General features: G+C 69.8%; 112 protein-coding genes, 1 other RNA gene, 4 pseudogenes and 1 riboswitch (1 of these 118 running past the window's edge). Of the genes and pseudogenes, 66 read left to right on the forward strand and 51 right to left on the reverse strand.

The window, feature by feature from the left end:
• From trbL to RTL41_RS07465, 9 genes are all read right to left on the reverse strand, one after another.
• Window positions 1-952: P-type conjugative transfer protein TrbL (gene trbL / locus RTL41_RS07425; protein ID WP_312162918.1), on the reverse strand; the 952-nt coding region annotated here is incomplete at its 3' end.
• Window positions 953-956: 4 nt separating this feature from the next.
• Window positions 957-1226, reverse strand: a complete 270-nt coding sequence (trbK-alt, locus tag RTL41_RS07430) for a putative entry exclusion protein TrbK-alt (RefSeq protein ID WP_312162920.1) — start codon at window positions 1224-1226, stop codon at window positions 957-959.
• 14 nt (window positions 1227-1240) lie between these two features.
• Window positions 1241-1981 (reverse strand): P-type conjugative transfer protein TrbJ, encoded by a 741-nt coding sequence (trbJ, locus tag RTL41_RS07435; protein WP_312162922.1) that lies wholly within the window; start codon window positions 1979-1981, stop codon window positions 1241-1243.
• Window positions 1978-4422, reverse strand: a complete 2445-nt coding sequence (gene trbE / locus RTL41_RS07440) for a conjugal transfer protein TrbE (protein ID WP_312162924.1) — start codon at window positions 4420-4422, stop codon at window positions 1978-1980. Before trbE ends, trbJ begins: the two co-directional genes overlap by 4 nt.
• Before the next feature lie 8 nt (window positions 4423-4430).
• A complete protein-coding gene (locus RTL41_RS07445) occupies window positions 4431-4709 on the reverse strand; it encodes a VirB3 family type IV secretion system protein (RefSeq protein ID WP_312162925.1) in 279 nt (92 codons plus the stop codon).
• The gene (locus RTL41_RS07450) at window positions 4709-5050 is read right to left on the reverse strand and encodes a TrbC/VirB2 family protein (protein WP_312162926.1); all 342 of its coding nucleotides are present in this window, start codon (window positions 5048-5050) and stop codon (window positions 4709-4711) included. Before RTL41_RS07450 ends, RTL41_RS07445 begins: the two co-directional genes overlap by 1 nt.
• Window positions 5047-6015 carry a P-type conjugative transfer ATPase TrbB gene (trbB, locus tag RTL41_RS07455; protein WP_312162927.1) on the reverse strand — a complete coding sequence of 323 codons (969 nt, stop codon included), beginning with the start codon at window positions 6013-6015 and terminating at the stop codon, window positions 5047-5049. Before trbB ends, RTL41_RS07450 begins: the two co-directional genes overlap by 4 nt.
• Window positions 6016-6155: 140 nt before the next feature.
• Window positions 6156-6572 (reverse strand): CopG family transcriptional regulator, encoded by a 417-nt coding sequence (locus RTL41_RS07460; protein WP_312163499.1) that lies wholly within the window; start codon window positions 6570-6572, stop codon window positions 6156-6158.
• Window positions 6573-6577: 5 nt separating this feature from the next.
• Entirely contained in the window at window positions 6578-8557 is a 1980-nt protein-coding gene (locus tag RTL41_RS07465; RefSeq protein WP_312162928.1) for a conjugal transfer protein TraG, read from the reverse strand.
• Window positions 8558-8754: 197 nt separating this feature from the next.
• Here RTL41_RS07465 and RTL41_RS07470 point away from each other — a divergent pair, with 197 nt between their 5' ends.
• The gene (locus RTL41_RS07470) at window positions 8755-8994 is read left to right on the forward strand and encodes a hypothetical protein (RefSeq protein ID WP_068876989.1); all 240 of its coding nucleotides are present in this window, start codon (window positions 8755-8757) and stop codon (window positions 8992-8994) included.
• 34 nt (window positions 8995-9028) lie between these two features.
• On the opposite strand, the gene RTL41_RS07475 is transcribed toward RTL41_RS07470, so the two are convergent.
• The 19 genes and pseudogenes from RTL41_RS07475 to RTL41_RS07565 form a co-directional block, all read right to left on the reverse strand.
• Window positions 9029-10777 (reverse strand): DUF3363 domain-containing protein, encoded by a 1749-nt coding sequence (locus RTL41_RS07475; RefSeq protein WP_312162932.1) that lies wholly within the window; start codon window positions 10775-10777, stop codon window positions 9029-9031.
• 229 nt (window positions 10778-11006) lie between these two features.
• On the reverse strand, window positions 11007-11714 hold the full coding sequence (locus RTL41_RS07480) for a lytic transglycosylase domain-containing protein (protein WP_312162934.1): 708 nt from the start codon (window positions 11712-11714) through the stop codon (window positions 11007-11009).
• A complete protein-coding gene (locus RTL41_RS07485) occupies window positions 11711-12049 on the reverse strand; it encodes a DUF736 domain-containing protein (protein ID WP_312162936.1) in 339 nt (112 codons plus the stop codon). Before RTL41_RS07485 ends, RTL41_RS07480 begins: the two co-directional genes overlap by 4 nt.
• Window positions 12046-12630, reverse strand: coding sequence for a S26 family signal peptidase (locus RTL41_RS07490; protein WP_312162938.1), 585 nt, complete (start codon window positions 12628-12630; stop codon window positions 12046-12048). The genes RTL41_RS07485 and RTL41_RS07490 overlap by 4 nt, the downstream gene beginning before the upstream one ends.
• Entirely contained in the window at window positions 12627-13115 is a 489-nt protein-coding gene (locus RTL41_RS07495) for a DUF2840 domain-containing protein (protein WP_082765505.1), read from the reverse strand. Before RTL41_RS07495 ends, RTL41_RS07490 begins: the two co-directional genes overlap by 4 nt.
• On the reverse strand, window positions 13112-13372 hold the full coding sequence (locus RTL41_RS07500) for a helix-turn-helix domain-containing protein (protein WP_312163501.1): 261 nt from the start codon (window positions 13370-13372) through the stop codon (window positions 13112-13114). Before RTL41_RS07500 ends, RTL41_RS07495 begins: the two co-directional genes overlap by 4 nt.
• 148 nt (window positions 13373-13520) lie before the next feature.
• A complete protein-coding gene (locus tag RTL41_RS07505) occupies window positions 13521-14063 on the reverse strand; it encodes a DUF2285 domain-containing protein (RefSeq protein ID WP_312162942.1) in 543 nt (180 codons plus the stop codon).
• Window positions 14064-14109: 46 nt separating this feature from the next.
• Window positions 14110-14283, reverse strand: a pseudogene (locus RTL41_RS07510) (transcriptional regulator domain-containing protein); the annotation flags it as partial.
• 94 nt (window positions 14284-14377) lie between these two features.
• Window positions 14378-14662, reverse strand: a complete 285-nt coding sequence (locus RTL41_RS07515; RefSeq protein ID WP_409418315.1) for a DNA -binding domain-containing protein — start codon at window positions 14660-14662, stop codon at window positions 14378-14380.
• Between the two features lie 148 nt (window positions 14663-14810).
• A complete protein-coding gene (locus RTL41_RS07520) occupies window positions 14811-15134 on the reverse strand; it encodes a DUF736 domain-containing protein (RefSeq protein WP_312162943.1) in 324 nt (107 codons plus the stop codon).
• A 558-nt stretch (window positions 15135-15692) separates the two neighbouring features.
• Window positions 15693-16154: a hypothetical protein gene (locus RTL41_RS07525; protein ID WP_312162945.1), complete on the reverse strand. Its 462-nt coding sequence runs from the start codon at window positions 16152-16154 to the stop codon at window positions 15693-15695.
• Between the two features lie 106 nt (window positions 16155-16260).
• Window positions 16261-17190, reverse strand: a complete 930-nt coding sequence (locus RTL41_RS07530) for a DUF2493 domain-containing protein (protein WP_312162947.1) — start codon at window positions 17188-17190, stop codon at window positions 16261-16263.
• A 242-nt stretch (window positions 17191-17432) separates the two neighbouring features.
• On the reverse strand, window positions 17433-18473 hold the full coding sequence (locus RTL41_RS07535) for a toprim domain-containing protein (protein ID WP_312162949.1): 1041 nt from the start codon (window positions 18471-18473) through the stop codon (window positions 17433-17435).
• Window positions 18474-18543: 70 nt separating this feature from the next.
• Window positions 18544-20595: a ParB/Srx family N-terminal domain-containing protein gene (locus RTL41_RS07540; protein ID WP_312163503.1), complete on the reverse strand. Its 2052-nt coding sequence runs from the start codon at window positions 20593-20595 to the stop codon at window positions 18544-18546.
• 147 nt (window positions 20596-20742) lie between these two features.
• Window positions 20743-20853: pseudogene (locus RTL41_RS07545) on the reverse strand (antirestriction protein ArdC); the annotation flags it as partial.
• 70 nt (window positions 20854-20923) lie between these two features.
• Window positions 20924-22123, reverse strand: coding sequence for an MFS transporter (locus RTL41_RS07550; RefSeq protein WP_312162952.1), 1200 nt, complete (start codon window positions 22121-22123; stop codon window positions 20924-20926).
• Window positions 22124-22392: 269 nt separating this feature from the next.
• A complete protein-coding gene (locus tag RTL41_RS07555) occupies window positions 22393-22611 on the reverse strand; it encodes a zincin-like metallopeptidase domain-containing protein (RefSeq protein WP_312162954.1) in 219 nt (72 codons plus the stop codon).
• A 58-nt stretch (window positions 22612-22669) separates the two neighbouring features.
• Window positions 22670-23362, reverse strand: a complete 693-nt coding sequence (locus RTL41_RS07560) for a DUF4386 domain-containing protein (protein WP_312162956.1) — start codon at window positions 23360-23362, stop codon at window positions 22670-22672.
• A 482-nt stretch (window positions 23363-23844) separates the two neighbouring features.
• Window positions 23845-24510 carry a metalloregulator ArsR/SmtB family transcription factor gene (locus RTL41_RS07565; protein ID WP_312162959.1) on the reverse strand — a complete coding sequence of 222 codons (666 nt, stop codon included), beginning with the start codon at window positions 24508-24510 and terminating at the stop codon, window positions 23845-23847.
• An 87-nt stretch (window positions 24511-24597) separates the two neighbouring features.
• Between RTL41_RS07565 and RTL41_RS07570 the strand changes: the two genes are divergently transcribed.
• From RTL41_RS07570 to RTL41_RS07615, 10 genes and pseudogenes are all read left to right on the forward strand, one after another.
• Window positions 24598-25338, forward strand: coding sequence for an MBL fold metallo-hydrolase (locus tag RTL41_RS07570; protein ID WP_312162960.1), 741 nt, complete (start codon window positions 24598-24600; stop codon window positions 25336-25338).
• Window positions 25339-25343: 5 nt separating this feature from the next.
• On the forward strand, window positions 25344-26600 hold the full coding sequence (locus tag RTL41_RS07575) for an MFS transporter (protein ID WP_312162963.1): 1257 nt from the start codon (window positions 25344-25346) through the stop codon (window positions 26598-26600).
• Between the two features lie 60 nt (window positions 26601-26660).
• Window positions 26661-27014, forward strand: a complete 354-nt coding sequence (locus tag RTL41_RS07580) for a DsrE family protein (protein ID WP_312162965.1) — start codon at window positions 26661-26663, stop codon at window positions 27012-27014.
• 95 nt (window positions 27015-27109) lie between these two features.
• Complete coding sequence (locus RTL41_RS07585) at window positions 27110-27490, forward strand: GFA family protein (RefSeq protein ID WP_312162967.1); 381 nt, start codon at window positions 27110-27112, stop codon at window positions 27488-27490.
• A gap of 85 nt (window positions 27491-27575) precedes the next feature.
• Window positions 27576-28642, forward strand: a pseudogene (locus RTL41_RS07590) (cysteine desulfurase family protein).
• Between the two features lie 8 nt (window positions 28643-28650).
• Window positions 28651-29133 (forward strand): class I SAM-dependent methyltransferase, encoded by a 483-nt coding sequence (locus RTL41_RS07595; RefSeq protein WP_312162969.1) that lies wholly within the window; start codon window positions 28651-28653, stop codon window positions 29131-29133.
• Window positions 29134-29298: 165 nt separating this feature from the next.
• Window positions 29299-30432: an alginate export family protein gene (locus RTL41_RS07600; RefSeq protein WP_312162971.1), complete on the forward strand. Its 1134-nt coding sequence runs from the start codon at window positions 29299-29301 to the stop codon at window positions 30430-30432.
• The gene (locus RTL41_RS07605; RefSeq protein WP_312162974.1) at window positions 30423-30707 is read left to right on the forward strand and encodes a hypothetical protein; all 285 of its coding nucleotides are present in this window, start codon (window positions 30423-30425) and stop codon (window positions 30705-30707) included. The genes RTL41_RS07600 and RTL41_RS07605 overlap by 10 nt, the downstream gene beginning before the upstream one ends.
• Before the next feature lie 106 nt (window positions 30708-30813).
• Window positions 30814-31188, forward strand: coding sequence for a hypothetical protein (locus tag RTL41_RS07610; RefSeq protein ID WP_312162977.1), 375 nt, complete (start codon window positions 30814-30816; stop codon window positions 31186-31188).
• 224 nt (window positions 31189-31412) lie between these two features.
• Window positions 31413-31628 (forward strand): SHOCT domain-containing protein, encoded by a 216-nt coding sequence (locus RTL41_RS07615; protein ID WP_312162980.1) that lies wholly within the window; start codon window positions 31413-31415, stop codon window positions 31626-31628.
• A 124-nt stretch (window positions 31629-31752) separates the two neighbouring features.
• Here RTL41_RS07615 and RTL41_RS07620 read toward each other — a convergent pair whose 3' ends face one another.
• A complete protein-coding gene (locus RTL41_RS07620) occupies window positions 31753-32853 on the reverse strand; it encodes a tyrosine-type recombinase/integrase (RefSeq protein ID WP_312162982.1) in 1101 nt (366 codons plus the stop codon).
• 161 nt (window positions 32854-33014) lie between these two features.
• On the opposite strand from RTL41_RS07620, the gene dusA reads away from it, so the two are divergent.
• The gene (dusA, locus tag RTL41_RS07625; protein WP_312163505.1) at window positions 33015-34028 is read left to right on the forward strand and encodes a tRNA dihydrouridine(20/20a) synthase DusA; all 1014 of its coding nucleotides are present in this window, start codon (window positions 33015-33017) and stop codon (window positions 34026-34028) included.
• On the opposite strand, the gene RTL41_RS07630 is transcribed toward dusA, so the two are convergent.
• The 3 genes from RTL41_RS07630 to RTL41_RS07640 all read right to left on the reverse strand — a co-directional run bounded on the left by RTL41_RS07630 (window position 33972) and on the right by RTL41_RS07640 (window position 35266).
• Window positions 33972-34475 (reverse strand): TIGR02281 family clan AA aspartic protease, encoded by a 504-nt coding sequence (locus RTL41_RS07630; RefSeq protein ID WP_312162984.1) that lies wholly within the window; start codon window positions 34473-34475, stop codon window positions 33972-33974. The two genes, dusA and RTL41_RS07630, sit on opposite strands and share 57 nt — an antisense overlap.
• A gap of 132 nt (window positions 34476-34607) precedes the next feature.
• Complete coding sequence (locus RTL41_RS07635; protein ID WP_312162987.1) at window positions 34608-34826, reverse strand: DUF1289 domain-containing protein; 219 nt, start codon at window positions 34824-34826, stop codon at window positions 34608-34610.
• A 17-nt stretch (window positions 34827-34843) separates the two neighbouring features.
• Window positions 34844-35266, reverse strand: a complete 423-nt coding sequence (locus RTL41_RS07640) for a PaaI family thioesterase (protein WP_312162989.1) — start codon at window positions 35264-35266, stop codon at window positions 34844-34846.
• A 174-nt stretch (window positions 35267-35440) separates the two neighbouring features.
• Between RTL41_RS07640 and RTL41_RS07645 the strand changes: the two genes are divergently transcribed.
• Window positions 35441-35758 carry a hypothetical protein gene (locus RTL41_RS07645; protein WP_312162991.1) on the forward strand — a complete coding sequence of 106 codons (318 nt, stop codon included), beginning with the start codon at window positions 35441-35443 and terminating at the stop codon, window positions 35756-35758.
• Between the two features lie 162 nt (window positions 35759-35920).
• Complete coding sequence (locus RTL41_RS07650; RefSeq protein WP_312162993.1) at window positions 35921-37378, forward strand: phospholipase D-like domain-containing protein; 1458 nt, start codon at window positions 35921-35923, stop codon at window positions 37376-37378.
• Here the strand turns inward: RTL41_RS07650 and RTL41_RS07655 are convergent.
• Window positions 37365-38096 (reverse strand): endonuclease/exonuclease/phosphatase family protein, encoded by a 732-nt coding sequence (locus RTL41_RS07655; RefSeq protein WP_312162995.1) that lies wholly within the window; start codon window positions 38094-38096, stop codon window positions 37365-37367. The two genes, RTL41_RS07650 and RTL41_RS07655, sit on opposite strands and share 14 nt — an antisense overlap.
• 193 nt (window positions 38097-38289) lie before the next feature.
• Between RTL41_RS07655 and RTL41_RS07660 the strand changes: the two genes are divergently transcribed.
• The 3 genes from RTL41_RS07660 (at window position 38290) to RTL41_RS07670 (ending at window position 41308) form a co-directional block, all read left to right on the forward strand.
• A complete protein-coding gene (locus RTL41_RS07660; RefSeq protein ID WP_312162997.1) occupies window positions 38290-39492 on the forward strand; it encodes an acyl-CoA dehydrogenase family protein in 1203 nt (400 codons plus the stop codon).
• A gap of 85 nt (window positions 39493-39577) precedes the next feature.
• Window positions 39578-40723, forward strand: coding sequence for an acyl-CoA dehydrogenase family protein (locus tag RTL41_RS07665; RefSeq protein ID WP_312162998.1), 1146 nt, complete (start codon window positions 39578-39580; stop codon window positions 40721-40723).
• 153 nt (window positions 40724-40876) lie between these two features.
• Window positions 40877-41308, forward strand: a complete 432-nt coding sequence (locus RTL41_RS07670) for a VOC family protein (RefSeq protein WP_312163000.1) — start codon at window positions 40877-40879, stop codon at window positions 41306-41308.
• Here RTL41_RS07670 and RTL41_RS07675 read toward each other — a convergent pair.
• Complete coding sequence (locus tag RTL41_RS07675) at window positions 41284-41649, reverse strand: cupin domain-containing protein (protein WP_312163002.1); 366 nt, start codon at window positions 41647-41649, stop codon at window positions 41284-41286. The genes RTL41_RS07670 and RTL41_RS07675 overlap by 25 nt on opposite strands.
• Before the next feature lie 174 nt (window positions 41650-41823).
• Between RTL41_RS07675 and RTL41_RS07680 the strand changes: the two genes are divergently transcribed.
• Window positions 41824-42441, forward strand: a complete 618-nt coding sequence (locus RTL41_RS07680; protein ID WP_312163003.1) for a TetR/AcrR family transcriptional regulator C-terminal domain-containing protein — start codon at window positions 41824-41826, stop codon at window positions 42439-42441.
• Here RTL41_RS07680 and RTL41_RS07685 read toward each other — a convergent pair.
• Complete coding sequence (locus RTL41_RS07685) at window positions 42438-43019, reverse strand: gamma carbonic anhydrase family protein (RefSeq protein WP_312163004.1); 582 nt, start codon at window positions 43017-43019, stop codon at window positions 42438-42440. The genes RTL41_RS07680 and RTL41_RS07685 overlap by 4 nt on opposite strands.
• Window positions 43020-43123: 104 nt before the next feature.
• On the opposite strand from RTL41_RS07685, the gene RTL41_RS07690 reads away from it, so the two are divergent.
• From RTL41_RS07690 to RTL41_RS07700, 3 genes are all read left to right on the forward strand, one after another.
• The gene (locus tag RTL41_RS07690; protein ID WP_312163005.1) at window positions 43124-44017 is read left to right on the forward strand and encodes a DMT family transporter; all 894 of its coding nucleotides are present in this window, start codon (window positions 43124-43126) and stop codon (window positions 44015-44017) included.
• Window positions 44014-44739, forward strand: coding sequence for an N-acetylmuramoyl-L-alanine amidase (locus tag RTL41_RS07695; protein ID WP_312163006.1), 726 nt, complete (start codon window positions 44014-44016; stop codon window positions 44737-44739). The genes RTL41_RS07690 and RTL41_RS07695 overlap by 4 nt, the downstream gene beginning before the upstream one ends.
• Window positions 44740-44835: 96 nt before the next feature.
• Window positions 44836-45603 (forward strand): SDR family oxidoreductase, encoded by a 768-nt coding sequence (locus tag RTL41_RS07700; protein WP_312163007.1) that lies wholly within the window; start codon window positions 44836-44838, stop codon window positions 45601-45603.
• Window positions 45604-45640: 37 nt separating this feature from the next.
• Here RTL41_RS07700 and RTL41_RS07705 read toward each other — a convergent pair whose 3' ends face one another.
• The gene (locus RTL41_RS07705) at window positions 45641-45874 is read right to left on the reverse strand and encodes a hypothetical protein (protein ID WP_312163008.1); all 234 of its coding nucleotides are present in this window, start codon (window positions 45872-45874) and stop codon (window positions 45641-45643) included.
• A 260-nt stretch (window positions 45875-46134) separates the two neighbouring features.
• Between RTL41_RS07705 and rnpB the strand changes: the two genes are divergently transcribed.
• The 9 genes from rnpB (at window position 46135) to murD (ending at window position 55652) form a co-directional block, all read left to right on the forward strand.
• Window positions 46135-46515, forward strand: an RNA gene (rnpB, locus tag RTL41_RS07710) — RNase P RNA component class A.
• Window positions 46516-46799: 284 nt separating this feature from the next.
• On the forward strand, window positions 46800-47267 hold the full coding sequence (locus tag RTL41_RS07715; RefSeq protein ID WP_312163009.1) for a division/cell wall cluster transcriptional repressor MraZ: 468 nt from the start codon (window positions 46800-46802) through the stop codon (window positions 47265-47267).
• On the forward strand, window positions 47264-48193 hold the full coding sequence (rsmH, locus tag RTL41_RS07720; protein WP_312163011.1) for a 16S rRNA (cytosine(1402)-N(4))-methyltransferase RsmH: 930 nt from the start codon (window positions 47264-47266) through the stop codon (window positions 48191-48193). Before RTL41_RS07715 ends, rsmH begins: the two co-directional genes overlap by 4 nt.
• Entirely contained in the window at window positions 48190-48513 is a 324-nt protein-coding gene (locus tag RTL41_RS07725) for a cell division protein (protein ID WP_312163012.1), read from the forward strand. Before rsmH ends, RTL41_RS07725 begins: the two co-directional genes overlap by 4 nt.
• Complete coding sequence (locus RTL41_RS07730; protein ID WP_312163013.1) at window positions 48510-50264, forward strand: penicillin-binding protein 2; 1755 nt, start codon at window positions 48510-48512, stop codon at window positions 50262-50264. The genes RTL41_RS07725 and RTL41_RS07730 overlap by 4 nt, the downstream gene beginning before the upstream one ends.
• Window positions 50264-51718, forward strand: a complete 1455-nt coding sequence (locus RTL41_RS07735; protein WP_312163014.1) for a UDP-N-acetylmuramoyl-L-alanyl-D-glutamate--2,6-diaminopimelate ligase — start codon at window positions 50264-50266, stop codon at window positions 51716-51718. The genes RTL41_RS07730 and RTL41_RS07735 overlap by 1 nt, the downstream gene beginning before the upstream one ends.
• Window positions 51711-53108: a UDP-N-acetylmuramoyl-tripeptide--D-alanyl-D-alanine ligase gene (gene murF, locus RTL41_RS07740; protein ID WP_312163015.1), complete on the forward strand. Its 1398-nt coding sequence runs from the start codon at window positions 51711-51713 to the stop codon at window positions 53106-53108. Before RTL41_RS07735 ends, murF begins: the two co-directional genes overlap by 8 nt.
• On the forward strand, window positions 53108-54217 hold the full coding sequence (gene mraY, locus RTL41_RS07745) for a phospho-N-acetylmuramoyl-pentapeptide-transferase (RefSeq protein WP_312163017.1): 1110 nt from the start codon (window positions 53108-53110) through the stop codon (window positions 54215-54217). Before murF ends, mraY begins: the two co-directional genes overlap by 1 nt.
• 19 nt (window positions 54218-54236) lie before the next feature.
• The gene (gene murD / locus RTL41_RS07750) at window positions 54237-55652 is read left to right on the forward strand and encodes a UDP-N-acetylmuramoyl-L-alanine--D-glutamate ligase (protein ID WP_312163019.1); all 1416 of its coding nucleotides are present in this window, start codon (window positions 54237-54239) and stop codon (window positions 55650-55652) included.
• Here the strand turns inward: murD and RTL41_RS07755 are convergent.
• A complete protein-coding gene (locus RTL41_RS07755; protein ID WP_312163020.1) occupies window positions 55649-56488 on the reverse strand; it encodes a class I SAM-dependent methyltransferase in 840 nt (279 codons plus the stop codon). The genes murD and RTL41_RS07755 overlap by 4 nt on opposite strands.
• A 150-nt stretch (window positions 56489-56638) precedes the next feature.
• On the opposite strand from RTL41_RS07755, the gene ftsW reads away from it, so the two are divergent.
• The 4 genes from ftsW to murB are packed head-to-tail and all read left to right on the forward strand — an operon-like array spanning window position 56639 to window position 61244.
• Window positions 56639-57823 (forward strand): putative lipid II flippase FtsW, encoded by a 1185-nt coding sequence (gene ftsW, locus RTL41_RS07760; protein ID WP_312163021.1) that lies wholly within the window; start codon window positions 56639-56641, stop codon window positions 57821-57823.
• Between the two features lie 9 nt (window positions 57824-57832).
• The gene (murG, locus tag RTL41_RS07765) at window positions 57833-58930 is read left to right on the forward strand and encodes an undecaprenyldiphospho-muramoylpentapeptide beta-N-acetylglucosaminyltransferase (RefSeq protein ID WP_312163022.1); all 1098 of its coding nucleotides are present in this window, start codon (window positions 57833-57835) and stop codon (window positions 58928-58930) included.
• The gene (gene murC, locus RTL41_RS07770; protein ID WP_312163023.1) at window positions 58927-60339 is read left to right on the forward strand and encodes a UDP-N-acetylmuramate--L-alanine ligase; all 1413 of its coding nucleotides are present in this window, start codon (window positions 58927-58929) and stop codon (window positions 60337-60339) included. Before murG ends, murC begins: the two co-directional genes overlap by 4 nt.
• The gene (gene murB / locus RTL41_RS07775) at window positions 60336-61244 is read left to right on the forward strand and encodes a UDP-N-acetylmuramate dehydrogenase (RefSeq protein ID WP_312163024.1); all 909 of its coding nucleotides are present in this window, start codon (window positions 60336-60338) and stop codon (window positions 61242-61244) included. Before murC ends, murB begins: the two co-directional genes overlap by 4 nt.
• Before the next feature lie 13 nt (window positions 61245-61257).
• Here the strand turns inward: murB and RTL41_RS07780 are convergent, their stop codons facing one another.
• Together RTL41_RS07780 and RTL41_RS07785 are read right to left on the reverse strand one after the other, a co-directional pair.
• A complete protein-coding gene (locus RTL41_RS07780; RefSeq protein ID WP_312163025.1) occupies window positions 61258-61779 on the reverse strand; it encodes a PEPxxWA-CTERM sorting domain-containing protein in 522 nt (173 codons plus the stop codon).
• 207 nt (window positions 61780-61986) lie between these two features.
• Window positions 61987-62406, reverse strand: a complete 420-nt coding sequence (locus tag RTL41_RS07785) for a PaaI family thioesterase (protein ID WP_312163026.1) — start codon at window positions 62404-62406, stop codon at window positions 61987-61989.
• A 105-nt stretch (window positions 62407-62511) separates the two neighbouring features.
• On the opposite strand from RTL41_RS07785, the gene RTL41_RS07790 reads away from it, so the two are divergent.
• The 10 genes and pseudogenes from RTL41_RS07790 to RTL41_RS07835 all read left to right on the forward strand — a co-directional run bounded on the left by RTL41_RS07790 (window position 62512) and on the right by RTL41_RS07835 (window position 76183).
• Window positions 62512-63888, forward strand: coding sequence for a M20/M25/M40 family metallo-hydrolase (locus RTL41_RS07790; RefSeq protein WP_312163027.1), 1377 nt, complete (start codon window positions 62512-62514; stop codon window positions 63886-63888).
• Window positions 63885-64850 (forward strand): D-alanine--D-alanine ligase, encoded by a 966-nt coding sequence (locus tag RTL41_RS07795; protein ID WP_312163029.1) that lies wholly within the window; start codon window positions 63885-63887, stop codon window positions 64848-64850. Before RTL41_RS07790 ends, RTL41_RS07795 begins: the two co-directional genes overlap by 4 nt.
• A complete protein-coding gene (locus RTL41_RS07800; protein WP_409418316.1) occupies window positions 64798-65703 on the forward strand; it encodes a cell division protein FtsQ/DivIB in 906 nt (301 codons plus the stop codon). Before RTL41_RS07795 ends, RTL41_RS07800 begins: the two co-directional genes overlap by 53 nt.
• Before the next feature lie 139 nt (window positions 65704-65842).
• Window positions 65843-67054, forward strand: coding sequence for a cell division protein FtsA (ftsA, locus tag RTL41_RS07805; protein ID WP_409418319.1), 1212 nt, complete (start codon window positions 65843-65845; stop codon window positions 67052-67054).
• Between the two features lie 329 nt (window positions 67055-67383).
• On the forward strand, window positions 67384-68982 hold the full coding sequence (ftsZ, locus tag RTL41_RS07810) for a cell division protein FtsZ (protein ID WP_312163032.1): 1599 nt from the start codon (window positions 67384-67386) through the stop codon (window positions 68980-68982).
• Window positions 68983-69316: 334 nt separating this feature from the next.
• The gene (lpxC, locus tag RTL41_RS07815; RefSeq protein ID WP_312163033.1) at window positions 69317-70210 is read left to right on the forward strand and encodes a UDP-3-O-acyl-N-acetylglucosamine deacetylase; all 894 of its coding nucleotides are present in this window, start codon (window positions 69317-69319) and stop codon (window positions 70208-70210) included.
• Between the two features lie 274 nt (window positions 70211-70484).
• Window positions 70485-71378, forward strand: a pseudogene (locus tag RTL41_RS07820) (outer membrane protein assembly factor BamD); the annotation flags it as partial.
• A gap of 208 nt (window positions 71379-71586) precedes the next feature.
• On the forward strand, window positions 71587-73284 hold the full coding sequence (gene recN / locus RTL41_RS07825) for a DNA repair protein RecN (protein WP_312163034.1): 1698 nt from the start codon (window positions 71587-71589) through the stop codon (window positions 73282-73284).
• An 81-nt stretch (window positions 73285-73365) separates the two neighbouring features.
• A complete protein-coding gene (gene ligA / locus RTL41_RS07830; RefSeq protein ID WP_312163036.1) occupies window positions 73366-75708 on the forward strand; it encodes an NAD-dependent DNA ligase LigA in 2343 nt (780 codons plus the stop codon).
• A 64-nt stretch (window positions 75709-75772) separates the two neighbouring features.
• Window positions 75773-76183: an EVE domain-containing protein gene (locus tag RTL41_RS07835; RefSeq protein WP_312163039.1), complete on the forward strand. Its 411-nt coding sequence runs from the start codon at window positions 75773-75775 to the stop codon at window positions 76181-76183.
• Window positions 76184-76242: 59 nt separating this feature from the next.
• Here RTL41_RS07835 and RTL41_RS07840 read toward each other — a convergent pair whose 3' ends face one another.
• A complete protein-coding gene (locus tag RTL41_RS07840; RefSeq protein ID WP_312163041.1) occupies window positions 76243-78060 on the reverse strand; it encodes an aminopeptidase P family protein in 1818 nt (605 codons plus the stop codon).
• 146 nt (window positions 78061-78206) lie between these two features.
• Here RTL41_RS07840 and RTL41_RS07845 point away from each other — a divergent pair, with 146 nt between their 5' ends.
• Window positions 78207-78551: a GIY-YIG nuclease family protein gene (locus tag RTL41_RS07845; protein WP_312163042.1), complete on the forward strand. Its 345-nt coding sequence runs from the start codon at window positions 78207-78209 to the stop codon at window positions 78549-78551.
• 196 nt (window positions 78552-78747) lie between these two features.
• Window positions 78748-79314, forward strand: a complete 567-nt coding sequence (locus RTL41_RS07850) for a GNAT family protein (RefSeq protein ID WP_312163043.1) — start codon at window positions 78748-78750, stop codon at window positions 79312-79314.
• Here RTL41_RS07850 and RTL41_RS07855 read toward each other — a convergent pair.
• The gene (locus RTL41_RS07855; RefSeq protein ID WP_312163046.1) at window positions 79311-80177 is read right to left on the reverse strand and encodes a 50S ribosomal protein L11 methyltransferase; all 867 of its coding nucleotides are present in this window, start codon (window positions 80175-80177) and stop codon (window positions 79311-79313) included. The genes RTL41_RS07850 and RTL41_RS07855 overlap by 4 nt on opposite strands.
• Before the next feature lie 113 nt (window positions 80178-80290).
• Here RTL41_RS07855 and RTL41_RS07860 point away from each other — a divergent pair, with 113 nt between their 5' ends.
• A complete protein-coding gene (locus RTL41_RS07860; protein ID WP_312163048.1) occupies window positions 80291-80689 on the forward strand; it encodes a hypothetical protein in 399 nt (132 codons plus the stop codon).
• Window positions 80690-80725: 36 nt separating this feature from the next.
• Here RTL41_RS07860 and RTL41_RS07865 read toward each other — a convergent pair whose 3' ends face one another.
• Both RTL41_RS07865 and RTL41_RS07870 read right to left on the reverse strand, forming a co-directional pair.
• A complete protein-coding gene (locus RTL41_RS07865; RefSeq protein WP_312163049.1) occupies window positions 80726-81628 on the reverse strand; it encodes an alpha/beta hydrolase in 903 nt (300 codons plus the stop codon).
• Between the two features lie 63 nt (window positions 81629-81691).
• A complete protein-coding gene (locus RTL41_RS07870) occupies window positions 81692-84043 on the reverse strand; it encodes a DUF3553 domain-containing protein (protein ID WP_312163051.1) in 2352 nt (783 codons plus the stop codon).
• A gap of 89 nt (window positions 84044-84132) precedes the next feature.
• On the opposite strand from RTL41_RS07870, the gene RTL41_RS07875 reads away from it, so the two are divergent.
• Together RTL41_RS07875 and RTL41_RS07880 are read left to right on the forward strand one after the other, a co-directional pair.
• Window positions 84133-84351: a hypothetical protein gene (locus RTL41_RS07875; protein ID WP_312163053.1), complete on the forward strand. Its 219-nt coding sequence runs from the start codon at window positions 84133-84135 to the stop codon at window positions 84349-84351.
• Between the two features lie 2 nt (window positions 84352-84353).
• Window positions 84354-84485, forward strand: coding sequence for a hypothetical protein (locus RTL41_RS07880; RefSeq protein WP_312163054.1), 132 nt, complete (start codon window positions 84354-84356; stop codon window positions 84483-84485).
• On the opposite strand, the gene RTL41_RS07885 is transcribed toward RTL41_RS07880, so the two are convergent.
• Window positions 84482-84691, reverse strand: a complete 210-nt coding sequence (locus RTL41_RS07885; RefSeq protein WP_312163056.1) for a ribbon-helix-helix domain-containing protein — start codon at window positions 84689-84691, stop codon at window positions 84482-84484. The two genes, RTL41_RS07880 and RTL41_RS07885, sit on opposite strands and share 4 nt — an antisense overlap.
• 125 nt (window positions 84692-84816) lie before the next feature.
• Here RTL41_RS07885 and RTL41_RS07890 point away from each other — a divergent pair, with 125 nt between their 5' ends.
• Complete coding sequence (locus RTL41_RS07890; RefSeq protein ID WP_312163059.1) at window positions 84817-85593, forward strand: Coq4 family protein; 777 nt, start codon at window positions 84817-84819, stop codon at window positions 85591-85593.
• Between the two features lie 104 nt (window positions 85594-85697).
• On the opposite strand, the gene RTL41_RS07895 is transcribed toward RTL41_RS07890, so the two are convergent.
• Complete coding sequence (locus RTL41_RS07895; protein ID WP_312163061.1) at window positions 85698-85880, reverse strand: DUF4169 family protein; 183 nt, start codon at window positions 85878-85880, stop codon at window positions 85698-85700.
• A gap of 163 nt (window positions 85881-86043) precedes the next feature.
• Here RTL41_RS07895 and RTL41_RS07900 point away from each other — a divergent pair, with 163 nt between their 5' ends.
• The 3 genes from RTL41_RS07900 (at window position 86044) to RTL41_RS07910 (ending at window position 88869) form a co-directional block, all read left to right on the forward strand.
• Complete coding sequence (locus RTL41_RS07900; RefSeq protein ID WP_312163062.1) at window positions 86044-87744, forward strand: CHASE domain-containing protein; 1701 nt, start codon at window positions 86044-86046, stop codon at window positions 87742-87744.
• Between the two features lie 72 nt (window positions 87745-87816).
• Entirely contained in the window at window positions 87817-88548 is a 732-nt protein-coding gene (locus tag RTL41_RS07905) for an NYN domain-containing protein (RefSeq protein WP_312163064.1), read from the forward strand.
• A 90-nt stretch (window positions 88549-88638) separates the two neighbouring features.
• Window positions 88639-88869, forward strand: a complete 231-nt coding sequence (locus RTL41_RS07910; RefSeq protein WP_312163066.1) for a DUF2171 domain-containing protein — start codon at window positions 88639-88641, stop codon at window positions 88867-88869.
• 39 nt (window positions 88870-88908) lie between these two features.
• Here the strand turns inward: RTL41_RS07910 and pyrE are convergent, their stop codons facing one another.
• Together pyrE and RTL41_RS07920 are read right to left on the reverse strand one after the other, a co-directional pair.
• The gene (gene pyrE / locus RTL41_RS07915; protein ID WP_312163067.1) at window positions 88909-89433 is read right to left on the reverse strand and encodes an orotate phosphoribosyltransferase; all 525 of its coding nucleotides are present in this window, start codon (window positions 89431-89433) and stop codon (window positions 88909-88911) included.
• Entirely contained in the window at window positions 89430-90632 is a 1203-nt protein-coding gene (locus tag RTL41_RS07920; RefSeq protein WP_312163069.1) for a pyridoxal phosphate-dependent aminotransferase, read from the reverse strand. The genes pyrE and RTL41_RS07920 overlap by 4 nt, the downstream gene beginning before the upstream one ends.
• Between RTL41_RS07920 and RTL41_RS07925 the strand changes: the two genes are divergently transcribed.
• Both RTL41_RS07925 and RTL41_RS07930 read left to right on the forward strand, forming a co-directional pair.
• On the forward strand, window positions 90631-90873 hold the full coding sequence (locus tag RTL41_RS07925; protein WP_312163071.1) for a hypothetical protein: 243 nt from the start codon (window positions 90631-90633) through the stop codon (window positions 90871-90873). The two genes, RTL41_RS07920 and RTL41_RS07925, sit on opposite strands and share 2 nt — an antisense overlap.
• Before the next feature lie 65 nt (window positions 90874-90938).
• Window positions 90939-91400, forward strand: a complete 462-nt coding sequence (locus tag RTL41_RS07930; protein WP_312163072.1) for a GNAT family N-acetyltransferase — start codon at window positions 90939-90941, stop codon at window positions 91398-91400.
• 213 nt (window positions 91401-91613) lie between these two features.
• Here the strand turns inward: RTL41_RS07930 and metE are convergent, their stop codons facing one another.
• Together metE and RTL41_RS07940 are read right to left on the reverse strand one after the other, a co-directional pair.
• Window positions 91614-93935 (reverse strand): 5-methyltetrahydropteroyltriglutamate--homocysteine S-methyltransferase, encoded by a 2322-nt coding sequence (gene metE, locus RTL41_RS07935; RefSeq protein WP_312163074.1) that lies wholly within the window; start codon window positions 93933-93935, stop codon window positions 91614-91616.
• A 107-nt stretch (window positions 93936-94042) separates the two neighbouring features.
• A riboswitch (cobalamin riboswitch) is annotated at window positions 94043-94274 on the reverse strand.
• Window positions 94275-94439: 165 nt separating this feature from the next.
• A complete protein-coding gene (locus RTL41_RS07940; RefSeq protein ID WP_312163076.1) occupies window positions 94440-95222 on the reverse strand; it encodes a hypothetical protein in 783 nt (260 codons plus the stop codon).
• 115 nt (window positions 95223-95337) lie between these two features.
• On the opposite strand from RTL41_RS07940, the gene RTL41_RS07945 reads away from it, so the two are divergent.
• From RTL41_RS07945 to modA, 8 genes are all read left to right on the forward strand, one after another.
• On the forward strand, window positions 95338-96066 hold the full coding sequence (locus RTL41_RS07945; RefSeq protein ID WP_312163078.1) for a TVP38/TMEM64 family protein: 729 nt from the start codon (window positions 95338-95340) through the stop codon (window positions 96064-96066).
• Window positions 96066-96683, forward strand: coding sequence for a glutathione S-transferase N-terminal domain-containing protein (locus tag RTL41_RS07950; protein WP_312163080.1), 618 nt, complete (start codon window positions 96066-96068; stop codon window positions 96681-96683). Before RTL41_RS07945 ends, RTL41_RS07950 begins: the two co-directional genes overlap by 1 nt.
• Window positions 96684-96945: 262 nt before the next feature.
• Window positions 96946-98523, forward strand: coding sequence for a 2-isopropylmalate synthase (locus RTL41_RS07955; RefSeq protein ID WP_312163082.1), 1578 nt, complete (start codon window positions 96946-96948; stop codon window positions 98521-98523).
• Between the two features lie 141 nt (window positions 98524-98664).
• Window positions 98665-99543 (forward strand): DMT family transporter, encoded by an 879-nt coding sequence (locus RTL41_RS07960; protein ID WP_312163084.1) that lies wholly within the window; start codon window positions 98665-98667, stop codon window positions 99541-99543.
• A gap of 73 nt (window positions 99544-99616) precedes the next feature.
• Window positions 99617-101644 (forward strand): TonB-dependent receptor, encoded by a 2028-nt coding sequence (locus RTL41_RS07965; RefSeq protein ID WP_312163086.1) that lies wholly within the window; start codon window positions 99617-99619, stop codon window positions 101642-101644.
• Window positions 101645-101646: 2 nt separating this feature from the next.
• A complete protein-coding gene (locus RTL41_RS07970) occupies window positions 101647-102444 on the forward strand; it encodes a TOBE domain-containing protein (RefSeq protein WP_312163087.1) in 798 nt (265 codons plus the stop codon).
• An 8-nt stretch (window positions 102445-102452) separates the two neighbouring features.
• On the forward strand, window positions 102453-102965 hold the full coding sequence (locus RTL41_RS07975; RefSeq protein WP_312163088.1) for a molybdopterin-binding oxidoreductase: 513 nt from the start codon (window positions 102453-102455) through the stop codon (window positions 102963-102965).
• A 14-nt stretch (window positions 102966-102979) separates the two neighbouring features.
• Window positions 102980-103741, forward strand: coding sequence for a molybdate ABC transporter substrate-binding protein (modA, locus tag RTL41_RS07980; RefSeq protein WP_312163089.1), 762 nt, complete (start codon window positions 102980-102982; stop codon window positions 103739-103741).
• Here modA and RTL41_RS07985 read toward each other — a convergent pair.
• Window positions 103738-104091: a hypothetical protein gene (locus tag RTL41_RS07985; protein ID WP_312163091.1), complete on the reverse strand. Its 354-nt coding sequence runs from the start codon at window positions 104089-104091 to the stop codon at window positions 103738-103740. The two genes, modA and RTL41_RS07985, sit on opposite strands and share 4 nt — an antisense overlap.
• Before the next feature lie 33 nt (window positions 104092-104124).
• Window positions 104125-105651, reverse strand: a complete 1527-nt coding sequence (locus RTL41_RS07990; protein ID WP_312163093.1) for an ABC-F family ATP-binding cassette domain-containing protein — start codon at window positions 105649-105651, stop codon at window positions 104125-104127.
• Between the two features lie 198 nt (window positions 105652-105849).
• Between RTL41_RS07990 and RTL41_RS07995 the strand changes: the two genes are divergently transcribed.
• From RTL41_RS07995 to mreC, 3 genes are all read left to right on the forward strand, one after another.
• On the forward strand, window positions 105850-107277 hold the full coding sequence (locus RTL41_RS07995) for an HWE histidine kinase domain-containing protein (protein ID WP_312163095.1): 1428 nt from the start codon (window positions 105850-105852) through the stop codon (window positions 107275-107277).
• Window positions 107278-107509: 232 nt separating this feature from the next.
• Entirely contained in the window at window positions 107510-108553 is a 1044-nt protein-coding gene (locus RTL41_RS08000; protein ID WP_305299262.1) for a rod shape-determining protein, read from the forward strand.
• A gap of 63 nt (window positions 108554-108616) precedes the next feature.
• Window positions 108617-109202, forward strand: partial view of a rod shape-determining protein MreC gene (mreC, locus tag RTL41_RS08005; RefSeq protein ID WP_312163099.1) — the 5' portion only. The gene runs 545 nt beyond the window's last position; 586 of the gene's 1131 nt are visible here — the first part of the coding sequence; the start codon lies at window positions 108617-108619; its stop codon lies off the right edge, out of view.

The following is a 109202-nucleotide window of genomic DNA, read 5'->3' on the forward strand; positions in this document are numbered from 1 at the left end:
CGCCGGCCCCGGCCAGCCCTGCGGCGCTTCGGGCCAGGCCCGCCGCCGCGCCCGCCGCGCCGCCGACCGCAAGGCCCGTGGCCGCGGCGCCCGCCGCGAGCGCGCCGCCCGCCGCCAGACCGGTTCCGACCGCGGCCCCGGCGCCCAGCTGCGGGCCGCCGGAGATCAGGCCCCCGGCGATGCCGGGTCCGAAGATGCCCAGGCCCAGCAGCGAGATCGCCGCCAGCACGACGGCCAGCACCTCTTCGATGGTCGGCTGGGCCTCCCCGAAGCCCGTGGTGAACTGGGAGAAGAGGGTCGAACCGATGCCGACAATGACCGCCAGGACCATCACCTTGACGCCGGAGGCCACGACGTTGCCCAGCACCCGTTCGGCGAGGAAGGCGGTCTTGCCGAACAGGCCGAAGGGGACCAGCACGAACCCGCAGAGCGTGGTCAGCTTGAATTCGATGAGGGTGACGAAGAGCTGCACCGCCAGCACGAAGAAGCTCAGGAGAACGATCAGCCAGGCCAGCAGCAGCACGGCGATCTGGATGAAGTTCTCGAAGAAGGCGACGTAGCCCATCAGGCCGGAGATGGACTCCAGCAGCGGGCGGCCGGCGTCGATCCCGACCTGGGCGACGCGGCCGGGGCGCAGGAGATCGGCCGCCGACATGCCGCCGCCGGCCGCCTGAAGGCCCAGGCCCGCGAAGCTCTCGAAGATGATGCGCGCCAGGCCGTTCCAGTTGCCGATGATGTAGGCGAAGGCGCCGACGAAGAGCGTCTTGCGGACCAGGCGCGCCAGGATGTCCTCGCCCTCCGCCCAGGTCCAGAACAGGGCCGCGAGCGTGATGTCGATGACGATCAGGGTGGTGGCGATGAACGCCACCTCGCCCTGCAGGAGGCCGAAGCCGCTATCGATATAGGACGCAAAGACGCCCAGGAACCGGTCGATGACCCCTGTTCCACCCATGGCGCTAGTCCCTTGCCGGTGGGGCCGTCAGGCCCAGGAAACGCCGCCGGGTCTCGGCCCAGACGGCCAGGCAGCCGGCGTCCCGGGCGCCGGTTTCGCCCAGGGCTTGGCAACGCGCCAAGGCGGGCGAGCGCGGATCGGCCGGCCGCGCCGGGGCCGGCGCCCAGGGCGTCGGCTCGGGCGGCGCGGGGCGGCGAAGCTGCAGCGCCGTAAGCGCGATCACGAGGACCACGACGCCGGCCGCGCCCAACCGCAGGAGACGGGTGGCGTCCATATCGGCGGGGGCCTTCAATTGCGGAACATCTGGGCCGAGCCGGGCTGGTAGCCCTGGCCAGGCGTCAGGAAGCGGCGCAGCTGCTCGCGGGCCTGATCCTCCGCGGCGGCGCGGCGGGCGGCGTCCAGGCTCTGGGCGCGGCCCTGGGCGGCCAGCAGCGCGGCAAGGTCGGCGAGTTGCTGGGTTTGCAGCGCCAGGAGCTGGTTGCCGGCCTGGGCGGCCTGCAGGGCGCCGCTGGCGGACTGGCTGGCCTCGACGAGCTGGCTCATCTGGTCGCGGGCGCCGTCCAGGTTGCCGACGACACCCGCCTGGACCTTCAGCGCATCCTCGAAGCCCGCGACGCTGTCGCGCCAGCGGTCCTTGGCCCCGTCCACCAGGGCCTGGTCGGAGGCGGACAGGTCGATGGCGCGGTAGCGGGCGGTGAACGCCTGGTCGATGGTCTGGACATCGTAGGCCAGGCGCTGGGCCTGTTGCAGGAGCTGGCGGGTGCGCTGAACCTGATCCTGGAGCTGCTGCAGGGACGAGAACGGCAGGCTGGCCAGGTTCCGCGCCTGGTTGATCAGCGACTGGGCCTGGTTCTGCAGCGAGGTGATCTGGTTGTTGATCTGCTGCAGGGCGCGCGCCGCGGTCAAGACGTTCTGCGCATAGTTGCCGGGGTCGAAGACGACGATGGCGCCGGCCGGTCCGGCGGAGGCGGCGAGCAGCAGGGCGCAGGCGCCGGCGCAGAGCGCGCGGCGGGGCAGGCGAGGGGTCATGGCGAAGGCTCCGGGGTCAGGGTGGGGAGAAGATCGGCCGCCCAGCCCAGGCCCTTGTGGGCGAGCCAGGCCGCCGCGAAGCCGGCCCGGCCATGCCGGCTGAGCAGGGCGGAGATCTGGGCCTGATCGGCCTTGGACGAGGCGGCGGTGAAGGCCAGGGCGGCCTCGCCCAGGCCCAGCTCGAACAGCCGGTCGCCGCGCCGCGACTGGCAGTAGTAGTCGCGCTTGGGCGTGGCGCGGGCGAGGATCTCGATCTGGCGCGCATTGAGGCCGAAGCGCCGGTAGAGGGACGCGATCTGCGGCTCGAAGGCCCGGTCGTTGGGCAGGAAGATCCGGGTTGGACAGCTCTCGACGATCACCGGCGCGATCGGGCTGGTCTCGATGTCGGCCAGGGACTGGGTGGCGAAGATCACCGAGGCGTTCTTCTTGCGAAGGGTCTTCAGCCACTCGCGGAGCTGGGCGGAAAAGCCGGGGTCATCCAGGGCGAGCCAGCCCTCGTCGACCAGGACCAGGGTGGGGCGACCGTCCAGCCGCGCCTCGATGCGATGGAAGAGATAGGCCAGCACGGGCGCCGCCGCGTCGGTCCCGATCAGACCCTCGGTCTCGAAGGCCTGGACGACCTCCTCGCCGATATATTCCGCCTCGGCGTCGAGCAGGCGTCCGAAGGCGCCGCCCAGGCCGTAGGGCGCGAGCGCCTGCTTCAGGATCTGCGACTGCAGCAGGACGGCGAGCCCGGTCAGGGTGCGTTCGCCCGCCGGGGCGGAGGCCAGCGAGCCCAGGGCCGACCACAGGTGCGCCTTGAGGTCGGGCGTGATGGCCACGCCTTCGCGGGCGAGGATCGCCGCCAGCCAGTCGGCCGCCCAGGCGCGTTCGGCCAGGTCGTCGACCCGGCGCAGGGGTTGCAGCGACACGGCTGGGGCGGGGTCTGCGCCCGCCTCGCCGACCGCGCCGCCCAGGTCGTGCCAGTCCCCGCCCATGGCGAGCGCGGCGGCGCGGATCGAGCCGCCGAAGTCGAAGGCGAAGACCTGGGCGGCCGGGTAGCGGCGGAACGAGAACGCCATCAGCGCGAGCAGCACCGACTTGCCGGCGCCGGTCGGGCCGACCACCAGGGTATGGCCGACATCGCCCACATGCAGGCTGAAACGGAAGGGCGTCGCGCCGTCCGTGCGGGCGAAGAACAGCGGCGGGGCGTCCAGGTGCTCGTCCCGGGCCGGACCCGCCCAGACCGCCGAGAGCGGAATCATGTGGGCGAGGTTCAGGGTGGAGACCGGCGGGCGGCGGACATTGGCGTAGACCTGGCCCGGCAGCGAGCCCAGCCAGGCCTCCACGGCGTTCAGGCCCTCGGCGATCACGGTGAAATCCCGCGCCTGGATCACCTTTTCGGCCAGCCGCAGGTTCTCGGCGACCTGGCTGGGGTCGGGGTCCCAGACCACCAGGGTGGCGGTGACAAAGGCCTGGCCCACCTGGTCGGCGCCCAGGTCCTGCAGGGCCGCGTCGGCGTCCGCGGCCTTGTTGGCGGCGTCGGAATCGATCAGCGCCGAGGCTTCGTTGGTCATCACCTCCTTGAGGATGGCGGCCAGCGACTTGCGCTTGGCGAACCACTGGCGGCGGATCTTCCCGAGCAGGCGCGTGGCGTCGAGCTTGTCGAGCATGATGGCGCGGGTGGTCCATCGGTAGGGGAAGGCCAGGCGGTTCAGCTCGTCGAGCAGGCCGGGCGTAGTGGCGCCGGGAAAGCCGATGACGGTGAGGACCCGCAGGTGGTGGTCGCCCAGCCGGGGTTCGAGGCCGCCGGTGAGCGGCTCGTCGGCCAGCAGCGCGTCCAGGTGCATGGGCGTCTCGGGGACCCCCACCGCCTGGCGCTTGGTGGAGACGGTCGCGTGCAGGAAGGTGAGGGTCGCCGCGTCGTCCAGCCATTCGGCTTCCGGAACGAAGCCCTCCACCAGCCGCAGCAGCCGGTCGGTGCGGTCGATGAAGGCCTTGGTCAGCTCCCAGGGATCCACCCCTTGTTCGGCGCGGCCCTCATAGAGCCAGCCTTCGGCCCGAGCGGCGTCCTCCTCTGGCGGCAGCCAGACCAGGGTCAGGAAGTAGGCGGACTCATAGTGGGCGCCGGCCTCCTCGAACTGGGCGCGGCGTTCGGCCTCCACCAGGGCGCTGGCCGCGTCGGGCAGCCGATCGTCGGGATAGTCGGTCGCGGGCCGGCGTTGGGCCTCGACGAACACCGCCCAGCCCGAGCCCAGGCGGCGAAGCGCGTTGTTGAGCCGGCCCGCGACGGCGGCCAGCTCGGCGGGCGTGGCGCTGTCCAGGTCCGGCCCGCGGAACCGTGCGGTCCGCTGCAAGGCGCCGTCCTTGTTGAGGACCACGCCCTGGGCGACCAGGGCGGCCCAGGGCAGGACGTCGGAGAGCCGGGCGGTGCGGTCACGATAGGGGGCGAGCGACATCATGACCGGGCTCAGACGCGCAGGTAGGCGGGGTGGCGCAGGTGGCGGTGGACCACCTCGACGAACCAGGGATCGCGCCGCGCCGCCCAGGCCGCGGCCCCGTGACCGACGGCCCAGATCACCAGGCCGGCCAGCCACAGCCGCAGGCCCAGGCCGATGGCCGCCGCCAGGGTGGCGTTGGCGACAGCCACCGCCCGCGGCGCGCCGCCCAGCAGGATGGGCTCGGTGAGCGCCCGGTGGACCGGAGCGGTGAAGCCGGGGAGGTCGGCGAGCGAGCTGTCGGCCGGCATCAGACCAGCGCCCCGCCGCCGAAGGAGAAGAAGGACAGGAAGAAGCTGGAGGCGGCGAAGGCGATCGACAGGCCAAAGACGATCTGGATCAGACGGCGAAAGCCGCCGGAGTTGTCGCCGAAGGCCAGGGTGAGGCCGGTGACGATGATGACGATCACCGCGATGATCTTGGCGACCGGGCCTTCGATCGACTGCAGGATCGACTGCAGCGGCGCCTCCCAGGGCATGGAGGAGCCGGCGGCGTAGGCGGGGGCGGCGAAGAGCAGGCCCGCGGCGAGCGCGGCGGCGGCCAGCCGGTCGAGCCTCGTCTGGCCCAGGGGGCGGCGCGTGAAAGGGGTCATGAGGGATCTCCAAAGGGGTTGAGGCGGTAGTCGCCGGCGGGGGTGAGGCCCTCGATCCGAACGAGTTCAGTGAGGCGGCGATCGGCGCCGCGACCGCTGAGCACCGCGATCACGTCGACGGTCTCGGCGATCAGGGCGCGGGGCACGGTGATCACCGCTTCCTGGATGAGCTGCTCGAGGCGGTGCAGGGCGCCGCGGGCCGAACCCGCGTGCAGGGTGCCGATCCCGCCGGGATGGCCGGTGCCCCAGGCCTTGATCAGATCCAGGGCCTCGGGGCCGCGCACCTCGCCGATCGGGATACGGTCGGGCCGCAGGCGCAGGGCGGAGCGGACCAGGTCGGTCAGCGAGGCCGCGCCGTCCTTCGTGCGGAGCGCCACGAGATTGGGGGCGGCGCACTGGAGTTCGCGGGTGTCCTCGATGAGGACGACGCGGTCGCCTGAGCGGGCGACCTCCGCCAGCAGGGCGTTGACCAGGGTGGTCTTGCCTGTGGAGGTCCCGCCCGCCACCAAGATGTTGTGGCGGGCGGCCACGGCCTCGCGCAGCCGGGCGGCGGCGGCCGCGCTCATGACGCCCGCGGCGGCGTAGTCCGCCAGGCTGAAGATCGCCGCGGCCGGCTTGCGGATGGCGAAGGCCGGGGCGGCGACCACGGGCGGCAGCAGGCCCTCGAAGCGCTCGCCGCCTCCCGGCAGTTCCGCCGAGAGCCTCGGCGCGCCGGCGTGGACCTCGACGCCGACGTGATGGGCCACGAGGCGGATGATCCGCTCGCCGTCGGCGGCGCTCAGCCGCTCGCCGGTGTCGGCGAGGCCCTCGGCCAGGCGGTCGCTCCAGAGGCGGCCATCGGGGTTGAGCATCACCTCGACGACGGCCGGGTCTTCCAGCCAGCCGGCGATGGCGCGGCCCAGGGCCGAGCGCAGCATGCGGGCGCCCCGCTGGGTCGCTTCGGCTGTGCTGGCGAGGGACGCCATGGATTTCCCCATCGGGTGGGCGTCCGGAGATCGGCGCCGCGATGAGGTCGACGAGAAGAGGCAGGATCAGGCGCTCGGCAACAAGTCTCCGACCCCCATCGCGCCGTGGCGTAGAAAGACAGGCGCACGGCGGGCGCGCGTCACGGCGCGGCGCCCGGGTCCACGTCGCGGGAGAGTTCCTCGGCCAGGGTCTGGCCGCGCGCCAGCCGGCGGCCGAGGGATTCGACGAAGTTCTCGTAGCGCTCGCGGCCCTTGGCCTGGGCGGCGACGCCGGCCGCGTCGGGCAGGGGCGGCGTCGCGGTCAGCCAGAACCGGACGAACAGCGCCAGGGCCTCGTTGGAGATGGTCACGTGCCGTTCCAGCCGCTCGACCTGGCGGCTCATGCGGTCAAGCCGGCGACCGAGCGCGGCTTCGAGCCGGTCTGGTCCGTCTGGGGAGAAGAAGGAGGCCAGCGCCGCCTCGACGATCAGGGCCTGGCTCACCCCGCGGCGGCTGGCATGGTCGGCGAGCTGGCGGGCGAGGCCGGGCGGCAGGCGGAAGGTGTGCTTGGTCCGCAGGGCGCTCAAAGCTCCACCCCGTCGTCCGGGTCCAGCGCCGCCTGCCGCGCCAGCCCCGACATCCGCCGCTGCAGGGCCTGGGCGCGGACCGGCTCGTCGTCCGGTTCGTCCTCGGCGAACTCGAACTCCGCCGCCGGCCTGGGCGGGGAGACGATCTCCTCCTGCTCCGGCAGGTCCGGTTCACGCCGCACGCCGCCGTTCGGATCGTCGGGCGAGGCGCCGCCCTGGCGGCGCGCCGGTCCGACGAGCGGCGCCATGATGGGCGCAAGGCCCGACCAGTCGTCGGCCGCCGGCGGCCGGGCGGGTCCCGGCCCTGGCGGCGCGGCGACACGGCGCGCCAGGCGGCGATCCTCATAGTAGCGCGCCTTGCGGGCGCGGATCGGCGCCAAGCCGGAGACCATGACGATCTCGTCGCCGGGCGGCAACTGCATGACCTCGCCGGGCGTGAGCAGGGGCCGCGCCGTCTCCTGGCGCGAGACCATCAGGTGGCCGAGCCAGGGCGACAGCCGGTGCCCCGCATAGTTGCGCATGGCGCGAAGCTCGGTGGCGGTGCCGAGCGCGTCGGACACCCGTTTGGCGGTGCGCTCGTCGTTGGTGGCGAAGGCCACGCGCACATGGCAGTTGTCGAGGATGGCGTTGCTGACGCCATAGGCCTTCTCGATCTGGTTCAGCGACTGGGCGATCAGGAAGCTCTTGAGGCCGTAGCCGGCCATGAAGGCCAGTGCGCTCTCGAAGAAGTCGAGCCGGCCCAGGGCGGGGAACTCGTCCAGCATCAGCAGTAGTCGCCTGCGCTGCAACCGGCTCTCGAGGTCCTCGGTCAGGCGCCGGCCGATCTGGTTGAGGATCAGCCGCACCAGGGGCTTGGTGCGGCTGATGTCGGAGGGCGGCACCACCAGGTAGAGCGTGGTCGGCGTCGCGCCCTCCACCAGGTCGCCGATCCGCCAGTCGCATCGGCCGGTGGCCTGGGCCACCACCGGGTCCCGATAAAGTCCCAGGAACGACATGGCGGTGGACAGCACGCCCGAGCGTTCGTTCTCGCTCTTGTTGAGCAGCTCGCGGGCGGCCGAGGCGACCACCGGATGGACGCCGGCCGCGCCGAGGTGCGGCGTGGTCATCATGGCGCGCAGGGTGGTTTCGATGGGCCGGCGGGGATCGGAGAGGAAGGCCGCCACGCCGGCCAGGGTCTTGTCGGCCTCGGCGTAGAGCACGTGCAGGATCGCGCCCACAAGCAGGGCGTGACTGGTCTTCTCCCAATGATTGCGGCGCTCGAGCGAGCCCTCGGGGTCCACCAGCACGTCGGCGACGTTCTGGACGTCGCGGACTTCGCTGGGGCCGCGCCGCACCTCGAGCAGGGGATTGTAGGCGTCGGACGCAGGATTGGTGGGATCGAACAACAGGACCCGGCCGTGCCGCGCGCGGAAACCCGCCGTCAGACCCCAGTTCTCGCCCTTGATGTCATGGACGACGGCGCTTTCCGGCCAGGTCAGGAGCGTGGGGACGACGAGGCCTACGCCCTTGCCCGAGCGGGTGGGGGCGAAGCAGAGCACATGTTCGGGCCCGTCATGGCGCAGATAGGCCGCGCCGAGCTGTCCCAGGACCACGCCGTCCTCGCCGATCAGGCCCGCGGCCCGGGCGTCGTCGAGGCTCGCCCAGCGGGCCGAGCCGTAGGTGACCACATGCTTGGCTTCGCGGGCGCGCCACACCGAGAGCGCGATCGCCACCGGTATCGCGGCGAGTCCGCCGGAGGCGGCGATGGCCGCGCCCTGCAGGAAGATGCGCGGCGCATAGGCGTCGTAGACGAACCACCAGCCGAAGAAGGCCGGCGGCGGATAGACGGGCAGTCCGGCCAGGACGGCCCAGGGGCGGCCGAGGCCGGGCTGGAAGCCGAGCCGCCAGGCCGTCCATTCGGTCGCGCCCCAGACGCCGGCCAGGACGATCAGGCCGACGAGGAGGAGTTGGCCCCAGAGGATCTTGGTGGCGGACATGGGAGGGTCTCCGGTCTTGGAGATCCGGAGCTTGGCGCCCCCGCCGCCGCCGCAAGGGCCTGCCGAGGGACCGGCGGGCGATCGGCGAGGTTGGCGCGCGAATACTGACGGGCCGGATGGGGATCCTCCGCCTTCAGCGCGGGACCCGGCGGTCGGGCCTGCTAGCTTCGGGCCAGGAGCTGAGGATTCGGGCTGGCATGGCGCGACTGCATTTCAATGTCCTGTCCGGGCGCGGCGAAGGATTCCACGAGGTCGTGGCGCCAATACCGAAGGCCGTTCCGGCCGGCTACACTCCGATGATCGCTGCGGTCGAATGGCTCACGCTCAACTGCCGCGGCGACTGGGCCTGCCGCGCGCGAGGCAGGTCCGTCTGCCTGAGGTTCGCGCTGGCGAGCGACCATGCGCGCGCCCTGGCGCACTTCGCCGGCGCCTCCTAGGGGCGGCGGCGAGGTGGAATTCGGCGACCCGGCGCTACAGTCCGAGTCCCCGCCGCCGGCCGAAGGTCCAATCGACGCCACCGCCTGGGGACAGGGTTCCGCTGACCTGCTGGCCGAGACGCGCCTCCAGCGCCGGACGCCACGGCACGAGCTGGAAGCCCAGGCCGTCATCGATCATCGCGAAACGGCCGGACGCCAGGACCAACCGCTGGCGGTAGATCCCCGAAACAGTCTCGCCTTCGCCGCCGGGTCGATGCGGGAGTCCCGTTTCGTTGGCCAGCCGCGTCGCGACGGCGGCCAACTCGCGGCGGCGCAGCGTCGCGATGAGATCCGGCGCGAACCAGGTGCGGTCCTCGCGACGGTCCGCCAGACCCTCGGCCGCCAGCCGATCGGCGCGGCGCGCCATGGCGTCCCGGACCTCGGCGCCGAAGCCGATGGTCGCCATGGCGAGATTGCGGGAGACCAACTGCCGGTCAAGCCAGGTGGCGCCCTGCGCGCGCACCTGTCCGGAGAGGTCCAGATCCGAGCGTGTCGCGAGCGCCATGCGCCCGCGTCCCTGGTCGTCCGTCCAGGCGCGGACTTCGACGATGGCGCCTGGCCTGGCGTCGCCGGTCAAGTCGAGGTCGGCGAAGCTGAGGTGGTGGACATGGCCGTCGACGCCATCGACGACCGCATAGGCCTGGCCGGTGAGCTCGTCCTGCAGGCCGCGGGCGGCCAGGCGGCCGACCACAGGTGTCTGCGGCGTCTCGGCGTGGATGGCGAAGGCCGCGGCGTCGAGGGCGCGCTCGCCCCCTCCGATCGCACGATGGAGCGTGGCGATGATGTCGCCGCGGCGGGCCATCGCGCGCAGGGTTTCCTCCAGGGCGGGTTTGAGGGTCCAGCACGCCGCCCTCTCGCGATCGGCCAGGCCCAGTCGCTCCAGATGGGCGGCCCGGCCGATCAGCAGGCGCCGCAGGTCCGGGTCCTCGCCGCCCGCGCCGGGCCGCAGGTCGACCAGGCCGCCGCCATCGTCGGCCGCCTGTCGCAGGACCCGGTCCAGGCTGGTCCAGCGGTCCGCCGTGACCTCCCGTTCCAGGGCCGAGCGGATCTCATGCTCGGCGCGGGGACCCAGCTCGAGCGTGACGCGCTCGGCGGCGCGATCGCGCAAGCCGCGGCTTATATAGGCCCGGCTGATCACCAGATCGCGTCCATCATCGGCTTGGCCCCGCACGAGAATGTGGACGTGGGGATTGTCGGTGTTCCAGTGGTCGACCGCGACCCAGTCGAGCCGGGAGCCAAGATCGCGCTCCGCGTCGGCCATCAGGTCCCGCGTGAACGCCCGCAGGTCCTTGAGCTGAGCGGCGTCCTCCGGCGAGACGATGAAACGGAAATGGTGCCGGTCGTCGCGGGCCCGGGCGGCGAAGCCCGCCTCGTCGGCGTGGTCGCCCTGGGCGTCGAACAGATCGGCCGGCGCACCGTCCCGCCCGGCGCCGTCCCGCTTCAGGTAGAGGATGTGCTTGGGGAGCGGGGCGGCCCGGAAGCTGGACCCCTGGTGGCGCACGACCCGCGCCTTGGTCACCACGCGCCGGGCGGGGGACTTGAGCGCGAGCGCCAGGGCCGCCCGGCGACCGCGTCCGAAGCGCGAGCCGCCGGCCCCGCGTCCACCGCCGAAGCGGCTCCCGATGTGGCCGGCCGTCTTGGCCGCGCGCATCACCTGGCCGACGAAGCTGCTGTGCACGCGAACCCCGCCGCCGCGGACCCGCCCGGGCCGCAGGCGGAACGGCCTGTCGGCGCCCGCCTTCACCGCGTTCTGGCTCCGGGATGGCGCTCGGGCCCTTGAATTCCTTGGGGGATCGGCGAGTCCGGCTGGCGGCGAAGGCTGCCGCGCACCCGAAAAACCTCAATCCAACCAAACCCTTGCAGCGAACCGCAGGCGCTGCTTTTCCCTTGCCGTCCACCTGAGGGTCTAAACGGGGCCAAGATCACGCCCCCGCGCCCACCCCCGTCCGCGCTCGACCTGATTGCGACGCCGCTCATGGCGAGACGCCGGCGCGCGGGCCGGAGCGGCGCACGAAGAGCCCGCCGGACGCCGAGGGGGCGGCGCTTGGATGGCGGGTCGGCGGTGGCGCGACGGAGCCGGCGACGGCGATCGGCGGCGCATCCGTGGCCGGGGACCCGCCCGCCGGAAAGAGCGCCGCGCGGCGCCAGGCCAACGGATCGGGCGGCGCCGATCCATCGCCCGCCGCGCCCAGCTGCGGCCCGACGGTGGCGAGATAGGCCAACGTCTCCGCGGGCAGGGCGCGATCGCCGCGCAGGTGCGCCTCGTAGCGTCCGGGCCCGGCGTTGTAGGCGGCCAGGAAGCCGGTCGGACCGTAGCGGTCCAAGAGCTCGCGCAGATAGCCCGCGCCCGCCAGGATATTGTCGCGTGGGTCGAACGGGTCGGCGCCGAGGGCGAGGCGTTGGCGCAGGTCCGACCAGGTCTCTGGCATGAGCTGCATGAGGCCCATGGCGCCGGCGGGTGAGACGGCGCGAGCATCGCCGCCGCTTTCGGCGCGCAGCACGGCGGCGATCCAGGCGGCCGGGAGACTATGGCGCGCGGCGGCTTCGGCGATGAACGGCGCAAAGGCTTCGGCGGCTTCGGCGCGCCATGCTGGCCGGGGGTCTGCGAGAGCGACGTCGGCCGTGACCAGGGCGGCGAGCAGCGCCAGCGTGTACCGGGCGCAGGTTCGGCGCGGGGTCACGGCTGCGCGGCGCCGCGGACAGGTCGGCTCCAGACCAGCCGGAAGCGGGTCCCGTCCGCGTCCGCCGGGAAGAGGTTGGCGCGGATGGGGCGCGCCAGCGCCGGGTCGTCGAGCACCAGGCCCAGATAGGCGCCGACCTTTTCGCCGGTGCGCCGCCAGGCCGCGCCCACCTCCGGGCCGTCGGCGCCGGTTCCGAGATGAACGCGGTAGGCCGGTCCGCGGTGTGCATCGCGGCTTTCGACCGGAACGAGGGTGAGCTCGGCGTCGAGGGTGAGCGTGCGCAGACGCCCGTGGAACCCATCGTCCGTGCGGAGGAAGAAGCCGATCTGGGTCATGGTTTTGGATCTCCTGTTGCAGTTGAAGCGGGGAAGGCGCTGACGGCGTGGCGGCCGAGCCTGGGTGCGTCTGCCGCGGGCCTCAGCCAGATCGGTGCGGCGCGCCCGAGCAGGCTTTCGGCCGGCAGGGCGCCGAAATAGCGTCCATCCAGGCTGTCGGAGATCGCGTGGTTCATGAGGAAGACCTCGCCATGCGCGAGCGTGCGGCAGCCCTGCCAGTCCGGCAGGCGGCGGCCGCGCCGATCGCGGGGCAGGGCCTCTCCCGCCCGGGCGCCGTCGATGCGGACGGTGAGGCCGGCGCGGCAGATGTTCTGGCCGGGGAGCGCGGCCACATGTTTGAGGAGAAGGGCGTCGCGGGGCAGGTATCGACGCGCCGCCAGGAAGCTTGCGAGGGGCTCTGGCGGGGCGGCGGCGACCAGGTCGCCGACCTGCACGGTCGCGGCCGGCTGCAGGCGATAGAGCCCTTCCGGCACGCTGGCGCTCGCGTTCCAGATCCATCGGGGGGTGGGGCGAGCGAAGGACGATGCGCCAAGCGCGGCCAGGGCGCCGAGCGCCGCAAGGATCCAGGCGGGGCGCGTCATGGGCCGGTCCTGCGGCGAAGCAGCCAGGCCCGATGGCGCGCGGCCGTGTAGGGGCGCGGGTCCTGGCCGGCGGCAAGCCGGTTGTGGACATGGCGCCAATGGTCGGGCGCGACCGCGGCGGGCGTCAGTCCCAGCGCTTCGATGGCGTCGATCGCCGCCAGCACCCGCTGGACCTTCGGCCAACCGGTCTGGCGCAGCAGGATGTCGCCGCCGGGGCGCACGTGGGGCAAGGTGGAATAGGCTTCGCCGGGGACGGCCGCGCGGACAACGTCGAGGCGCGAGACCACGGTGCCGAAGTCGTTGGACGCCCATCGCACGAACGCGAAGATCGCGCCTGGCGCGAAGGCGACGATCCGGCGGCGGCGGTCGAGGAGGGTCTCCTGGGCGATGGCGCCGAAACGGATCCAGTGTTCGACGCGGCCTTCAAGCCAGGTCAGGTGGACGCGGGTGAGGTTGTCGCCGAGATCGGGGGCGCAGCCGCTCATCGCCGTGCGCCACCGACGGGCTTCGCAGGCCATACGACGCCGGCCTCGGGATCGGTCGTGGAGAGGCGCGACCCGCGATCCGCCCAGGCTTTCAGGTCCTCGAGCGCATAGACGACGCGACCGCCGAGCTTGCGATAGGCCGGGCCCGTTCCGTAGGTGCGGTGCTTTTCCAGGGTCCGGTGCGACAGGCTTAGGAAGCGCGCGGCTTCCGGCGTTCTCAAGAAGCGGTCCGGCGCGCCGGGGGGTGGGGCGGGCATCTGCAGCGTCTCCAGGGATGGCCCCGCGGCCGGTGAGCGGCCATGGCGGCGTTCGGTCACCCTGGCGCGCCATCGCCGAGCGGAGGGAGTGCGAAGGCGCCGCGGCGAGATCGCACCCCTGACGCGGGCATGGGCCGGGCCGCGCGGCTTAGCGGGAGATGCGGCTGGGCCGCAGCAGGCGCCGATAGCCGCCTGCGACCAGCGCCTCGCCGTCGCGGGCCAGGCGCAAGGTCGTGTCGCGCAGGGCGGAGGAGTTCCAGGGCAGGTCGGCGAGGCGGTGCGCGCCAAACAGCGCGGCGGCGATCTCGCGGTGGCTGGCGCCGCTGGCGCGCGCGTCGAGGGCGCGCAGGCAGAGGCTCAGCCGCCGCCGCCGCTGCGCCGTGAGCTGGTCGTCCAGGCGCTCCGGCGCGCCACGTAGAATGCGCCAGGCGCGCGCGGCCATGGCGAGGCGGGCGGGAGCGTCAGTGTCGAACGGCGTGACGGCTGCAAGCGGTTCGTCGGTCCTGGCGCCGCGGAGCAGCAGCAGATGCACGGCAAACCGGCCGGCGCCGCGCACGAGCCAACGCCCCTCGGGACTGGCGCGGCCAGGCGCGGCGCGGCGGGTGAGGGCGCGTTCGGCGTCTGACGCCCCGGTCCAGAGCGAGGGGGCGAGCACCACCGTCGCGAGATCGGCCTGCGTCGTCCAGAACACGGGCCCCGCGGATGCGGCCTGCGCCGGATCCGTCGGGAAATCGCAACCCCCAACGGGCGCTCAAGGCCGTGGCGGAGGCGCCCTGCGCTGCTGTCGCCTCGAAATCGGCCTGGTAGTCGGCGTTGCGGCGAAGGCATTCCCAGGCGAGGTCGGAAGCGATGAGATCGTCGAGATAGGCATAGGCCGCCGAGGATCGCCATTGCGACGGATCGAGCCTCATCCCATGCTCCGGATACGCGCGGACCTTGCGTCATGCGGACGATGACTGCGGGATGGGCAGCCGCGGAAGCTCGGGCGGGGGCGGGCGCCGATGCCTAAGGGGCATCACCTCCGGTCCCGCCAGGAGCGCCGCGCAGCAGGTCCAGGTAGCCGTGGGTGGACATCCAGCGGGCCCGCGCGAGGTGGCTTTCGTGCACGCGGCGCGCCTGTCTCGGCGCGTGCGCGACGTCGAGGCCGAGCACGATCGCGGCGGCCTCGCGCCAGTCGGCGCCGTCCGCCGCGGCGTCGAGCAGGCGCAGGTAGGTCTTTATGTGCTGGCGGTCGTAGTCGGTGAGGCTGGAGCCGGCCGGCGGTGTGGCCTGCAGGGGTGGATTGAACATGGCGACCCCGTGGTGACGGCGAGTTGACCGCCAGGATGGACGCCGGTCGTTGCGGTGGGATGGCGCGAAGACGAGAACGGGGGGTGCGCAAACGGCATCGCCCTTGGAGCCGTGCGGCCCCGCCCTGAGGCGGGGCCGGCGGCGAACCTCAGTCGGCGCTGGCCTTGCGCGGTCGCGACCAGATCAGGCTATGGCCGTCGCCGTCCTCGTCGGCGAAGAGGTTGGCGAAGATCGGGCCGGTGAAGCTCGGATCGTCCAGCTTGACCGAGAGGTAGTCGCGACCCTCGGCGGAGGTCTTGGCCCAGGCGGCGCCGATTTCGGCACGGCCGACATAGACCCGGTGGCTGGGGGCGTTGTCGTTGGGGCGGCTGGTCTCGGGGACGATACGGACGCCCTTGGCCTGGACGCTCAGGGTGACGATCTCGCCCTGGAATTCAGCGCCGGTCTTCTTGAAGCTGCCGATGTTGGCCATTGTCGTGTCTCCTTAGGTCTCTCATTCGAGCCCGCGCCCATCGCGGTCCCGATGGCGATCAAGAGGCCGAAGGCGGTCGCCGCCGCACTTGGCGCAGCCAAGCCAAAGCGTCAGCGGAGGAGGGTGTGCGGCGGCTTTCTTGGTGCGCGAGGAAGGGCGCCGCGGCTCCCGGGGAAGAAAGCCGCCGCGCGCGCTTGCGGCTCAGGCGAGCGAGGCGAATGCCGGCCTTCGGCCAGATCAGGCCATCGCAGGGACCGCGCGGGGCGCGGGGTCGAGACGAAGAGCGTGGGACACACAAGGGGTCGGCCGGACGCCTCAGGGCCGGCCGGCGATTGCGGGATCGCCGGACCGCCTGCGCCCGCCGGCCACGGACCCACCCTGTCTCGGCCTGGGCGAGCCTTCCCATATCGCGCGGCCGTCAGGGTGGGCTGTCGAGGCGTCCGACCGGCGACCGCGGCGCCTCGACCGTTCGAGCGAGAGTCGGCGGGTGGGGCGCAGACGCTCGAGCCCGACCACTTGCCGCCGACCCCGTCGCCATCGAGGCCCAAGGAGCCTCGCTCAGCCGGTCTGGGATGCGCTGTCGCGGGGGAAGGCCGGCGGGTCCGAGCCGGGACCTGGCTTCGAAGCGGCCATGCGTGTCCAAGCGGCGCCAGCAACCAGGAGCGCCGCCGCGAACGCCACAAGTGGGCGCAACGGTTCCGGCACGGCGGTGAGCGCGCTCAGCCCATGGGCCAGATGGTAGCCTGCGAACGCCGCCGGCGCCGCGAAGAGGGCGACGACGACCGTCCGCATGACGGACGGCTGCAGGACGTTCATCGCGAAATGACATGCCGCGAGAGCGACAATGCCCGCCAGGGCGGCCGACACCCCCGAGACGATGAGGCTGGCCCCGAGCGCATGCGCCGCGGAGCCGACCACGGCGCCGGTGAACAGCGGAAGGGCGTAGACGGCCAGGAGGAAGGCGAGGCGGCAGAGCAGGAACAGGCCGACGCCGGCCAAAAGGATGGCGAGGACGATCATGGTGGGGGCTCCGGGGCAAGGTGCGATCACTCGCGCCTCCACCACCACCGCGGCGCGACTTGACCCTAGCAGAAATGGCGACGGTCGTCGCGTCCAGCGGCGGGGCTCAGGCGCCGCCGAACCGCCAAACCGGGATGCCGAGGATCTTGGCCTTGTCGGCCAGGTTGGCGTTGATGCCGCTGCCCGGAAACGCCAGGACCCCGATCGGCAGGAGCTCGAGGATGTGGTCATTGCGCTTGAAGGGCGCAGCCTTGCCATGGCGGGTCCAGTCGGGCCGGAAGGCGATGTGCGGCGCTCTGCGGGCCTCGGCCCAGCAAGCGGCGATGCGCTCGGCGCCCGTGGGCGTACCGCCATGCAGCAGGACCATGTCGGGGTGCTTGGCGTAGACCTTGTCGAGGGCGTCCCAGATCCGGGTGTGGTCATTGTACGCCGGGCCTCCGGTGAAGGCGATCTTCGGGCCCGATGGCAGCAGCGGCGCGGTTTCCGCTCGCCGCTTGGCGGCCAGGTAGTCGCGGCTGTCGATCATGGTGGCGGTCAGGGCGCGGTGGTTGACGCGCGACCCCGCGCGCGGGGTCCATGGCGCGCCAAGGTGGCTCTGGTGGAGGTCGGCGGCAGAGTCGCGGAAGGCTTCGAGGCTGTCGCGGCGGTCGAGGAGATTCCGTCCCTCGGTCAGGAGCCGCTCCAGCGCCACGGAGCGGACCTCCGAGCCGTCCTGTTCCCTTTGGCAACGCTTCTGGGCGTCCTCATTGGCGTCAAGCCGGCCCTGGATGCGATCGGCGGCGCGATGGAAGATGTCGACGATCGACCAAAGCAGCTGCGGCAGGTCGGGCTCCAGGACGGTCTCGGTCATGGTGGCGATCAGGGCGTCGAAGATGTCAGCCGCCGCGGCGGCGACCGCTCCAGGCTCCGGCGCCGGCCTTGGATCGGGCTCGTCGTCGAGGGGCCGGTAGCCATAGAGCTTCAGGTCCTCGAGAAGCTGCTCCGTCGCGGAGCTCGCATGGTCGGGCTCGAAGTCGTCGTGCAGGTGCGTCGGCATGGTGGTGGGCCTTTTCCAGTTCGGCCGCGTCCGTCGCGGCCTTCGTGGCGATCTCTCCGAGGCGGGCGGGACGGCCCCGCACCCTTGGGCCGCAGCGGAGCGGAGGACGGCCCATGCCGTTGCGGGGCCGGCGCGGCGGCCGACCGATCGCCCTCTAGAAGGCCGCGATGGGCGTGGACGGGCCGGACCCTCGGCCCATGGCGAAGCGGTCAACCGACGAAGGTCCCCGGCAGCGGACGGGTCTAGGCCCTGAGGAAGCGCCTGGCGTCGTCCAGCGCGAACCGTTCGGCCAGGCGGGCTCCAAGCGCCTGGACACCAAGGCGGCGCAGGTCGTCATTGAAGTCGCCGAACATCGGGTCGAGGACGATGACCTCGATGCCGGCGCCTCCGGCGCGTTCCGAGAGCCGCATCACCGCCAGGTCCCCGGCGGGGTCGTTGTCGCGCGCCAAATAGAGCCGTCGCAGACCGGGCGGAAGTCGAAGGGCGGCCAGATGGGCTGACGACAGGGCGGCGACGAGGGGCAGGCGCGGGGCGGCTTGGCGCAGGGACAACAGGGTCTCCACCCCTTCGCCGGCGGCGACGACATCGTCCACGCGACCGAAGCGTACGCCGTCGCCGAGGAGTTCGCCCATCGCCCGGCGTGGGGAAGCGACCTGCGCCTTGTCGACGGTCCGGGGGTTGAGCCAGGTGCGCAGGACGCCGGTCTGGCGGCCGCCGAGGTCGGTCACGGCGCAGATCAGCGCGGGCGCCGCCGAGGGCGCGTCACAGCCGTCCGCGCGGATCGGGCGATAGTAGCAATGCGGGTGGAACCGCAGGGCGGCGCATTGTCCAAGGTCGATCAGGCCTCGACGGCGGAGGTAGGCCTCGGCGAGCGTGCCCGGGAGCGGTCGCGACATGGAGAACAGCCGGCGGGCGGCCAGGATCGTTCCAGGCGTCGCGCGCAACGGGTCTGCCCCGAGCTTCGCCTTGTCCTCGCGGGGCAGGGCCAGGAACCGGCGGGCCTCGTCGAGGGTGTCGCGCAGGCGTGCGAGGCCCTGGTTCATGGCGATGAGATCGAGCAGGTCGCCGTGCTCGCCGGTGGCCGCGTCGGTCCATTTGCCTACACCGCCCGCGACGCCGGTCCGCGTGGCGAGGCGGACATAGAGGCTGCGCCCTGGCTGGTTTTGGACGTCGCCCACCAGCCAATAGGCGCCTTCGCGGCGGCCGTTCGACAGATAGTGCCGGCAAACCCTCTCGGCGTCGCGCGCCAGGCGGCCGGCCAGTTCGGAGGCGTCTTCGCCCATGCCAAAGGCTCCATGGAAAGAAGGGCCCGCCATCGGCGGGCCCCTCCAGGCCGATTGGGGGGCGGTCGGCCTATTCGGCGGCGTGTGCGTGGGGGGCTGCCGAATGGTCGTCAGCATCAACCTCGGCGCCGTCAGGGTCGATGGCCGGTTCGTCCGCCACAGCCGCCGTCTCTTCGCTCGTCCAGACGCCCGGCGTGCGCAGCGGCTCAGGCAGCCAGCCGGACCCGGCGAGCACCTGTTCGGCCTGGGCGGCCATGTCGTCCTTCTTGAGCGGTTCCAGGCGGCTGGCCGCCGCGGCATCCTTGGCCTCGCGCACCGCCAACAGGATCCGGGCCTTGGTCACCCGTGCGAGGTAGTTCTCCGCTGTCGGCGCCCAGCCGGCGGCCACCATGTCGAGGCGAACGGCCTGGGCGAGCTGGTCGGCCTGGGCGATCGCCCTGGGACGGCGGTTGTACGGCTCGATCGTCGCATTGACCGACAGGGCGACGCAGTGAGCGAAGAGCGCCTGGCGGCTGTCTTCGTCCCAGGCGCGCAGGGCGTCCCACAGCTCGCCCGGCTCCTTGGGCAGGTGGGCGGCCCAGGCCTGGTGGCGGGCGTCGACGGACTTGGCCGAGGCGGTGTCGGCGAGACCCGGCGCCTGGGCGTTGAAGGCGGCGCTCTTGACGTCGAGTTCCAGGCAGGTGTCGCCGCAGAAGCGATAGAAGAGCTTCAGCGCGAGCGCGTGCAGCGCCGACGTGAACGCCACATGCGGATCCGCGCCAAGAGCGTCGCGCAGCGCGAGCGTGCGGTGCGCGGTCAACTCGGCCACCAGCCGATCGGGGATCGGCCGCAGACCTTCGTCGGCGTCCGACGCTTCGGCGACCGGCGCGTCGCTTGCCGAGGCGTCCGCAGCGCGCGCGTCACCTGCGGAGGGCGCGTCCGCGTCGGACTCCGGCGTGGCGGGAAGCGGAGCCTCGTCCTCGGGGCGGACGAAGCCGCGCTCGACGCGCAATTCGCCCGAGCCATCGATCGTGATGAAGGCGCCGGCGCGGGCGACATCTTCGGGCGCATAAGCGACCGGGCGGTCCTGGAGGGCCTCCAGGGCCGCTTCGATTTCGCCCAGCCGCGCGTCCACCGCCTCGGGTAGGTCTTCCACCTGAGCCCAGGTTTCCTCAAGGCCTTCGTGCTCGGCCTTCAGCGCGTCGCGGGCGGCGACTTCCTCTTCGCTCAGCTGCGCCGCCTCGCCGGTCAGGCGCCGGAGGCCGTAGGTGTGGCCGTAGGGGAGGGAGACCGCCGCCTCGACCCATTTCCAGCCTTCCGCCTGGATGGCGACGACTTCGCGCTCGAGTCGCTCGGCGACCAGCCGATCCAACAAGACGGGGTCTTGCAGCCAACCGCCATCGTCGCCCTGGAAGAGGTCGCGCATGACCAGGCCGCCGGCGTCCTCATAGGCTGGGCCGACGAACTGAGCGCGCCGGTCGCAGGCGCGCACCGCGCCCTCGGTCAGCAGCCGGCGGATCTGATAGGGCTCCCTGGAATGGGCCCGGGTGAGGGCCTCGAAGACCTGTTCCTGGCGTTCGTGGTCGGGATTGACGGTGAAGGCCATCAGTTGGTCGAGGGTGAGGCCGTCGTCGGCGTAGACGTCGAGCAGACGGGGCGAGACGGAGGCCAGGCGCAGGCGCTGTCGGACGACTGCGGCGGAGACGAAGAAGGCGGCCGCGATCTCCTCCTCGGACTGGCCCTTCTCGCGCAGAGCCTGGAAGGCGCGAAACTGGTCCAGCGGGTGCAGGGGCGCACGCTGGACGTTCTCGGCCAGGCTGTCTTCCTCCGCGAGACCATCCTCGCGGACCACGCAGGGGATGGGCGCGGTCTTGGCGAGGCGCTTCTGCTTGACCAGCCGCTCGAGCGCCCGGTAACGCCGCCCGCCGGCCGGGACCTCGAACATTCCCGTGTCGGCGCCGTCAGCGTCGCGAACCGCTCGCACGGTCAGGCTCTGCAGCAGGGTGCGCCGGGCGATGTCCTCGGCGAGTTCCTCCACCGAGACGCCGGCCTTGATCCGGCGGACATTGGCTTGGCTCAGCACCAACTTGTTGAAGGGGATGTCCCGCGAGCTCGAGAGGACGATTTTCCGCATCTGGGTCATGGTGGGTCTCCATGACGGGCCGACCGGGAGCCTCTCTCTCGGCCTCCTACCCGTCACGAATTCCCTCCCCCCTCTCACTCTCCGGGGCCGAGGCCGGACCAAGGCCAGCAGCTCGTCCGCGGCCTTGGCGGCCGCGCTGGCTGCGCGGAAGATGGCGCGGTTGGCGGCGCGCGAAACGTCGAGCCAGACGCCGGGGGAGTCGGCATGGCGGACGGTCGGGGTGACGCCTACCGCTGCGCAGGCGAAGGCGCTGGCCATCTCGGCCACTTATCCTGTCAGTCGATGCCTTCCGGTGAGAGGCGGGGCCGAATCCGAGGTCGCCTAGAATCTAGGTGGCGCGGCGCCTGCGAAAGAGCATCAGGCCGGTGAGCGCGACGGCGCAGAAGGCGCCGCCCGCGACAAAGGTGGCGGGCGCGCCGAACCGCGACCAAAGGACTCCGGCCAGCGCGCTGGCGACAAGCAGCGTCAGCCCTATGGCCAGGTTGAACACGCCGAAGGCTGTGCCGCGCAAGCGATCGGGCGCCGCGTCAGCGACAAGGGCGGAGAGCAGGCCCTGGGACACTCCCATGTGTACGCCCCAGAGCGCGACCCCGAACAGAACGCCACCCACTGAGGGCAGGAAGGCGAGCGCCAGGTCGGCCAGGACCAGAATCCCCAGCCCGATCGCCAGGAGCGTGTGTCGATCCATCCGGTCGGAAAGCGACCCGGCCGGCGCGGCGATGCCGGCGTAGAAGACGTTCATGACGATCAGCACCAACGGTATCAGCGCGGGCGTGAGGCCCACGCCCTGCGCCCGCAGCACCAGGAAGGCTTCGCTGAACCGGGCAAGGGTGAAGACCACGCCGATGGCGACGACTCCCCAGAACGGCCGGCCCATGTCGCGGACCTCCTGCCAGCGGATCGGGACCCGCACCTGGCCGGGCCCGTGCGGCCGCTTCGGCTCCTCGACACCGAAGATCATCAGCAGCACGGCGATCATCCCTGGAACAACCGCCCACGCGAACACGCTGCGGATGTCCCCCGCCAGAACCAGCATCAGTCCCATGGCGACAAGCGGGCCGAGGAAGGCCCCGACCGTGTCCAGCGCCTGGCGCAGGCCGAAGGCCGCGCCACGGGCGCCTGGCTCGGTGATGTCGGCCACCAGGGCGTCACGAGGGGCGCCGCGGACGCCCTTGCCGATCCGGTCGGCGAAGCGGGCCCCCAGGACGTCGAAGGGCGTCACCGCGAGCGGGAAAACCGGCTTGGAGAGCGCGCCCAGGCCGTAGCCGAGCACAGCCAGAAGCTTCCGCTTGCCCAGCCGGTCGCTGATCCAGCCGGAGAACACCTTGGTGACTGAGGCGGTGGCCTCGGCCACGCCTTCGATGAGGCCCACCAGCGCCACGCTGGCGCCGAGCGTGCCCACGAGGAAGACAGGCAGCAGGCTGTGGACCATCTCCGAGGAGATATCCATGAACATCGAGACGAAGCCGATCGCCCAGACGCCGCGCGGCACGGCCTTGAGGCCGCGAGAAACGGCGCCGGACGTCAAAGGCGCACGCGAGGCCGGAAGACAAAGGTCATATCGACTGGAAATACCTCAAGAGCCATCGTGCGCATCCTCTCGTGCATGACCGTTCAACGACGGTCATCTGGCGATCAACACGGGGCAATGCGCCATGTGCGCGATTCCGCCCGCGCGCGCAGCATCCGCCTGTGGAGCGCGGCGTCCACCAGCATGAGGCGCAGCTCGGCCTATACGTGGCCGCCAGGTCAAAATCCGCGGCTGACACGCGAAGGCGTCCGCCGCGAGCCGGAGCCTCACGCGACCGCTTCGGTCTCCACGGCCGGCTGCCGCGCATGCATCCAGTCGGCCGCCTGCCGGGCCTTGCCGGCGGCGGTGAAGATGGCGCGAGGCTCGTCCTTAAGCACCTTCAGCCACGAGGCGACATAGGCGGCGTGGTCCGCGCGCGGATGATGGGCGTCGCCTCGCTCCGCGAGTAGAAACGAGGCCGCCAGCTCGGCGGTCATCTTTTCCATGGCGAGGGCGACCTTTTCGAGCGCCTACTCTGGATGGCGCGTCCCCGCATGCGAGCAGCTAAGCCGACCGATCTACGGACGGCGCTTTCACACGAATTCCCACGATCAACAGCCACATAGCCAAGGCCAGCTCGCCAAACATGAGCGGCACGGCGATGTTGAACGCCGAGGCCTGATACTCTGGCATGGCGAGGCCGATGGCGCTGAGCGCAACATAGGCTAATCCGTTGAGCACAAGCCACACGCCAAACAATCGTGGGATAAACTGCGACCGGAATGCCAAAACGCCCAAGGGCAGCAGCCAAAGCCCCCAGAAGACCTGGGAGATGAGCACGCCTTGGCGGTCAACGTTGATCATCAACATCGCCAGGGCGTTGCGCTGCGGCTCATCGAACACATTGAGAAACTCGCCGCCGCGTATGAATTGCAGCGTGGCGACTTCATTGCCCAAGCCGAGAATCGCCAAGGGCACTTGCAGCATGATCAGAACGACCATCACCAGCGCGAGCGGTTCATCCACGGCTTTGAGCAGCCGATAAAGTAGCAAGATCACCGAGACGAACAGCAATTCGCTCACGAGGCCGACAACGATGGCGGCTACGAACAAATCCTGATTGGCGGAGATTCTGCCGACCGTGGCCGATGCGTCCCCTGGTACGTATAGTTGACTGGGCACGTAGAACAGCACGAAAGGAGTCAGCAACGCGACGAGGACATAGAGCAGACCAGCCAAACGGGCGGTGCGCTTCAAGGTATCCATGGCAGGTGCGACTTTCACTATTGGGCTTTCGTGTGTTCAACCATCGCAGCGAGCATTGCCACGGCGTTGCTGCCGTCGCCCGCCATATGCGATGGCTACAGGCTCGCAATGCCTGCCGCAATGTAGATCAAGAGTGTGACGCCGGCCATGCGAGCGCTGACTGGCAAACTCATGATCGGAAGAGACCCTGCAGCGAGGAACCGGCGGGCGCGGTTGAACGCGCCGCGCCCGGCCTCGACCCGATGGTGACCGAATTCGGCTCGCCGGACGATCGTCTCAAAGGCTCGCGGGAGCCGGGCCGGCAGAATTCAGGCGAAGGACCTTTCACCGAACCGTCGCCGGCGCTGTTCCTGTTCCATCTACTGCAGCGCTCTCGAAGCCCGATGTGGCGAATGGGATCAGCGTCTTCCTGATGGCGGGCCACGCGCGGCGGCCGCTGCATCGTCATGATCTCGAGCTAGCCGCCCGCGCTCTCAGGCGACCGGCAGCCCAGCCGCCTTCCACTCGGGGAATCCGTCTTCGAGCCGCCGGACCCTGAACCCGCTCTCGCGCAACAGCGCAACGGCCTCGAAGGCGAGAACGCAATAAGGACCCCGGCAGTAGGCGACGATTTCCTGGTCCCGCGGCAGCTCAGCCAGTCGCTTGGCCAGGTCGCGCAACGGGATGTTCACGGCCGAGGGCAAGCGACCGGCGACGAACTCGTCTTCGGGGCGCACGTCCAGAACAGTGACCAAGCCATCCTTCAGACGGTCGATCAGCTCGCCGCGGGACACCGGCTCCATCGCGTCGAGATCGTGGAAGTAACCGCCCACGACTGCGCGGATCTCGGCCTGGTTCCGCTCGCCGAGGCGCCCAAGGGACGTCATCAGGTCGACGACTGCTGGATCGCTCAGCCGATAGAGCACACGCTTGCCGTCGCGCCGCGAGGCCAGAAGGCCGGCTCGCCGCATGACCTGCAGGTGCTGGGAGGCGTTGGCCACCGAGAGCCCGAGGCGGCCTGCGATTCCATCGACGCTGCGCTCCCCCTGGCCAAGGAGCTCCACGATCTCGATCCGGTTCGCGCTGGCGAGCGCCTTGGCCACCTCGGCTAGGCCGGCGAAGACGGTGTGCTTGGGGGAGGCGCTTGACTGGTCCGGCATATCATTCAATTATTCTATTGATTATTGTTTCGTCAAGCCGCTCTGTCTCGTGAGCGGCCACCCGTCGCACCCAACCAGGAAGATGCCATGATCCTGCGCCCGTTCCTGCACTTCGATCCCGTGGCCATCTCCTACCTGTTCGGATGCGGCGGCAAATCGGCCGCCGCCGTGGTCGATCCGGTCGGCGAGGTCGAGCCCTATCTTCGCGCCGCCGAAGAGACCGGGATGGCGATCCAATATGTGATCGACACTCACATCCACGCCGACCATCTCTCCGCCGGCCGGCGCCTCGCCGACGCGGCCAGCGCGCCCTACGTGCTTTTCGCCGAGGCGCCGGCCGCCGCGCCGTTCAGGGGCGTGCGGCACGGCGATGTGCTGGAGCTTGGCAACGTGGTCGTGGAAGTACTTCACACGCCAAGCCATACGCCAGAGCATATCTGTCTGGCCGTGACGGACCGGACACGCGCCGACGAGCCATGGTTCGTCCTCACCGGCCACACCCTGATGGTCGGCGATCTCGGTCGTACGGAGCTGGCTGTGTCGGCCGAGGAAGGCGCGCGGGCGCTCTTCCGCAGCATCCGGGCGCTCAAGGCTCTGCCGGATTATGTCGAGGTCCTTCCTGGCGCCTTCTCCGGCTCGGTGTGCGGGCGAAAGCTGAGCGGCAAGCCCTGGTCGACGATCGGATTTGAGCGGCGGCACAACCAAGCCTTCTGCATCGAGGACGAAGGGGCCTTCGTGCAGGCGATGCTGGCCGAAATTCCGGAGCCCCCCGCTGAGGCCGCCCGGCTTCGCGCCATCAATTCCGGCCTCACCGTCGCGGCGGCCTAACCCGGATGCCTGCGGAGGAAAGCGCCGGCGCACCGCAGGGCGGCGTCCGGCTCGGCCTGGCTGAGAATTGGCGCCAGTTCGCCCTTCTGGTCCTGGTCAACGCCTTCGTCGGCGGCATGGTCGGCCTCGAACGGACCGTGGTGCCGCTGATTGGCGCCGAAGAGTTCCGGATCGCGTCCACAACCCTGGTGACGTCGTTCATCGTCAGCTTCGGCGTGGTCAAGGCGTTCACCAATCTGCTGTCAGGCCATTTCGCCGACATCTACGGACGCAAGCGGCTGTTGATCCTGGGCTGGCTCATCGCCTTGCCCGTGCCGTTCATGATCGGCTGGGGGCCCAGCTGGGGCTGGATCGTAGCGGCCAACGCGCTCCTCGGCGTCAGCCAGGGCCTTACCTGGTCGATGACGGTGATCATGAAGATCGATCTCGTCGGCCCCAAGTCGCGCGGCCTGGCCGTCGGCCTGAACGAGTTTGCGGGCTATCTCGCCGTCGGGCTTACCGCGCTGGCCACAGGCTACATCGCCCAGCGCTATGGCTTGAGGCCGGAGCCCTTCTACCTGGGCATAGGTTATGCCGCGCTCGGGCTGCTCCTCTCGGTGTTCCTGGTGCGCGACACCCGCCACCACGTGGCGCTGGAGACCGCCGGCCACGCCGCCCCAGCCGAGCCTATTCGCTTCTGGGAGATATTTCGCCGGACCTCCTACGGCGACCGCAACCTGTTCGCCGCCTCCCAGGCCGGGCTGGTGAACAACCTCAACGACGGCATGAGCTGGGGGCTGTTCCCGCTATTCTTCGCCGGCTTCGGACTGACCGTCGGGCGCATCGGCATTCTGAAGGCCGTCTATCCGGTCGTCTGGGGCGTCATGCAGACCCTCACCGGCCCTTTGAGCGACCGCTGGGGCCGCAAGGGCCTGATCGTCGCCGGAATGTGGGTGCAGGCGGCGGGCCTGTTCATGACCGCCGCCACCCGACAGTTCGGCTGGTGGCTCGCCGCCAGCGTCCTGCTCGGCCTGGGCACCGCCATGGTCTATCCGACGCTGATCGCTTCGGTGTCGGACGCCTCCCATCCATCCTGGCGGGCCCGATCCCTGAGTGTCTACCGCTTCTGGCGAGACATGGGCTACGCGGTCGGCGCGCTGGCCTCGGGGATCATCGCCGACCTCTTCGGCGCCGCCTGGGCCATCGGCTCGATCGGCGCCCTGACCCTTGCCTCGGGCGCCGTGGTCGCGATCGCCATGCGCGAGGGTCCCGCCGGTGAATGAACCAGGTCAGGCGACAGCCGCCCCAATGCAGCTAACCCCATTGACCGTTGGAGGGCCGCCATGCGCGTGCTGATCATTCTGAATGATGCGCCCTACGGCGGCGAGCGGACCTACAACGGCGTTCGGCTCGCCCTGGCCCTGCTGAAGGCCAACCCGCAGTCTCAACTCACCGTTTTCCTGATGGGCGATGCCGTACTCGCGGCCAAGGCCGGCCAGAAGACGCCCGAGGGGTACTACAACCTTGAGCACATGATGGGGCGCGTAATCCTGGGCAAGGGGACGGTCCTTCTCTGCGGATCCTGCATGGCGGCCCGGGGCATCGTCGACGCAGAGATTCTGGCGGGCGCGCAGCGCAGCACGATGGACGCCCTCGCCGAGGCGACCGTCGCCGCGGACAAGGTGTTGGTGTTCTAGCAAGGGAAGTCGGCCATGGCGTCAAACCCAAGAGGTGCAATCGATCCGACGGCGCCGTTCTCGACCTTGGGGTTCGGCCTGGCGGAGCCTCGGCCATGAGCGAGGTCTGGGAGGGCGGCTGCTTGTGCCAAGCCGTCCGGTTCCGCGCCAGCGGCGCGCCGAAATGGACGATCTGGTGTCATTGCCAGAGCTGCCGCAAACACAGCGGCGCGCCGGTGTCGGCGTTCGCCGCCTTCGACGCTGCGTCGGTCGAGGTGGTTCGTGGCGAGATCACGAGGTTCGCGTCCTCGCCCGGCGTGTTGCGCGGGTTCTGCGCCACGTGCGGATCGACCCTCACCTGCGAGGGCGACCGTTCGCTGGGCGAACTGCACATCCATATCGGAGCCTTCGACGAGCCGGAGCGACTGGCCCCCATCGCCGAGGTCTTTCCGGAGGAGCGGCTTCCGTGGGTCTGCTTCAGCTTGCCGACTTCGTGAGGTCGAGATGAACCCGTCGAACGTGAAGCCGATCTACCTCGACTATAATGCGAGCACCCCCACCGATCCGCGGGTAGCGGCCGTCATGCGGCCTTATCTGGAAGAGGCGTACGGGAACCCGTCGAGCCCGCATTGGGGTGGGCGCCCGGCGCGCGAGGCGGTGGAACGGGCGCGGAGCCAGGTCGCCGACCTCCTGGGCGCCGCCCCCGACGAGATCGTGTTCACGAGCGGCGGCAGCGAGGCCAACAACCTGGCGCTCAAGGGCGTGTATTTCGCGCTGAAGCATCGCGGCGATCACATCGTGACCAGCGCGGCGGAGCACCCCGCCATCCTCGCGCCCTGCCGGTTTCTGGAAGGACTTGGCGCCGAGGTCACCTATTTGCCCGTGGATCGCGCCGGGCGGGTCGATCCGACGATCTGCGCCGGGCGATCGGGCCACGCACCATCCTGGCCAGCATCATGCACGCCAATAATGAGGTTGGAACGATTCAGCCGATCGAGGCGTGCGCGCGCATCGCCCGGGAACATGGTGTGCTTTTCCACACCGACGCGGCCCAATCGGTCGGCAAGATCCCGACGGATGTGGGCCAGTTCGGCGTCGATCTGCTCTCGGTGGCCGGGCACAAGCTCTACGCGCCCAAGGGTGTCGGCGCCCTCTATGTGCGGCGCGGCGTTGGGCTTGAGCCCCTGATCCACGGCGCTGGCCACGAAGGTGGACGACGCGCCGGCACGGAGAGCGCTCTGCTGACGGCGGGTCTCGGCGAAGCCTGTGCCCTGGCCAAGGACCTCTCATCCATGACGGGCGTCCGGGCCTTGCGTGATGCGCTGTGGGACGGGTTGCAGAAGTCGTTCGGCGAGGCCGTGGTCCTCAACGGCCATTCCGAGCATCGCCTGCCGAACACCCTCAACGTCTCATTCGTGAGCATGGTCGGCGCCGAGATTCTGGAGCGGCTTGACGGCGTGGCGGCGTCGACCGGGTCGGCCTGCCATGCAGGCCGCGTCGAGCTGTCGCCGGTGCTTGCAGCCATGGGCCTGTCGCCCGAGGTCGGCATGGGCGCCATTCGCTTCAGCCTTGGGCGGGGGACGACGGCCGACGAGATCGAGACTGTCGTCAGGCGACTGGCCGAGCTTGCTGAACCGGGCGTCAGGTGATGATGGCCATGTCAGCACGGCGCAAGAGGGGCGGGGACGACAAGATCGATAGCGCGATCTCAGCGCTGCCGGAGTCGTACCGCCGTTGGCGCGCAAGCCAACTTGGCCGCGTCACCGATGAGCTTGAGCGGGACCTGATCCTTGAACAGTGCGGAGAGGTCGCCGGCCTTCAGGTGCTCGACCTCGGGTGCGGTGACGGCGACCTCGCCGTGACGCTATGCCGGGCGGGAGCGGAGGTCACTGGGCTGGACGCGGACCCACGGATGCTCCGCGCAGCATGGGAACGGCAGGCGTCGGAAGCCCTGTCGATCGGTTTCGTGCGCGGTGACGTCAACGCGCTGCCTTTCGCCGACCGGAGCTTCGACGTGGTGACGGCGATCGCGGTGCTCTGCTTCGTTCCCGACGCACGAACGGCCATGGCGGAGATGGCGCGGGTGTTGAAGCCCGGCGGCCGTCTCGTGTTGGGCGAACTGGGTCGCTGCAGCTCTTAGGCGGCATCCCGTCGCATCAAGGGGTGGCTGGGATCGGCGACCTGGAGGGCGGCGCGGTTCCGGAGCGCTCGGGAATTGCGGGAGTTGGTCGAACAGGCTGGCCTGGCGGTGAGCGCAATTCGAGGCGCTGTCTTCTATCCTCCGGTCGGTTGGCTTGCAGCAGTCATGGCCGATATCGATCCTTCACTCGGTCGCTGCACAACCGTCGGGGCCGCCTTCATCGGCGTCTCTGCGACGCGGGATAGACCGATCAGCTTGACTTGCATCAATGCCGACGCGGCGGATCTCACCGAATATTCGATTAATTCGTCCTGGGCGAATCATCGAAGGCTAGATACGGCAATGGCGAAGCGAATTACCACTCTTCGCGCTCTCGCCATCGGGTGCGGCGTGGCCGTAGCGCTCGGCACGGGCAGTGCGGCGCTGGCTCAGACCGCCAGCGGTTTCGTGGATGCAGTCAAGTCGGGCGCCCTGATCCTGGACGCGCGCGCCCGCTACGAGGGCGTCGATCAGGATGGACTGGGCAAGCGCGCCGACGCCGTCACGCTACGGACCCGGCTTGGATGGGAGACGGGAGAGTGGAACAACCTCAAAGCTCTGGTGGAGTTCGAGGACGTGCGCGCCATCGGCGGAGAGAGGTTCAACTCCACCTTGAACGGCAGGACCGCCTATCCTGTGGTGGCCGACCCCGACGTGACGGAACTCAACCGCGCCCAGATCGCCTGGACGCCGAACAGAAGTTTCACGGCTACGATTGGGCGGCAGATCGTCGCCATCGGCGATCAAAGGTTCATCGGGTCGTCGGCCTGGCGTCAGGACCAGCAGACCTTCGACGCCGTCCGCGCGGACGTGACCCGTGGCCCCTTCAGCGCCAGCTACATCTATGTCGACCGGGTCAATCGCGTCTTCGCCGAGGCGCAGGACTGGGATTCCGACAGCCACGTGCTTAGCGCGGCCTATGTTGTCGCCAAGCCTCTTAAGGTCGAGGGTTTCCTCTACGCTCTGGACTTCAGGCAATCGCCGGCCAATTCGAGCCGCACCTATGGCCTGCGCGCGACGGGCGTGCTCGATACCGCGCCTGTGGCCTTTCCTATGCCGCTGCCTACGCCAATCAGCGTGACTACCGAGGGAACACCGGCGATTTCAACCTCGACTACTGGTCCGCCGAACTGTCGGGGACGTGGGACATCTTCACCCTCAAAGGCGGCTACGAGGTGCTTGGCGGCGACGGCGTGCGCGGATTTTCGACGCCCCTGGCGTCGCTGCACCCCTTCGAGGGCTGGGCCGATGTGTTCCTGACCACGCCCGCCAACGGGATCAAGGACGCCAACGTCGCCCTGGCGATCAAGCCGAAGCTGAAGCTGGGCCCTCTTTCGAACATCGTCCTGACCGGCGCCTACCACGACTTCGAGGCCCAGCGGGGTGGCGCGGCCCTGGGGAGCGAGGTGGACGTTCAAATATCCGCCGCGATCACCAAGCAGATCTCGGGGCTGATCAAGTTCGCTGACTACGACGGCGTTCCGGGCTTCCCCAGCCGCCAGAAGGTATGGCTCGGGCTGGAGCTCAAGCTGTGATGCTCCGGTTCCACCGCGCAATTCACGAGAGTTCGCCCACCGTCCCTCGGGGCGTCTGGGTTGACACCTAAACAACAACCCACTGACCCAAGCAGGAGGCAGACAAATGAACTCAATATCGGCAACGATGCGTGGCAAGACCGCGGCAGGGATCCTGGCCGTGACTCTATCCTTCGCCGGCCTTGGCTATGCCAACGCCCAGACAAAGCCGCCGCAAGCGCCCGCGGCAGGCGAGGCGGAGGGTATGGGGGCGATGCAGAAGCAGATGATGCACGGCGCGATGCATCAGATGGAAACCTGCATGGAGCGGATGGGCAAAATGAATGAGCCCGCTCAAATGGATGAAGCCGCTCGGAAGCAGATGCACACGCAGATGATGGCGAGTATGCAATCTTGCATGAGCCATGTGAAACCCGGTGAAGCGACAGCGCATTCTGGCGACGACCACGATCCAAAGAAGGGACATGACCCCAAGGACTAAATGGGTCCGGAGGGTACTGAGCGAATCCGAGCCCGTAGAGCCGTCAAGTCGCCAGGAGTGGAGATATGAAGCGCAGAAAGCTCACAGACATCGGGCCAGCCGCCGCCGCGACCGGCTCGATTCTCGTCTTGGCGCCCAGTTTGGTCTGGGCCCAGGTGACATCTGACCCAGGGAGGTACGCACACGGCCAACATATGATGGGCTGGGGTGGAGGATGGTACGGAATGATATTCGGTCCGCTGATCATGATCCTCGTCCTCGCCGCGGTGATAGCGGTCGCGGTTCTGCTCGTGCGTTGGCTCGGCGGGCCGTGGCACGGTGCGCCGCCTCAACCGCATGTGCCGGAGCGCACGCCCCTCGATATTCTGAAGGCGCGGTATGCCCGTGGCGACATCGACAAGGCCGAGTTCGAAGACCGCCGCCGCACCCTCGGCGATTGAGCGCCGGTGGGCGGCCATCCGGCTGATGGTCATGCGGTGGTGCAGGTTGGGATAGTATGGATAGAACGGCGATGGCGCTCTCAGCCGGCTGGATCTATCGTTTGACCCGCGCGATGGGACGCGCCTAGCGACGCTTGGGCCGCCCCGGGGGCTTTGCCGTTACGACCTTCAGCCATTTCCACCCCGCGTACTTGTCGCCCACTTGCCGCAGGTGCGTGTAGCGCTTGAGGCTGGACCACGATCGGTGGCCGGAAACGGCGGCGACGCGCGGGATGTTCAGCGACATCTCGAAGAGGCGCGAGACGCCGTCATGGCGCAGGTCGTGGAAGTGCAGGTCCTCGATGCCGAGAAGCTGGCAGGCACGGGTGAACGACGCGCCGATGGCGTCGGCGCTGTAGGGGAAGATTTCGCTGGTCGATCTGGGCATGGCCTGGGCGATGCGAAGCGCTTCGTCCGGAAGATCGCACCAGACATTGTTTCCAATCTTCTCGCCCGGATTCTTCATGTCCCGCACCAGGGCGCGGCTGCCTTTCTCGTCGAGGCCGGGCCAGTCGATGCGGGTGATCTCCTCCAACCGCCGGGTGGAGAAGACGGCGAAGGCGATGATCTTCTGCATGGGCGCTGCGGACGGCCGACGCTGCTGGCGCTCGCCGAAGTGCGTCATCAGCTTGTCCAACTCCTCCAGCGTGGGACGGCGATCACGCTCGCGGCTCTTTGTGGTCAGGCCCAGACGTTTGGTGACCACGAATGCGTCCTTCATCGCCTGCTGATCCAGCGGGTAACCCCAGGCGGGTCGGGCGATGGCGAAGACGGCGCCGAGATGGGACAGGTAGTTCGCCACCGTCTGCGGCTGGACCTTCGCGCTCAGGGTCCGCGCCAAGGTGACGACATCGGCGCTGGTGATCTGTGAGCAGCGCATGTCGGCGATGTCGTAGCCCTTGATCGCTTTCAGCACCTGCGCCTTCGTCCGACCGATCGCCTTGAGCGACTCGTCGACATAGCGGTCGATCACGGCGGCGAGCGTCGGGTTCTCACCCTTGGCGCGCTCAAGGCCTCCGGGTTTGGACAGTGCCGTCTCTCGTCGCTCCAGCCAAGCCGACGCCGCCTGTCGGCGATCAAAGGTGCGAGTTTCTCGATGTAGGATCGCGCCGCCGCGTTTGATGACCAGCTGGGCGTTATAACCTATTGATCCGTTTTTCCGTTTTCGGGCGACAATGGTTCCCATCTGTCTGTCCAATTGGCGGGGAGGGCGCGGTACAGCATGAGCTTGGAAAGTACTGCATTGCTGTACCCTGGGCAACGAAATGGTACAGCATGGCTCGGAACGGGTGATAATGAGTTGAGCGAGTGAGAGACGAAGTGGCTGAAAAACTACGAAAAACTGCGATAGCACACGCGTCTCGACTATCCGTTGCGCCGATGATGGACTGGACGGACCGGCATTGCCGGAGCCTGCACCGGACGCTGTCGGCGCGGGCGCTGCTCTATACCGAAATGCTGACCACCGGGGCGGTGCTGCATGGCGAGCGCGAGCGGCTGCTGGCCTATGACCCGGCCGAGCATCCCGTGGCGCTGCAACTGGGCGGCTCGGAGCCGGCCGACCTGGTCGCCGCGGCGAGGATCGGCGAGGCCGAGGGCTATGACGAGATCAACCTCAACGTCGGCTGCCCGTCCGACCGCGTGCAGAGCGGCCGGTTCGGCGCCTGCCTGATGCGCGAGCCGGAGCTGGTGGCCGAGTGCATGGCCGCCATGGGCGCGGCGGTGAAGGTTCCGGTGACGGTCAAGTGCCGGATCGGCGTCGACGACCAGGATCCCGAGCAGAGCCTGTTCCAGCTCGTGGATTTCTGCGCCCGGGCCGGGGTCTCGACCTTCGTCGTCCACGCCCGCAAGGCCTGGCTGAAGGGGCTGTCGCCGAAGGAGAACCGCGACGTGCCGCCGCTGGACTATCGGCTGGTCCACCGCCTGAAGCGCGAGCGCCCCGAGCTGACCATCGTCATCAACGGCGGGATCGCCACGCTGGACGAGGCGGTCGAGCACCTGGACGCCGTCGACGGGGTGATGCTGGGCCGCGCGGCCTATCACACGCCCGCGATCCTGGGCGAGGTCGACCGGCGGGTGTTCGGCGCCGGCGAGGACGTCGACTGCTTCCAGGCCGTCGAGCTCTATCGGCCCTACATCGCGCGCGAACTGGCGGCCGGGACGCACCTGGCGGCGATCACCCGGCACATGCTGGGCCTGTTCCACGGGCTGCCGGGCGCGCGCGCCTGGCGGCGCGTGCTGACGGTCGAGGGCGTGAAGCCGGGCGCCGGGATGGAGGTCGTCGACGCGGCGCTGGCCCAGGTCCTACGGGCGCAGGATGAGCGCCGTGCGCGTAGCCTCGAAGCTGGCGAGGCGGCCTAGATAGGTCATGCCCAGCAGCGAGCTTTCCAGCCCGCTCTCGATCACCAGCGCATCGACGTCGTTGAGCGCCGCGCCGGCCACCGACACCCGGCCCAGCTTCACGGCCGCGGCGCGGGTCTCGCCCGAGGCGGTCACGACCTTGTAGTTGTAGTCCAGCTTGCCGGTGGCGATGCCCAGGCGCTGGGCGTCGGCCAGGGTCAGGGCCACCGCGCTGGCGCCGGTGTCGACCAGGAAGCGCACGCGCGAGCCGTTGACGTCGGCCTCGGCCCAATAGTGGCCGTCGCCGCCCTTGGCGATCGAGGCGGCCTGGCCGTGCGAAGGCGCCTGGGGCGCCATCGCGACCGCGGCGCGCAGCTCGGGCTCGGGCGCGCTGAACGTCTTGACCGCTTCGGCCGCGCCCACGGCCGACACAGCGCCCATCAGGGCCACCACCGCCAGTTTGAGCATCGCAAGAACCTCGCCGCCTGGGCACAACCAATGGCCGTTTCCGGCCCTATTCGGCGGCGACCTTAGGCGAGCCAGGTTTGCAAGGCGTGAATCAAAGCCTGCTCAAAACCTAACAAAGGCAACGGGTTAAGGTTAAAACATCGCCAACTTTTCGGGGCGGATCTGGCCGCGCCGGCCGGGCAGCTCGTCCATGATCCGGGCGCGGTCGTCGTCGCTCAGCCTGGCCCAGCCGGCCACTTCGGAGAGTCTGCGATAGCAGCCCAGGCAGAGGCCGCTTTCGCCGTCCACCACGCAGACCTTGATGCAGGGCGTCTTGATGGGCGCGGGCGGGCGAGGGGGCGTGTCGGTCATGGCTCGGGCTTGCTTGATCAGGGGATAGCGTAGGTCACGGTGGCCTGGGCCGCCAGCCGTTCCGGATGCTCGGTCCAGAGCCGAACGTCGCAGACGGCGATGCGACGGCCCAGGCGCAGCATCAGCGCCTCGGCATGGATGTCGCCGGGCTGGGCGCCGCGCAGGAAGTTCATCACCAGCGAACTGGTCACCGCCATCAACTGGTCGCCGACATGCGCCAGCACCAGCGCGTAGGCGGCGGTGTCGGCCAGCCCCATCAGGGTGGGGCCCGAGATCAGCCGGCCGGGCCGCAGCATGCTCTCGTGATAGGGGCGCACGACCAGCGCCCGGCCCGGCGCCACCTCGGTCACGCGCGGGAAATTCTGGTCGGAGCCGTCGGGAAACGCGCGGCGCAGCAGGGCGTTGACGCCCTCGGCGTCCAGCTTCAGCGAAAGGGTCATGCTCCAGCTTTGCGTCGGCGCGGGTTCATTACAAGATGTTTATGTTCCATCAGTAACGCCGGCATATCATGACTTTAATTTAATGCTCGAATACTGATTGTTGCCGGGAATTCATTTGAAGGCGCGAGGTCTGGCGAGCAGTTTCCCCTCACGGATTTTCGAGGGAGTTACGCCATGAAACTGATCGCCATCGCCTTTACGAGTGCTGGTCTGCTGGCTGCGGCCGGTTCTGCGTCGGCCGCCGTCAGCGACGTCGACTATCTGAAGGCCAGCCGGTGCCGCGGCCTGGCCGAGGGCGGCCTGGCCCAGGTCGACACCGCCGCCATGGACGCCTTCATCAAGGCCGAGGGCCGCACCCGCAGCGCCTTCGTCACCGACCGCGGCAAGACCGAGTTCGACAAGGCCAAGCGCGAAACCAAGACCGACAACACCGACCGCAAGGCGCGCCTGGTCGCCGAGCTGACCGGTCCCTGCCAGGCCTACAAGGGCTAGTCGCCCGTCCGCCGGTCTCCCGTCCGGCAGTCTCTCGCACACTTGGAGCGCCCGCTTCCCCGGCCGGGCGCTCTTTTCTTTTGTGCTGGCCCGCGAACGGAACCAGCCTTGGCCGTACGCTTTTGATCGGTGAGAGCGGGTAGCTGGGCGATTGGGTCGGCGATGGATTTGTTGAGGCCCGGCGAGACGTGCTGGCGCAAGGCGCGAGCAGGGCGGGCCGCCTTCCTGGTGGACACCGAAGCCTATTTCACCGCGGTCTTCGAGGCGCTGCGCAAGGCGCGCCGCTCGGTGCTGCTGCTGGGCTGGGGGTTCGATCCGCGCGCGCGCCTGTTTCCCGACGGCTTCGACGGCCCGGCCGATCCCGACGAGGTCGGCCGCATCCTGGTGGCGCTGGCCAAGGCCCGGCCCGATCTCGACATCCGGGTGCTGATCTGGAAATCGGCGCTACCGATCGCCGCCAGCCAGCAGTTCTTCCCCCACAAGGCCCGCAAGTGGTTCCACGGCACCGGCGTGAAGTTCTGGCTGGACGACCACGTGCCCTTCGGCGCCTGCCATCACCAGAAGGTGCTGGTGGTGGACGACGCCCTGGCCTTCTGCGGCGGCGGCGACATCAGCGTGGACCGCTGGGACACGCCCGGCCACCTGGAGCACGACCCGCGCCGGATCATGCCCGACCAACACCATCACGCCCCGCGGCACGAGGTGATGATGATGGTCGACGGCGAGGCGGCCGCCTCCCTGGGCGACCTAGCGCGCGAGCGCTGGCGGCGGGCGACGGGCGAGGCGCTGCCGGCGCCGGAGCCCGCGGCCGAAGATCCGTGGCCGGCGCACATCCCGGCCCACCTGCGCGACGTCGAGGTCTCGATCGCGCGCACCGAACCCGCCTGGGACGACCGGCCGGAGGTGACCGAGATCCGGCACCTGACCCTCGAATCGATCATGGCAGCCAAGTCGCTCATCTATCTGGAGAACCAGTACTTCGCCTCGCCGCTCTACGCCGCGGCCCTGGCCAGGCGGCTGGCCGAGCCGGACGGGCCGGAGGTGGTGCTGATCTCCACCGGCCAGAGCCCGAGCTGGTTCGACCAGCTCACCATGGACCGGGCGCGCTCCAACATGCTGTGGCGCTTGCGTTCCGCCGACGTCTTCGGCCGCTTCCGCGCCTGGTATCCGACCACGCCGTCGGGGACCAAGATCATCGTCCATTCGAAGGTGACGGTGATCGACGAGCGGCTGGCCCGCGTGGGCTCGGCCAATCTCAACAACCGCTCGGGCGGCTTCGACACCGAGGTCGAGCTGGGCGTGGAGGCCAGGGACGAGGCGGGCGAACGGGCGATCGGCGCTCTGCGGGACCGGCTGATCGGGCACTTCGTGGGCTGTACGGGCGACGCCGTGGCCAAGGTCCGGGCCGAGCGCGGCGGCATGATCGCGGCCATCGAATTCCTCAACGGCGAGAAGCGCCTGTCTCCCATCCTGCCCATGAAGCAGACGCCGCTGGGCGAGATCATCGCCACCTATCACCTCGGCGATCCCTATTCGGTGGCCGACTCCTGGCGCGCGAGCCGCCGGCGCGACCTGCTCTACACCGAGGACCTGATGCACACGCGGTTCATGCCACGCTGAAGTCCATCACCAGCGGCAGGTGGTCGGAGGCGACGCGGGTCAGCGGGTCGAACGGCGCGAACACGTTCTCCACCCTGATCTCCGGGCTGACGAAGATGTGGTCGATGCGCAGCACCGGCAGGGCCGAAGGGAAGGTCGAGGTCGGCGACTTCTGCGGCGCCAGCCGCCGCGCCGCTTCGAGCTTGGCGTTCAGCGTGCGGTAGACCACCGAGCTGCCGGTGGCGTTGAAGTCGCCGAGCAGGATGGTCGGCCCGTGGCGCATCGGATGCTCCAGCCAGGAGGGGCCGGCGATCCAGGCGGCCTGCAGTTGCTGTTCCCTGGGGACCAGGCCCAGGTGGGTGTTGATCACCTGCACCGGCCGCCCCTCGACCTCGGCCGCGATCCAGACCGCGCCGCGCGGCTCCAGGCGCGGAATCGCCGGATGGCCGGGCAGGGGGCCGGTCTGGATCATCCGCTCGGGATAGGTGGTCAGGATGGCGTCGCCATAGAGCTCCTCCTCGACCCGCAGGGCCGGGTGGAAGTGGAAGGCCATCTTCAGCCGCCGGGCGATCTGGTGGGCCTGGTCCACGCCGCCGGTGCGCGCGCGGCCCACGTCCAGCTCCTGCAGGGCGACGATGTCGGGCTCCAGGCGGGCGATCACCTCGGCCACGCGTCCCACGTCCAGCCGCCGATCCGTGCCGACGCAGCGATGGACGTTGTAGGTGAGGATGCGAGGCATGGGGCTTAGGGATGCACGCCGTAAACGCGCGGCGCAACGGGTCCAACGCTGGCGCACGGCGAAGGTTCGCTGGGTGAACCGCGACAAGTTGATGTGACGTTGACGTAAAGGTCATCTTCACATCGTCACGCGACCCGCGTATGGTCCGCCCCCAACGAAATACGCTGTAAATGCTCGCGCCAGGGAGCCGACTATGAACCTCGACTTTTCGCCTGAAGACGCCGCTTTCCGCGAGGAGGCCCGCGCCTTCATCGCGCAGAACTATCCCCAGGAACTGCGCGAGAAGCAGAACCGCGGCGAGGAGCTGAGCAAGGAGGACTACCTCTCCTGGCACCGCATCCTGGCCAAGAAGGGCTGGGCGACGCCGTCGTGGCCGGTGGAGTTCGGCGGCACGGGCTGGACGCCCACGCAGAAGTACATCTGGTCGGAAGAGCAGGCCCGCGCCGACACCCTCGGCATCCTGCCGTTCGGCGTCTCGATGCTGGCCCCGGTGATCTACACCTTCGGCACCCAGGAGCAGAAAGAGAAGTTCCTGCCGGGCATCCGCGACGGCCTGGTGTGGTGGTGCCAGGGCTATTCGGAGCCGGGCGCCGGTTCGGACCTGGCCTCGCTGAAGACCAAGGCCGAGCGCGTCACCGGCGACGATGGCAAGGAATACTACATCGTCAACGGCCAGAAGACGTGGACGACGCTGGGCCAGCACGCCGACTGGGGCTTCTTCCTGGTCCGCACCGACCCGGACGCCAAGCCGCAGTCGGGCATCTCGTTCCTGCTGATCGACATGAAGACCCCGGGCATCGAGGTGCGCCGCATCACGACGCTGGAAGGCGGCCATGAGGTCAACGACGTCTTCCTCGACAATGTGAAGGTTCCGGTCGAGAACCGCGTCTTCCACGAGAACCAGGGCTGGACCTGCGCCAAGGCGCTGCTCGCCCACGAGCGCACCGGCATCGCCGGCGTCGCCCGCTCCAAGCGCGGCCTGGAGCGCGTGCGCGAGATCGCCTCGACCGAGCAGTCGGACGCCGGCGGCAAGCTGCTGGCCGACCCGTTCTTCAAGCGCAAGGTCGCCGAGCTGGAGATCGACCTGACGGCGCTGGAGTTCACCGAACTGCGCACCCTGGCCGGCGAAAGCAGCGGCAAGGGCCCGGGCCCGGAAAGCTCGATCCTCAAGATCAAGGGCACCGAGATTCAGCAGCGCCTGACCGAGCTGGTGCTGGAGGCGGTCGGCCACTACGGCGCGCCCTACCTGCGCGACCTCGGCCACAACGCCAACATCGGCCCGGACTACGCCGAAGGCGTGGCCGGCGCCTATTTCAACATGCGCAAGACCTCCATCTACGGCGGGTCGAACGAGATCCAGCGCAACATCATCGCCAAGATGGTGCTGGGCCTCTAAGCGCCGATCGTCTTAAGTCACAGAACAAAAGCCTAGTCCCGCCCCCGGCCGACGCGCCGGGGCGGGTGTTGCACGGGGAAACCAGATGGATTTCAGCTTCACCGAAGAACAGTCGATGCTGCGCGACACCGTCGCGAGCTATCTGGCCGACCACTACAGCTTTGAGCAGCGCCGCGACGCGCTGAAGGCCGAGCCGGGCTGGCGTCCGAACGTCTGGAAGGCCTTCGCCGAGGAGCTGGGCATCCTGGGCGCGCCGTTCGCCGAGGAGCTGGGCGGCCTGGGCGGCGGCTCGACCGAGAACATGGTCATCATGGAAGAGCTGGGCAAAGCCCTGGTGGTCGAGCCCTATCTCGGCACCGTGGTGATCGGCGGCGGCTTCCTGAAGCATTCGGGCTATGCCGGCGCCAGCGACCTGATCGGCGGCATCATCGGCGGCGAGACGATCATCGCCTTCGCCTATGCCGAGCCGCAGGCCCGCTACACCTGGCAGGACCTGAAGACCACGGCCAAGAAGGACGGCGCCGGCTATGTCATCAACGGCCACAAGGCCGTGGTGATCGGCGCGCCCTACGCCACGCACCTGATCGTCACCGCCCGCACCGGCGGCGGCCAGCGCGACGCCCAGGGCGTCTCGGTGTTCATCGTGCCGAAGGACGCCAAGGGCGTGACGACGCGCGACTACCCGACCGTCGACGGCTTCCGCGCCTCGGAAGTCACCTTCGAGAACGTCTCGGTCGGCGCCGAGGCCCTGATCGGGACGGAGGGCGCGGCCCTGCCGCTGGTCGAGAAGGTCATCGACGAGGCCATCGTCGCCACCTGCGCCGAAGCCTGCGGCGTGTTCCGCAAGCTGCACGAAGGCACGCTGGAATACACCAAGCAGCGCAAGCAGTTCGGTCAGCCGATCAGCCAGTTCCAGGTGCTGCAGCACCGCATGGTCGACATGTTCATCAACCTCGAGCAATCGATCTCGATGACCTACATGGCCGACATCAAGCTCGGCGACAGCGACATCGAGCGGGCCAAGGGCGCCTCGGCCGCCAAGGTGCAGATCGGCAAGGCGGCCAAGTTCATCGGCCAGAACGCCATCCAGTTGCACGGCGGCATGGGCATGACCGACGAAATGGCCATCGGCCACTACTTCAAGCGCGCCACCATGATCGAGAGCGCCTTCGGCTCGACCGATCATCACCTCGGCCGCTACGAGAACCTGAGCCTGGGCGCGGCCGCCTAAACCGCCGACGCAAAGCGATATCGAAGCGCGTCCGGTCCGCCGGGCGCGCTTTTTCGCGCCTGGACCACCTGGCGTGGAAAAGTTCGCGGGAGATGTCGGAACGGCCCTGCCAGCTTCGTCCTAGGGTGCGTAACCCCCCGGAGGAGCCTCCCCATGCGAATGATCTTTGTGAACCTGCCCGTGAAGAACGTGACGGCGTCGCGCGCCTTCTTCGGCGCCCTTGGCTTTACCTTCAACGAGCAGTTCTGCAGCGCCGACACCGCCTGCATGGTGATCGACGAGAACATCTTCGCCATGCTGATGGAACACAGCCGCTTCAAGGAGTTCATCACCGGCGACATCGCCGACGCCCACACGGCGACCGAGGTGCTGACCTGCCTCTCGGCCGACAGCCGCGCCGAGGTCGACGGCTTCCTGAGCAAGGCCCTGGCCGCCGGCGGCAAGCCCTGGAAGCCGGTCCTGGACATGGGCCCGATGTACGGCTGCAGCTTCCAGGACCTCGACGGCCACGTCTGGGAGGTGATGTACATGGACCAGGCGGCGATGGCCGAGATGGAGCCTCAGGGCGTCTCGGCGGCCGAGTGATCGGTTCCCGCGGCTGAGGTGATGTAGATCAGGGTCACCCCGCCGGGCGTGCGCTGCTTGTGCCACGCCCCGGCGGGGACCACGCAGGCTAGGCCCGGCCGCAGCGTTTCGCGCCGCGTGTCGCCGCCCGCCAGGATCGTCACCTCGACCTGCCCCTCCACGACATAGAGGAACTCGTCGTCGGGATGGCGTTCCCATTCGGTGGTTCCAGCGAACCGGATCATCCCGGCCATGCACTGGTTGAACGGGGCCAGGACCCGCATGTAGTCGCCGGCCGCGGGGGCCGGGTCCTCCAGGCGCAGCAAGCCGAGTTGCGAGGCGATGTCGGCGATGTCGTACATGGCGGCTCCATTCAGGTCCGGCAGGCGGGGGCGTCCGCCCGGTGCAGGGGCAGCGAGGCGGACGGTGCTTGCGGCCCCAGGAGGGGTCAATTATTATTGAGCGTGCTTAAAAAATCGGACAGCGCGCCGTCGGGGCCGCGTCGGCGAGGACGCCCGCCGACGCTGTCGCGCGAGATGATCCTGGAATATGCGGCCGACGGGGACCTTCGCACCCTGTCGGTGCGCGGGCTGGCAGCGCGCATGCGGGTGTCCGACGCCTCGATCCACTATCACTTCGGCAGCCGCGAGCAGTTGCTCAACGCCCTGGTCGACGCCCTGACCAGCGACTTCGAGCCGCCCCCCGGACAGGCCGACTGGCGGGCCTGGCTGCGGGACTTCGCCCATCGGGCCCGGCGCTCGCTTCGCGCCCATCCTGGCGCGGCGGACTACATGCTGCTGGCCGGACCGGTGGCGGGGCGCCAGTACGCCATCATCGAGCGGGCGCTGGAGGTGTTGCAGGGCGGCGGCCTGGAGCCGCGGGAATCCTGGCTGATCTATGCGACGACGGTGAACTACGTCCTGCGGCAAGTGCAGGCGGAAGAGGCGCATGCGGCGAAGACGGCGCCGGGGCGGCGCACGGACCATCGCATGGCCGCGACGCTGGATGCGCCGCAGACCCCGCCGCTCCCACGGCTGAAGGCCGTGGTGGACAGCGCCTGGCTGGCCGACTTCGACAGGCTGTTCGACTACGGCCTGGAGGCTCTGCTGCGCGGGTTCGGACCGATGGACCGAGCGGAGGGGGAACGGCCCTAGGCGAAGACGGCCGCCAGCCGCGCACGCTCGGCCGCCATCTCGGCGCGGAAGCTCTCCTTCGACCACAGCCGGTAGTCGCTCTGCGCATAGGCCTGGGCGTTGCGCCAGTAGAGGAAGGCGTTCATCGCGTTGGCCAGGCTGTTGTCGCGGGTCTTGGTCGCCGCGCCGGGCGAGCCCATGACGATGGAGTTGGGCGCGATCACCGTGCCCTCCTTCAGGAAGCTGCCGCCGGCGACGATCGAGCCCGCGCCGACCACGCAGCCGTCCATGATCGTCGCGCCGATGCCGATCAGGCAGTTGTCGCCGATATCGCAGCCGTGCAGCGTGACGTGGTGGGTGATCGAGCAGTTCTCGCCCACGATCGTCGGCGTGCCGGCGCCGACATGGATCATCACGAAGTCCTGGATGTTGGTCCGCTTGCCGATCACCACCTTCTGGCTCTCGGCCCGCACCACGACGTTGCACCAGATCGAGGCTTCCGGGGCGATCTCCACGGCGCCGAAGATACGGGCGGACGGGTCGATCCAGGCCGAACCGTGGTCGCGGACGTCGGGGCCGAGGAAGGGGAAAGTGGTCATGGCGGGAACTCCAGCAACGGGCGGGCGGCCACAATCGGAGATTTCCCAAAGGTCAGACCAGCGGCGCCCTTGCCAAACACCGGCCAACCGCGCCTAACCGGCGAATGGCCCTTCGCGACTTCGCCCTCCTGGTCTTCGTCTGCCTGTTGTGGGCGACCAACAACATCGTCTCGAAGTACGTCGTGGCCTATCTGCACGCCCCGCCGTTGTTCTATGCGGCCGTGCGCTTCGGCATCGTGGCGCTGGCGGTGTTCCCCTGGCTGCGCAATCCGCCCAGGCCGCTCTGGCGCCTGCTGCTGGTGGCGGTCTGCATGGGGGCGGGCTCGTTCGCCTTCATGTTCATGGCCCTGAAGACGGCCAGCCCGTCGTCGGCCGCGATCGTCAGCCAGTTGATGGTTCCGACCACGACGCTCCTCTCGTTCCTGCTGCTGGGCGAGCGGCTCAGCCTGCGCCGGTCCCTGGGCATCCTGCTGACCCTGGTCGGCGCCCTGGCGGTGATGTGGGATCCGCACGGCTTCACGCTCACCGGCGGGCTGGCCTTCGTGCTGGTCTCGGTGGTGCTCGGCTCGCTGGGGGCGGTGCTGATGAAGCAGATGGAGGGCGTCAAGCCGCTGCAGTTCCAGGCCTGGGTGGGGCTGGCCTCGTTCGCGGTGCTCGTGCCGATGTCGCTGATCTTCGAGCCGGGGGCGGTGGAGACCGGACTGTCGATCGGCTGGCCGTTCTGGGCGGCGGTGATCTTCTCGGCCCTGGTGGTCTCGGTGTTCGGCCACACGGCCTATTACTGGCTGATCCAGCGCTATGAGGCGAACCTGATCTCGCCGTTGACCCTGATGACGCCGCTGGCCACCATCGGCCTGGGAGTCGCCATCACCCACGACCCGTTCGACGCACGCATGGCCTTCGGCGCCGCCGTCGCGCTGGCGGGCGTCCTGATCATCGCCATGAGGCCCAACCAAGTCATGCTTCTGCTGCTCAACCTGCGGGGCCGGGCCCGATGAACTTCATCGAGGCGGCCTCGCCCAACTTCAACGAGCGCACGGTCCCGCCGGACATCATCGTCCTGCACTACACCGGCATGAAGACCGGCCCCGAGGCGCTGGCGCGGCTGTGCGACGAGGAGGCCAAGGTCTCCTCCCACTACCTGGTCGAGGAGGACGGGCGGGTGTTCCGCCTGGTGCCGGAGGAGCGGCGCGCCTGGCACGCCGGGGTGTCGTTCTGGAAGGGCGAGACCGACATCAACGGCCGCTCGATCGGCGTCGAGATCGTCAATCCGGGCCATGAGTTCGGCTATCGGCCGTTCCCCAAGCCGCAGATCGACGCGGTGATCGAGCTGCTGAGCGACATCCGCGGCCGCTGGAGCATCGAGGACGGCCGCATCGTCGGCCATTCCGACGTGGCCCCCGACCGCAAGGACGACCCGGGCGAGCTGTTCCCCTGGAAGGCGCTGGCCGAGGCGGGCCACGGCCTGTGGGTCGAGCCCGAGGCCGCGCCGGGCGCGCCGCTGGCGGAGGGCGAGGAGAGCGCCGGGGTCTTCGCCCTGCAGGCCGGCTTCACGCGGCTGGGCTATGACTGCGCGCCGTCGGGTAGGTTCGACGCGCATACGACCGCGGTGGTGCGCGCCTTCCAGCGCCACTGGCGTCAGGAGAAGGTCGACGGGATCGCCGACGGCATGACCCGCGCCCGCCTGATCGGCCTGCTGCGCGCCGCGGCCGGCGCGTGAGCCGAAGCTTGACGGCGGGGCCGCTCGCCGTCAGCACTGCGCCTGCAGAATTTCAGCCCCATTCATACCGATATTTCGAAAAGCAAGGATTGGTCGATGCGCAACCTGTTCAGCGTTGAGGGCAAGGTCGCCCTGGTCACCGGCGGCAGCCGCGGGATCGGCGAGATGATCGCCCGCGGCTATGTGGAGAACGGCGCCAAGGTCTACATCTCGTCGCGCAAGGCCAATGTCTGCGACGGCCTGGCCGAGGAGCTGTCGAAGTACGGGACCTGCATCTCGCTGCCCTTCGACCTGTCGAACATGGAGGGGATCACCGGCCTGGCCGCGGCCCTGGCGCAGCGCGAGGACAGGCTCGACATCCTGGTCAACAACGCCGGCGCCACCTGGGGCGCGCCGATCGACGAGTATCCCGAGGACGGCTGGGACAAGACCGTCGACCTCAATGTGAAGTCGATCTTCTTCCTGACCCAGAAGCTGCTGCCGCAACTGCGCGCGGCGGCCACGCACGAGAACCCCAGCCGGGTGATCAACATCGCCTCGGTCAACGGCATCCAGCCGCCGGCCCTGGAGACCTACGCCTATTCGACCTCGAAGGCCGGCTGCATCATGCTGACCCGCCACCTGGCCAAGCGGCTGGCGCCCGAGCACATCCTGGTCAACGCCATCGCGCCCGGTCCCTTCCAGAGCCACATGATGGCCGCGACCCTGGCCCGGGCCGGCGACGCGATCGCCAAGTCGAACCCGCGCGGCCGCATCGGCACGCCCGAGGACATCGCCGGGGTGGCGATCTTCCTGGCCAGCCGCGCCAGCGCCTACACCACCGGGGCGGTGGTGCCCTGCGACGGCGGTTCGGCCGAGTTCTGACGAAGGCGGGAGGCACCCTGGGCGGGCGCCTCCGACCCTAGCCCCGCCGGCCGCGGCCGCCGGGGCGGATGGGCGCGGGCGACCAGCCGCCCTTGCCCGGCTTGTGGACGCCGCCGGCCTTGCCGCCGTTCAGGCCCGGCGGCCCGCCATGCTGCTTGCCGGCCAACTGGCGCTCGATGATCGCGCGGGCGCGCTCGGCCGGCGTCGGCTCCGGGGCGGAGTCGGTCTGGGGTTGGCGCGCAGGCGCGCGCGGCTCTTTGGAATTCGGCATGATGTGTCCAATCGACATGAAGCGCCCGCGCGCGTCGGCGCGGCGGGTCCGGGGCAGGCGTCAGCCTGGATTCCTCAGGGCCTCAATCGATCACAGCACACACGTAAGCATCCTCTGCCGGACGGTTCACGGGAGGCTAGGCCCCGCCGCGGCGTTCCGCAAGGCGTTGCTGCGGCTGCGCCCATTGGGACGAATTGGGATGCGGCTGCTCGCGCGGGACGCTTGACCCGCGGCGCGGGGCGGCCCACTTAGCGCGCGGACCAGACGGCCGGGCGATCGCGGCTGCCTTGCGGCAGTCGAGGAAAGTCCGGGCTCCACTATGACATGGCGGCGGGTAACGCCCGCCGGGGGCGACCCCAGGGATAGCGCCACAGAGAGCAGACCGCCTCGGTTTCGACCGGGGCAAGGGTGAAAGGGTGGGGTAAGAGCCCACCGCGGGCCTGGTGACAGGAACGGCATGGCAAGCCCCGCCAGGAGCAAGACCGAATAGGGATTCCGCGCCCCGCAAGGGGCAGGGCCGTCATAGGCCCGAGGCGTCCGGGTAGGTCGCGAGAACCGTCCAGCAATGGGCGGTCCAGAGGAATGATCGTCGCGCCCGTTCGCGGGCGGCACAGAACCCGGCTTACAGGCCGTCTGGTCCGTACTTCCGTCCAGCCTATCCACCGGCGCCTGCAACGCGGCGGCTATACTTAACAAGTTCGCTGTATGTTCTGTGGATGTCGCCTGTGGATGCCTGAAGCATAACCGTAACTTCTTTGAAATTCCCCGAAATCGAGCCTTGGAGTCATTGTCTCCCAATTGATCCCATGTTAACCCAATCAGCATCCGTTGAGGATCGGCGGCGCGTCGGAGCTGGGGGCTTCGCCGGTCCGGAACGGGGTGAAGTTGGCGGCTCGCTCGGAGCCGTGATCTGGGGCGCGGCGGGATGTTTCTCTCGACCTTCGAGAAACAAGTAGACGCCAAGCGGCGCATCGTCGTGCCGCAGGAATTCCGCGCGCTCGTCTCCGGCCCCTTCGACGGCGTCGTCTGCTTCCCCTCGATCGAGGCCGACTGCATCGAGGGCGGCGGCCGGGCGCTGTTTGACCGCTACATCGCGCTGATGGACGAGATGCCGTTCGGCGACCCGGTGCGCTCGGCGATCGAGCTGTCGGTCCTGGGCGGGCAGGCGAAGATGAGCTTCGACACCGCCGGCCGCATCACCCTGCCCGAGCAGCTCTGCGACCAGTTCGGCCTGACCGACTGGGTCGTGCTGGTCGGCCTCGGCGACCGGTTCCAGATCTGGGAGCGCGAGGCGTTCCAGGCTCACCGCGCCGCCCAGCGCGAGCTGGCCCGCGCCGGCCTGGCCGAACTGCGCGCCCAGCAGCGCGCCGCCAAGCTGGGGGCGGCCCAATGAGTGCGCCCCACACCTCGGTCCTGCTGGACGAAGTGATCGCCGCCCTGGAGCCGGGCCCCGGCAAGCTGATCGTCGACGGCACCTTCGGGGCGGGCGGCTATTCGCGCGGGTTCCTGGCGACCGGCGCCGACGTCGTCGCCTTCGACCGCGACCCCAGCGCGCGGCGCTTCGCCGAGGGGCTGGGCGATCGGTTCCGGCTGATCGACGGACGGTTCTCGCAGATGGCCGAGGATCTGGGGGAGGGCGTCGCCGACGGCGTGGCCCTGGACCTGGGCGTCTCGTCCATGCAGCTCGACCAGGCCGAGCGCGGCTTCTCGTTCATGCGCGACGGCCCGCTGGACATGCGCATGGGCGCCGAGGGGCCCACCGCCGCCGACATCGTCAACACCGCCGAGCCGGCCGAGCTGGCGCGCATCTTCTTCGTCTATGGCGAGGAGCGGCAGTCGCGCCGCGTGGCCGCGTTCATCGCCCGCCGCCGCGCCGAGCAGCCCTTCACCCGCACCCTGGACCTGGCCGAGGTGATCGAACGCGCGCTGGGCGGGCGTCGCGGGGCCAAGGTGCATCCGGCGACGCGGTCGTTCCAGGGCCTGCGCATCGCGGTCAACGAGGAGCTGTCCGAGCTCGAGGCCGGCCTCGTCGCCGCCGAGCGGACCCTGAAGCCGGGCGGGCGCCTGGCCGTCGTCACCTTCCATTCGCTCGAGGACCGCATCGCCAAGGCGTTCTTCACCGAGCGGGCCGGCAGGACGCCCGGCGGGTCGCGCCACCTGCCGCCGGTCGAGGCCGGCGCCCCGCCGAGCTTCCAACTGCTGTTCAACGGCGCCCGCGCCCCGAGCGAGGCCGAGACCGCGGCCAATCCGCGCGCGCGCTCGGCGAAGCTGCGGGTGGGGGTTCGCACCTCCGCCCCGGTGTGGAAGGAGGCGGCATGAGCCTCCTCAGCCGCAAGATTCGGGGTTTCCGGCTGGTCGACGTGGTCGCCCTGGGCGTCCTGATCGCCGTCATCCTTTCGGTCTACCTGGCCAAGACCATGGCCGGGCGCGAACGCGCGGAGATCGCCTCGGTCGAGAAGCAGATCGACGCCGAGAAGGCGCGCATCCGCCTGCTGCAGGCCGAGGTCGCCCACCTGGAGCAGCCCGCGCGCATCGAGGCGCTTTCCACCGCCCACCTGGGCATGGGGCCGGTCGGCGCCCGGCACGAGACCACCATCGACAAGCTGGGCGAGGTCGCCCTTGGGAAGCAGAAGCCGTGAGCCTTGCTCATCCATCTTTCGAGGCGCCCGGCTGGCGCTGGCTGAAGGCCAAGGTCTGGGGGCTGGAGCACGCCTTCGAGCGCGCACGCGCGGCCGGCAAGGCTGAAGACGACACCCGCATCCGCATCTTCTTCGTCCTGGCGGTGTTCTCGACCGCCTTCCTGCTGCTGGCGATCGGCGCGACCCGGGCGGCGCTGTTCTCCGACGCCGGCCGGGGCGGGGGCTATGCCGGGCCGGTGGGCGCCTCGCGCGCCGACCTGGTGGATCGCAACGGCGCCATGCTGGCCGCCGACCTGCTGCACTACGGGCTCTATGTCGACCCGCGCGAGATCTGGGACGCCGACGAGACCCGCCGCGCCCTGCGCACGGCCCTGCCCAACCTCAACCGCCAGCGCCTGGAGCGCGTGCTGTCGGCCGAGCGCCGCGGCTTCGTGGCCGCCGGCCTGACGCCGGAAGAGCGCGCCCGCATCCACGCCCTGGGCCTGCCGGGCGTCACCTTCGAGCCGGAGGAGCGCCGGGTCTATCCGCTGGGCACGACCGCCGCGCACCTGATCGGCTTCGCCGACACCGGCGGGATCGGCCTGGCCGGCGCCGAGCGGGCGCTGAACGACACCGTCCGCGGCAATGCGGCGTCGAAGACGGCGGTGCCCCTGTCGATCGACCTGCGGGTGCAGGCGGCGCTGGAGGACGAGCTCTACAAGGCCGCCGCCGAGTTCGGGCCGCGCGGCGCCGTGGGCATCGTCACCAACGTCCATACGGGCGAGATCCTGGGGATGGCCAGCTATCCCACCTTCGACCCGAACCAGGCCTCCAAGGCCAGCGACGACGCCAAGCTGAACCGCGCCGCGGCGTCGATCTACGAGATGGGCTCGACCTTCAAGGCGTTCACGGTGGCGATCGGCCTGGACACCGGCGTCGCCAATCCGTCGTCCACCTTCGATGCGCGCGTGCCGTACCAACTCGGCTATCGGACCATCAAGGACTACCACGCCGCCCGCAAGATCATGACCCTGGTCGAGGTGTTCATTCACTCGTCCAACATCGGCACCGCCAAGCTGGCCGAGAGCATCGGCGCCGAGCGCCTGAGCAAGTATTTCACCGACCTTGGCCTGACCCAGCCGGCCCGGATCGAACTGATGGAGTCGGCGCGTCCGCTGACCCCGCGCAAATGGGACATGGACGCGGTGGCCTCGACCTCGTTCGGTCACGGCATGAATGTCAGCCCGCTGGCGGTCACCAGCGCCATGGGCGCGCTGCTGAACGGCGGCTACATGATCCCGCTCACCATCAAGAAGCTGGAGCCGGGACAGCGGCCGCAGGGCCAGCGGGTGATCTCCGAGCAGACATCCCTGCAGATGCTGCAGATCATGCGCGCCAACGTCATCAGCGGCAGCGGCAAGTCGGCCAACGCGCCGGGCCTCAGCGTCGGCGGCAAGACCGGCACCGGCGAGAAATACGATCCCACGATCCGTGGCTATTCCACCAAGCGCCAGGTGTCGTCCTTCGCCGCCGTATTCCCGACGACCGGGACGGTGGAGCAGGATCGCTACTTCGTGCTGATCCTGATGGACGAGCCGCACGGCACCGCCAAGACCTACGGCTATTCGACCGGCGGCTGGGTCGCCGCGCCGGCCGCCGGCCGGGTGATCGACCGCATCGCGCCGTTCCTGCACGTCCAGCGCCAGCCCGACCTGATCAAGGTGGTCGGCGAGGGCTCCCTCGCGGCCGAACCGATCGCGGACGGCCATTGATGAGCGCGCCGCTTTCCCAACTGGTCCAGCGGACCTTCGCGACGGACCCGGTCATTGAGGGCGTCACCGCCGACAGCCGCAAGGTGCAGCCGGGCTTCCTGTTCGCGGCGCTGCCGGGCTCCAAGGTCGACGGCAAGGCGTTCGCCGCCAAGGCGGTCGAGGCCGGCGCCGTGGCGGTGATCTCGGCCGAGGACCTGCCTGGCCTCGGCGTGCCGGTGATCGTCACCCCCGATCCGCGCCGGATGTACGCCCTGGCGGCCCGGGCGTTCTGGGGCGCGCAGCCGCCGGTCGTCGTCGCCGTCACCGGCACCAACGGCAAGACCTCGGTCGCCGCGTTCTGCCGCCAGATCTTCAACCACGCGGGGAAGGCGGCGGCCAGCATGGGCACGCTGGGCGTGCGCGCCACCGGCCTCGGCCTGGACGAGCAGATCACTCCGCCTGGCCTGACCACCCCCGATGCGGCCGATGTCGCACAGTTGCTGTCGGTCCTGGCGGCCAAGGGCGTGACCCACCTGGCTATGGAGGCGTCGTCGCACGGCGTCGATCAGCGGCGGCTGGACGGCGTCGCCCTGACCGCCGCCGGGTTCCTGAACCTGACCCAGGACCACCTCGACTATCACCACACCATGGAAGCCTATCGCGACGCCAAGCTGCGCCTGTTCGAGGCGCTGCTGCCGCGCGGCGGCGTCGCGGTGCTCAACGCCGACTCCGACGCCTACGGCGCCTTCGCCGCCGCCGCGGTCGGCTCGGGCCAGTCGGTGTTCTCGGTCGGCGAGGCGGGGCAGGGGCTGACGCTGGTCGAGCGCACGCCGACCCCGGAAGGCCAGGCCCTCAGGATCGAGGCCAAGGGCAAGACCTATGACGTGCGGCTGCCGCTGGCCGGCGCCTTCCAGGCCTCGAACGCGCTGGTCGCCGCGGGACTGTGCATCGCCGCCGGCGAGCCGGTCGAGGGCGTCATGGCTGCGCTGGAGACCCTGGAAGGCGCCCCCGGCCGCCTGCAGCGCGTCGGCACGAGCGGCAAGGGCGGCGAGGCCTATGTCGACTACGCCCATACCCCCGATGGCCTGGAGACGGTGCTGAAGTCGCTGCGTCCCCACGTCGAAGGCAAGCTGATCGTGGTGTTCGGCGCCGGCGGCGACCGCGACCGCGCCAAGCGTCCCTTGATGGGCCTGGCGGCCGCCCAGCACGCCGACATCGCCATCGTCACCGACGACAATCCGCGCACCGAGGACCCGGCCTCGATCCGCGCCGAGATCCTGGCCGGCGCGCCGGGCTCGCGCGAGGTCGGCGACCGCCGCGAGGCGATCCGCGCCGGCGTGGCGTTGATGGGGCCGGGCGACGTGCTGGTGGTGGCCGGCAAGGGGCACGAACAGGGCCAAATCGTCGGCTCGACCGTTCATCCCTTCGACGACGTGGCCGAAGTGGCCGCGGCGCTGGAGGCTGCGCATGTCTAAGCCGCTCTGGACGTCGGACGAGATCCTCGCCGCGACCGGCGGCCGCCTTGCGGGTCCGGCCTTCGCCGTGGACGGGGTTTCCATCGACACCCGCAGCATCGAGCCGGGCGACCTGTTCGTCGCCCTGGCCGGGGGCCGCGACGGGCACGAGTTCGTCTCCCAGGCCCTGGGGGCCGGCGCCGCCGCCAGCCTGGTGTCGAAGCGCGTCGACGGTTCGAGCATCGTCGTCGATGACGTGCTCAAGGCCCTGGAAAGGCTGGGAGAAGCGGCTCGCGATCGCGCGCCCCAGGCGCGCCGCGGCGCCGTCACCGGGTCGGTCGGCAAGACCAGCGTCACCCAGGCGATCCGCGCGGGCCTGGAACGCGCCGGCAAGGCGCACTCGTCGGTCAAGAGCTACAACAATCACATCGGGGTGCCGCTGACCCTGGCGCGGATGCCGCGCGACACCGAGCGCGCCGTATTCGAGATCGGCATGAACCACGCCGACGAGGTGACGCCGCTGTCGCGCTTCGTGCGGCCCCATGCGGTGGTCGTCACCACGGTCGGCCCGGTCCACGTCGAGAACTTCCCCGACGGCGAGATCGGCGTGGCGCGGGCCAAGGCCGAGATCTTCGCCGGCGTCGAGCCGGGCGGCGTGGCGATCCTGAACGCCGACAACCCGTGGTTCGACCTGCTGGCCGAAGAGGCGCACAAGGCCGGGGCCACGGTGCGCAGCTTCGGCTCCGGCAAGGAGTGCGACGCTCAACTGGTCGACTTCGCGCCCGAACCGGGACGGGCGGTGATCAAGGCGCGCCTGCACGGCAGGGCGCTGGACTTCCCGATCCTGCAGACCGGGTTCCACTGGGGCCCCAACAGCATGGCCGTGCTGCTGATGCTGGAGGCGCTGGACGTCGGCCTGGACGACAGCCTGGCCGCCCTGGGCGCCTTCGAGCCGCTGGCCGGGCGCGGGGCCGAGAAACTGGTGAACCTGGCCGGCGGCGCCTTCACCCTGATCGACGAAAGCTACAACGCCAATCCGATCTCCATGGGCGCGGCCTTCGCCAGCCTGGGCGCGCGCAAGACGGGCGGGCGGCGTATCGTCGCGCTGACCGACATGCTGGAGCTTGGCGCCGAGGCGCCGGCCTTCCATGCGGGCCTTGCCGCGCCGCTTGAAGCGGCGGGGGTCGACCTCGTGTTCGCGGCCGGTCCGCTGATGAAATCCCTGTGGGACGCCCTTCCGCCGACTCGGCGCGGCGGCTACGCCGAAAGCGCGGCGGAGCTGGCGCCGCTGATCGGCGCGGCCGTCGAGCCGGGCGATCTGGTGATGGTCAAGGGGTCCAACGGCTCGAGGGCCGGTGCGGTCGCGGCCGCGCTGGGCGCGCTCGACGTCCGTTCGGGGGAGGCGGGCTGATGCTGTACTGGCTGTATCAACAGCTCGCCGCGGACGGCTATGTGCCGTTCCTCAACCTGTTGAAATACCAGACCTTCCGCACCGGCATGGCGTTGTTCACCGCCCAGTTGGTGGTCGTGGCCATGGGCTCGCGCTTCATCCGCTGGATGCAGGCCAAGCAGGGCAAGGGCCAGCCGATCCGCGCCGACGGCATCGAGCGCCACGTGGTCGAGAAGGCCGGCACCCCGACCATGGGCGGGGTGATGATCCTGGCCGGCCTGCTGGTCGGGACCCTGCTGTGGTCGGACCTCTCCAACGTCTATGTGTGGGCGGTGATCCTGGTCACCGCCGGCTATGGCGTCCTCGGCTTCACCGACGACTACGCCAAGGTGACCAAGCAATCGACGGCGGGGGTTTCGGGCAAGATCCGGCTGCTGATGGAAGCGGCCATCGCCCTGGCAGCGGTGGCGCTGATCGTGGTGTTCGGGGCCAGCCCGCCGGAAACCCCGGAACTGGCGACCTCGGTGGCGTTCCCGATCTTCAAGCAACTGCTGCTGCCGCTGGGCTGGTTCTACCTGGCCTTCGGGGCCTTCATCATCGTCGGCGCGGCCAACGCCGTGAACTTCACCGACGGCCTGGACGGCCTGGCCACCGTGCCGGTGATGATCGCGGCGGCGGCCTTCGGCTTCATCGCCTATCTCGTCGGCAACTACGTCTTCGCCCAGTACCTGAAGCTGCACTTCGTGCCCGGCGTCGGCGAGGTGGCGGTCTATTGCGGGGCCATGATCGGCGCCGGCCTCGGCTTCCTCTGGTACAACGCGCCGCCGGCCAAGATCTTCATGGGCGACACCGGTTCGCTGGCCCTGGGCGGCGGCATCGGCGCGGTGGCCGTGGCCACCAAGCACGAGATCGTGCTCGGGATCATCGGCGGCCTCTTCGTCATGGAGACCCTGTCGGTGATGATCCAGGTCGCCTCGTTCAAGCTGACCGGCAAGCGGGTCTTCCGCATGGCCCCGATCCACCACCATTTCGAGAAGCTCGGCTGGTCCGAGAGCACGGTCGTGATCCGCTTCTGGATCATCGCGGTCATGCTCGCCCTGCTGGGCCTCGCGACCCTGAAGCTGCGATAGGGGAGGGCAGGCAGGTCCCATGATCCCGGTCCGCGGCTTCGAAGGCAGGACGGTCGCCGTGTTCGGCCTGGCCCGCACAGGGCTGACGGCCGCGCGCGCCCTGACGCTGGGCGGAGCCAGGGTCGTGGTCTGGGACGAGAAGCCGGAAAGCCGCGCCGCCGCGCAGGCCGAGGGGCTGGAGCTGCTCGACCTCGCCAGCGCCGACTGGTCGCAGTTCGCCGCGCTGATGCTCTCGCCGGGCGTGCCGCTGACCCATCCCAAGCCGCACTGGACGGTGGAGAAGGCCAAGGCCGCCGGGGTCGAGATCCTCGGCGACATCGAGCTCTTCGCCCGCACCGTGAACGCCGCGCCCGAGCACAAGCGGCCCAAGATCGTCGCCATCACCGGCACCAACGGCAAGTCGACCACCACCGCCCTGATCGGCCACATCTGCGCGTCGGCCGGCCGCGACGTCCGCGTCGGCGGCAATATCGGCCAGGGCGTGCTGGGCCTGGAGGACATGCACGGCGGGGCGGTCTACGTGCTGGAGCTCTCCTCCTACCAGCTCGACCTGACCTCCAGCCTCAAGCCCGACGTCTCGGTGCTGCTGAACGTCTCGCCCGACCACCTCGACCGCCACGGCGGAATGGAAGGGTATGTGGAAGCCAAGCGCCGTATCCTGCTGAACCAGGGCAAGGGCGACACCGCCGTCATCGGCGTGGACGACCCCTGGGGCCAGCGGATCTGCACCGAGATCACCGCCGCCAACCGCCGCACCATCGTGCCGATCTCGGCCTCCAAGGCCATGGGCCGCGGGGTCTATGTCCTGCAGGGCCTTCTGTACGACGCCACCGGCGAGCGCGCCGTGGAGATCGCCGACCTGCTGCGCGCCCGCTCGCTGCCCGGCCGCCACAACTGGCAGAACGCGGCGGCGGCCTATTCGGCGGCGCGCGGCCTGGGCCTGAGCTCGCAGGAGGCGGCCGACGGCCTGATGAGCTTCCCGGGCCTGGCGCACCGGATGGAGACGGTGGGCGCGGTGGGCAAGGTCCGCTTCGTCAACGACAGCAAGGCGACCAACGCCGACGCCGCGCGCCAGGCGATGTCGAGCTATCCGAAGTTCTACTGGATCGCCGGCGGCGTGCCCAAGGCCGGCGGCATCGACAGCCTGGCCGACCTCTTTCCGCGCATCGAGAAGGCCTACCTGATCGGCGAGTCGCAGGACGACTTCGCCGCGATCCTCGAGGGCAAGGCCAAGGTCGCCAAGTGCGGCGTGCTGCCCGCGGCGGTCGCCGCCGCCCATGCCGACGCGGCGGCCTCGGGCCAGGACGCCGTGGTGCTGCTCTCGCCGGCCTGCGCCTCGTTCGACCAGTTCGCCGATTTCGAGGCCCGCGGCGAGGCCTTCCGGGAGGCGGTGACGGCCCTGACGCGCCCCGTGGCCAAGGGCGCCCGCGCCTAGGCCCGCGCGGTCACCAGCCAGCAGCCGGCGACCATCGGCACGATCCCATCGACGGCCTCCGAGGCGAGCGCGGTCTCCACCGCGTCCTGGGCCCTGGCGCGCACGGTCTTGTCCTGCTCGCGGAGCGCCGCGGCCAGCGGCCCCATGCGCAGGCTGAGGGTGACGAGGTCGGGCAGGGCGATCGGCGTGGGCGCATCGAGCGGGGCGATCTCGACCTCGCGCCAGCCGCTGTGCGCAAGGATGCCGTCGATGCGGCCGGGATCGGCGAACGCGAAGCGCCCCGGCGCCATCGGGTCGGGCGTGGGCTGCGGCGGCAGGAACGGCGCGGCGGCGCGCATCGGGGCGGCGGCCAGCGGATTGTCGCCCGGCTTGCGCCAGCAGGCGAAGACCAGCTCGGCGCCCGGCTTCAGGGCTGCGCGGATGTTGGCGAAGGCCGCATCGAAGTCGCTGAAGAACATCACCCCGAACCGCGACATGGCGGCGTCGAAGCTCGCGGCGCCGAAGTCGTGGGTCTGGGCGTCGGCCTGGACGAACTGCGCGCCGTCCAGCCCCTGCGCCTGAGCCCTGGCGGCCTCGATGAGCGGGCCGGAGATGTCGACGCCGAGGCTCAGGCCGCCAGGTCCAAGCCGCCGGGCCATGGCCAGGGTGGTGGCGCCCGCGCCGCAGCCGATATCGAGCACGCGCCTGCCGGCGCCCGGGAACGCCCGCTCGACCAGGATCTCCTCGATAGGCTTGTTCAGGCGGTCCATCAGGGATTGCAGGTCGACCCAGGCCTGGCCGCCGGCCTGGTTCCAGTGGGCGGCCTGGTCGGTGGTCGAAGCGCTGGCTTGGGTCATGGGGCGTCCTCTCGAGTGGGGGACGCGATGTCGCCCCGCGGCGGCGAAGAATTCAAGTCGCAGGGCGCGCGGACGGCCTCTTGGTTAAGATATCTTAAGCATGCCGCGGGCATCTGAGAGAAACGGGCCGCTGCGCCCGCGGAGACGCCCATGAGCCACGTTCATCGCCATCAGCAGGCCCACGCCTTCGCGCGGAGCGACCGCTCGTCCGTGGGCATCTGGTGGTGGACGACGGATCGCTGGATGCTGGGGGCGGTCGCCGCGCTGATCGCCATCGGCGTGATGATGTCCTTCGCCGCCAGCCCCGCCGCCGCGGTGCGGATGAACGTCGGCGATCCCTTCCATTTCGCGGTGCGCCAGTGCGTGTTCGCGGTCACCGGCGCGGCGATCCTGATCGGGGTCTCGATGCTCGACGCGCGGGGGATCAGGCGGGCGGCCTTCTTCATCTATCTGGCGGCCATCGCCGTCATGATCGTGCTGCCGTTCCTGGGCCACACGGCCAAGGGCGCGACCCGCTGGGTCCAGCTCGGCGGCTTCACCCTGCAGCCTTCGGAGTTCATGAAGCCGGCCCTGATCGTGCTGGTCTCGTGGATGTTCTCGGAGGGCCAGAAGGGGCAGGGCGTGCCCGGCGTCTCGATCGCCTTCGGCCTCTACTTCCTCTCGGTCGGCCTGCTGCTGATCCAGCCCGACGTCGGCCAGACGGTGCTGATCACCATCGCCTTCGGGGCGGCGTTCTGGATGGCCGGGGTGCCGTTGTCGTGGGTCATGCTGCTGGGCGGCGTCGCGGCCGTGGGATTGTCCTCGACCTACTTCCTGTTCCCGCACGTGGCCAGCCGCGTGGACCGCTTCCTCAGCCCCGACCGCGCCGACACCCACCAGGTGGACCGCGCCGCCGAGGCCATCGCCGCCGGCGGCTTCTTCGGTCGCGGCCCGGGGGAGGGCGTCATGAAGCGCCACGTGCCCGACCTGCACACCGACTTCATCTATTCGGTCGGGGCCGAGGAGTACGGCCTGATCTTCTCGCTGCTGCTGATCGCGCTCTTGGGCTTCATCGTCACCCGCGGCCTCTATCGCGCCATGAAGCTGACCGATCCCTTCGAGCAGGTGGCCGCGGCCGGGCTCTTCGTTCTGGTGGGCCAGCAGGCCTTCATCAATGTGGCGGTGAACCTGAACATGATCCCGACCAAGGGCATGACCCTTCCGTTCATTTCCTACGGCGGCTCGTCCATGTGGGCCATCTGCCTGACCTTCGGCATGGCGCTTGCGCTGACTCGCCGCCGGCCGGGCGCCTATTCCCAGGGCGAGGGCCTCGCCAAGGCCGGCGCGTTCGCCTAAAGGCTCGTGATGCGCAAGATCGCTGTCGTCGCCGCCGGTGGGACCGGTGGCCATCTGTTTCCCGCTCAGGCCCTGGCTGAGGCGCTGATCGCCCGTGGGTGGCGCATCGTGCTGGCCTCCGACGAGCGCGCCGCCGCCTTCGCCGAGAGCTTCCCGGCCGAGGAGCGCATCGGGCTCTCGGCCCGCACCTTCCAGCGCGGCGACGTGATCGGCATGGCCCAGGCGGGGATCGCCATCGTCCGCGGCGTCATGCAGGCGCGCGCCGCCTTCACCCGGATCGATCCGGCCGTCGTCGTCGGCTTCGGCGGCTATCCGTCGGTGCCGGGCCTGCTGGCTGGGATCACCCAGGGACGCCCGACCCTGCTGCACGAGCAGAATGCGGTCATGGGCCGGGCCAACCGCCGCCTGGCGGGCCACGTCCGCGCCGTCGCCTGCGCCTTCCCGGTGCTGCAGAAGGCGCCCGGCCGCGTCGCCGAGAACGCCGTCGTGGTCGGCAATCCGATCCGGCCGGACATCCGCGCCCTGGCCGATCTTCCCTATGCGCCGCCGACGGCCGACGGCCCGATCCGCATCCTCATCACCGGCGGCAGCCAGGGCGCGCGGCTGCTCTCGGAGCTGATGCCCGAGGCGATCCGGAAGCTGCCCGAGGGCCTGCGCCACCGCATGAAGGTCCAGCAGCAGACCCGCAAGGAATCCATGGACAACGCCCGGCGCATCTATGCCGACGCCATGGTCGAGGCCGAGATCGCGCCGTTCTTCCGGGACATGGCCGGGCGGCTGCGCGACGCGCATCTGGTGATCGGGCGCTCGGGGGCCGGCTCGGTCTGCGAGTTCGCCGTCGCCGGCAAGCCCGCCATCCTGGTGCCGCTGGCCATCGCGCTCGACGACGACCAGGGCCAGAACGCCCGGGTCATGGCCGAGGCCGGCGGCGCCGAGGTCGCCCGCGAGAACCAGCTCACCGTAGACACGATGGCGGGCGCGCTGGAGAAGCTGCTGACCAATCCCGACCGCCTGGCGCGCATGGCCGCCGGCGCCCGCTCCATCGCCAAGCCCGACGCGGCCGAACGCCTGGCCGACCTGGTCGAAAGAACCGCCGTCCAAAAATGAACAAGCGCCCCGTCCCCTTCGCCCTCGGCCCCGTGCACTTCATCGGCATCGGCGGCATCGGCATGAGCGGCATCGCCGAGATCATGCTGCGGATCGGCTATACGGTGCAGGGCTCCGACGCCAGGGCTAGCGCCAACACCGAGCGCCTGGAGAAGCTCGGCGCCAAGGTCTTCATCGGCCAGGGCGCGGCCAATGTCGAAGGCGCCTCGGCCATCGTCTATTCCACCGCCATCAAGGCCGACAACCCGGAGATGGTCGCCGCGCGCGAGCGGCGCCTGCCGCTGGTCCACCGCGGCGAGATGCTGGCCGAGCTGACGCGGCTCCAGTACTCGGTCGCGGTCGGCGGCACCCATGGCAAGACCACCACCACCTCGATGGTCGCCGCCCTGCTGGACGCCGGCGGCAAGGACCCGACCGTCATCAACGGCGGAATCATCAACGCCTATGGCACCAACGCCAAGGTGGGCGAGGGCGACTGGATGGTGGTCGAGGCCGACGAGAGCGACGGCACCTTCCTGAAGCTGAAATCGACCTGCGCCATCGTCACCAACATCGACCCCGAGCACCTGGACCACTACGGCGACTTCGAGGCCGTGAAGAAGGCCTTCCAGGACTTCGTCGAGAACGTGCCGTTCTACGGCTTCGCGGCGGTCTGCACCGACCACCCCGAGGTCCAGGCCATGGCCGCGCGGGTGCAGAACCGCCGGCTCATCGCCTACGGGACCAATCCCCAGGCCGAGGTCCGCGCCGAGAAGATCAGCATGGGGCCGGACGGCTCGCGCTTCGACGTGGTGTTCGCGCCCCAGGATAGGCCGGTCGTGCGGCTGGAGAACCTGCACTTGCCGATGGCCGGCCAGCACAACGTACTCAACGCCATCGCCGCCGTCGCCGTGGCCCGCGAGCTGGGCGTGTCGGACGACGACATCCGCAAGGGCCTGGCCGGGTTCGGCGGGGTGAAGCGCCGCTTCACGACCACCGGCGTGGCCAACGGCGTGCGGGTGATCGACGACTACGGCCACCATCCGGTCGAGATCGCCTCGGTGCTGAAGGCCGCGCGCGCGGTCACCGAGGGCAAGGTGATCGCCGTGGTGCAGCCGCACCGCTACACGCGCCTGCACGACCTGTTCAACGAGTTCTGCGGCTGCTTCAACGACGCCGACACGGTGATCGTCGCCGATGTCTACACGGCCGGCGAGAGCCCCATCGAGGGCGCCAGCCGCGATGGCCTGGTCGAGGGCCTGCGCCGGTTCGGCCATCGCCGCGCGCTGGCGCTGGAGAGCCCGGCCGACCTCGCGCGCCTGGTGGCCGACGAGGCCAAGGCCGGCGATCTGGTCGTCTGCCTGGGGGCGGGCGACATCACGGTCTGGGCGCACGCCCTGCCGGGCCAGCTTGAGGCGATCGCGAAATGAGCTGGCGCGACCATCTCCCCGACGTTCGCGGCCGCCTGCTGAAGGACGAGCCGCTGGGCCCCTTCACCTGGTTCCGCGTCGGCGGCGCGGCCGAGGTGCTGTTCCTGCCGGCCGACGAAACGGACCTGAGCGACTTTCTTCAGGCTCTGCCCGAGGACGTGCCCGTGACCGTGCTGGGCGTGGGTTCGAACGTGATCGTCCGCGACGGCGGGGTTCCCGGCGTCGTCATCCGGCTGGCGGGCAAGGCGTTCGCCGAGGTCTCCATCGACGAGGAGGAGGGTTGGGTCATCGCCGACGCCGGCGCCCTGGATTCGATGGTCGCCAGGGCGGCGGCCAAGGCGGGCCTGGCGGGGCTGGAGTTCTACGCCGGCATTCCCGGCACCATCGGCGGCGCCCTGACCATGAACGCCGGTTGCTACGGCAGCGAGACCAAGGACGTCCTGGTCTCGGCCTGGGGCTTCGATCGCAAGGGCGAGGTGGTGAGCTACGCGCTGGAGGACTTCGGCTACACCTATCGGCACAGCAAGGTGGAGCCGGGCGAGGTGATCTGGATCCAGGCGGTCTTCCAGGGGCGCCCGGACGAGCCCGCCGCCATCGAGGCGCGCATGGCCGAGATCACCGCCCGCCGCGAGACCACCCAGCCCATCCGCGAGAAGACCGGCGGCTCGACGTTCAAGAACCCCGAGGGGCGTTCGTCCTGGAAGCTGGTCGACGAGGCCGGCTGGCGCGGCAAGCCCTATGGCGGGGCGATGTTCTCGCCGCTGCACGCGAACTTCCTGATCAATACGGGCGAGGCGAGCGCCGCCGATCTCGAGGGGCTGGGCGAAGCCGTCCGCGCCGACGTGAAGGCCAGGCTGGGCGTCGACCTGGAATGGGAAATCAAGCGGATCGGCCGCCCGGCCTGATCGGCGAGGGCCGTCAGACCTGCAGGATGCGCCGACGACGGCCCAGCCGCACGACCGACCCGGCGACGCCGAAGCCGACGATCATCATCCCCCAGTTGGCCGGTTCGGGCACGGCGGCGGACACCAGGCGAAGTTGCGCGCGCAGCTCCCCTGATTCGGCGGTCTTCTTCCGGGTCCAGAACTCCTCGACCGGATTGCCGTCGTGGATGAGGCCGGTGATGTCGAGGGCGTAGTACTTGTCGCCGATCTTCACCAGCTCGGACCGGTTCAGGACCTTGGCGCAGCCGCTCAGGTTGATCTTGTCCTGCGAGCGCAAGCCGTCGGCGCAGACGTCCCCGAGGGTGTCGTTCGGCGTTTCCCAGCGGGCAAGCGCATACGAAACCGACGGCTGGGGGCCATAGCGAGCGGGCGTCTCCGGTGTGAATGGCGCGTCGGCGGCGGCAGGCGCGGGGGCCGACCGCATCGCCGCGATGTCGTTGAACGGTGTCGTGGCGGCGGCGGATGTAGGGGATGCAACAGCGCCGAGCGACAGCATGGCTGTCGCGGCGAGCCCAACGGAGCACGCCTTCATCTGAACCTCATGGACCCGAGCTTACGCCACGCCATACCCGGCGGAGCTTAAACAATCGGTAACGACGTTACGCGGAGTTTACAAGCTGGAATAGAGATTTTCCGGAAATCATCCCAGTAAAAGCTCGGCCGTATGATCTGGGCGCCTAGGGCGCCTATGCAGTATTCGGGCTCAAAGCGCCCGTTGCGCAGAGATGAGTCGCACGCTGGCGGACGCCTTGGCGAGCCATCGCCCGTCGCCGTCCATGAGCCGGGCCTCCACGAAGCCGACGGTCTTGCCCAACTGCACGACCTGGCCCTCGCCGTAGATCGGCCCGACCTGCGCCGGCGCCAGGTAGCTGACGTTCATGTCGATCGTTGCGGTGTAGAGCGCGCCGTCCGTGTGGGTGAAGACGGCCGGGCCCATGGTGTCGTCCAGCATCGCCGCCAGGAAGCCGCCCTGAATGGCGCCGGCCGGGTTGCGGAACTCGGGCCTGGCGTGGAAGCCGACACGGACCCATCCCTCCTCAGGCCGCGCGTCGAGCAGTTTCCAGCCGAGCAGTTCGGCGCAGGGCGGGGCGGGCAGGCGGTCGAGGGCGGTCGCTACGGTCATCATGGGCTCCAATACGGCCGACAGCATGTCGCCGGCCTGCGGCCAACGTGCTGTCAGCATCGCGAGCGGCTTGACAGGACTCCCGGCGGGGGGCACGCGCCGAGGATGCGTATTGCTTTCCTCGCGGCCGCCGCCGCCACCCTGTTTTCCGCCACCGCCGTCCAGGCCGCCGACCTCGCAACCACCGCCGCCGACCTGCGCGACAAGGCGCTCATCGACCGCACCGCCTGGGACGTGACCGAGTCGCTCACCACCGAGGTCGGCGCCCGGCCGCAGGGTTCGGCGGGCATGGACCGCGCCCGCGACTGGGGCGTGGCCAAGCTCAAGGCCCTGGGTTTCGAGAACGTCCACGTGGAGACGTTCGAGGCCGAATCCTGGCTGCGTGGGGCGGAGGCGGCTGAGGTCACGGCGCCGTTCCCGCAGAAGCTGCAGATCCTGGGCCTGGGGCGCTCCTCGCCGACCCCGACGGGCGGGCTGGAGGCCGAGATCGCGCTCTTCCGGACCTACGACGAGATGCTGGCCCAGCCCGTCGGCGCGCTGAAGGGCAAGATCGCGGTCGTCACCGAACCGATGCGCCGCACCCAGGACATCAAGGGCTATGCAGGCGCGGTCCGTGCGCGCTCGGGCGGTGTCGAGGCGGCCAGGCGCGGGGCGGTCGCCTATCTGGTGCGTTCGATCTCGACCGACGACACGCGGCTGCCGCACGGCGGCGGAGCGGCGATCTCGGGCGTCCCGATGGCCGCGCTGTCGCCGCCGGACGCCGAACTGCTGGAGCGGATGGTCGCCCGCGGCAAGCCGGTGCGCGTGAAGCTGGCCATGGCCTCGACCTACCGCGCCAAGGCGCCGGCCTACAACGTGGTCGGCGAGATCAGGGGCCGCGAGAAGCCTGAAGAGGTGATCGTCATCGGCGGCCACCTCGATTCGTGGGATGCGGGCACGGGCGCCGTCGACGACGCCGCCGGCATCGGCGTCACCACCGCGGCGGCGAAGCTGATCGCCGACCTGCCGCAGCGGCCGCGCCGCACGATCCGCGTGGTCATGTGGGGCGCCGAGGAGCAGGGCGGCTCCGGCGCCGCCTATGCCGAGGCCCACAAGGACGAGGTTCCGAACCTGATCGTCGCCGGCGAGAGCGACCTGGGCGCCGGCGAGATCTTCAACGCCAAGCTTCCCGCCGGCAGCCTCGGCCATCCGGCCATGAAGGCCTTCGCCGCCGCGGTCGCGCCGCTGAAGGTGATCATCTCTCGCGAGCCGGCGGTGGACGGCGGTTCGGACGTGGCGGGCCTCAAGCGCCTGGGAACCCCGGTCGTGGAGCTCCAGCAGGACGCCGGCCGCTACTTCGACCTGCACCATTCGGCCGACGACACCCTCGACAAGGTCGACCCGAAGGAGCTCGCCCAGAACGTGGCCGTCTGGGCCGCCTTCGTCTACACCGTGGCGGACAGCGATATCGACTTCCGCCAGACTGCGAGCGTGAGCCAGTGAGCCTTCCCCTTTCCGGACATCACGTCGCCCTGCTGCTGGGCGGCCTCTCCTCGGAACGCGAGGTCAGCCTTTCCTCGGGCAAGGAGTGCGGGGCCGCGCTGGAGCGGCTGGGCGCCAAGGTCACCTATGTCGACGCCGGCCGCGATCTGGCCCAGGTGCTGACCGCCCTCAAGCCCGACGTCTGCTTCAACGCCCTGCACGGCGAGTGGGGCGAGGACGGCTGCGTCCAGGGCATCCTGGAGACGCTGAGGATCCCCTACACCCACTCCGGCGTGCTGGCCTCGGCCCTGGCGATGGACAAGGCCAAGGCCAAGGCGGTGATGGCCGCGGCGGGCGTCGCCGTGCCGGGCGGCGGCCTCTTCAACCGCCATGTGGCGGCGGCCGATCACGTGATGGCGCCGCCCTATGTGATCAAGCCGAACGCCGAGGGATCGTCTGTCGGGGTCTTCATCGTCCGCGAGGGCGCGAATCGCCCGCCCCAGGAGCTGAGCTCGCCCGACTGGACCTTCGGCGAGGAGGTGATGATCGAGCCCTATGTGCGCGGCAAGGAACTGGCCGTGGCGGTCATGGACGGCAAGGCGATCACCGTCACCGACATCATCCCGCAGACCGAATTTTACGATTACGAAGCCAAGTACGCGGAGGGCGGTTCTGTGCACGTCCTGCCGGCCGAAATGCCCGCCCATGCCTTTGAAAAGGCGTTGGAATTGGCCGAGAAGGCGCATGCCGCCCTTGGTTGCCGAGGCGTTACCCGCTCCGACCTTCGTTATGACGACATTAACGACATTCTGGTCCTTCTGGAGGTCAACACCCAGCCCGGCATGACGCCCACCTCGCTCGTCCCCGAGCAGGCGGCTCAGCAGGGGGTGGATTTCGACCGTCTAGTGCTTTGGATCACGGAGGATGCGTATGCCCGCGGCAGTGCGGGGGGAGTCGCGAGCGCCAGCGAAGCCCCGGGCTAAAACGCCCGCAAACTCGAAGTCCGCCTCCCGCGCGAGAAAGCCGGGGGCGTCGTATTCGCCCGCCAAGTTGGGCGCCGCCCGCGGCGTGGGGCTCTCGCCCTGGCACGCCCTGGTCGCGGCCGCCGGCGTGGTGACGATCGCGCTCACCGTGACCATGGCGACCGGCCATCGCGGCGAGCGGCTGGGCGCCTCGGCCGGCTCGGCGGTGGGCGGCCTGTTCGGTTTCAAGCTGAAGGCCATCCACGTCGAGGGCGCCTCGCAGATGGCGACGCCCGACATCCTGCGCGCCGCTGGCGTCTATCGGGACGAGCCCGTGCTGGGCATGGACCTGGAGGCGATCCGCCAGCGCGTCGAGGCCGTGGGCTGGGTCAAGGAGGCGCGGGTCGTGCGCCTGCTGCCCGACACCCTGGTGCTGGCCGTGGTCGAGCGCCGGCAACTGGCCGTCTGGCAGAACGGCGGCCGCAGCCATGTGATCGATGAGACGGGCGCCGTGATCCCGGAGGCCGATCCGGGCCGTTTCCCGACCCTGCCGCTGATCGTGGGCGCGGGCGCCAACGAGGCGGCGTCGGCGATCCTGCCGGAGGTGGCGGCGCGGCCGCGCCTGGCCGAGCGGACCGAGGCGCTGGTGCGCGTCGACGGCCGCCGCTGGGACCTGAGGATGAAGGACGGATCGCTGGTGCAACTGCCGGCGGTCGATGAGGGCGCGGCCCTGATCCAGCTCGAACAGCTCGATCAGCGCTCGCGCATTCTGGAACTGGGCTTCGAGCGGATCGACCTGCGCGATCCGACCGTGGTGGCCGTGCGCCCGCGCGACGGCGTGCTGCCGGGCCAACTGGTCGCCAACGGCGCGTGAGACTGAAGGAAGGACGTAAGACTTGTCGACCCGGGTTGAGGAACGCAAGGAAAGCCGCGAGGGCCTGAAGGCCGCGCTGAGCCGCCAGCCGGTGGTGGCCGCCGTGGATCTGGGCGCGTCCAAGGTCACCTGCTTCATCATGAAGCCCGACGGCGTGCGCCGCGGCGACCGCACCCTGACCGCCGCGGGCGTGGGCTATGTCCAGTCGCGCGGCGTGCGCGGCGGCGCGATCATCAACCTCGACGAGGCGTCCGACGCCATCGCCCAGGCCGTGGAGCGGGCCGAGAACGTCGCCGGCGTCCAGGTCCAGGGCGTGACCGTCGCCACCGCCGGCGGCCAGTTGACCAGCCACCGCATCGCCGGCCGCGTCTCGCTCGGCGCCCGGCCGATCTCGGACGGCGATCTCGTCCGCGCCATCCAGCAGGCCCTCTCGCAGATCAAGATTCCCGGCCGCCGCGCCGCCCACATCCTGCCGGTCGCCTGGAGCGTCGACGGCCAGGCCGCCATCCGCGACCCGCGCGCCATGTTCGGCCGCGCCCTGGGCGTGGAGCTGCTGGTCGTGACCGTCAGCGAGGCCGTCTACCAGACGCTTGGAGCCTGCGTCGAGCGCGCGCACCTGCAGTTCGAGGGCGTCGTCGCCGCGCCCTTCGCCTCGGCGCTCGCCGCGCTGGAAGAGGACGAGATGGACCTGGGCGCGGTCTGCATCGACATGGGCGGCGGCTCGACCTCGGCGGCGGTGTTCGCCGGCGGCAGCCTGATCCACGTCGAGACCCTGCCGGTCGGCGGCAGCCATGTCACCGCCGACATCGCCCGGGGCCTGTCCACCTCCGTGGCCGGGGCAGAGCGAATCAAGACCCTGCACGGCTCGGCCATCGCCTCGGCCAACGAGGACCGCGAGATGATCGAGGCCCCGCCGCGCGGCGACGATCCGGGCGCGGGCCCGGTCATCGCCCCGCGCTCGCTGCTCAAGGGCATCATCGCCCCGCGCGTCGAAGAGACGCTGGAGCTCCTGCGCGACCGCCTGAAGGCGTCCGGCGCGCCCGTCGAGGCGGGGGCGGGGCTGGTCCTCACCGGCGGCGCCAGCCAGTTGGCCGGCGTGCGCGAAGTCGCCGTGCGGGTGTTCGACCGCCCGGTCCGCCTGGGCCGTCCGCGCCGGGTGCCGCACCTGGCCGACGCCGCGTCCGGTCCGGCCTTCTGCGCGGCTGCGGGCGTGCTGCAGCGCGCGGCGTTCGGCCCCCGCGAGGCGGTCTCGTCCAAGACCCTGGCCAGCGCCAAGCTGCGCCGCGAGCCGCTCGACCCGAAGGCCAATCCGGTCGCCAAGGCCGCCGCCTGGCTGCGCGAGAACCTCTAGGGCGGCGCGTTTCAAGCTTCGCCATGAGGGTGAATCAGGTGTTCCGCATGCTCGCTCAGGGTGCAAAACCCTGTTCATTGAGCGTCTTAGCGCCTGGGGCTCGCTAGCCGCGCCAGCTCGCCCTTCCAGGGGCCGCGTGGTTAACGCTCAAGCCTTACACAGCAAGAAATTTTGTTGTGGATCCGCCTTCACGGGCCTCCGACTCGCCTTATGCAGTTAACCGCCAATTAACGATGGTGGGCGCTTCCTTAACGCCAGCCGTCGCGGGAACCGGGCGGGCGGGTCGCCTTCAGTTCCCTTGACCACGGTACGGAGGACACAGGGTCCCAATGGCTATCGCACTTTCCGCGCCGCGCGCGACCGAACTGAAGCCGCGGATCGTTGTGTTCGGCGTCGGGGGCGCCGGGGGCAACGCGGTTAACAACATGATCGAGGCCCACCTCGAGGGCGTCGAATTCGTCGTCGCCAACACCGACGCCCAGCAACTGGCCTTCGCCAAGACCGATCGCAGGATCCAGCTCGGCGTCCAGGTGACCCAGGGCCTCGGCGCCGGGGCGCATCCGGAAGTCGGGATGAGCGCGGCCGAGGAATCGATCCCGGAGATCGGCGAGCACCTCGACGGCGCCCACATGATCTTCATCACCGCCGGCATGGGCGGCGGCACCGGCACGGGCGCCGCGCCGATCATCGCCAAGTGCGCGCGCGAGCGCGGCATCCTGACGGTGGGCGTGGTGACCAAGCCCTTCCACTTCGAGGGCCGCCACCGCATGCGCCTGGCCGACGCCGGCATCGGCGAGTTGCAGCGCTATGTCGACACCCTGATCGTCATTCCGAACCAGAACCTGTTCCGGGTCGCCAACGAGCGGACCACCTTCGCCGAAGCCTTCGGCATGGCCGACCAGGTCCTGCACTCGGGCGTGCGCTCGATCACCGACCTGATGGTGCTGCCGGGCCTGATCAACCTCGACTTCGCCGACGTCCGCACGGTCATGACCGAGATGGGCAAGGCGATGATGGGCACCGGCGAGGCGACCGGCGAAGACCGCGCCCTGATGGCCGCCCAGAACGCCATCGCCAACCCGCTGCTGGACGAAGTCTCGCTGAAGGGCGCCAAGGCCGTGCTGGTCAACGTGACCGGCGGCCTGGACATGACCCTGCTGGAAGTCGATGAGGCCGCCAACGCCATCTCCGAACAGGTCGACGCCGAGGCCAACATCATCTTCGGCGCGGCCTTCGACCCGACGCTGGACGGCATGATCCGCGTGTCGGTCGTGGCGACCGGCATGGACGGCGCCTCCATGGCCGCCATCGAGCCGAAGGTGGAGCGCAAACCGCTCGCCGCCCCGCCGCTGCGCGCCGAGACCACGCGTCCGGCCCCGGTGACCGAGCCGGTGATGCGCGCGACGCCCAGCTATGAGCGCCCGGCGCCGCCGAGCTTCGCCGACCGCCCCGCGCCGCGTTACCCGGAGCCGGCCGCCTACGTGCCGCCGACCGCGCCGGCCCCCGTGGCCGCCGCGCCTGCGCCGACCCCGGCGCCTGAGCCGGTCAAGGCGGTGTTCGAGGAAGAAGAGCAGGGCGACCTCTACAGCGCTCCGGCTCCTGCGCCGGCCCCGGTGGTCGCCGCGGCGCCCGAGCCGCAGATCACCCGTCCGATGACCAAGATCGTCGATCCGTCGGTCGAGGAGTTCGAGGAAGAGCCGCTGTTCGCCGAGCCGACCTACGAGGAGCGCCGCCCGCAACGGGGCGGGTTCCTCAGCCTCTTCGGCAGCCGCCCGCGCTACGAGCAGCCCGCTCCGCAGCCGACCCGCCAGCAGGCGCCGGTCAGCCGCGGCGGCGCCCTGCCGGCCGAGCAGCCGGCTCAGGAAGCCCAGCTCGACAATCAGGAAGACCTGGAGATCCCGTCCTTCCTGCGCCGCCTGGCGAACTGAGGCCGAGCAAGAACAAGGTGGAACGGCCGGGCTCCTCGCCCGGCCGTTTTGCATTTCAGCTCCGCGAGATCGCCCAGGTCGGGCCCAGGAACCGCAGGCCAAGCTTGGCGGCGACGCGCTACAGACGGGCGCGAACCAGGTGTCAACGGCGCCTGCGCAGATCACTGAGGCCGCCGCCGCTTCCCCTTGAATCGCAAGACTTTCTTAACTGTCCCAAATCGAAACATTGCGAAACAGGAAGTGTTTTGCTGCGGCGCGGCATAGCCCTTACCAGACAGGTGGGGCGTAGTGCGGTTCACCGGATCGCACGCCCGAACGAGGAAGGCGGCGAGTTTTGCGCGCACAAGAGTTTCAGCACACCCTGCAAGGACCGGCGATCTTCGCCGGCGTCGGCGTCCACACGGGCGCCTATACGCGAGTGGCTGTTCGACCTGCGCCGACCAACGCCGGCGTCGTCTTCGTGCGCACCGACGTGACCGACCGTGACAACCGCGTGCCGGTGTCCGGCGAAGCCGTCACCAAGACCCAGCTCGGCACGGTGATCGAGAACGCCGCCGGCGTCAGCGTGTCGACCATCGAGCACCTGATGGCCGCCCTGGTCATGCTGGGGATCGACAACGCCGTGGTCGAGCTCGACGGCCCCGAAATGCCGATCATGGACGGCTCGTCGCTGCCGTTCGTCCAGATCCTGGATCGCGCCGGCCGCCGTCCGCAGGATGCGCTGCGCAGCTATATCGAGATCCTCGAGCCGATCGAGTTCGTCGACGGCGACAAGCGCGCCGCCCTGAAGCCGTCCGACGCGTTCGAGGTGGCCTTCGAGATTCGCTTCCCGTCGGCCGCCATCGGCCGTCAGGCCGTCGACCTGATCATGGACGAGCAGGCGTTCCGCACCGAACTGGCCGACTGCCGCACCTTCGGCTTCCTGCATGAGGTCGAGTACCTGCGCAGCATCGGCCTGGCCCGCGGCGGCTCGATGGAGAACGCCGTGGTCATCGAGGGCGACCGCATCCTCAATCCGGAAGGCCTGCGCCGTCCGGACGAATTCGTGCGCCACAAGGCGCTCGACGCCATCGGCGACCTCTATGTCCTGGGCGCGCCGATCCTGGGCCGCTTCGAGGGCGTGCTGGCCGGTCACGGCCTGAACAACCAACTGGTTCGCGCCCTGCTGGCCGCGCCGCAATCGTGGCGCTACCGGACCCTGGCGCCGGAACTGGCTCAGGCGGTCTAGCGAATTCTCCGACTTCGCTTGCGGTTGGGCATGGCCGCGGCAGGCGCTGGGCTATCCGGGCGAGGTCGTAGGCGGAGCCTGGCTGGGCCGTTCTGAGCGTTGTCCCGGTGCTTTGGGCGGCGCCCGCGCCCGTCGCATGGACGGTGACGGCCGTCTCCTGACGACAACGGCGCAGGGCAAGATCCATCAATACGCTCCGCCGCATTTGCGCCCTGCATTCCATGCTGTAGAAGCGGGGACTCGCGGCGCGGGGGCGCGCGTCGATCCTTTTGAGGTGAAGGTGTCCTTGCTTCGCAATTCCCGGACTCGCACGGCTCTCGTCGTCGGCTGCGCCGCGCTCGCCCTGGCGGCCTGCGCGGGCAAAGAGAAGAAGCCCCGTCTGGCCTATGAAGAGCGCCCGGTGGAGCTGCTCTACGCCACGGGCGCCGATCGTCTGGATCGCGGCCTGTGGAATCAGGCCGTCCAGTACTTCGGCGAGGTCGAGCGCCAGCATCCCTATTCGGAGTGGTCGCGCCGCGCGATCCTGATGACCGCCTACGCGCACTATCAGGGCAACGACTACGCCGAGGCCATCGGCGACGCCGACCGCTTCATCTCGCTCTATCCGGGCAATCCGGCCGCCGCCTACGCCCATTATCTGAAGGCCATCTGCTATTTCGAGCAGATCGTCGACGTGGGCCGCGACCAGGCCGCGACCGGCCAGGCCCTGGCCAACCTGACCGAGATCGTTCAGCGCTATCCCCGCACCGAATATGCGGCCGACGCCCGCCTGAAGATCGACATGGTCAACGACCAACTGGCCGGCAAGGAAATGACCATCGGCCGCTGGTACCTGCGTCAGGGCGACACCCTGGCCGCCATCGGCCGCTTCAAGACCGTCGTCGAGCGCTACCAGACCACCAGCCACACGCCCGAGGCGCTCTACCGCCTGGTCGAGGCCTATCTGACCCTGGGCCTGGCCGAGGAGGCCAAGCGCAACGGCGCGGTGCTGGGCTACAACTACCCGGGCGACGTCTGGTATCGCGACGCCTACAAGCTGCTGACCGACCGTGGCCTGCGCCCGGCGGTGGAGCCCTCGCAGTCCAAGAAGCCCAGCCTCGTCTCGCGCCTGCCGTTCGTGAAGGACAAGGAAGCTACGATCAAGCCGCCGACCGGCGAAGCGCCGGCCGCGCCGGCTCCGGAAGCGACCCCGGTGAGCGAGGCCGAGCCGGCCCCCGCGGCGAGCGCTCCGGTCGCGGAACCGGCGCCGTCCGTGGCCAAGGCCGAGCCGCGCCGCGGCCTGCTTTCGCGCCTCCCGGGCCTGGGTGGCGACAAATAGAACCTAAAGCGAACTTAAGCGTCTTCCGAAGCGCCTGATTCCGAGCGATCTTGCCGACATGCTGATCGGACTTTGGATCCGCGACGTGGTGCTGATCGAGGCCCTGGACTTGTCCATCGGCCCGGGCCTCACGGCGCTGACAGGTGAAACAGGCGCGGGCAAGTCGATCATCCTCGACAGCCTCGGCCTGGCCGTCGGCGCGCGCGCCGACGCCGGCCTCGTGCGCCAGGGCTCGGCCCAGGCCGCGGTGTCCGCCGTCTTCGCGCCGCCCCCCGGGCATCCGGTATGGGACGTGCTTGAGGAGAAGGGCATCTCCTACGACCGCAGCGAGGACCTCGTCCTGCGCCGCACGCTGAGCGCCGACGGCCGCAGCCGCGCCTTCGTCAACGACCAGGCGACCAGCGCCACGGTCCTGCGCGAGCTCGGCGAGATCCTGCTCGAGGTCCATGGCCAGCACGAGACCGTCGGCCTGCTGGACGCGCGCACCCATCGCCCGCTGCTGGATTCCTACGGCTCGCTCGGCCCGCTGGCGACCGCCGTGTCGCGCGCCTGGGCCGACTGGCGGGCCGCGCGCGCCCGGGCCGAGGAGCTGCGCGAGATCGTCGCCCGCTCGGCGGCCGAATCCGAGGAGCTGACCCTGCGCCTCGCCGAACTGGACCGTCTGGATCCGCGCGAAGGCGAAGAGCCGGCCCTGGCCGAGGAACGCGCCATCCTGGGCGCCGCCGAGAAGGCGCTCAGCGACATCTCCGAAGCGCGCCAGGCCTTCGAGGGGCTCGGCCCGCGCATGGCTCAGGCCGTTCGCGCCATCGAGCACGCCCGCAGCCGCGCCGTCGCCGCCGGCGCGGCGGAGGATTCGCCGGCGGTCGCGCGGCTGACCGCCGCCAGCAACGCCGTCGACCGGGTGTTCAGCGAGGCCCAGGAAGCCGAGGCCGCCGTCGACGCCGCGGCCGACGCCTTCGACTTCCGGCCCGATCAACTGGAGAAGACCGAGGAACGGCTGTTCGAGCTGCGCGGCATGGCCCGCAAGCTCCAGGTCAGCGTCGAGGAACTGCCGATCCTGCGCGTCCGCTTCGCCGAACGGCTGCAGGCCATGGAGTCCTCGGAAGACGACCTGAAGGCGGCGGAGACGGCGGTCGCCGCCGCGCGGGCAAGCTATCTGGAGCATGCGGCGAAGCTCAGCGACGCGCGGCGCGCGGCGGGGGAGCGCCTGGCTCAGGCGGTGATGGCCGAGCTTGGTCCGCTCAAGCTCGACAAGGCCCGTTTCCGGGTCGCCGTGGAGCCGCTGGGCGAGGATCGCGCCGGGCCGACCGGCCTCGACCGCGTGGCGTTCGAGATCGCGACCAACCCCGGCGCGCCGTTCGGCGACCTGGGAGCCATCGCGTCGGGCGGCGAACTGGCCCGTTTCGCCCTGGCGCTGAAGGCGTCGCTGGCGGGCCGCGCCGAGGGGCCGCAGCCGCTGATGATCTTCGACGAGGTCGACCAGGGGGTCGGCGGGGCCGTGGCCGACGCGGTGGGCCTGCGCCTCAAGCGCCTGGCCGCCGACGCCCAGGTGCTGGTCGTCACCCACAGCCCGCAGGTCGCCGCCCGCGCCGAGGCGCACTGGCGCATCTCCAAGGCCGGCGACGCCGAGCGCATCCGCACCGCCGTGGAAACCCTCTCGCTTCCCGACCGCGAGGAAGAGATCGCCCGCATGCTGGCCGGCGCCCAGATCACCGACGCCGCCCGCGCCGCGGCCAGGGCGCTGATGGATGCCTGAAGTTCGGAAGCCGCCGGCTGCGCCCCTCCGTCCATCTCGCCTGAGGCGATCCACCTCCCCCAGGAGGGGAGGATTTGAAGCATGAAACCCGTATCTGACCTGACCGAAGCCGAGGCCGTCGAGGAACTGACCCGGCTCGCCGACGAGATCGCGCGCCACGACATCGCCTATCATCAGCAGGACGCGCCGGTCATCTCCGACGCCGAGTACGACGAGCTCAAGCGGCGCAACGCCGAGCTCGAGGCGGCCTTTCCGCACCTGATCCGCGAAAACTCGCCGTCCACCCGGGTCGGGGCGACGCGGGCCGAGCAGTTCTCGCCGGTCGAGCATGGCGTGCCGATGCTCAGCCTCGACAACGCCTTCTCCAACACCGACGCCCTGGAGTTCGACGCCCGCATCCGCCGGTTCCTGCGGCTCTCGGGATCGGAGGAGGTCGCCTATACGGCCGAGCCGAAGATCGACGGGCTGTCGGCTTCGCTGCGCTACGAGAAGGGCGTCTTCGTCCAGGGCGCGACGCGGGGCGACGGCCGGGTCGGCGAGGACGTCACCGAGAACCTGCGCACCATCGCCGACATCCCCAAGCGCCTGGCCGGCGAGGGCTGGCCCGAGGTCATCGAGATCCGCGGCGAGGTCTATCTGGGGCACGAGGAGTTCGCGGCCCTCAACGCCGCCAACGAGGCCGCGGGCCTGAAGACCTACGCCAATCCCCGCAACTCAGCGGCCGGGTCGCTGCGCCAGATCGATCCGAAGATCACGGCGACGCGGCCGCTGAAGTTCTTCGCCTATGCCTGGGGCCTGCTGAGCGAGCCCTTCGCCCAGACCCAATGGGAGGCGCTGGCCAGGCTGAAGGCCTGGGGCTTCAAGACCACGCCCGAGAGCCGGCGGGTGATCAGCGGCCAGGGCCTGCTCGACGCCTATGCCGACATGGAGGCCGTGCGGCCCAAGCTCGGCTACGACATCGACGGCGTGGTCTACAAGGTCGACCGCCTGGACTGGCAGCAGCGCCTGGGCTTCATCACCCGCACGCCGCGCTGGGCCATCGCCCGAAAGTTTCCGGCCCAGCAGGCGCGCACCATTCTCGAGGCCATCGACATCCAGGTCGGCCGCACCGGCGCGGTGACGCCGGTCGCGCGCCTGCATCCGGTGACGGTCGGCGGAGTCGTGGTCGTCAACGCCACCTTGCACAACGCCGACGAGATCGCCCGCAAGGACGTGCGGATCGGCGACACCGTGATCCTGCAGCGGGCCGGCGACGTGATCCCGCAGATCCTTGGCTATGTGCCCGAGGAGCGGCCCGCAGGCGCCGTCCCCTATGCGTTTCCGACCCATTGCCCCTGTCCGCTGCAGACGCCGCTGGTCAAGGAGACCACCGCCTCGGGCGCCGAGACCGTGGTGCGCCGCTGCTCGGGCGAGTTCGCCTGTCCGTTCCAGCGGATCGAGCACCTGCGCCACTTCGTGTCGCGCCGCGCCTACGACATCGAGGGGCTGGGCGAGAAGCAACTGACCGCCTTCTTCGAGCGCGGCTGGGTCAAGGAGCCGGCCGACATCTTCCGGCTGGCCAGGGACGAGGAAAAGCTCGCCGAACTGCGCGCCACCGACGGCTATGGCGAGACCTCGATCAACAACCTGGTCGCCGCCGTCAACGCCAAGCGGCGGATCCCGCTGGACCGCTTTATCTTCGGCCTGGGCGTGCGGCATGTCGGCGAGACCACCTCGCTGGCCCTGGCCCGCCACTTCGAGACCTACGACCACTTCGTCCAGACCGCGCAGGCGGCGGCGGGCCAGGTCGGCGGCGAGAACTATGCCGCCCTGGTGGATCTCGACGGCCTCGGGCCGACCGCCGTGCGGGCGCTGCTGGACTTCGGCGCGGCGCAGCAGGCGCTGCTGCTGCCCGAGGAGGCCTCGCTCGACAAGCGCCTGCAACTGGCCGTGCCGAAGCTGAATTCCCGCGCCCGCGCCGCCCTGATCGAGCGGTTCGGCGACTGGGACACGATCGTGCGGGTGGCGCGGGAGGCCTCCCAGGAGGAGCCGGGCGAGGAGTTCCGCGAGCTTTCCGGCGTCGACGCGGTCGGCCCGGTGGCGGCGCGGATGATCGCCCAGTTCTTCGCCGAGCCGCACAACCGCGAGAAGGTCGAGACGCTACGCGCCCAGCTCGACGAGGTGATCCCCGCCGAGCGGCCGAAGACCGACACCGCCGTCGCCGGCAAGACCATCGTCTTCACCGGCGCCCTGGAAAAGATGACCCGCGACGAGGCCAAGGCCCAGGCCGAGGGGCTGGGGGCCAAGGTCTCCGGCTCGGTGTCGAAGAAGACCGACCTGGTGGTGGCCGGGCCGGGCGCCGGCTCCAAGCTCAAGACGGCGACCGATCTCGGGATCCAGGTGATGACCGAGGACGAATGGCTGGCCCTGGTGGGCGGCGGCTAGCGGCGTACTTGCCCCCGGGGGCGTTCAATGCCCACCCTTGGGGCCCGGCAGAAGGAGGATCGGCGTGGCGTCCCATTGGCTCGTGAAGTCCGAACCCGACACCTATTCCTACGACGATCTGGCGCGTGACGGCCGGACCACCTGGGACGGCGTGCGCAACTTCGCCGCCGCCTCGCACCTGAAGTCGATGAAGGTCGGAGATCAGGTGTTCTTCTACCACTCCCAGCAGGGCAAGGACGTGGTGGCGATCGCCCAGGTCGCCAAGGAGGCGTTCCCCGACGCCAGCGATCCGACCGGCAAGTTCGTGGCCGTGGAACTGACGCCGGTGCGCCGTCTGAAGCAGCCCGTGACGCTCGCGGACATGAAGGCCAACCCGGCGCTGGCCGACATGGCCATGCTGCGCCAGGGCCGGCTCTCGGTCTCGCCGGTCAGCGACGCCGAATGGGCGGCGATCCTGAAGATGGCCGGGGAGTAGGCAAGGGGCCCGGAAAGCGCGCGGCGCTTGTCCGGGATCCATGAACGCCAGGGATGGGCTCAGAGCGGCGCGCAGGCCGCCTCCAGCCAGGCGCGAACCTCCGGCTGCTCCAGCCGCGGGCCGACGACCGCCAGCACCCGCGCGTGATAGGCGTCCATCTGGGCGCGCTCCTGCGGGGTCAACATCTCCACCACGATCAGCCGGCGATCCATCGGGGCCAGGGTCAGGGTCTCGAAGCCCAGCATTTCGCGCTCGCCGCCCGGGATCGGGGCCGGTTCAGTGACGTACTGCAGGTTCTCGATGCGGATGCCGTAGGCGCCTTCCTTGTAGTAGCCGGGCTCGTTCGAGACGATCATGCCGGGCCGCAGCGCCACGAAGTTCGGCAGCTTGGAGATCCGCTGCGGGCCTTCGTGCACGCCCAGGTACGATCCGACCCCGTGGCCGGTGCCGTGGTCGTAGTCGAGGCCGCAGTTCCACAGCGGCGCGCGGGCCAGGGCGTCGAGGGCCGAGCCGGTGGTTCCGGCCGGGAAGCGGATCGCCGCCAGCGCCAGGTGGCCCTTCAGCACCAGGGTGAAGCGCTCGCGCATCTCCTGGCTGGGCTCGCTGATGGCGACGGTGCGGGTGATGTCGGTGGTGCCGTCCAGGTACTGGGCGCCGGAATCGACCAGCAGCAGCGAGCCCTTCTCGGCCTGCTTGTTCAGCCGCGTGGTCGGCCGGTAGTGGACGATGGCGCCGTTCGAGGCCGCGCCGGCGATGGTGTCGAACGACAGGTCCTTCAGCGCCCCGGTGTCCTGGCGGAAGCCCTCCAGGCGGGTGACGACCTCCACCTCGTCGATGGTGCGGCTCTGGCCCTCGGTGGCGACCCAGTGCAGGAAGCGGGTGACGGCGACGCCGTCGCGGGCATGGGCTTCCCGCGCGCCGGCGATCTCGACCGGGTTCTTGCAGGCGCGGGGCAAGGCGCAGGGGTCTTCGCCGCGCACGACCTCGGCGCCGGCCTTGAGCAAGGTGTCGAAGTACCAGGCCGAGGACTGGCCGGGATCGACCAGCACACGCCGGCCCTTCAGGTCGGCCAGGGCGGCGGGCAGCTCTTCCGGCGTCTCCAGCGCCACCTCGTTGCCCAGCCAGGCGCGCAGCTCGGGCGAGACCTTCACCGGGTCGAGGAACAGTCGCGCCGAGCCGTCCTTGTTGAGGATCGCCTGGCCCAGCGGCAGGGGCGAGCGGATGACGTCGCCGCCGCGGACATTGAACAGCCAGGCGATGGACGAGGGCGCGGTCAGCACGGTGGCGTCGGCGTTCTTGCCGGCCAGGGCCTGGCCGATGCGGGCGCGCTTGGCCGCGGACTCCTCGCCCGAATATTCCAGCGGATGGGGCGTGACCGGCGCGGTCGGCTGCGCCGGGCGCGCGGCGCCCCAGGCTTCGTCCAGCGGATTGGCGGCGACGGGCTTCAGCGCCGCGCCGGCCTTGGCGGCGGCGGCCTTCAGCCGCTCCAGCGTATCGGGCGAATGCAGGCGCGGGTCATAGCCGATCAGTTGCCCCTTGGCCGTGGCGGTTTCGAGATAGGCGGGCACGCCGCCCTCGACCAGGTCGCGGATCTCGAACACCTCGGCGTCCACTTGATCCCGGACCTGCAGGGTGTAGCGGCCGTCCACGAAGATCGCCGCCTTGTCGGCCAGGATCACCGCGGCCCCGGCCGAGCCGGTGAAGCCGGTCGCCCAGCCCAGGCGGTCGTTCGCCTCGGGCAGGTACTCGTTCTGGTGCTCGTCCTCGTGCGGGACCAGGAAGCCGTCCAGGCCCTGGGCCTTCATGGCCGCGCGGATCAGGGGGACGTGCTTGGGGCCGAAGGACGGATCGGTGGTTTCATCGAAGGTCTGACGCATGCCGGGAACTTAGTCCCGCCGCCGGCCCCGCGCCACCCGCGACGAGGCTGACGGCTGCAGGCCGGGTCTTCTTCGGCCAGACGCCGCTCAAAGAATTTACCCGGATATAATTGACTCCAAGGTCAGGCCACGCCATTTGACCGCCCATGGACAAGAGCACCCGCCGCGAGGCCATCCGCCAGTACAAGGAACGCAAGGTCCCGGTGGGGATCTTCGCCCTGCGCTGCCTGGCGTCCGGCCAGGCCTGGGTCGGCGCCTCGCGCAACCTCGACGGCCAGCGCAACTCCTCGCTGTTCGGCCTGCGGCTGGGGAGCCATCGCAACAAGGACATGCAGGCAGCCTGGAACGCCGCTGGCGGCGAGTCTGGGTTCGAGTTCGTGATCCTCGAGCAGCTCGAGGACGAGGACCTTGGCCCGATCGGGCGCGACACCTGGCTGAAGGAACGCGAACGGCATTGGCGCGCGGCGCTGGACGCGCGTTCGGCGATCTAGACGCCCGGCGCGGTGTTCGCCATAACGTCGCTATGCGTCACGCGCGCCCCCTGCCGAATTCGTCCGGTCCCTTCGGGGCCGTGCGTCTTCGCGTGGGCTGAGCGCCTGCCTTAAGACCCACGTCGACCCCGCCGCCAGGGGTCGAGAATGACGCGATCGAGCCCCTGCCGACGGCCAAGCCTCGGAGAGAGTTCGAATGACCAAAGACCCCAAGCCCTGGTTCCCCATACGCACCGAACGGCTGCTGCTGCGCGAGTTCCGCGACAGCGACCTCGGCGACGTCCACGTCTACGCGACGGACGAGCAGACCGTCCGCTACATGGACTGGGGGCCGAACACCCCCGAAGAGACCCGGAAGTTCCTGGACGATCGCCTCGCCGAGCAGCAGGCGTGGCCGCGCAACGACATCAGCTTGGCCGTCGAACTGGCGGAGGCGGACAAGGTCATCGGCGCCATTCGTATCGGCCTGGGACCGCATGACGACGCCGACTTCGGCTACAGCTACGGCAGCCCGTACTGGCGGCGGGGCTTCGGCTACGAGGCGGCCCGCGCCCTGGTCGCCACGGCCTTCGAGGTGATCGGCCTGCACCGGGTCTGGGCGACCTGCGATACGCGCAACCGCGGCTCGTTCGCCATCATGGAGAAGCTGGGCATGCGGCGCGAGGGGACGCTGCGCGAGCACCTGCCGGCGCGCGGCGGCGGCTGGCGCGATACCCACATCTACGGCCTGCTGGCCGATGAGTGGGCCGCCAGGGCGCCCTAGGCGCGGCGCAGGACCAGCGTGGCCCAGGCGTCGCGGTGGATGCGGCGGTGCAGGCGGAAGCCCTTCGACAGGTAGGCCGCCAGCACCCGCCGCTCCTGCGTGCGCAGCAGGCCCGACAGGATCGCGAAGCCGCCGGGCTTCAGCGCGGTCTTGATGTCCTGCGACAGCGCCACCAGCGGCGGCGCCAGGATGTTGGCGAACACCAGGTCGTAGGGCGCCGACTGGCTGACCAGCCGGTGACCCAGGCCCGAGGCGTGGACGAACCGCGCCTTGGCCTTGTTCAGCACGGCGTTTTCCTTGGAGATCCGCACCGACGGCGCGTCGATGTCGGTGCCGACGGCGGTCTTGCTGCCGGTCCGGGCCGCGGCGATGGCCAGCACGCCGGTGCCCGCGCCGACGTCCAGCACCTTTTCGAAGCGGCGCGCCTTGATCAGTTCGTCATAGGCGAACAGGCAGCCCACCGTGGTGCCATGGTGGCCGGTGCCGAAGGCCGCGCCGGCCTCGATGCGCAGGTTGACGGTGTTGGTCGGGGCGCGGCCCTTGTCGTGGGCGCCGAACACGAAGAAGCGCCCCGCGCGCACCGGCGGCAGGCCCGACAGCGCCATGGCCAGCCAGTCGGCGTCGGCCAGCTTCTCGACCGCGGTCTTCATCTTGGGGAACTCGGCCAGCGCCGCGACCAGGCCGTCGGCCTCTTCCGAGGTCGTCGGGAAGGCGTCGATGCGCCAGACGTCGTGATCCTCGTCCTCTTCCAGGATGGAATAGGTCGCCCCTTCCAGCAGCGGATTGGCGTCGATCGCCTCGGCGGCGGCTTCGGCGACGGCGCGCGGGCCGCGGGAGATGATCTGAACAGCGTCTTGGCTCATGCGCGCCCTTTAGAGCCAAGGCGGCCGAAAGGCGAGGGGGCATGGCGCGCCCGTGTTTTCACTTCCGTCGCCTGGCGTGCCATCATGGCGGTCCCAGTGACGAGGTTTCGCCCATGAGCAAGTACGCCCCTCTCTCCGATCACCTCGCCGAGCGCGTCGACGATCAGTGGCGCGCCAGCTTCGCCGAGATCGAGATGGTGCTGGGCGCGTCCCTGCCCAAGGCGGCCCGCCAGCCGGCCTGGTGGATCGGGACGGACAAGAGCCACCAGAAGTCCTGGCTGGACCATGGCTGGCGCGTGTCGGCGGTCGGCGAGGGCATGGTGTCGTTCAAGCGGACCGTCGCCCACGAGGTCCAGCCGCCGGCCCTGAAGGCGGCCTCGGAAACCGCCTCGGCCCAGGTCCATGTCCGTCAGGCGGCAGGCGTCGCGGCCCTGGTCGGCGGCGCGATCGCGCTCGTGGCCGGTCTGGGCGTGCTGGCGGCCAAGGTGATCGGAGCCCGCAAGTCGGTCTGACCCGCCGACGCCGCGGCGCCGGCGGGTCGCCTGATCCTATGCGCCGATGCGCGCGCGCGCCGTGACCTCGCCGATCAGATCGACGACCGGCCCCCACAGCGGCTTGGGCAGGTTGTGGCCCATGCCCGGAATCAGATGCAGCGTGGCGCCCGGAATGGTCGCGGCGGTGTCCTCGCCGCCCTCCTTGCGCACAAGCGGGTCGTCCTCGCCGTGGATCACGATGGTCGGGGCGGTGATGGTCGCCAGGGCGGCGCGCCGGTCGCCGCTGGCCACGATCGCCGCCATCTGCCGCGAGACGCCGACCGGATAGAAGGCGCGCTCATAGTCCGCCCGCAACTGCGCCCGCTGTTCGGCGGGCTCGACCGGATAGCCGGGGCTGCCGATCACCTTGGCGCTGGCCATGCCGTAGTCGAGGAAGGCCTCGATGTCGGCCTTGGGATCGGGGGCGACGCCGGTCAGGCGCTGGGAGGCTTCCGGCGTGGCGGGCGGCACCGCCGGGTTGCCGGTGGTCGACATGATCGAGGTCAGCGACAGCACCCGCCCCGGATGCTCGGCGGCGACCGTCTGGGCGATCATGCCGCCCATCGAGGCGCCGACCACGTGCGCCTTCCGGATTCCCAGCGCGTCCAGCAGCCCCACCGCGTCCGCCGCCATGTCGGCCAGCAGATAGGCGGCGTTCGGCTTCTCGCCCTTCAGCAGCGCTCCATAGATCGCCGGCATGTCCGCGGGGCCGGCCTCGTCGAACCTGTGCGAGAGGCCGCAGTCGCGGTTGTCGAAGGCGACCACGTGATGGCCGCGCGCGGTCAGCAGCTCGATGAACCCCAGCGGCCAGCGCGTCATCTGCGCGCCCAAGCCCATGATCAGCAGGATCGGCTCGCCGCTCTCGGGGCCGTGGGCCTCATAGTACAGCGAAATCCCGTTGGCGGTGATCGTCGGCATGAAGCCCTCCCAAGCATTGTCGGGAGGCAAACTGGAGCAGGCCGCAGGCGGCGGCAAGCCGCCTCAGGCCTTCTCGACGAAGCTGTCGATCACCTTCTTGTCGCCGGCCTTGTCGAAGGCGACGGTCAGCTTGTTGCCGTCCACCGACTTCACCTGGCCATAGCCGAACTTCTGGTGGAACACCCGCTGGCCGCGCTTGAAGTCGCTGGCGGCCGAGGATTCCGACACCACCAGCCGGCCTTCGCCCTCGATCACCGCGCCGCGGCCGGGATGGCTGCCGCGGAAGTTCCGCTCCTGGGCGCGTTTCCAGCCGGGGCTGGAATAGCCGGCCCCGAAGGTCGGGCTCTCGTCCCAGCGGCTGCCGTGCTGCTGCATGCCGGGGCCGCCGCCGTAATAGCCGGTCTCGGACGCGGCCTCGACGTTCTCCAGCGGCAGTTCGTCCACGAAGCGGCTGGGCAACTGGCTGGTCCAGCGGCCATAGACCTGCCGGTTGGCCACGAACGAGATCCGCGCCTCCTCGCGGGCGCGGGTGATGCCGACATAGGCCAGGCGGCGCTCCTCCTCGAGGCCCTTCTCGCCCTTCTCGTCCATGCTGCGCTGGGACGGGAAGACGCCTTCCTCCCAGCCGGGCAGGAAGACCAGCGGGAACTCCAGACCCTTGGCCGAGTGCAGGGTCATGATCTGCACCGCGTCGGCCTGCGGCCCGCGGTCCATGTCCATCACCAGCGAGACGTGCTCCAGATAGCTCTCGAGCGTGTCGAAGGCGCCCATCGACTGGACCAGTTCCTTCAGGTTCTCCAGCCGGGTCTGGGCGGTGGGCGTCTTGTCCAGGCGCAGGGCGTCGGTATAGCCGCTCTCCTCCAGCACCTGCTCGGTCAGCCGCGAGTGGTGGATCGCCTGGGCCTGGCCGCGCCAGCGGTCGAGGTCGCGCAGGAAGTTCGACAGCGCCGTGCGCGTGCGCGCCGCCAGCTCGTCGGTCTGCACCGCCTCGCGCGCCGCCTGCATGACCGGCACGCCGTTGACGCGGGCGATCTGCAGCAGCTTCTGGACGGTGGTGTCGCCGATGCCGCGCTTGGGTACGTTGACGATCCGCTCGAAGGCCAGGTCGTCGTCCGGCGACTGGATCAGCCGCAGATAGGCGTGGGCGTCGCGGATCTCGGCGCGCTCGAAGAACCGCGGGCCGCCGACCACCGTGTAGGGGATCTGCAGCATCACGAAGCGCTCTTCGAAGGCCCGCATCTGGAACGAGGCCCGCACCAGGATGGCGATGTCGCGATAGTTGCGGGGATCCTTCTCGGTCCCGCCCTTCCGGGCGCGCTCGATCTCCTCGGCGATCAGCCGGCTCTCGGCCTCGCCGTCCCAGACCCCGCGGACGATGACCTTCTCGCCGCCGTTCTGCTCGGTCCAGAGCGTCTTGCCCAGCCGGCCCTTGTTGGCCTTGATGAGCCCGGAGGCCGCCGCCAGGATATGGCTGGTCGAGCGGTAGTTGCGCTCCAGCCGGATCACCGTCGCGCCCGGGAAGTCGCGTTCGAAGCGCAGGATGTTGTCCACCTCCGCGCCCCGCCAGCCATAGATCGACTGGTCGTCGTCGCCGACGCAGCAGACGTTCTGGCGCTTCTGGGCCAGCAGCCGCAGCCACAGGTACTGGGCGACGTTGGTGTCCTGGTACTCGTCCACCAGCACGTACTTGAACCGCTCGTGGAAGTCGGCCAGCACGTCCGGGTTGGCCATGAAGATGGTCAGGTTGTGCAGCAGCAGGTCGCCGAAGTCGCAGGCGTTCAGCACCCGCAGGCGGTCCTGGTACAGCTTGTAGAGCGCCGGGCCCTTGCCGCCCGCGAACTCGCGCCCCTCGGCCGGCGGCAGGCGGTCGGGCGTCCAGCCGCGGTTCTTCCAGTGGTCGATCATCCCGGCCAGGGCCTTGGGCGTCCAGCGTTTGGCGTCGACGTTCTCGGCCTCCAGCACCTGCTTGATCAGCCGTTCCTGGTCGTCGGTGTCCAGGATGGTGAAGTTCGACTTCAGCCCGACCAGCTCGGCGTTGCGGCGCAGGATCTGGGCGGCGACCGAGTGGAAGGTCCCCAGCCAGCGCAGGCCCTCGGCGGCCGGGCCGATGATGTGGGTGATCCGCTCGCGCATCTCGCGCGCGGCCTTGTTGGTGAAGGTGACGACCAGCAGTTCCCACGGCCTGGCCCGGCCCGTGGCCAGGATGTGCGCCAGCCGCGTGGTCAGCACCCGGGTCTTGCCCGTGCCCGCGCCGGCCAGCACCAGCACCGGCCCCTCGGTGGCCTCGACCGCCGCCCGCTGCTCGGGGTTCAGGCCCTCCAGGTAGTCGGGGCCGCGCACGCGCGCCAGGTCGCTGACACGGGGCGCGGGCAGGGCGTCGTCGAACGGGTTGTCGAATGATTCAGGCGAAGACATCGGAACATATGTAGCACACGGCGCGCGCGGCTTAAGTCGGAACCGCCGTGGCCAGCGTTCGTTTTCCACCTCGACCATGGGAGGAGTTCATGGCGGACCGGTCGAACGCGAGCACCATGATCTGGCTGTCGATCCTGATCGGCGCGCTGGTCCTGGCCATCGGCGCGATCGGTTACGCCTTGTACGCCAGCCGCCAGGCGCAGCAGGCGCTGCCCCGGAGCATCGAGGTCGACATCAACGTGCCGCGGCCGCCTTCGCCGCCCGACGCCCCCAGGCTCCCCGACGCCCCGCTGCCGGTTCCGAAATAGCCGTGAGCGACGAAGATCCTCCTCCGCCCCGGCGCAAACCGATCCCGCTGTTCCTGTGGGCCATCATCGGTCTGCTGGTGGCGCTGGCGTTCATGTTCACGATGCGGGCGCTCAACCCGCCCGGGATCGGCTAGCCCCGCGCAAAGGCCAGGGCCGCCACCCGACAGGCCGAGGCCAGGGGGCGTTCCCCCCGCGTCTCGTCGATCTCGGCGATCAGCAGGGCCAGGCTGATCCCGCGGCCGGCCGCCATCTCGTCCATCACCGCCCAGAACTCCGGCTCCAGCGCCATGGATGTGGCGTGGCCCGACAGCAGGATCGAACGTTTTTTCAACGAAGCCATGCCAGGAGTTGTGGCCCAGGCGCCACGTCCGGGCCAAGTCCTCAATTAGCGTCTTGCCAAAAGATGACGCAGGCGTCACTTTCAATCCGAACAGTGTTAGTTTGAAGGCTCTCTCCCCTATGGCCATGACTGCCGACGCTCTCGACGCCCCGATCCTGCGCCAGGCCCCGCCTGCGAACGCGCGCCTGCCCAAGCCCCGCCTGCAATGGGGCGCGGCGCTGAAGGCGCTGCGGCGCCTGCTGAACGACAAGGAAGACACCGGCCAGGTGTTCGAGATCATGCGCGCGCTGAACGGCACGTCGACCGCCGACGGCTACCAGCGCCTGCTGACCACCACCCAGGGCGGCCGCATCGCCTATGAGCGCCAGGAACTGGCCGCCAAGCTGATGGACGACGCCTGGCTCGACTCGATGCCGGCCGGCAGCGTCGGCGCGGCCTATCGCGAATTCATCCGCTCCGAGCAGCTTTCCGCCGAAGGCCTGGCCGAGGTCAGCCGCCGCGACAGCGGCGAGGTCGACATCCAGCATCCCTATGCGTGGATGGGCCGGCGCACCCGCGACGTCCACGACATCTGGCACATCCTGTCGGGCTATCACCGCGACGGCCTGGGCGAATCCTGCCTGGTGGCCTTCTCCTACGCCCAGACCAAGGGGCTGGGCTGGGCGCTGATCGCCCTGGGCGCGGCCTCGCGTTCGCGCGGCGCCGACTATCCCTACGTCAAGGCGATCTGGCAGGGCTACAAGCGCGGCAAGGCCGCCGCATGGCTGCTGGGCGAGGACTACGAGCGCCTGCTGCACGAGCCGTTGGAAGCCGCTCGCAAGCGCCTGGGCATTACGCCGGCCACGATCTACGATTCCATTCCGCCCGAAGCCCGCGACGCCGCGGTGCCGGCGCGAATGTAACCGGTTCTGCGCGCCTATCCGGGGGGAGGGCGCGCGGACGGCGCTGTGCACAGCGCCGGGCGGGTGGGGGAGTGTCGAGCCTTCCCCACCCACGCCCTTGCTTTTCAGTCGGTCTTGTCGCGCTTGGCCCCGTCCAGCGCCTGGTCTGCCTTCTGCGTCTCGGCCTTCGCGATATCCTTGTCGGCCTTGGTCCGGCCGAACCTGGCGCGGTTCTCCCGCGCCTGGTCGCGCGCCCTGTCACGTTCCCGCGCCTTGCGGGCCTTGTTCAGGTTGACGACGTTGCTCATGGGCCCTCCTGCCCCTCGGACGCTGGAAACCGGGGTGCGTCCGCCCCAAGGTACGCCGCCGCGGTCGCGGTGTCAGGCGCGCCGCCATTCGGGTAACGGTGTTCTTTCCAGGGCGCCTATTCGAGGTTAAGGCGTTGATGATCGGCTAGGATCGGAATTCGCCGTGGCGGCCAGCTTTCTTCAGACGGTGATAGAGCGGGTCCGCGGCTGGCCGGTCCTGACGTGGCCCGCCATCGTGGCCGCGGTCGGCCTGATCGCAACCATCGCGGGCACGTACGTGATGGAGGAGGGCCGCCAGACCCGCGAGCGCCTGCGCTTCGGCGCGGTCGTCGACCAGGCCAACGAGGCGGTCGCCAACCGGCTCGACACCTATATCGCCGTGCTGCGGGCCGGGGCGGGACTGTTCGCCGCCAGCGAGGACGTCAACGCCGCCGAGTTCCGCGCCTTCGCCCAGCGGGTCGAGCTGACCCAGCGCTATCCAGGCATCCAGGGCATCGGCTACACCCTGCGCGCGCCGCCCGGCGGCCCCCCGGCGGTCATCGCGCGGATGCGCGCCGAAGGCGTCCCGCCGGCCGAGCTGCGGCCGGCGGCCCAGGGCGACTTCTACGCCATCATCTATCTGGAGCCCCTGGACTTCCGAAATCGCCGGGCCCTGGGCTTCAACATGTACGCCTTTCCGGTGCGCCGCGAGGCGATGGACCGGGCCCGCGACAGCGGCCTGCCGGCGCTGTCGGGCAAGGTCGAAGCGATCGAGGAGGTCGAAGCCAGGCGGCAGCCGGGCTTTCTGATCTACGAGCCGGTCTATCGTGGCGGCGTGGTGCCCGAGACCATCGCCGAACGCCGCGAGCGCCTGGAGGGCTTCGTCTACGCGCCGTTCCGGGCCGACGATCTCCTGGCCAGCGTCCTGCCGGCCGCCAAGGGCGCGGGCCTCGACTATGCGGTCTACGACGGGAACCCTTCGATCAGGACGCTGCTCAGCCAGTCGCCGGACGCCGCGGCCCAGCGCGGCGGGCTGGTGGCGACCCGCAAGCTCGACATCGCCGGCCGCACCTGGACGATCGTCTACCGCGCCCGCGCCGACTACGACCACGCCTCCGACCGCTGGGTGTCGCTGGCGTTCATCGTCGGCGGGCTGGTGGCCACCACCCTGGTCAGCCTGGCGACCTGGCGCCAGGTGAGGGCGCGCCTGGCGGCCGAACGCGAGATCGTCGCCCGCATCGCCGCCGAGGCCCGCCAGAAGCTGCTGCTCGATGAACTGAACCATCGGGTGAAGAACACCCTGGCCACGGTCCAGTCCATCGCCGCCCAGAGCCTGCGGCACGGCGCCGACGTCAGCAGCGTGCGCGAGAGCTTCGAAGCCCGGCTGATCGCGCTGTCCCAGGCCCACAACCTGCTCACCCGCGACAACTGGAGCGGCGCCAGCCTGGCCGAACTGCTGCGCAGCGAGCTCAGCCCCTATGGCGGCGATCACGGCGAGCGGGTCATCGTGGCGGGCGAGCCGGTCTGGCTGGCGCCGAACACCGCCGTGGCCCTCGGCATGGCGTTCCATGAACTGGCGACCAATGCGGTGAAGTACGGCTCCCTGTCCAACGAGGACGGCTATGTCCAGGTGACCTGGACCGTGGCGCCGGGGTCCGGCCCTCGCCAGTTGCGGCTGGTCTGGCGCGAGGCCGGCGGCCCGCCGGTCGTCCGGCCCGACCGCAGGGGGTTCGGCACGCGGGTCATCGTGGGCGGGCTGGCGCATCAGCTCGACGGCGTCGTCGACCTCGACTTCGCCCCTGACGGGGTGGTCTGCACGATCGTCTTCACCCTGCCGGCCGCCGGGGTCGAAGATGAGATCCTGGACCTGGGTTCGGCCGCCTAGAAAAAGCCCGTCGCTCCACCTGAAAGGGCTATGTTTCAGGATGTTCCCACAGCGTGGCAGGAGTTTCACTACATGGCTGAACAGCGCGCGCCGCGCCTGGCGGTTCTCATCGACGCCGACAACGCCTCGCCGCGCATCGCGCCGGGCCTCTTCGAGGAGATCGCCAAGATCGGCGAGGCCAGCGTGCGGCGCATCTATGGGGACTTCTCCGGCACGCGGCTCAAGGGCTGGGCCGACATCCTCTCGACCTACGCCATCATGCCGCATCAGAACTTCGCCTACACCTCGGGCAAGAACGCCTCGGACATCGCCCTGGTGATCGACGCCATGGACCTGCTGCACAGCGGGCGGTTCGACGGCTTTTGCCTGGTGTCCTCCGACAGCGATTTCACCAGGCTCGCGGCCCGGATCCGCGAGCAGGGCGTCGACGTCTTCGGGTTCGGCGAGCAGAAGACGCCCGAGAGCTTCCGCCAGGCCTGCCGCCGGTTCGTCTACACCGAGAACCTGGCGCCGGAGGCTCCCGCCCCGGACCGGCCTGAACCCGTCGCGGCCAGCCCGGCGCACCGCCCGCCCAGCGCCGCCCGGCCGCTGATCCGCAAGGCCATCGCGCAACTGGACGAGGCGGAGGGCTGGGTTCCGCTCGGCCGCGTGGGCCAGCAACTGGCCATCCTCGCCTCGGACTTCGACCCGCGCACCTATGGCTGCGGCAAGCTCAGCGATCTGGTCGAAAAGGCGGGAGGCCTGGAGGTCCGCCGCGAGGAGGGCGCGCCGATCTTCATCCGCACCCGGCCGACGAAGCGCTGAGCGCCCCGCCACCTAATCTCCGGCCAAGCTGAAACCGCCCCGGCCGCCAGCCGTTCTTCCCCGACCCAGACATCGTCAGAGGAGAACGCCATGCACCCCGGCATTCGCGAGCATATGGAAGTCATCGGTTCGGACGGCGGTCACGTCGGCCGCGTCGACCACGTGATCGGCGACGACATCGAACTGGCCAAGCTGGATCTCGGCGCGGGCCTCAAGCACCACCTGATCCCGCTGTCCTGGGTCGAGGACGTGGCCGACGAGAAGGTCAGGCTCAACCTGACCAAGGACGCCGCCAAGGCGGCCTGGCGCGAAAAGCACTAGCGCCGACGAAAAACGGCCCGGAGCGATCCGGGCCGTTTCCTATTTCATGTCTTCCAATGTCAGCGCCGGCAGCACCGGAACGTCCAGCCCGGCGATTGCGGGCGGCATCGGGCCGCGCCAGAGCGCGCAGACCACCGCCACGGTGACTGCGCCAGCCTCGTCCAGCCGAGCCTTGGCGTCGCGCACGGCTCCACCGGTGGAGATCACGTCCTCGACGATGACCACTCGCTTGCCGGTCAGGTCGCCGCCCTCGACAGCCAGGCAGGTGCCGTAGGTCTTGGCTTCCTTGCGCACGAAGGCCGCCGGTTTGCCGCCGGCCAGCGACATGGCCGTGGCGATCGGCACGCCGCCCAGTTCGACGCCCGCCAGCACCTGCGCATCCTCCGGCACGAGCGGGATCATCGCCGCCGCCACTCGCGAGAGCAGGGCGGGATCAGCTTCGAAGCGGTACTTGTCGAAATACTCGGTGGCCCGCGCGCCCGACCGGAGCACGAAGTCTCCCGTCAGCCGCGCGGCCGCGTCGAGGTCCGCGGCGAGCTGGCGCCGCGCCGCGGGGTCGATCATTTCACGTTGGCGCAGAAGCGCTGGATGCGGGTGCAGGCGTCTTCCAGCACCTCGTTCGAGGTCGCATAGCTGATGCGGAAGAACGGCGAGAGGCCGAAGGCCGCGCCGAACACCACCGAGACGCCTTCCTGCTCCAGCAGTTCGACGGCGAAGTCCTGGTCGCTGTTGATCACCTTGCCGCTCGGCGAGGTCTTGCCCAGCAGCTTCTCGACCGACGGATAGACGTAGAACGCGCCTTCCGGGGTCGGGCAGGCGATGCCGTTGGCCTGGTTCAGCATCGAGACCACCAGGTCGCGGCGGCCTTCGAACAGCTTGGCGTTCGGCTTGATGAACTCCTGGGTGCCGTTCAGCGCCTCGACCGCCGCCCACTGCGAGATGGAGGCCGGGTTCGAGGTCGTCTGGCTCATCACCTTGGCCATCGACTTGATCAGCGCCTCGGGGCCGGCCGCATAGCCGATCCGCCAGCCGGTCATGGCGTAGGCCTTGCTGACCCCGTTCATGGTCAGGGTGCGGTCATAGAGCGCCGGTTCCACCTGGGCGATGGTCCAGAACTGGAAGTCGCCGAACACCAGGTGCTCGTACATGTCGTCGGTCAGGATCCAGACATGCGGATGGCGCAGCAGCACGTCGGCGATGCCGCGCAGCTCTTCCTTGGTGTAGGCCGCGCCGGACGGGTTCGACGGCGAGTTCAGGAACACCCACTTGGTCTTCGGCGTGATCGCTGCTTCCAGGTCGGCGGGCTGCAGCTTGAAGCCGGTCGCGTCCGAGGTGGCCACGGCCTTGGGCGTGCCGCCGGCCAGCAGCACGATGTCCCAGTAGCTGACCCAATAGGGCGTCGGGACGATCACCTCGTCGCCGGGGTTCAGCGTCGAGAGCATCGCGTTCCAGATCACCGGCTTGCCGCCGGGCGACACGTTCACCTGGCTGGTCTTGTAGGTCAGGCCGTTCTCGCGCTGGAACTTGGCGACGATGGCTTCCTTCAGTTCGGGAATGCCGTCGACGTTGGTGTACTTGGTCTTGCCCTCGCGGATCGCCTTGATGGCGGCTTCCTTGATGTTGTCGGGCGTGTCGAAGTCGGGCTCGCCCGCCGCCAGCGAAATCACGTTCCGGCCCTGCGCTTTCAGTTCCCGGGCTTTCGCGTCGGCCGCCAGGGTGGCGGACGGCTTAACGCGGGCGAGCGCGGCGGATTCGAGCGACATGGCGGGCAGACTCCCGGAACAGGTTGAATGGAACGCGCGCGGTTTAGCCGAAGGCTGGGCAAAGGCAAAGCGGGCATCGCCGCCGCCGCCGCATCGCGCGGGCGGCAAGCGGCCGGTGCGCCCACGTGTTCTCTTTTTGTTCGAAAAAAATGGCGTCGATCGGCTAAGCTTTGTTCGAAAACTGGAGCAAGCGATGACCACCTATTCCTCCCGAGACGCGCTCCTGGTCCTCGGCCGTTGAGCGGCGTGGAGGATCTGGCTCCTCCGCCGCGCCCATTGCTAAGCTTCGCCGATGGGAGAGACGACATGACAGTGGTGAGCCTGCGCCTGGCGGAGGCGGCCGACGCCGGAGCGATCGGCGCCCTGACGCGGGAGGCCTATGCGAAATGGGTTCCGCTGATCGGCCGCGAACCGTTGCCGATGACCGTCGACTATGCGCAGGCGCTGAAGGCCCATCGCTTCGACCTGCTGCATGTCGGCGGCGACCTGGCGGCGCTGATCGAGACGGCGCAGGACGGGGACGGGCTGCTGGTCGTCAATGTTGCGGTCCGGCCGGCCTTCCAGGGGCGGGGCCTGGGTGTTCGGCTGATGACGCTCGCCGAGCAGATCGCCGCCGAGGCCGGGCTCCTGCGCGTGCGGCTCTACACCAACCAACGCTTTGCGGCGAACATCGCCCTCTACGCCTCGCTCGGCTATCGGGTCGACCGCGAGGAGGCGCTGAACGGCGGCGTCGCGGTGCACATGTCCAAGCAGGTCGCAGGATCCTGAGCCGCCACGCCAACCTCTGGATCGTGACCTTCGAGGACGGCCGCTGGGGGATCAAGCAGCGGTCGTATTGAGTTCCGACGCGACGGCATATTGCGTAAGAACGCAACGCGTTGTTACTGTGTCCGGAGAGGCGATGGATCGCCGATCCGCGGCCATGGCCGGTCGCCGGATCGGATGCAGCCGCGGCGCGCCCCGCGCCGCGGCTGCCTGACGTCAGGCGCTGGTCCGCGCCGCCCGGGCGGCTTCGACCATGTTGACCAGCGCAGCTCGCGTTTCGGGCCATTTGCGGGTCTTCAGGCCGCAGTCCGGATTGACCCATAGCTGTCCGGGCGACAGCCGGCTTCGGGCCGCCTTCAGCAGGTCGCCCATCTCCTCGGCCGGCGGCACGCGGGGCGAATGGATGTCATAGACGCCGGGTCCGATCTCGGCCGGGTAGGCGTAGCCGGCGAAGGCGTCCAGCAGCTCCATCTTCGAGCGGGCGGTCTCGATGGAGATCACGTCGGCGTCCATCGCCCCGATCGCGGCGATGATGTCGTTGAACTCCGAATAGCACATGTGGGTATGGATCTGGGTTTGGTCGGCGACCCCGCCGGCGGTCAGCCGGAAGCACTCCACCGCCCAGGCCAGATAGGCGTCCCAGTCCGCCCGCCGCAGCGGCAGGCCCTCGCGCAGCGCCGCCTCGTCGATCTGGATGATCTTGGCGCCGGCCGCCTCCAGGTCGACCACCTCGTCGCGGATGGCCAGGGCGATCTGCCGGCAGGCCAGTTCCCGGGTCACGTCGTTGCGCACGAACGACCAGTTGAGGATCGTCACCGGCCCGGTCAGCATCCCCTTCACCGGCCGTGCGGTCAGGCCCTGGGCGTAGCGCCACCACTCCACCGTCATCGGCGCGGGCCGTGAAACGTCGCCATAGAGGATCGGCGGGCGCACGCAGCGCGATCCGTACGACTGCACCCAGCCGTGCCTGGTGAAGGCGAAGCCGCTGAGCTGCTCGCCGAAGTACTGGACCATGTCGTTGCGCTCGAACTCGCCATGGACCAGCACGTCCAGGCCGATCTCCTCCTGCCAGCGGACCGTGCGGGCGGTCTCCTCGCGCAGGAAGGCCTCGTATTCGGCGTCGCTCAGGCTTCCCTTGTCGTGGGCGGCGCGCGCCTTGCGGACCTCTTCGGTCTGCGGGAACGACCCGATCGTCGTGGTCGGGAAGGCGGGCAGCTCCAGCCGCGGGATCTGCAGGGCCTGGCGGCGGCTGAAGCTGGACGTCCGCTGGGCCATGGCCGCGGTCGTCGCCGCCAGCCGCGCGGCCACGCCCGCATCGTGGATTTTCGGCGAGACCGCCCGCGCCCTGGCGGCCGCGCTCGAGGCGGCCAGGGCCTCGGCGACGGCGGCGCGCCCCTCGTTCAGGGCGCGGGCCAGGACGACCAGTTCCTCGACCTTCTGGACGGCGAAGGCCAGCCACGAGCGCACGTCCGCGTCCAGCGCCTTCTCCTGGCCCAGGTCGATCGGCGTGTGCAGCAGCGAGCAGGAGGGGGCCAGCACCACCTCGCGATCGGTGGCCAGCAGCGGCTCCAGCCGGTCCAGCAGCCTGGCGAGGTCGGCGCGCCAGACATTGCGTCCGTCGATGACGCCCAGCGACAGCACCAGGCCGCTCGGCGCATTGGCCAGGACGCGGTCGAATTGCTCGGGCGCGCGGACCAGGTCGACATGCAGCCCGGCGACGGGCAGGGCCAGGGCGGTCTCCAGATTGTCGTCCAGCCCCCCGAAATAGGTGGTCAGCATCAGCTTCACCCCCGGCGCGGTCCGCGCCAGCAGGCGATAGGCCAGGTGCAAGGCCTTGCGATCGGCCTCGGCCAGGTCGGTGACCAGGCAGGGCTCGTCGATCTGCACCCAGGAGGCGCCGGCCTGCTCCAGCCGGTTCAGCACCGTCGCATAGACTGGCAGCAGGTCTTCCAGCAGGCTCAGCGGGTCGAACCCTTCGTCCTTGCTCTTGGCGAGCTTCAGGAAGGTGACCGGCCCCAGCAGCACCGGCCGGGTGGTGATCCCCAGCGCCCTGGCCTCGACGAACTCGTCGATCGCCTTGGTCGAGCTGAGCGCGAAGCTCTGGCCAGGCGACACCTCGGGCGTCAGGTAGTGGTAGTTGGTGTCGAACCACTTGGTCATCTCGGCGGCCGGAACATCGACCGCATGGCGATGGCCGTGGCCGCAATCGGCGTGATCGGCCTCGCCCTGGGCACCCCGCGCCATGGCGAAATAGGTGTCCAGGTCGAGCGGCCCGCCGCTCCAGCCGTAGACGGCGGGGATCGCGCCGACCATGGCGCTGGTGTCGAGCACGTGGTCGTAGAGCGAGAAGTCGTTGCTCGGGACATGGTCGACCCCGAGCTGCGCCTGGCGGGTCCAGGTTCTGGCGCGCAGCTCGGCGGCGGCGGCGAGCAGTTCGGCGCGGCCCGACCTGCCCGACCAATAGCGTTCGAGGGCGGTCTTCAGCTCGCGGCGGGGACCGATGCGGGGAAATCCAAGGGTGGCGACGGTGACGGACATTGCCTCTGCCATTCTGTTGTGGCGAGGCAAGGCCGGTCGCGAGCGCGCACGCGCCGGCGAGGGGGTGTCGGCGCGACAGGCTTGCGGCCTGACCGGACACCCCGCCGGAGGACGTTATCTGTCGGGGCAGGTCTCCTGGCTCACGGGTCAGCGCCTTGGTCCGGCCTTCCCGGCGCCAGAATGACGCCAGTGACGCGAAATGGACCTCGGCTCGCCGCTCACAGTTGCGGGGGCAGCTCCGGCATGGGCGAGGCGTCCTGAAGACCCCCGCCGTCACCGAATTCCCTCTTAGCTCTTGAAGCGCGAACGCCCCAGAGAACCACGACGCGGCGATAGAGCGCTCGACCGCGCCGGCCGTCAAGATGAATATAAAGATATCTTTATATCGTTATGCGATTTTCGCGCCGTCTTGCCTTCCGTCGGGTGTCGCCGATCACAAGCGCAAGCTCTACTTCTTCGAGTCGGCGCTGACGCCGAACACCTTCCGGGGGTTTGGAGTAGCGCCTAGAAGCCCATCGTCAGGCCGATCACCGGGCCTTGCTGGGTGACGTCCCAGCGGAAGCTCTGGCCGGTGAAGTCGCCGGTTTCGTACGACTGGTGGAGCACGCGATAGCCGGCCCGCAGCATGGCCGGCCGGCTGAGCAGACGGGTTCGGTAGCCGACGAAGGCCTGGGCGTTGGCGCTGCGCTTGTTGTCGATGTCGAAGCCGCCGACGTCGGCCTCGCCCGACAGGTTCCAGCGGTCGGTGAGGTCCAGGCTCGAGCGGACGCCGACGAACGGCTCGGTCCAGTCGGCCTTCTTCGAGGTCCTGAAGCCCAGGACCTCGACGTCGGCTTTCAGCTTGGTCCAGCGCATGCCGATCATCGGTTCGACCACGAACCGACGGGGTTCTCCGGCCACCGTGTCGCCGCCCTGGGGCGAGTCGTAGATGCGATAGAAGACGCCGCCCGTCGCCCCGGCCTTGACGATCCCCAGGCCCAGCTCCTGAGCCATGAGTTCTTCGTCCTGGCTGGTCTTCACGTACTGGCCGTCGAGATAGAGCCCCCAGCGCCCCTTCCGCACCTCGACCTCGCCCAGGGCCGCGAGGTCCAGATGCTCGAAGACGTCCGAGAACGGCACGTCCACATGGGTGCGAAAGCCCGCCAGCGTCGCCTTGCCGTCGAGCGAGGCGGCCCAGACGTAGGGACTGATGCTGACGCTCCAGGGCTCGGCCGCCGCGGCGCCCGCCAAACTCGCCGAGGCTCCGATGGCCGCGGCCGTCACCAGGATGCGAAGTCGCCGTTTCATCGTCCCACCCGCCAAGGTCCAGCTAGGGCGAAACACCCGCATGGGATGATTGTTCCGCCGGATGGCCGTTCCCGCCGCCTTGACCCGGCGGCTCGAACAGGCGACGGGAGGCGGCATGCGCCGCATCCTCCGCTTCCTCACCGAAATGGACGCCAAGGCATGGCGCACGCTGGCCGTGTCGTTCGTGCTGTTCGGCGGCGTGGGCATCGTCTTCCTGTTCGGGGCCCAGGTGCTCGGTTTCAACGGCGAAGCCACGGTCGAGCGCTGGCTGGGCCTGGCGTCCAACGGTCCCTGGGCCTTGCCGGTGGCGGTCGCCGCCTTCGCGATCCTGGCCTTCGTCGGTGTGCCGCAGTTCGTGCTGATCGCCGCCGCGGTGGTGGCCTTCGGCGCCTGGGCCGGCTTCGCCTATAGCTGGATCGGGACCATGGTCTCGGCCCTGGTCGGCTTCTATCTCGGCCGCGTGGCCGGCGCGCGGACCTTGCAGGTGCTGTCGAGCCGCGGCGTCCAGCGCTTCATGGACCTGGTCGGGCGCAACGGCTTCCTCGCCAGCCTGATCGTGCGGCTGGTGCCCTCGGCGCCGTTCATCGTCGTCAACATGGCCGCGGGCGTCACGCCGATGCGGATGCGCGACTTCACCCTCGGCACGGCCATCGGCATCGTCCCGAAGATCGTGCTCACCGCTTTCGCCGGCAACTCGATCGTCCAGGTGCTGAAGGGGGAGGGCGGCGCCCACCTGATCTGGCTGGGCCTCATCGTCCTCGTCTGGATCGCCATCGGCTGGTTCGCGCGCAACTGGCTCAAGACCCGCGAGGACGCGATCAGCGGCCCGATGAAGGACGACTGATGCTCAAGCTCTACTATTCGACCGGCTCCTGCGCGCTGGCCTCGCACATCGCCCTGGAGGAGGCCGGCGCCGACTACGAGGCCGTCCGCATCGACCTGCGCGCCGGCGACCAGCGCTCGCCCGAGTACCTGGCGCTCAATCCCAAGGGCCGGGTTCCGGCTCTCGTCACGAATCTGGGGACCCTGACCGAAAACCTGTCGATCCTGGCCTTCGTGGCGCAGTCGTTCCCGGAGGCGAAGCTCGCCCCGACCGACCCCTACGGCTTCGCCAGGATCCAGGCGTTCAACGCCTATCTCGCCTCCACCGTCCACGTCGCCCATGCCCACGGACGCCGCGCCGGGCGCTGGGCCGACGATCCGCAGGCCCAGCAGGCCATGCAGGCCAAGGTCGCCGAGAACATGGCCACCTGCTTCCAGCTCATCGAGGACGAGATGTTCGAGGGGCCCTGGGTGATGGGCGAGCAGTACACGATCTGCGATCCCTACCTCTTCACCCTGGCCAGTTGGCTGGACGACGACGGCGTCGATCCCTCGCAGTTCCCCAAGGTCAGCGAGCACATGGTGCGGATGATCACCCGTCCGGCGGTGTGGAAGGCGCTCGCCCAGGAGAACGCCTAGATCGTCCGTGACCGCCCTAACGGGGAAGGTTCTTGCTCATCGCGGGCCGTTGCGAGGTTTTTGTGCAAGAGTCTTGCGGCTGCGCCGCCCTTTGAGTACACACGGCGCCATGCGTATGCAGCCGAACAGCCTGCTTCTCCTTGACCTGGGGCTTAGCCGCCCCTGGGCGACCCTTTAGGCTGCGCGACTTCGCGGCCGGGCGCTCAGGGGACAGTTCACCCGTCGCCCGCCCCAACAGAATACCCGCGAAGAGAGTTCGCAAATGACCAACCCATCCGACGCCGCCGCCCGCGATTCCCGTGATCGCGTGATCGTCTTCGACACCACCATGCGCGACGGCGAGCAGTCGCCCGGCGCGTCCATGTCGCTGGACGAGAAGCTGGAGCTGGCGAAGATCCTCGAGGACATGCGGGTCGACGTCATCGAGGCCGGCTTCCCGATCGCCTCCAACGGCGACTTCGAAGCGGTCCGCGAGATCTCGAAGATCATCACCGAGAGCACCATCTGCGGCCTGGCCCGCGCCGGCATGGTCGACATCGAGCGCTGCGCCGAGGCGATCCGCCCGGCCAAGCGCGGCCGGATCCACACCTTCCTGTCGACCAGCCCCAGCCACCGCGACCACATCCTGAAGGCCAGCCAGGAAGACATCCTGGAGATGATCACCAAGTCGGTCAGCCACGCCCGCAACCTGTGCGGCGATGTGGAATGGTCGGCCCAGGACGCCACCCGCACCGAGCAGGAGTTCCTGCGCCGCTGCGTCGAGGCCGCCATCAAGGCCGGCGCCAGCACGATCAACATCCCCGACACCGTCGGCTACACCTATCCCTCGGAATATGCGGACATCTTCCGCGACCTGATCGAGAACGTGCTCGGCGCCGACACGGTGATCTTCTCGACCCACTGCCACAACGACCTGGGCCTGGCCGTCGCCAACAGCCTGGCCGGCGTCCAGGGCGGCGCCCGCCAGGTCGAGGTCGCGATCAACGGCATCGGCGAGCGCGCCGGCAACGCCGCGCTGGAAGAAGTGGTCATGGCGCTGAAGGTGCGCGGCGACGCGCTGCCCTACTACACCGGCATCGAGCCCCAGCACATCACCCGCGCCAGCCGCTACGTCTCGGCGATCACCGGCTTCCCGGTGCAGTTCAACAAGGCGATCGTCGGCAAGAACGCCTTCGCCCACGAGAGCGGCATCCACCAGGACGGGATGCTGAAGGACCGCGGCACCTACGAGATCATGAGCCCCGAGACGGTCGGGCAGGGCGCCTCGAACCTGGTCATGGGCAAGCATGCCGGCCGCGCCGGCTTCCGCGAGAAGCTGAAGGAACTGGGCTACGAACTGGGCCAGAACGCGCTCAACGAGGCCTTCCAGCGCTTCAAGGATCTGGCCGACAAGAAGAAGCACGTCTTCGACGACGACATCATCGCCCTGGTCGACGACGCCCTGGCCTCCGGCGCCGACCGCATCCAGGTCAAGCACCTGCGCGTGATCGCCGGCACCGACGGCCCGCAGGAAGCCACCCTGACGGTGACGGTCGACGGCGACGAGCGCGCCGCCACGGCCACCGGCGACGGCCCGGTCGATGCGGTGTTCAACGCCATCCACGAGGTCGTGCCGCACACCGCGATCCTGCGCCTGTTCCAGGTGCACGCGGTCACCGAGGGCACCGACGCCCAGGCCCAGGTCTCGGTCCGCCTGGAAGAGGACGGCCGCATCGCCACCGGCCAGGCCGCCGACACCGACACCCTGACCGCCTCGGCCAAGGCCTATGTCAACGCGCTCAACAACCTCTTCGCCCGCAAGGAAAAGAGCGCGCCCGACGCGATCGCTTCCGGCTTCTAGTTCAGCGCGTCATCCCGGTCTCCGCGCAGCGGACGACCGGGGCCCATCAACACCGATTTCTCCGGAAGGGCCTGTGCGAACGGGTCCCGGGCAGGCGCTGTCGCGCTTTCCGGGATGACGCCTCGCGCGGGGGATTGAGCCATGCTCTGGATCCTGCTGACAGCGGCCGCCGCGCCGCTGCAGGTGGCGCGCAATGCGCTGCAACGCGGCCTGGTGGGCGACGCCGGGCCGTGGGGCGCGACCCTGGTGCGCTTCCTGTTCGGCCTGCCGTTCGCCCTGGCCATCTTCGGCGCGGTCGCCCTGGCCACGCCCGAGGCCGACCCGCGCTTCTCCTGGCGGTTCGCCTTCGCGGTGGCCGGCGGCGCGGCCGGCCAGGTCGCCGCCACCGCGGCCCTGCTGGTGGCCATGCGCCGCTCGGGCTTCGCCGTGGCGACCTTCATGCAGCAATCGTCCCTGCCGCTGGCGGCGCTAATGGGCGTGGCCTTCGGCGATCATCTCGGGCCGCAAGCCTGGGCCGGCGTCGCCGCCACGACGGCGGGGCTGGCGGTGCTGTCCTGGCCCAAGGCCGGCGCGGAGCAGGGCGCCGCCCATGGCGCGCTGTTCGGCCTGGCCTCGGGACTGGCCTTCGGCGTGACGCTCAACGCCTATCGCCAGGCGGGCGTGGCCCTCGATCCCGGCCACCCGCTGTTTGCGGCCACCGCCTCGGTCTGCGTCGCCCAGACGCTGCAGTCCGTCGGCCTGGTGGTCTTCCTGGCGCTCACCCGGCCGGCCGCGCTGCGCGCCGTCGCCGCGTCCTGGCGGCAGTCCCTGGGGGCCGGCTTCTTCGGCGCGGCCGGTTCGGCCTGCTGGTTCGCGGCCCTGGCCCTGGCGCCGGCCGGCGCGGTGCGGGCGGTCGGGGTCATCGAGGCGCCGATCGCCGCCGCCGCGGGCCGCCGGCTGTTCAAGGAGCGCCTCAGCACCCGCCAGATCCTCGGCGGCGCGGCCACGGCGATCGGCGTGGTGATGACCGCCCTCGGTTGAGGCGGAAGCTGTTTGGTGTCATTGAGCGAGTCTCGTTATGTAGTTCGTCTTCATAACGTCACGGAGCTGCCCCTTGCGACGCCTAGCCCTTGTTCTTCTTTGCGCGGCGGCCACTCCGGCCCTCGCCGCGCCCGCCGACGACACCTACACCCTCGGCGAACTGCAGGTGACGGCCCGCACCCGCGGCGGCGACCTGATCGGCGGTTCGGTGATCGGCGACGAGGATCTGCGCCGCTTCGACAAGTACAGCCTCGATCGCGCGCTCGACCTCGCGCCGGGCGTGGTGGCCGGCAACTCCGGGGGTTCGCGCAACGAGCGGTTGATCTTCGTCCGCGGCTTCGACCGCTTCCAGACCCCGCTGTCGATCGACGGCGTGCGGGTCTTCCTGCCGGCCGACAATCGTATCGACTTCGCCCGCTTCCTGACCGCCGACCTGTCGGAGATCCAGATCTCCAAGGGCTATGTGTCGGTGCTGGACGGCCCGGGCGGGCTGGGCGGCGCCATCAACATCGTCACCCGCAAGCCGTCGAGCGCGCTGGACGGCGAGCTGCGCGTCGGCGCGGGCCTGGACGGCGACGGATCGCTGGGCGGCTATACCGTCTCCGGTCGCATCGGGACCCGGCAGGACCGCTTCTACCTGCAGCTCAGCGGCGCCAAGGCCGACCGCGACCACTTCAGCCTGTCCGACGACTTCCAGCCGACGGTGCTGGAGGACGGCGGGCGCCGGGCCCGCTCGGATTCCGAGGACTGGCGCGTCAACCTGAAGGCCGGGCTGACCCCGAACGACACCGACGAATACTCGCTGAACTTCATCCGCCAGGAAGGTTCGAAGAACGCGCCGCTGCACGTCACCGACACCGCCAGCACCCGCTACTGGACCTGGCCCTACTGGAACATCGACAGCCTGGCCTTCCTCAGCACGACCAGGATCGCCGACAACGCCTATGTGCGGACCCGGCTCTACCGGAACACCTTCGACAACGGGCTCTATTCCTACGACAACGCCTCGCAGACCACCCAGACGCTGGGGCGCGCCTTCCGCTCGTTCTACGAGGACGAGGCCTATGGCGGGAACGTCGAACTCGGTGTCGAGCTGGGCGCGACCAACACCCTCAAGGCGGCCGCCTACTACCGCAGGGACAAGCACGTCGAGTGGCAGCAGACCTTCAGCCCGCCGCTGGTCGAGCCGCGTCAGACCACCACCGAGACCACCGGCTCGTTCGCCCTGGAGGACACCCAGGAGATCGGCGACAACCTCGATCTGGTGTTCGGCGTCTCCTATGACTGGCGCCACCTGATCCTGGCCGAGGACTTCAACGCCGGGCAGTACGTCTTCTACCCCCTGACCGACGACGACGCCTGGAACTGGCAGGCCGCGGCCAAGTGGCGGCTCAGCGACGCCGCGGCGCTGCACGCCAGCGTCTCATCGCGCACCCGCTTCCCGACCCTGTTCGAACGCTTCAGCTCGCGGTTCGGGACCGCCATCCCCAATCCCGACGTCAAGCCCGAGCGCGCGATCAGCTTCGAGCTCGGCGGCGAGGCCCAAATCGCGCGCGTCAACCTCAGCGGCGCGCTGTTCTACAGCGACATCGAGGACGCCCTGATCCAGGTGCCGGTCGCGCTCGGCCCGCCCTTCGGCACGGTCAACCAGACCCGCAACGCCGGCGAGGGCGAGTACTACGGCGGCGAACTGGCGATCTCGGCCGACCTGACCGATCGCCTGCAGGTCGGCGGCAACTACACCTACATCCACCGCAGCCTGACCGATCCGACCAACGCGGCCTTCAAGCCGCAGGGCGTGCCCGACCACAAGCTGTTCGCCTATCTGGACTGGACCGTCACCGACGCGGTGCGGATCACCCCCAGCATCGAGGCGGCCAGCAACCGCTGGACCGTCACCTCCACCTCGGCGATCAACCCGCCGCGCTTCTACAAGACCGGCGACTACGTGCTGACCAACCTCTCGGTCCAATGGTCGGTGACGCCCAAGATCGACCTTGTGGTCGGCGGCCGGAATCTGTTCGACGAGAACTACCAACTGGTCGACGGCTTCCCGGAGGAGGGACGTAGCTTCTTCGCCGACCTCCGCATGAGGCTCTAGCCATGAGCGACGACGGCCACCTCGACGCAGCCTTCTTCCTTCGCCGCGGCGCCAGCCGGGTGGGGGCCGATCGCATCGCCTTGCTGGAGGCCGTCGCCGAACTCGGCTCGATCAGCGCGGCGGCCAAGCAGGTGGGCCTGTCCTACAAGGGCGCCTGGGACGGGGTGCAGGCGCTCAACAACCTGTTCGACGCGCCGCTGATCGCCGCCCAGCCCGGCGGCCGCAGCGGCGGCGCGGCCCAGGTGACCGAGCGCGGGCGGGCGGTGATCGCCGCCTTCCACAAGGTCCAGGCCGAGTTGGGCGAGGCGCTGGCCCGGCTCGAAGCCCGCATGGGCGCCAGCGAGAGCGACCTGGGCGGGCTATTCTGGAGTCTTGGCATGAAGACCAGCGCGCGAAACGCCCTGCGCGGCGTGGTGACCAATGTCACGCCGGGCGCGGTGAACTCTGAGGTGACGCTCCGCGTCGCCGACGGGGTGGAGATCGTCTCGATCGTGACCCGCCAGAGCGTCGAGGACCTGGGCCTGGCGCCGGGCAAGCCGGCGATCGCCCTGATCAAGTCCAGCTTCGTGGTGCTGGCCAAGGGGGAGGGGCTGCTCACCTCCGCCCGCAACCAGCTCCGCGCCCATGTCCTGCGCCGCGAGGACGGCGCCGTCAGCAGCGAGATCAGCCTGGCCCTGGCCGACGGCAAGACCCTGGTGGCGACCATCACCCGCGAGAGCGCCGAGCTCCTGGGCCTGGCGCAGGGCGAGGTCGTCACCGCCCTGGTCAAGGCCCCCCACGTCATCCTGGCCGTCGAATAGGAACCCCGATGCGCACGCTTTCCCTGATCACCGCGCTTGCGGCGCTGGCCCTGGCCGGTCCGGCCCTGGCCCAGACCGTGGCGCTGAAAGGCCCCGACGGCGAGAGCGCCAGCCTCTCGGCGGCCGACCTGGCGGCCCTGCCGCAGGTCAAGCTGACCGTCACCCATCATGGCAAGACCTCGACCTTTGAGGGTGCGCCGCTCGCCGACGTGGTCGCCCGTGTCGGCGCGGCCAGCGGCAAGGCCGTGCGCGGCCCCGAGCTCGCCACCGTCATCCGCGTCACCGCCAAGGACGGCTACCAGGTCGTGTTCGGCCTGGCCGAGACCGATCCGGGCACCCGCAAGGGCCGCATCATCCTGGCCGATCGCGGCGACGGCGGCCCGCTGAAGGACGACGGTCCGTTCCGCCTGGTGGTCGAGGACGACCTGCGGCCGGCCCGCTCGGCCCGCATGGTCGAGACCATCGAAGTCATCCGTCTGGCCAACGCCAAGCCCGCCGAGGCGGGCGAGCACAAGCACTAGGAGCCTTGCTAGCCATGAAGCTGTTCCGCTTGATCGCCGCGCTGGTCGCCGCTTCGCTGATGGCGACGGCGGCCCATGCCGCCCCGGTCACCGTCTTCGCCGCCGCTTCGCTGAAGAACGCCCTCGACGAGGTCGGGGCCGAGTATGAGAAGTCGGGGGGCGAGGCCCGGTTCTCCTACGCCGCCTCCTCGGCCATCGCGCGCCAGATCGAGCAGGGCGCGCCCGCCGACGTCTACGTGTCCGCCGACACCGACTGGATGAACTATCTGGCCGAGCGCAACCTGATCGTCGCCGCCAGCCGCCGGGACCTGCTGACCAATCGCCTGGCCCTGATCGCGCCCGCCGACTCCAAGGTGGCGCTGAAGGTCGGCAAGGGCATGCCCCTGGCCAAGGCCCTGGGGCCGGGCCGCCTGGCCGTCGCCGGCCCCGACGTGCCCGCCGGCAAGTACGCCAAGGCCTCGCTCACCGCGCTGGGCGTCTGGGACGGCGTCTCGGACAAGCTCGCCCAGGCCGAGAACGTCCGCGCCGCCCTGCAGTTCGTCGCCCGCGGCGAGAGCCCGCTGGGGATCGTCTACGACACCGACGCCAAGGTCGAGCCCAAGGTCCGCATCGTCGGCCTGTTCCCCGAGGGGACGCACCCGAAGATCGTCTATCCGGCCGCCGTCGTCGCCAGCTCCAGGAACCCGGACGCCGCCAGGTTCCTGGCGTTCATGAGCACGCCCAAGGCCGCCGAGGTGTTCCGCAAGTACGGCTTCACGGTCCTGCCGGCGCGCTAACGCGCCTTGCGCCGGGCCAGCCACATCGGGAAGAGGGCGGCGATCACGCCGGCGACATTGGCGACCAGGTCCTTCCACTGGAAGGTCCCCGACACGACGCCGAGGATCTGGGTCAGCTCCAGCCCGGCGCCCAGGGCCAGGTAGAAGCCGCCGATCTTCCAGGGCTTGATCTTGGGCAGGGCCAGGATCGACAGCACGGTCAGCAGGTAGCCGTAGATGACGTGCATGACGGCGTCGGCCGGCGGCGCCCACTTCCTGGCGTTGTAGTTCGGGTCCAGGGCGCCGACGACGCACACGGCCAGGACGACGAGCAGGGCCGCGCGGCCGGCCCAGGTGATCACCTTCTGCATGCGCCCCGGCTTAAGGCGTTTCGCCGCCCGCGCCTATTGGGCGGCGAAGAACGCCTCGGGCCCCTCGACCTCGATCAGCCGCCCCTTGCGGATCTCCAGGAACCGGGTCGCGGCGCTGCGGGTGAAATAGCGGTCGTGGGAGACGAAGATGCAGGCGTTCTCCGTCCCCTCCAGTTGCGCCTCCAGCTCCTCCTGGCCCTCGATGTCCAGGTGGTTGGTCGGCTCGTCCAGCAGGTAGAGGTTCGGCCGCGCCAGCTTCATGCGCAGGAACACCAGCCGCGCCCGCTCGCCATGGCTGAGGTCGCCGATCGGCCCCTTGATGCGGACATAGGGAAAGCCGGCCTTGGCCAGCAGGGCGTTGGCGTCGCGGTCGGTAGCGCCCTCGGCCGAGGCCACGAAGTCGAGCAGGCTGGTCTTCAGCGGCAGGTCGGCCATCTTCTGGTCGAAATAGACCAACCGGCTCTGCGGGTTGAAGCTGATCGGCGCCTGGCCGTCATAGTGCTCCAGCTCCGGATCGAAGGCGCGCGCCAGGGCCGAGAGCAGCATCGACTTGCCCGCGCCGTTGACGCCCAGCAGGGCGATGCGGTCGCCCCGCGCCACGTTCAGGCGCTCGATGGCGAACAGCCTGCGCGCCTCATCCGGCGTGCTCACCACATAGTCGCGGATGCGCAGCGCCACCTTGGCGTCCATCTCGCCCTCGCCCAGCTCCAGCCGCCGCTCGCGCGCCGCATAGGCGCTGGTGCGCTCGGTCTCGATCCGCTCGATCCGCTTCTCGGTCGCCTTGGCGCGCTTGTGGAAGGCGTCGTTCTTCACGCCCCAGACGCGGTAGCGGGCCGCCACCTTCTGCAGGCGCTCGATCTCCTTGCCCTCCAGTTGCCGGCGGGCGGCGTCGGCGGCGTCGCGTTGCAGCAGCGCCTGGCGAGCCTCGACGAAGGGCGTCCTGAAGCTGTGGGCGCCGTCCGAGCGCAGGAACAGGGTCCGCGTCGTGGTCCGCTGCAGGAATTCGCGGTCGTGGCTGACGATCAGCATCGGCAGCCGCCCGTCCTGTTCGAGCCAGGTCTCCAGCGTGTTGATGTTCGACAGGTCCAGGTGGTTGGTCGGTTCGTCCAGGATCAGCAGGTCGGGCTCGGAGAGCCGCGCCGCCGCCGCGATCAGCAGCAGCCGTTGCCAGCCGCCGCTCAGCGACCCGAAAGCCTGCTGCGCGGTCTCGTAGGCGACGCCGATCTCGTCCAGCAGGACGTCGACCTTCCAGTCCTCGGACCCGTCGGTCAGGGGGAGGGCGGCCTCCAGCACCTCGCGGACGGTCTTCTCGCCCAGGCCGGCCGGCGTCTCCTGCGGCACGTAGCCGATCTTCAGGCCGCGGGAGCGGACGATCTGCCCGTCCATCAGCTCCAGCTCGCCCAGCAGGCACTTCAGCAGGGTCGACTTGCCGGCGCCGTTCTCGCCGACCAGGGCGGTGCGCGCATCGTCAAGCTGGAAGCTGACGCCCTCGAAGACCTTGTTGGCTCCGTAGAAGAAGCTGGCGTTCTCGACGCCCAGTACAGCCTGGCGAGATGACATCTTCGTGCACGCAGTATTCGGCCATGGCGGCGGGAGGCGAGGAGCCCCTTTGTAGACTTGGGGTTGCGGCTTGGCTGTAGCGCCAGGGAGACAATCCACACTTCGCCCACAGCAGAGTCGTCAATGTCGCCGACTCGACGGAACAATCTCGTGTGCTGACTGATTTGAGGCCCCAAATGCGTAGTTGCGGGCGGCGATATGGACGACGTCGGGGGAATGCCGGTGGGTGACGCGGGCGTATACGGCCGTCACGCCGTCGCCGAAGTCCTGCTTCGGCGCGCCTTCCAATCCTGGGAGAACCTGCTCGAACGCCTGCCCATCGGGGTCTATGTCTGCGATCGCAAGGGCGTGGTGGCGCACTTCAACCGCCGCGCCGCCGAACTCTGGGGCGCGGCGCCGTCCCCGGCCGGCCGGCCGATTCCCTTCGACCGCGCCTTCCACGCCGACGGCGCGGCGATGACGCCCGAGCAGTCGCCGGTGTCGGAGACCCTGGCCACGGGCGCCGCGGTCAAGGACCGCGAGGTGGTCATCGTCCAGCCGGACGGCCGGCGCACCCATGTCCTGGCCAATGTCGAACCGCTCTACGACGAGGGCGGACGGCTGATCGGAGCGATCAACTGCCTGCAGGACGTCACCGAGCTGCGCCAGGCGCGCGAGATGCTGCGCGCCCGCCAGGCCTGGACCCAGCGCGTGGTCGAGACCTCGCCGATCGCCATCTACCAGACCGACCCGGAGGGCCGGGTGCTGAGCTTCAACCACGCCGCGGTGACCCTCTGGGGCCGCGAGCCGAAGCTGGGCGAGGATCGCTGGTGCGGCTCGCACAAGCTCTACGAACCCGAGGGCGCGCCGCTGCCCCTCGACCGCTGCTCCATGGCCCAGGCCATCAAGGAACGGCGGCAGATCGCCGGGGCCGAAGCCGTCTTCGAGCGGCCCGACGGCAGCCGCGGCGCCTTCCTGGCCTATCCGACCCCCCTGGCCGGGGCCGACGGCGAACTGGTCGGCGCGATCAACATGCTGGTCGACATCACCGAGCGCAAACGCGCCGAGGACCTTCAGAAGACCCTGCTGGACGAGTTGAACCATCGGGTGAAGAACACCCTGGCCACGGTCCAGTCGCTGGCCGCGCACAGCTTCCACGACGCCGGCGACCTGGTCGGCATGCGCCAGGCGTTCGAGGCGCGGCTGATGGCGCTGTCGGGCGCGCACAACCGCCTGGCCGAGCAACGCTGGGAGGCCGCCGACCTGGGCGACCTCGTCGCGGGCGTCCTGGCCCCCTTTGGCGCCGAGGCGGCGCTCTGCGAGGGGCCGGCGGTCCGGTTGTCGACCCGCGCGTCGGTGACCTTCGCCATGGTGCTGCACGAACTGGCCACCAACGCCGGATGCCATGGCGCGCTGTCCTCATCGGAAGGCCGGCTGCTGGTGCATTGGACCCGCGTGGAAGACGTCCTCTTCCTCGAATGGCGCGAGACGCAGGGGCCCCCTGCCGCCCAACCGGCGCGGTGCGGGTTCGGCCTGCGCTTCATCCGCGGGGCGGTGGAACGCGAGCTCGACGGCCAGGTTGTGTTCGACTTTGCGGACAGCGGCCTGCGCTGCCGTATTTCCGCCCCGATTTCAGCGACGGTTTGAGCCAGTTCCCCACCGCTGGCGAGCTCGCCCGAGCGCGTCCCCCGTCACACGTGCGACGCGAAACCACAGACGTGTCATTAAGCCTTGAAATCAACCCACTTGCAGGGCACACGGACCTTCTGTCCTGCAAGCGGAGGCTGGCGCCGCCTGGCGTTTCGAGTTTCGAAACGAAGCGTCGGCAGCCTGGGCTTTGCATACCCCCCATTCCGCTCCCCCACCTCCAGGGCCCTGCATGTTTTCGTCCCTCTTCGGCGCTATCTCCAACGACATCGCCATCGATCTCGGCACCGCCAATACGCTGATCTACATGAAGGGTAAGGGGATCGTCCTGAACGAGCCCTCCGTCGTGGCCCTGCGCAACGTCGGCGGCCGCAAGGTGGTCCACGCCGTCGGCATCGAGGCCAAGCAGATGCTGGGCCGCACGCCCGGCCACATGGAGGCGATCCGCCCCATGCGCGACGGGGTCATCGCCGACTTCGAAGTCGCCGAGGAGATGATCAAGTATTTCATCCGCAAGGTTCACAACCGCAAGGGCTTCGTGAACCCCAAGGTGATCGTCTGCGTGCCGTCGGGGGCCACGGCGGTCGAGCGCCGCGCCATCAACGATAGCTGCCTGAACGCCGGCGGTCGCCGCGTGGGCCTGATCGACGAGCCGATGGCCGCCGCCATCGGGGCCGGCCTGCCGATCCACGAGCCGACCGGCTCGATGGTGGTCGATATCGGCGGGGGAACCACCGAGGTGGCCGTCCTCTCGCTCTCGGGCATCGTCTATTCCCGCTCGGTCCGCGTCGGCGGCGACAAGATGGACGAGGCGATCATCTCCTACATGCGCCGCAACCATAACCTGCTGATCGGCGAGACCACCGCCGAGCGCATCAAGAAGGAGATCGGCACCGCCCGCGCTCCGGCCGACGGCGAGGGCCTCTCGATCGAGGTCAAGGGCCGCGACCTGATGCAGGGCGTGCCGCGCGAAGTGCGCATCAGCGAGAAGCAGGCGTCGGATTCGTTGGCCGAGCCGGTCGGCCAGATCGTCGACGCCGTGAAGATGGCGCTGGAAGCCACCCCGCCGGAACTGGCCTCCGACATCGCCGACAAGGGCATCATGCTGACTGGCGGCGGCGCGCTGCTGCGCGGCCTGGACGCCGAGATCCGCGACCACACCGGCCTGCCGGTGACCGTCGCCGACGACCCGCTCTCCTGCGTGGCGCTCGGTTGCGGCAAGGTGCTCGAACATCCGAAGTGGATGAAGGGCGTTCTGGAGTCCACCCTGGCGTAGGATTGCCGAGTCGCGGTCTGGGGGAGGGTCCTCAGGCTGCGCCTTTAGGGCGAGCATGTTCAGGTGCCTCTTCGCGAGAATCCGTTTGGCGAACTGAAGGTCCCCCTGGCCTGGACGGCGGGGGCGGCTCTCGTCGTGGCCATGGTCGTGGCGCTGGTCCTGCTGCTGTCGGACCGGCGTGAGACCTTCCAGACCGAAGCCTACGGCGCCTCGCGCAAGGTCGGCGATGCGATCGCCGCGCCGGTCACCGGCGTCCTGGCGACCCCGGGCGAATGGATCGGCGACGGCGTCGAAGGCGTTCGCGCCTACTTCTTCGCAGTCTCCGAGAACCGCCGCCTGAAGGAGGAACTGCGCGAGGCCCGCGAGTGGCAGGCCGCCGCCCTGGCCCTGCGCGACACCAACGACCGCTACAAGGCCCTGCTGGGCCTGAAGACCGACCCGCCGATCCCGATGGTCGCCGCGCGCACGGTCAGCGAGGCGAGGGGCCCGTTCTCCAACACCCGCCTGGCCAACGCCGGCCGGGAAAAGGGCGTCAGGCCCGGCAACCCGGTGATGAGCGAGAACGGCCTCGTCGGCCGCATCATCGGCGTGACCGACGGCGCCAGCCGCGTCCTGCTGCTCACCGACATCGCCTCGCGCACCCCGGTGA

The sequence above is a fragment of the Phenylobacterium sp. genome, assembly GCF_031984885.1.
Taxonomy (GTDB): Bacteria; Pseudomonadota; Alphaproteobacteria; order Caulobacterales; family Caulobacteraceae; genus Phenylobacterium.

Excerpts from the sequence above, each read along its gene's own strand:
- trbK-alt (WP_312162920.1), bottom strand. The coding sequence starts at position 1,226 with ATGGACGCCACCCGTCTCCTGCGGTTGGGCGCGGCCGGCGTCGTGGTC.
- trbJ (WP_312162922.1), bottom strand. The coding sequence starts at position 1,981 with ATGACCCCTCGCCTGCCCCGCCGCGCGCTCTGCGCCGGCGCCTGCGCC.
- trbE (WP_312162924.1), bottom strand. The coding sequence starts at position 4,422 with ATGATGTCGCTCGCCCCCTATCGTGACCGCACCGCCCGGCTCTCCGAC.
- RTL41_RS07445 (WP_312162925.1), bottom strand. The coding sequence starts at position 4,709 with ATGCCGGCCGACAGCTCGCTCGCCGACCTCCCCGGCTTCACCGCTCCG.
- RTL41_RS07450 (WP_312162926.1), bottom strand. The coding sequence starts at position 5,050 with ATGACCCCTTTCACGCGCCGCCCCCTGGGCCAGACGAGGCTCGACCGG.
- trbB (WP_312162927.1), bottom strand. The coding sequence starts at position 6,015 with ATGGCGTCCCTCGCCAGCACAGCCGAAGCGACCCAGCGGGGCGCCCGC.
- RTL41_RS07465 (WP_312162928.1), bottom strand. The coding sequence starts at position 8,557 with ATGTCCGCCACCAAGATCCTCTGGGGCCAACTCCTCCTCGTCGGCCTG.
- RTL41_RS07470 (WP_068876989.1), top strand. The coding sequence starts at position 8,755 with ATGGCGCGACTGCATTTCAATGTCCTGTCCGGGCGCGGCGAAGGATTC.
- RTL41_RS07485 (WP_312162936.1), bottom strand. The coding sequence starts at position 12,049 with ATGACCCAGATCGGCTTCTTCCTCCGCACGGACGATGGGTTCCACGGG.
- RTL41_RS07490 (WP_312162938.1), bottom strand. The coding sequence starts at position 12,630 with ATGACGCGCCCCGCCTGGATCCTTGCGGCGCTCGGCGCCCTGGCCGCG.
- RTL41_RS07495 (WP_082765505.1), bottom strand. The coding sequence starts at position 13,115 with ATGAGCGGCTGCGCCCCCGATCTCGGCGACAACCTCACCCGCGTCCAC.
- RTL41_RS07500 (WP_312163501.1), bottom strand. The coding sequence starts at position 13,372 with ATGCCCGCCCCACCCCCCGGCGCGCCGGACCGCTTCTTGAGAACGCCG.
- RTL41_RS07515 (WP_409418315.1), bottom strand. The coding sequence starts at position 14,662 with ATGTTCAATCCACCCCTGCAGGCCACACCGCCGGCCGGCTCCAGCCTC.
- RTL41_RS07520 (WP_312162943.1), bottom strand. The coding sequence starts at position 15,134 with ATGGCCAACATCGGCAGCTTCAAGAAGACCGGCGCTGAATTCCAGGGC.
- RTL41_RS07525 (WP_312162945.1), bottom strand. The coding sequence starts at position 16,154 with ATGATCGTCCTCGCCATCCTTTTGGCCGGCGTCGGCCTGTTCCTGCTC.
- RTL41_RS07530 (WP_312162947.1), bottom strand. The coding sequence starts at position 17,190 with ATGCCGACGCACCTGCACGACGACTTCGAGCCCGACCATGCGAGCTCC.
- RTL41_RS07535 (WP_312162949.1), bottom strand. The coding sequence starts at position 18,473 with ATGGGCGAAGACGCCTCCGAACTGGCCGGCCGCCTGGCGCGCGACGCC.
- RTL41_RS07540 (WP_312163503.1), bottom strand. The coding sequence starts at position 20,595 with ATGACCCAGATGCGGAAAATCGTCCTCTCGAGCTCGCGGGACATCCCC.
- RTL41_RS07555 (WP_312162954.1), bottom strand. The coding sequence starts at position 22,611 with ATGGAAAAGATGACCGCCGAGCTGGCGGCCTCGTTTCTACTCGCGGAG.
- RTL41_RS07565 (WP_312162959.1), bottom strand. The coding sequence starts at position 24,510 with ATGCCGGACCAGTCAAGCGCCTCCCCCAAGCACACCGTCTTCGCCGGC.
- RTL41_RS07570 (WP_312162960.1), top strand. The coding sequence starts at position 24,598 with ATGATCCTGCGCCCGTTCCTGCACTTCGATCCCGTGGCCATCTCCTAC.
- RTL41_RS07575 (WP_312162963.1), top strand. The coding sequence starts at position 25,344 with ATGCCTGCGGAGGAAAGCGCCGGCGCACCGCAGGGCGGCGTCCGGCTC.
- RTL41_RS07580 (WP_312162965.1), top strand. The coding sequence starts at position 26,661 with ATGCGCGTGCTGATCATTCTGAATGATGCGCCCTACGGCGGCGAGCGG.
- RTL41_RS07585 (WP_312162967.1), top strand. The coding sequence starts at position 27,110 with ATGAGCGAGGTCTGGGAGGGCGGCTGCTTGTGCCAAGCCGTCCGGTTC.
- RTL41_RS07595 (WP_312162969.1), top strand. The coding sequence starts at position 28,651 with ATGTCAGCACGGCGCAAGAGGGGCGGGGACGACAAGATCGATAGCGCG.
- RTL41_RS07600 (WP_312162971.1), top strand. The coding sequence starts at position 29,299 with ATGGCCGATATCGATCCTTCACTCGGTCGCTGCACAACCGTCGGGGCC.
- RTL41_RS07610 (WP_312162977.1), top strand. The coding sequence starts at position 30,814 with ATGAACTCAATATCGGCAACGATGCGTGGCAAGACCGCGGCAGGGATC.
- RTL41_RS07615 (WP_312162980.1), top strand. The coding sequence starts at position 31,413 with ATGATATTCGGTCCGCTGATCATGATCCTCGTCCTCGCCGCGGTGATA.
- RTL41_RS07620 (WP_312162982.1), bottom strand. The coding sequence starts at position 32,853 with ATGGGAACCATTGTCGCCCGAAAACGGAAAAACGGATCAATAGGTTAT.
- RTL41_RS07630 (WP_312162984.1), bottom strand. The coding sequence starts at position 34,475 with ATGCTCAAACTGGCGGTGGTGGCCCTGATGGGCGCTGTGTCGGCCGTG.
- RTL41_RS07635 (WP_312162987.1), bottom strand. The coding sequence starts at position 34,826 with ATGACCGACACGCCCCCTCGCCCGCCCGCGCCCATCAAGACGCCCTGC.
- RTL41_RS07640 (WP_312162989.1), bottom strand. The coding sequence starts at position 35,266 with ATGACCCTTTCGCTGAAGCTGGACGCCGAGGGCGTCAACGCCCTGCTG.
- RTL41_RS07645 (WP_312162991.1), top strand. The coding sequence starts at position 35,441 with ATGAAACTGATCGCCATCGCCTTTACGAGTGCTGGTCTGCTGGCTGCG.
- RTL41_RS07650 (WP_312162993.1), top strand. The coding sequence starts at position 35,921 with ATGGATTTGTTGAGGCCCGGCGAGACGTGCTGGCGCAAGGCGCGAGCA.
- RTL41_RS07655 (WP_312162995.1), bottom strand. The coding sequence starts at position 38,096 with ATGCCTCGCATCCTCACCTACAACGTCCATCGCTGCGTCGGCACGGAT.
- RTL41_RS07660 (WP_312162997.1), top strand. The coding sequence starts at position 38,290 with ATGAACCTCGACTTTTCGCCTGAAGACGCCGCTTTCCGCGAGGAGGCC.
- RTL41_RS07665 (WP_312162998.1), top strand. The coding sequence starts at position 39,578 with ATGGATTTCAGCTTCACCGAAGAACAGTCGATGCTGCGCGACACCGTC.
- RTL41_RS07670 (WP_312163000.1), top strand. The coding sequence starts at position 40,877 with ATGCGAATGATCTTTGTGAACCTGCCCGTGAAGAACGTGACGGCGTCG.
- RTL41_RS07675 (WP_312163002.1), bottom strand. The coding sequence starts at position 41,649 with ATGTACGACATCGCCGACATCGCCTCGCAACTCGGCTTGCTGCGCCTG.
- RTL41_RS07680 (WP_312163003.1), top strand. The coding sequence starts at position 41,824 with ATGATCCTGGAATATGCGGCCGACGGGGACCTTCGCACCCTGTCGGTG.
- RTL41_RS07685 (WP_312163004.1), bottom strand. The coding sequence starts at position 43,019 with ATGACCACTTTCCCCTTCCTCGGCCCCGACGTCCGCGACCACGGTTCG.
- RTL41_RS07690 (WP_312163005.1), top strand. The coding sequence starts at position 43,124 with ATGGCCCTTCGCGACTTCGCCCTCCTGGTCTTCGTCTGCCTGTTGTGG.
- RTL41_RS07695 (WP_312163006.1), top strand. The coding sequence starts at position 44,014 with ATGAACTTCATCGAGGCGGCCTCGCCCAACTTCAACGAGCGCACGGTC.
- RTL41_RS07700 (WP_312163007.1), top strand. The coding sequence starts at position 44,836 with ATGCGCAACCTGTTCAGCGTTGAGGGCAAGGTCGCCCTGGTCACCGGC.
- RTL41_RS07705 (WP_312163008.1), bottom strand. The coding sequence starts at position 45,874 with ATGCCGAATTCCAAAGAGCCGCGCGCGCCTGCGCGCCAACCCCAGACC.
- RTL41_RS07715 (WP_312163009.1), top strand. The coding sequence starts at position 46,800 with ATGTTTCTCTCGACCTTCGAGAAACAAGTAGACGCCAAGCGGCGCATC.
- rsmH (WP_312163011.1), top strand. The coding sequence starts at position 47,264 with ATGAGTGCGCCCCACACCTCGGTCCTGCTGGACGAAGTGATCGCCGCC.
- RTL41_RS07725 (WP_312163012.1), top strand. The coding sequence starts at position 48,190 with ATGAGCCTCCTCAGCCGCAAGATTCGGGGTTTCCGGCTGGTCGACGTG.
- RTL41_RS07735 (WP_312163014.1), top strand. The coding sequence starts at position 50,264 with ATGAGCGCGCCGCTTTCCCAACTGGTCCAGCGGACCTTCGCGACGGAC.
- murF (WP_312163015.1), top strand. The coding sequence starts at position 51,711 with ATGTCTAAGCCGCTCTGGACGTCGGACGAGATCCTCGCCGCGACCGGC.
- mraY (WP_312163017.1), top strand. The coding sequence starts at position 53,108 with ATGCTGTACTGGCTGTATCAACAGCTCGCCGCGGACGGCTATGTGCCG.
- murD (WP_312163019.1), top strand. The coding sequence starts at position 54,237 with ATGATCCCGGTCCGCGGCTTCGAAGGCAGGACGGTCGCCGTGTTCGGC.
- RTL41_RS07755 (WP_312163020.1), bottom strand. The coding sequence starts at position 56,488 with ATGACCCAAGCCAGCGCTTCGACCACCGACCAGGCCGCCCACTGGAAC.
- ftsW (WP_312163021.1), top strand. The coding sequence starts at position 56,639 with ATGAGCCACGTTCATCGCCATCAGCAGGCCCACGCCTTCGCGCGGAGC.
- murG (WP_312163022.1), top strand. The coding sequence starts at position 57,833 with ATGCGCAAGATCGCTGTCGTCGCCGCCGGTGGGACCGGTGGCCATCTG.
- murC (WP_312163023.1), top strand. The coding sequence starts at position 58,927 with ATGAACAAGCGCCCCGTCCCCTTCGCCCTCGGCCCCGTGCACTTCATC.
- murB (WP_312163024.1), top strand. The coding sequence starts at position 60,336 with ATGAGCTGGCGCGACCATCTCCCCGACGTTCGCGGCCGCCTGCTGAAG.
- RTL41_RS07780 (WP_312163025.1), bottom strand. The coding sequence starts at position 61,779 with ATGCTGTCGCTCGGCGCTGTTGCATCCCCTACATCCGCCGCCGCCACG.
- RTL41_RS07785 (WP_312163026.1), bottom strand. The coding sequence starts at position 62,406 with ATGACCGTAGCGACCGCCCTCGACCGCCTGCCCGCCCCGCCCTGCGCC.
- RTL41_RS07790 (WP_312163027.1), top strand. The coding sequence starts at position 62,512 with ATGCGTATTGCTTTCCTCGCGGCCGCCGCCGCCACCCTGTTTTCCGCC.
- RTL41_RS07800 (WP_409418316.1), top strand. The coding sequence starts at position 64,798 with ATGCCCGCGGCAGTGCGGGGGGAGTCGCGAGCGCCAGCGAAGCCCCGG.
- ftsA (WP_409418319.1), top strand. The coding sequence starts at position 65,843 with ATGAAGCCCGACGGCGTGCGCCGCGGCGACCGCACCCTGACCGCCGCG.
- ftsZ (WP_312163032.1), top strand. The coding sequence starts at position 67,384 with ATGGCTATCGCACTTTCCGCGCCGCGCGCGACCGAACTGAAGCCGCGG.
- recN (WP_312163034.1), top strand. The coding sequence starts at position 71,587 with ATGCTGATCGGACTTTGGATCCGCGACGTGGTGCTGATCGAGGCCCTG.
- ligA (WP_312163036.1), top strand. The coding sequence starts at position 73,366 with ATGAAACCCGTATCTGACCTGACCGAAGCCGAGGCCGTCGAGGAACTG.
- RTL41_RS07840 (WP_312163041.1), bottom strand. The coding sequence starts at position 78,060 with ATGCGTCAGACCTTCGATGAAACCACCGATCCGTCCTTCGGCCCCAAG.
- RTL41_RS07845 (WP_312163042.1), top strand. The coding sequence starts at position 78,207 with ATGGACAAGAGCACCCGCCGCGAGGCCATCCGCCAGTACAAGGAACGC.
- RTL41_RS07850 (WP_312163043.1), top strand. The coding sequence starts at position 78,748 with ATGACCAAAGACCCCAAGCCCTGGTTCCCCATACGCACCGAACGGCTG.
- RTL41_RS07855 (WP_312163046.1), bottom strand. The coding sequence starts at position 80,177 with ATGAGCCAAGACGCTGTTCAGATCATCTCCCGCGGCCCGCGCGCCGTC.
- RTL41_RS07860 (WP_312163048.1), top strand. The coding sequence starts at position 80,291 with ATGAGCAAGTACGCCCCTCTCTCCGATCACCTCGCCGAGCGCGTCGAC.
- RTL41_RS07865 (WP_312163049.1), bottom strand. The coding sequence starts at position 81,628 with ATGCCGACGATCACCGCCAACGGGATTTCGCTGTACTATGAGGCCCAC.
- RTL41_RS07870 (WP_312163051.1), bottom strand. The coding sequence starts at position 84,043 with ATGTCTTCGCCTGAATCATTCGACAACCCGTTCGACGACGCCCTGCCC.
- RTL41_RS07875 (WP_312163053.1), top strand. The coding sequence starts at position 84,133 with ATGGCGGACCGGTCGAACGCGAGCACCATGATCTGGCTGTCGATCCTG.
- RTL41_RS07885 (WP_312163056.1), bottom strand. The coding sequence starts at position 84,691 with ATGGCTTCGTTGAAAAAACGTTCGATCCTGCTGTCGGGCCACGCCACA.
- RTL41_RS07890 (WP_312163059.1), top strand. The coding sequence starts at position 84,817 with ATGACTGCCGACGCTCTCGACGCCCCGATCCTGCGCCAGGCCCCGCCT.
- RTL41_RS07895 (WP_312163061.1), bottom strand. The coding sequence starts at position 85,880 with ATGAGCAACGTCGTCAACCTGAACAAGGCCCGCAAGGCGCGGGAACGT.
- RTL41_RS07905 (WP_312163064.1), top strand. The coding sequence starts at position 87,817 with ATGGCTGAACAGCGCGCGCCGCGCCTGGCGGTTCTCATCGACGCCGAC.
- RTL41_RS07910 (WP_312163066.1), top strand. The coding sequence starts at position 88,639 with ATGCACCCCGGCATTCGCGAGCATATGGAAGTCATCGGTTCGGACGGC.
- pyrE (WP_312163067.1), bottom strand. The coding sequence starts at position 89,433 with ATGATCGACCCCGCGGCGCGGCGCCAGCTCGCCGCGGACCTCGACGCG.
- RTL41_RS07925 (WP_312163071.1), top strand. The coding sequence starts at position 90,631 with ATGGCGGGCAGACTCCCGGAACAGGTTGAATGGAACGCGCGCGGTTTA.
- RTL41_RS07920 (WP_312163069.1), bottom strand. The coding sequence starts at position 90,632 with ATGTCGCTCGAATCCGCCGCGCTCGCCCGCGTTAAGCCGTCCGCCACC.
- RTL41_RS07930 (WP_312163072.1), top strand. The coding sequence starts at position 90,939 with ATGACAGTGGTGAGCCTGCGCCTGGCGGAGGCGGCCGACGCCGGAGCG.
- metE (WP_312163074.1), bottom strand. The coding sequence starts at position 93,935 with ATGTCCGTCACCGTCGCCACCCTTGGATTTCCCCGCATCGGTCCCCGC.
- RTL41_RS07940 (WP_312163076.1), bottom strand. The coding sequence starts at position 95,222 with ATGAAACGGCGACTTCGCATCCTGGTGACGGCCGCGGCCATCGGAGCC.
- RTL41_RS07945 (WP_312163078.1), top strand. The coding sequence starts at position 95,338 with ATGCGCCGCATCCTCCGCTTCCTCACCGAAATGGACGCCAAGGCATGG.
- RTL41_RS07950 (WP_312163080.1), top strand. The coding sequence starts at position 96,066 with ATGCTCAAGCTCTACTATTCGACCGGCTCCTGCGCGCTGGCCTCGCAC.
- RTL41_RS07955 (WP_312163082.1), top strand. The coding sequence starts at position 96,946 with ATGACCAACCCATCCGACGCCGCCGCCCGCGATTCCCGTGATCGCGTG.
- RTL41_RS07960 (WP_312163084.1), top strand. The coding sequence starts at position 98,665 with ATGCTCTGGATCCTGCTGACAGCGGCCGCCGCGCCGCTGCAGGTGGCG.
- RTL41_RS07970 (WP_312163087.1), top strand. The coding sequence starts at position 101,647 with ATGAGCGACGACGGCCACCTCGACGCAGCCTTCTTCCTTCGCCGCGGC.
- RTL41_RS07975 (WP_312163088.1), top strand. The coding sequence starts at position 102,453 with ATGCGCACGCTTTCCCTGATCACCGCGCTTGCGGCGCTGGCCCTGGCC.
- modA (WP_312163089.1), top strand. The coding sequence starts at position 102,980 with ATGAAGCTGTTCCGCTTGATCGCCGCGCTGGTCGCCGCTTCGCTGATG.
- RTL41_RS07985 (WP_312163091.1), bottom strand. The coding sequence starts at position 104,091 with ATGCAGAAGGTGATCACCTGGGCCGGCCGCGCGGCCCTGCTCGTCGTC.
- RTL41_RS07990 (WP_312163093.1), bottom strand. The coding sequence starts at position 105,651 with ATGTCATCTCGCCAGGCTGTACTGGGCGTCGAGAACGCCAGCTTCTTC.
- RTL41_RS07995 (WP_312163095.1), top strand. The coding sequence starts at position 105,850 with ATGGACGACGTCGGGGGAATGCCGGTGGGTGACGCGGGCGTATACGGC.
- RTL41_RS08000 (WP_305299262.1), top strand. The coding sequence starts at position 107,510 with ATGTTTTCGTCCCTCTTCGGCGCTATCTCCAACGACATCGCCATCGAT.